At 35.7% G+C, this 115,343-nt stretch carries 105 protein-coding genes (2 of these 105 cut by a window edge); 45 read left to right on the forward strand and 60 right to left on the reverse strand.

The genetic code is table 11. From position 1 onward, the window contains the following. Positions 1–1,062, reverse strand: the 5' end (the start) of a protein-coding gene (locus DZ858_RS10525) for a DUF5686 and carboxypeptidase regulatory-like domain-containing protein (protein ID WP_117159627.1). The gene continues 1,416 nt to the left of window position 1, outside the view; 1,062 of the gene's 2,478 nt are visible here — the first part of the coding sequence; its start codon is at positions 1,060–1,062; its stop codon lies off the left edge, out of view. A gap of 133 nt (positions 1,063–1,195) precedes the next feature. After that, positions 1,196–1,660, reverse strand: a complete 465-nt coding sequence (gene smpB, locus DZ858_RS10530) for an SsrA-binding protein SmpB (RefSeq protein ID WP_117160419.1) — start codon at positions 1,658–1,660, stop codon at positions 1,196–1,198. Positions 1,661–1,755: 95 nt separating this feature from the next. Here smpB and DZ858_RS10535 point away from each other — a divergent pair, with 95 nt between their 5' ends. Next, positions 1,756–2,532: a DUF6503 family protein gene (locus DZ858_RS10535; protein WP_117159628.1), complete on the forward strand. Its 777-nt coding sequence runs from the start codon at positions 1,756–1,758 to the stop codon at positions 2,530–2,532. Here the strand turns inward: DZ858_RS10535 and DZ858_RS10540 are convergent. Continuing rightward, the gene (locus DZ858_RS10540) at positions 2,522–3,046 is read right to left on the reverse strand and encodes a SixA phosphatase family protein (RefSeq protein WP_117159629.1); all 525 of its coding nucleotides are present in this window, start codon (positions 3,044–3,046) and stop codon (positions 2,522–2,524) included. The genes DZ858_RS10535 and DZ858_RS10540 overlap by 11 nt on opposite strands. 185 nt (positions 3,047–3,231) lie before the next feature. Here DZ858_RS10540 and DZ858_RS10545 point away from each other — a divergent pair, with 185 nt between their 5' ends. The 7 genes from DZ858_RS10545 to DZ858_RS10580 all read left to right on the forward strand — a co-directional run bounded on the left by DZ858_RS10545 (position 3,232) and on the right by DZ858_RS10580 (position 10,816). Then, on the forward strand, positions 3,232–3,417 hold the full coding sequence (locus tag DZ858_RS10545; RefSeq protein WP_117159630.1) for a CsbD family protein: 186 nt from the start codon (positions 3,232–3,234) through the stop codon (positions 3,415–3,417). 373 nt (positions 3,418–3,790) lie between these two features. Beyond that, positions 3,791–4,693 carry a DUF4412 domain-containing protein gene (locus DZ858_RS10555; protein WP_117159632.1) on the forward strand — a complete coding sequence of 301 codons (903 nt, stop codon included), beginning with the start codon at positions 3,791–3,793 and terminating at the stop codon, positions 4,691–4,693. A 23-nt stretch (positions 4,694–4,716) separates the two neighbouring features. After that, a complete protein-coding gene (locus tag DZ858_RS10560) occupies positions 4,717–5,493 on the forward strand; it encodes a hypothetical protein (protein WP_117159633.1) in 777 nt (258 codons plus the stop codon). Between the two features lie 9 nt (positions 5,494–5,502). After that, a complete protein-coding gene (locus DZ858_RS10565; RefSeq protein WP_147309591.1) occupies positions 5,503–6,327 on the forward strand; it encodes a hypothetical protein in 825 nt (274 codons plus the stop codon). A gap of 175 nt (positions 6,328–6,502) precedes the next feature. Then, positions 6,503–6,856, forward strand: a complete 354-nt coding sequence (locus DZ858_RS10570; protein ID WP_117159635.1) for a DUF4870 domain-containing protein — start codon at positions 6,503–6,505, stop codon at positions 6,854–6,856. 75 nt (positions 6,857–6,931) lie between these two features. Further along, positions 6,932–7,768, forward strand: coding sequence for a hypothetical protein (locus DZ858_RS10575; RefSeq protein WP_117159636.1), 837 nt, complete (start codon positions 6,932–6,934; stop codon positions 7,766–7,768). 12 nt (positions 7,769–7,780) lie between these two features. Beyond that, positions 7,781–10,816 (forward strand): hypothetical protein, encoded by a 3,036-nt coding sequence (locus DZ858_RS10580; protein WP_117159637.1) that lies wholly within the window; start codon positions 7,781–7,783, stop codon positions 10,814–10,816. Between the two features lie 181 nt (positions 10,817–10,997). On the opposite strand, the gene clpB is transcribed toward DZ858_RS10580, so the two are convergent. Further along, positions 10,998–13,604: an ATP-dependent chaperone ClpB gene (gene clpB / locus DZ858_RS10585; RefSeq protein WP_117159638.1), complete on the reverse strand. Its 2,607-nt coding sequence runs from the start codon at positions 13,602–13,604 to the stop codon at positions 10,998–11,000. Positions 13,605–13,821: 217 nt separating this feature from the next. On the opposite strand from clpB, the gene ytxJ reads away from it, so the two are divergent. Then, on the forward strand, positions 13,822–14,217 hold the full coding sequence (gene ytxJ, locus DZ858_RS10590; RefSeq protein WP_117159639.1) for a bacillithiol system redox-active protein YtxJ: 396 nt from the start codon (positions 13,822–13,824) through the stop codon (positions 14,215–14,217). Positions 14,218–14,236: 19 nt separating this feature from the next. Beyond that, positions 14,237–15,061 carry a 5'-nucleotidase, lipoprotein e(P4) family gene (locus DZ858_RS10595; RefSeq protein WP_117159640.1) on the forward strand — a complete coding sequence of 275 codons (825 nt, stop codon included), beginning with the start codon at positions 14,237–14,239 and terminating at the stop codon, positions 15,059–15,061. Between the two features lie 36 nt (positions 15,062–15,097). On the opposite strand, the gene DZ858_RS10600 is transcribed toward DZ858_RS10595, so the two are convergent. Together DZ858_RS10600 and fahA are read right to left on the reverse strand one after the other, a co-directional pair. After that, the gene (locus DZ858_RS10600; protein WP_117159641.1) at positions 15,098–16,276 is read right to left on the reverse strand and encodes a hypothetical protein; all 1,179 of its coding nucleotides are present in this window, start codon (positions 16,274–16,276) and stop codon (positions 15,098–15,100) included. Between the two features lie 50 nt (positions 16,277–16,326). Next, positions 16,327–17,610 carry a fumarylacetoacetase gene (fahA, locus tag DZ858_RS10605; protein WP_117160420.1) on the reverse strand — a complete coding sequence of 428 codons (1,284 nt, stop codon included), beginning with the start codon at positions 17,608–17,610 and terminating at the stop codon, positions 16,327–16,329. A gap of 209 nt (positions 17,611–17,819) precedes the next feature. Between fahA and DZ858_RS10610 the strand changes: the two genes are divergently transcribed. The 5 genes from DZ858_RS10610 to DZ858_RS10630 all read left to right on the forward strand — a co-directional run bounded on the left by DZ858_RS10610 (position 17,820) and on the right by DZ858_RS10630 (position 22,156). Continuing rightward, positions 17,820–19,094, forward strand: a complete 1,275-nt coding sequence (locus tag DZ858_RS10610; protein WP_117159642.1) for a serine hydroxymethyltransferase — start codon at positions 17,820–17,822, stop codon at positions 19,092–19,094. A gap of 110 nt (positions 19,095–19,204) precedes the next feature. Continuing rightward, positions 19,205–20,539: a hypothetical protein gene (locus DZ858_RS10615; protein WP_117159643.1), complete on the forward strand. Its 1,335-nt coding sequence runs from the start codon at positions 19,205–19,207 to the stop codon at positions 20,537–20,539. Next, complete coding sequence (locus DZ858_RS10620; protein WP_117159644.1) at positions 20,526–21,050, forward strand: lipocalin-like domain-containing protein; 525 nt, start codon at positions 20,526–20,528, stop codon at positions 21,048–21,050. The genes DZ858_RS10615 and DZ858_RS10620 overlap by 14 nt, the downstream gene beginning before the upstream one ends. A 131-nt stretch (positions 21,051–21,181) precedes the next feature. Next, entirely contained in the window at positions 21,182–21,373 is a 192-nt protein-coding gene (locus DZ858_RS10625; protein ID WP_117159645.1) for a cold-shock protein, read from the forward strand. A gap of 105 nt (positions 21,374–21,478) precedes the next feature. After that, positions 21,479–22,156 carry a hypothetical protein gene (locus tag DZ858_RS10630; RefSeq protein ID WP_147309592.1) on the forward strand — a complete coding sequence of 226 codons (678 nt, stop codon included), beginning with the start codon at positions 21,479–21,481 and terminating at the stop codon, positions 22,154–22,156. A gap of 94 nt (positions 22,157–22,250) precedes the next feature. Here DZ858_RS10630 and DZ858_RS10635 read toward each other — a convergent pair whose 3' ends face one another. The 4 genes from DZ858_RS10635 to DZ858_RS10650 all read right to left on the reverse strand — a co-directional run bounded on the left by DZ858_RS10635 (position 22,251) and on the right by DZ858_RS10650 (position 29,391). Continuing rightward, positions 22,251–23,801, reverse strand: coding sequence for a hypothetical protein (locus DZ858_RS10635; protein ID WP_117159647.1), 1,551 nt, complete (start codon positions 23,799–23,801; stop codon positions 22,251–22,253). Between the two features lie 163 nt (positions 23,802–23,964). After that, positions 23,965–25,257 (reverse strand): amidohydrolase family protein, encoded by a 1,293-nt coding sequence (locus DZ858_RS10640; protein WP_117159648.1) that lies wholly within the window; start codon positions 25,255–25,257, stop codon positions 23,965–23,967. 6 nt (positions 25,258–25,263) lie between these two features. Continuing rightward, positions 25,264–28,224, reverse strand: coding sequence for an amidohydrolase family protein (locus tag DZ858_RS10645; protein ID WP_117159649.1), 2,961 nt, complete (start codon positions 28,222–28,224; stop codon positions 25,264–25,266). 96 nt (positions 28,225–28,320) lie between these two features. Next, a complete protein-coding gene (locus DZ858_RS10650) occupies positions 28,321–29,391 on the reverse strand; it encodes a DUF3810 domain-containing protein (RefSeq protein WP_117159650.1) in 1,071 nt (356 codons plus the stop codon). Positions 29,392–29,480: 89 nt separating this feature from the next. Here DZ858_RS10650 and DZ858_RS10655 point away from each other — a divergent pair, with 89 nt between their 5' ends. Continuing rightward, positions 29,481–30,938, forward strand: a complete 1,458-nt coding sequence (locus tag DZ858_RS10655) for an aminoacyl-histidine dipeptidase (protein WP_117159651.1) — start codon at positions 29,481–29,483, stop codon at positions 30,936–30,938. A 77-nt stretch (positions 30,939–31,015) separates the two neighbouring features. On the opposite strand, the gene DZ858_RS10660 is transcribed toward DZ858_RS10655, so the two are convergent. From DZ858_RS10660 to DZ858_RS10670, 3 genes are read right to left on the reverse strand one after another with little or no spacing between them, the layout of a single operon-like run. After that, complete coding sequence (locus DZ858_RS10660; RefSeq protein WP_117159652.1) at positions 31,016–32,122, reverse strand: peptidylprolyl isomerase; 1,107 nt, start codon at positions 32,120–32,122, stop codon at positions 31,016–31,018. 8 nt (positions 32,123–32,130) lie between these two features. Continuing rightward, positions 32,131–32,685 (reverse strand): gliding motility-associated peptidyl-prolyl isomerase GldI, encoded by a 555-nt coding sequence (gldI, locus tag DZ858_RS10665; protein WP_117159653.1) that lies wholly within the window; start codon positions 32,683–32,685, stop codon positions 32,131–32,133. Beyond that, positions 32,675–33,697 (reverse strand): DHH family phosphoesterase, encoded by a 1,023-nt coding sequence (locus tag DZ858_RS10670; RefSeq protein WP_117159654.1) that lies wholly within the window; start codon positions 33,695–33,697, stop codon positions 32,675–32,677. Before DZ858_RS10670 ends, gldI begins: the two co-directional genes overlap by 11 nt. Before the next feature lie 74 nt (positions 33,698–33,771). Between DZ858_RS10670 and DZ858_RS10675 the strand changes: the two genes are divergently transcribed. Together DZ858_RS10675 and DZ858_RS10680 are read left to right on the forward strand one after the other, a co-directional pair. After that, positions 33,772–34,815, forward strand: coding sequence for an alkaline phosphatase D family protein (locus DZ858_RS10675; RefSeq protein WP_117159655.1), 1,044 nt, complete (start codon positions 33,772–33,774; stop codon positions 34,813–34,815). Positions 34,816–34,878: 63 nt separating this feature from the next. Beyond that, positions 34,879–35,298: a nucleoside-diphosphate kinase gene (locus tag DZ858_RS10680; RefSeq protein WP_117159656.1), complete on the forward strand. Its 420-nt coding sequence runs from the start codon at positions 34,879–34,881 to the stop codon at positions 35,296–35,298. A 51-nt stretch (positions 35,299–35,349) separates the two neighbouring features. On the opposite strand, the gene DZ858_RS10685 is transcribed toward DZ858_RS10680, so the two are convergent. The 3 genes from DZ858_RS10685 to recF are packed head-to-tail and all read right to left on the reverse strand — an operon-like array spanning position 35,350 to position 37,183. Next, positions 35,350–35,646: a DUF721 domain-containing protein gene (locus DZ858_RS10685; protein WP_117159657.1), complete on the reverse strand. Its 297-nt coding sequence runs from the start codon at positions 35,644–35,646 to the stop codon at positions 35,350–35,352. 18 nt (positions 35,647–35,664) lie between these two features. Beyond that, a complete protein-coding gene (locus tag DZ858_RS10690; RefSeq protein ID WP_117159658.1) occupies positions 35,665–36,087 on the reverse strand; it encodes a hypothetical protein in 423 nt (140 codons plus the stop codon). A 16-nt stretch (positions 36,088–36,103) separates the two neighbouring features. Then, on the reverse strand, positions 36,104–37,183 hold the full coding sequence (gene recF, locus DZ858_RS10695; protein WP_117160421.1) for a DNA replication/repair protein RecF: 1,080 nt from the start codon (positions 37,181–37,183) through the stop codon (positions 36,104–36,106). A 150-nt stretch (positions 37,184–37,333) separates the two neighbouring features. On the opposite strand from recF, the gene DZ858_RS10700 reads away from it, so the two are divergent. The 18 genes from DZ858_RS10700 to DZ858_RS10790 all read left to right on the forward strand — a co-directional run bounded on the left by DZ858_RS10700 (position 37,334) and on the right by DZ858_RS10790 (position 57,344). Continuing rightward, positions 37,334–38,098 (forward strand): tetratricopeptide repeat protein, encoded by a 765-nt coding sequence (locus tag DZ858_RS10700; protein WP_117159659.1) that lies wholly within the window; start codon positions 37,334–37,336, stop codon positions 38,096–38,098. Position 38,099: 1 nt separating this feature from the next. Then, positions 38,100–38,597: a 6,7-dimethyl-8-ribityllumazine synthase gene (ribH, locus tag DZ858_RS10705; RefSeq protein WP_117159660.1), complete on the forward strand. Its 498-nt coding sequence runs from the start codon at positions 38,100–38,102 to the stop codon at positions 38,595–38,597. 133 nt (positions 38,598–38,730) lie between these two features. Further along, positions 38,731–39,018: a riboflavin synthase subunit beta gene (locus DZ858_RS10710; RefSeq protein WP_117159661.1), complete on the forward strand. Its 288-nt coding sequence runs from the start codon at positions 38,731–38,733 to the stop codon at positions 39,016–39,018. Continuing rightward, positions 39,018–40,868, forward strand: coding sequence for a DNA mismatch repair endonuclease MutL (mutL, locus tag DZ858_RS10715; RefSeq protein WP_117159662.1), 1,851 nt, complete (start codon positions 39,018–39,020; stop codon positions 40,866–40,868). Before DZ858_RS10710 ends, mutL begins: the two co-directional genes overlap by 1 nt. Next, positions 40,869–41,603 carry a rhomboid family intramembrane serine protease gene (locus tag DZ858_RS10720; protein WP_117159663.1) on the forward strand — a complete coding sequence of 245 codons (735 nt, stop codon included), beginning with the start codon at positions 40,869–40,871 and terminating at the stop codon, positions 41,601–41,603. It abuts the gene before it with no gap. After that, positions 41,603–42,475, forward strand: a complete 873-nt coding sequence (locus DZ858_RS10725) for a rhomboid family intramembrane serine protease (RefSeq protein ID WP_117159664.1) — start codon at positions 41,603–41,605, stop codon at positions 42,473–42,475. Before DZ858_RS10720 ends, DZ858_RS10725 begins: the two co-directional genes overlap by 1 nt. 191 nt (positions 42,476–42,666) lie before the next feature. Beyond that, positions 42,667–43,503, forward strand: a complete 837-nt coding sequence (locus tag DZ858_RS10730) for an endonuclease/exonuclease/phosphatase family protein (RefSeq protein ID WP_239990771.1) — start codon at positions 42,667–42,669, stop codon at positions 43,501–43,503. 75 nt (positions 43,504–43,578) lie between these two features. Then, complete coding sequence (gene guaA / locus DZ858_RS10735; RefSeq protein WP_117159666.1) at positions 43,579–45,108, forward strand: glutamine-hydrolyzing GMP synthase; 1,530 nt, start codon at positions 43,579–43,581, stop codon at positions 45,106–45,108. Between the two features lie 136 nt (positions 45,109–45,244). Then, a complete protein-coding gene (locus tag DZ858_RS10740; RefSeq protein WP_147309593.1) occupies positions 45,245–47,125 on the forward strand; it encodes a LysM peptidoglycan-binding domain-containing protein in 1,881 nt (626 codons plus the stop codon). Continuing rightward, positions 47,122–47,526, forward strand: coding sequence for an OsmC family protein (locus tag DZ858_RS10745; protein WP_117159668.1), 405 nt, complete (start codon positions 47,122–47,124; stop codon positions 47,524–47,526). Before DZ858_RS10740 ends, DZ858_RS10745 begins: the two co-directional genes overlap by 4 nt. Positions 47,527–47,578: 52 nt before the next feature. Beyond that, positions 47,579–48,115: a DUF922 domain-containing protein gene (locus DZ858_RS10750; RefSeq protein WP_117159669.1), complete on the forward strand. Its 537-nt coding sequence runs from the start codon at positions 47,579–47,581 to the stop codon at positions 48,113–48,115. Continuing rightward, positions 48,099–48,329, forward strand: a complete 231-nt coding sequence (locus tag DZ858_RS10755; RefSeq protein ID WP_117159670.1) for a DUF3820 family protein — start codon at positions 48,099–48,101, stop codon at positions 48,327–48,329. Before DZ858_RS10750 ends, DZ858_RS10755 begins: the two co-directional genes overlap by 17 nt. A 644-nt stretch (positions 48,330–48,973) precedes the next feature. Beyond that, the gene (locus DZ858_RS10765) at positions 48,974–50,590 is read left to right on the forward strand and encodes a CTP synthase (RefSeq protein ID WP_117159672.1); all 1,617 of its coding nucleotides are present in this window, start codon (positions 48,974–48,976) and stop codon (positions 50,588–50,590) included. A 155-nt stretch (positions 50,591–50,745) separates the two neighbouring features. Further along, complete coding sequence (gene yidC, locus DZ858_RS10770; RefSeq protein ID WP_117159673.1) at positions 50,746–52,629, forward strand: membrane protein insertase YidC; 1,884 nt, start codon at positions 50,746–50,748, stop codon at positions 52,627–52,629. Positions 52,630–52,733: 104 nt separating this feature from the next. Then, entirely contained in the window at positions 52,734–53,426 is a 693-nt protein-coding gene (locus DZ858_RS10775; protein WP_117159674.1) for a toxin-antitoxin system YwqK family antitoxin, read from the forward strand. Between the two features lie 142 nt (positions 53,427–53,568). Next, complete coding sequence (gene mnmA / locus DZ858_RS10780) at positions 53,569–54,765, forward strand: tRNA 2-thiouridine(34) synthase MnmA (RefSeq protein WP_117159675.1); 1,197 nt, start codon at positions 53,569–53,571, stop codon at positions 54,763–54,765. An 11-nt stretch (positions 54,766–54,776) separates the two neighbouring features. After that, entirely contained in the window at positions 54,777–56,396 is a 1,620-nt protein-coding gene (locus DZ858_RS10785; protein ID WP_117159676.1) for a S8 family serine peptidase, read from the forward strand. 6 nt (positions 56,397–56,402) lie between these two features. Further along, entirely contained in the window at positions 56,403–57,344 is a 942-nt protein-coding gene (locus tag DZ858_RS10790; protein ID WP_117159677.1) for an NAD(P)H-dependent flavin oxidoreductase, read from the forward strand. On the opposite strand, the gene DZ858_RS10795 is transcribed toward DZ858_RS10790, so the two are convergent. Next, positions 57,341–57,745 (reverse strand): DUF421 domain-containing protein, encoded by a 405-nt coding sequence (locus DZ858_RS10795; RefSeq protein ID WP_239990772.1) that lies wholly within the window; start codon positions 57,743–57,745, stop codon positions 57,341–57,343. The genes DZ858_RS10790 and DZ858_RS10795 overlap by 4 nt on opposite strands. A gap of 315 nt (positions 57,746–58,060) precedes the next feature. On the opposite strand from DZ858_RS10795, the gene sucC reads away from it, so the two are divergent. After that, positions 58,061–59,251, forward strand: a complete 1,191-nt coding sequence (gene sucC / locus DZ858_RS10800) for an ADP-forming succinate--CoA ligase subunit beta (protein ID WP_117159679.1) — start codon at positions 58,061–58,063, stop codon at positions 59,249–59,251. Positions 59,252–59,314: 63 nt separating this feature from the next. Here sucC and DZ858_RS10805 read toward each other — a convergent pair whose 3' ends face one another. Continuing rightward, on the reverse strand, positions 59,315–60,607 hold the full coding sequence (locus DZ858_RS10805) for a DUF2254 domain-containing protein (protein WP_117159680.1): 1,293 nt from the start codon (positions 60,605–60,607) through the stop codon (positions 59,315–59,317). A gap of 202 nt (positions 60,608–60,809) precedes the next feature. Here DZ858_RS10805 and DZ858_RS10810 point away from each other — a divergent pair, with 202 nt between their 5' ends. Further along, positions 60,810–61,244 carry an Hsp20/alpha crystallin family protein gene (locus tag DZ858_RS10810; RefSeq protein WP_117159681.1) on the forward strand — a complete coding sequence of 145 codons (435 nt, stop codon included), beginning with the start codon at positions 60,810–60,812 and terminating at the stop codon, positions 61,242–61,244. Positions 61,245–61,321: 77 nt separating this feature from the next. Here DZ858_RS10810 and rluF read toward each other — a convergent pair whose 3' ends face one another. Further along, positions 61,322–62,095: a 23S rRNA pseudouridine(2604) synthase RluF gene (gene rluF / locus DZ858_RS10815; protein WP_117159682.1), complete on the reverse strand. Its 774-nt coding sequence runs from the start codon at positions 62,093–62,095 to the stop codon at positions 61,322–61,324. Between the two features lie 97 nt (positions 62,096–62,192). Here rluF and DZ858_RS10820 point away from each other — a divergent pair, with 97 nt between their 5' ends. Then, positions 62,193–63,719 (forward strand): GH3 family domain-containing protein, encoded by a 1,527-nt coding sequence (locus DZ858_RS10820; RefSeq protein WP_117159683.1) that lies wholly within the window; start codon positions 62,193–62,195, stop codon positions 63,717–63,719. Here the strand turns inward: DZ858_RS10820 and DZ858_RS10825 are convergent. From DZ858_RS10825 to DZ858_RS10890, 14 genes are all read right to left on the reverse strand, one after another. Then, a complete protein-coding gene (locus DZ858_RS10825) occupies positions 63,706–64,296 on the reverse strand; it encodes a hypothetical protein (RefSeq protein WP_117159684.1) in 591 nt (196 codons plus the stop codon). The genes DZ858_RS10820 and DZ858_RS10825 overlap by 14 nt on opposite strands. Positions 64,297–64,435: 139 nt before the next feature. Next, the gene (locus DZ858_RS10830) at positions 64,436–64,735 is read right to left on the reverse strand and encodes a GIY-YIG nuclease family protein (RefSeq protein ID WP_117159685.1); all 300 of its coding nucleotides are present in this window, start codon (positions 64,733–64,735) and stop codon (positions 64,436–64,438) included. 289 nt (positions 64,736–65,024) lie between these two features. After that, positions 65,025–67,025 carry an excinuclease ABC subunit UvrB gene (gene uvrB, locus DZ858_RS10835; protein ID WP_117159686.1) on the reverse strand — a complete coding sequence of 667 codons (2,001 nt, stop codon included), beginning with the start codon at positions 67,023–67,025 and terminating at the stop codon, positions 65,025–65,027. A 109-nt stretch (positions 67,026–67,134) separates the two neighbouring features. Then, positions 67,135–67,971, reverse strand: a complete 837-nt coding sequence (locus tag DZ858_RS10840; protein WP_117159687.1) for an ABC transporter permease — start codon at positions 67,969–67,971, stop codon at positions 67,135–67,137. An 8-nt stretch (positions 67,972–67,979) separates the two neighbouring features. Then, complete coding sequence (locus DZ858_RS10845) at positions 67,980–68,879, reverse strand: ABC transporter ATP-binding protein (RefSeq protein ID WP_117159688.1); 900 nt, start codon at positions 68,877–68,879, stop codon at positions 67,980–67,982. A gap of 125 nt (positions 68,880–69,004) precedes the next feature. Next, positions 69,005–70,063 carry a nucleoid-associated protein gene (locus DZ858_RS10850; RefSeq protein ID WP_117159689.1) on the reverse strand — a complete coding sequence of 353 codons (1,059 nt, stop codon included), beginning with the start codon at positions 70,061–70,063 and terminating at the stop codon, positions 69,005–69,007. Positions 70,064–70,146: 83 nt separating this feature from the next. Next, a complete protein-coding gene (locus tag DZ858_RS10855) occupies positions 70,147–70,668 on the reverse strand; it encodes an IS1096 element passenger TnpR family protein (RefSeq protein WP_117159690.1) in 522 nt (173 codons plus the stop codon). Positions 70,669–70,762: 94 nt separating this feature from the next. After that, entirely contained in the window at positions 70,763–71,797 is a 1,035-nt protein-coding gene (locus DZ858_RS10860) for a COX15/CtaA family protein (protein WP_117159691.1), read from the reverse strand. After that, the gene (locus DZ858_RS10865) at positions 71,797–73,215 is read right to left on the reverse strand and encodes a CCA tRNA nucleotidyltransferase (RefSeq protein WP_117159692.1); all 1,419 of its coding nucleotides are present in this window, start codon (positions 73,213–73,215) and stop codon (positions 71,797–71,799) included. The genes DZ858_RS10860 and DZ858_RS10865 overlap by 1 nt, the downstream gene beginning before the upstream one ends. A 33-nt stretch (positions 73,216–73,248) precedes the next feature. Beyond that, positions 73,249–74,313, reverse strand: a complete 1,065-nt coding sequence (locus DZ858_RS10870) for a copper resistance protein NlpE N-terminal domain-containing protein (protein ID WP_117159693.1) — start codon at positions 74,311–74,313, stop codon at positions 73,249–73,251. A gap of 6 nt (positions 74,314–74,319) precedes the next feature. After that, positions 74,320–74,880 (reverse strand): L-threonylcarbamoyladenylate synthase, encoded by a 561-nt coding sequence (locus DZ858_RS10875; protein WP_117159694.1) that lies wholly within the window; start codon positions 74,878–74,880, stop codon positions 74,320–74,322. A 21-nt stretch (positions 74,881–74,901) separates the two neighbouring features. Continuing rightward, positions 74,902–75,963 carry a glycosyltransferase family 4 protein gene (locus DZ858_RS10880; RefSeq protein WP_117159695.1) on the reverse strand — a complete coding sequence of 354 codons (1,062 nt, stop codon included), beginning with the start codon at positions 75,961–75,963 and terminating at the stop codon, positions 74,902–74,904. A gap of 7 nt (positions 75,964–75,970) precedes the next feature. Then, positions 75,971–77,143, reverse strand: coding sequence for a glycosyltransferase family 4 protein (locus DZ858_RS10885; protein ID WP_117159696.1), 1,173 nt, complete (start codon positions 77,141–77,143; stop codon positions 75,971–75,973). Position 77,144: 1 nt separating this feature from the next. Then, positions 77,145–78,248, reverse strand: a complete 1,104-nt coding sequence (locus DZ858_RS10890; protein ID WP_158548365.1) for a glycosyltransferase family 4 protein — start codon at positions 78,246–78,248, stop codon at positions 77,145–77,147. A gap of 88 nt (positions 78,249–78,336) precedes the next feature. Between DZ858_RS10890 and DZ858_RS10895 the strand changes: the two genes are divergently transcribed. Further along, positions 78,337–79,089, forward strand: a complete 753-nt coding sequence (locus DZ858_RS10895) for a lipopolysaccharide kinase InaA family protein (protein WP_117159698.1) — start codon at positions 78,337–78,339, stop codon at positions 79,087–79,089. Here the strand turns inward: DZ858_RS10895 and DZ858_RS10900 are convergent, their stop codons facing one another. From DZ858_RS10900 to DZ858_RS10920, 4 genes are read right to left on the reverse strand one after another with little or no spacing between them, the layout of a single operon-like run. Continuing rightward, a complete protein-coding gene (locus DZ858_RS10900) occupies positions 79,090–80,085 on the reverse strand; it encodes a CDP-glycerol glycerophosphotransferase family protein (RefSeq protein ID WP_239990773.1) in 996 nt (331 codons plus the stop codon). It lies immediately after the preceding gene. 48 nt (positions 80,086–80,133) lie between these two features. Continuing rightward, on the reverse strand, positions 80,134–80,814 hold the full coding sequence (locus DZ858_RS10905) for a phosphocholine cytidylyltransferase family protein (RefSeq protein ID WP_117159700.1): 681 nt from the start codon (positions 80,812–80,814) through the stop codon (positions 80,134–80,136). Beyond that, entirely contained in the window at positions 80,815–82,650 is a 1,836-nt protein-coding gene (locus DZ858_RS15320) for a glycosyltransferase (RefSeq protein WP_239990774.1), read from the reverse strand. It abuts the gene before it with no gap. Between the two features lie 4 nt (positions 82,651–82,654). After that, positions 82,655–83,470 carry a 2,3,4,5-tetrahydropyridine-2,6-dicarboxylate N-succinyltransferase gene (locus DZ858_RS10920; protein WP_117159701.1) on the reverse strand — a complete coding sequence of 272 codons (816 nt, stop codon included), beginning with the start codon at positions 83,468–83,470 and terminating at the stop codon, positions 82,655–82,657. Between the two features lie 96 nt (positions 83,471–83,566). Here DZ858_RS10920 and ruvX point away from each other — a divergent pair, with 96 nt between their 5' ends. From ruvX to DZ858_RS10935, 3 genes are all read left to right on the forward strand, one after another. Next, positions 83,567–83,977: a Holliday junction resolvase RuvX gene (gene ruvX, locus DZ858_RS10925; protein ID WP_117159702.1), complete on the forward strand. Its 411-nt coding sequence runs from the start codon at positions 83,567–83,569 to the stop codon at positions 83,975–83,977. Between the two features lie 20 nt (positions 83,978–83,997). Further along, a complete protein-coding gene (gene def / locus DZ858_RS10930; RefSeq protein ID WP_117159703.1) occupies positions 83,998–84,588 on the forward strand; it encodes a peptide deformylase in 591 nt (196 codons plus the stop codon). A 65-nt stretch (positions 84,589–84,653) separates the two neighbouring features. Continuing rightward, positions 84,654–85,082: a DUF5606 family protein gene (locus tag DZ858_RS10935; protein WP_117159704.1), complete on the forward strand. Its 429-nt coding sequence runs from the start codon at positions 84,654–84,656 to the stop codon at positions 85,080–85,082. Positions 85,083–85,165: 83 nt separating this feature from the next. Here DZ858_RS10935 and nhaA read toward each other — a convergent pair whose 3' ends face one another. Beyond that, positions 85,166–86,482 (reverse strand): Na+/H+ antiporter NhaA, encoded by a 1,317-nt coding sequence (nhaA, locus tag DZ858_RS10940; RefSeq protein ID WP_117159705.1) that lies wholly within the window; start codon positions 86,480–86,482, stop codon positions 85,166–85,168. 233 nt (positions 86,483–86,715) lie between these two features. On the opposite strand from nhaA, the gene mazG reads away from it, so the two are divergent. Then, positions 86,716–87,489, forward strand: coding sequence for a nucleoside triphosphate pyrophosphohydrolase (mazG, locus tag DZ858_RS10945; RefSeq protein ID WP_117159706.1), 774 nt, complete (start codon positions 86,716–86,718; stop codon positions 87,487–87,489). An 11-nt stretch (positions 87,490–87,500) separates the two neighbouring features. On the opposite strand, the gene DZ858_RS10950 is transcribed toward mazG, so the two are convergent. From DZ858_RS10950 to DZ858_RS11000, 11 genes are all read right to left on the reverse strand, one after another. Beyond that, complete coding sequence (locus DZ858_RS10950) at positions 87,501–88,142, reverse strand: class I SAM-dependent methyltransferase (protein WP_117159707.1); 642 nt, start codon at positions 88,140–88,142, stop codon at positions 87,501–87,503. After that, positions 88,135–90,258, reverse strand: coding sequence for a DUF349 domain-containing protein (locus tag DZ858_RS10955; protein ID WP_117159708.1), 2,124 nt, complete (start codon positions 90,256–90,258; stop codon positions 88,135–88,137). Before DZ858_RS10955 ends, DZ858_RS10950 begins: the two co-directional genes overlap by 8 nt. 102 nt (positions 90,259–90,360) lie before the next feature. Beyond that, on the reverse strand, positions 90,361–91,092 hold the full coding sequence (locus DZ858_RS10960; RefSeq protein WP_193550707.1) for a shikimate dehydrogenase family protein: 732 nt from the start codon (positions 91,090–91,092) through the stop codon (positions 90,361–90,363). After that, positions 91,085–92,107: a DUF368 domain-containing protein gene (locus DZ858_RS10965; protein ID WP_117159710.1), complete on the reverse strand. Its 1,023-nt coding sequence runs from the start codon at positions 92,105–92,107 to the stop codon at positions 91,085–91,087. Before DZ858_RS10965 ends, DZ858_RS10960 begins: the two co-directional genes overlap by 8 nt. Next, positions 92,108–93,079, reverse strand: a complete 972-nt coding sequence (locus DZ858_RS10970; protein ID WP_117159711.1) for a DUF368 domain-containing protein — start codon at positions 93,077–93,079, stop codon at positions 92,108–92,110. A gap of 34 nt (positions 93,080–93,113) precedes the next feature. Continuing rightward, positions 93,114–94,514: a tetratricopeptide repeat protein gene (locus DZ858_RS10975; protein WP_117159712.1), complete on the reverse strand. Its 1,401-nt coding sequence runs from the start codon at positions 94,512–94,514 to the stop codon at positions 93,114–93,116. Between the two features lie 152 nt (positions 94,515–94,666). Then, positions 94,667–95,842: an aspartate aminotransferase family protein gene (locus DZ858_RS10980; RefSeq protein ID WP_117159713.1), complete on the reverse strand. Its 1,176-nt coding sequence runs from the start codon at positions 95,840–95,842 to the stop codon at positions 94,667–94,669. A 19-nt stretch (positions 95,843–95,861) separates the two neighbouring features. Continuing rightward, positions 95,862–97,646 carry an OstA-like protein gene (locus DZ858_RS10985; RefSeq protein ID WP_239990775.1) on the reverse strand — a complete coding sequence of 595 codons (1,785 nt, stop codon included), beginning with the start codon at positions 97,644–97,646 and terminating at the stop codon, positions 95,862–95,864. Between the two features lie 54 nt (positions 97,647–97,700). Further along, the gene (locus DZ858_RS10990; protein ID WP_117159715.1) at positions 97,701–98,972 is read right to left on the reverse strand and encodes an adenylosuccinate synthase; all 1,272 of its coding nucleotides are present in this window, start codon (positions 98,970–98,972) and stop codon (positions 97,701–97,703) included. A 6-nt stretch (positions 98,973–98,978) separates the two neighbouring features. Next, the gene (locus DZ858_RS10995) at positions 98,979–99,431 is read right to left on the reverse strand and encodes a Fur family transcriptional regulator (RefSeq protein ID WP_117159716.1); all 453 of its coding nucleotides are present in this window, start codon (positions 99,429–99,431) and stop codon (positions 98,979–98,981) included. Between the two features lie 24 nt (positions 99,432–99,455). After that, positions 99,456–101,660: a RelA/SpoT family protein gene (locus DZ858_RS11000; RefSeq protein WP_117159717.1), complete on the reverse strand. Its 2,205-nt coding sequence runs from the start codon at positions 101,658–101,660 to the stop codon at positions 99,456–99,458. Between the two features lie 187 nt (positions 101,661–101,847). On the opposite strand from DZ858_RS11000, the gene bshC reads away from it, so the two are divergent. Continuing rightward, on the forward strand, positions 101,848–103,440 hold the full coding sequence (gene bshC / locus DZ858_RS11005) for a bacillithiol biosynthesis cysteine-adding enzyme BshC (RefSeq protein WP_117159718.1): 1,593 nt from the start codon (positions 101,848–101,850) through the stop codon (positions 103,438–103,440). Positions 103,441–103,602: 162 nt separating this feature from the next. On the opposite strand, the gene DZ858_RS11010 is transcribed toward bshC, so the two are convergent. The 11 genes from DZ858_RS11010 to scpA all read right to left on the reverse strand — a co-directional run. Continuing rightward, positions 103,603–104,646, reverse strand: coding sequence for a glutathione synthetase (locus tag DZ858_RS11010; RefSeq protein ID WP_117159719.1), 1,044 nt, complete (start codon positions 104,644–104,646; stop codon positions 103,603–103,605). A gap of 6 nt (positions 104,647–104,652) precedes the next feature. Beyond that, complete coding sequence (locus DZ858_RS11015; protein WP_117159720.1) at positions 104,653–106,476, reverse strand: flavohemoglobin expression-modulating QEGLA motif protein; 1,824 nt, start codon at positions 106,474–106,476, stop codon at positions 104,653–104,655. Between the two features lie 103 nt (positions 106,477–106,579). Beyond that, positions 106,580–107,200 (reverse strand): WbqC family protein, encoded by a 621-nt coding sequence (locus tag DZ858_RS11020; RefSeq protein ID WP_117159721.1) that lies wholly within the window; start codon positions 107,198–107,200, stop codon positions 106,580–106,582. Positions 107,201–107,246: 46 nt separating this feature from the next. Further along, positions 107,247–108,824 (reverse strand): signal peptidase I, encoded by a 1,578-nt coding sequence (gene lepB, locus DZ858_RS11025; RefSeq protein ID WP_117159722.1) that lies wholly within the window; start codon positions 108,822–108,824, stop codon positions 107,247–107,249. Positions 108,825–108,891: 67 nt separating this feature from the next. Beyond that, positions 108,892–109,596, reverse strand: a complete 705-nt coding sequence (gene dapB, locus DZ858_RS11030) for a 4-hydroxy-tetrahydrodipicolinate reductase (protein WP_117159723.1) — start codon at positions 109,594–109,596, stop codon at positions 108,892–108,894. Continuing rightward, positions 109,596–110,195 (reverse strand): DUF5683 domain-containing protein, encoded by a 600-nt coding sequence (locus DZ858_RS11035; protein ID WP_117159724.1) that lies wholly within the window; start codon positions 110,193–110,195, stop codon positions 109,596–109,598. The genes dapB and DZ858_RS11035 overlap by 1 nt, the downstream gene beginning before the upstream one ends. After that, on the reverse strand, positions 110,185–111,087 hold the full coding sequence (locus DZ858_RS11040; RefSeq protein WP_117159725.1) for a ParB/RepB/Spo0J family partition protein: 903 nt from the start codon (positions 111,085–111,087) through the stop codon (positions 110,185–110,187). The genes DZ858_RS11035 and DZ858_RS11040 overlap by 11 nt, the downstream gene beginning before the upstream one ends. Positions 111,088–111,096: 9 nt before the next feature. Beyond that, positions 111,097–111,858 (reverse strand): ParA family protein, encoded by a 762-nt coding sequence (locus DZ858_RS11045; RefSeq protein ID WP_117159726.1) that lies wholly within the window; start codon positions 111,856–111,858, stop codon positions 111,097–111,099. A gap of 153 nt (positions 111,859–112,011) precedes the next feature. Next, a complete protein-coding gene (locus tag DZ858_RS11050; RefSeq protein ID WP_117159727.1) occupies positions 112,012–112,896 on the reverse strand; it encodes an SDR family oxidoreductase in 885 nt (294 codons plus the stop codon). A 73-nt stretch (positions 112,897–112,969) separates the two neighbouring features. Continuing rightward, the gene (locus DZ858_RS11055) at positions 112,970–113,500 is read right to left on the reverse strand and encodes a GNAT family N-acetyltransferase (RefSeq protein ID WP_117159728.1); all 531 of its coding nucleotides are present in this window, start codon (positions 113,498–113,500) and stop codon (positions 112,970–112,972) included. After that, positions 113,497–115,343: the 3' portion of a methylmalonyl-CoA mutase gene (gene scpA, locus DZ858_RS11060; protein ID WP_117159729.1), read on the reverse strand. 298 nt of this gene lie beyond the right edge of the window; the window shows 1,847 of its 2,145 coding nt (coding positions 299–2,145); its start codon lies off the right edge, out of view — the gene reads right to left on this strand; the stop codon is at positions 113,497–113,499. Before scpA ends, DZ858_RS11055 begins: the two co-directional genes overlap by 4 nt.

Genomic DNA, 115,343 nt, shown 5'->3' on the forward strand with positions numbered 1-115,343 from the left:
AGAAAACGGTGGTTGAAAATCGTAATTACTATACACGGCAATAAACTGCCCATCGCCTTGAAAGCCTAAGAATTTAAAACTAAAATCAATGGTCTGAGAGCGTTTTACCCAAGCCTCTGTATTGGGGTCGAACTTAAAATTTTGTTTAAACAACAGTTTATTTACCATCGGCACTTGAATAGCCGAACCAGTAGTATTAAGCTCCACACCATACAATTGCCAATCATCTTCTACAATATAGATGAAACCGTCCCAGACACGGTCTTTGGGGCGCTTTGGGGTTACTTTTACTTTGTTGATGAGCTTGTTGCCTTCGTAAAAAATTCCGTCGAGCTTGTACTGGTAATAATTAAACGCGTTATTGGCAATGGGCGAAACAATGGAAGCGTTGAGGTCAATCGAGTTTTTATAAAACGAAAAATTAGCATCTTGCGCACTATTAAAGCTAAAACCGTTGTCATTTCCACTTACTTTACTGGCGATAATCTTTTCCTTGAAATCATCGGGTTGTTGATAGGCAATTTCACTTATCGTTTCAGAAAGATAAATAATTCCCGTACGGGTAGAATCCAGAGCACCATCAAAATCGCCTACTTCTTGACCTAACACTTTTTCAGGAAGGTCTTCTACACGCCAAATGCCACGAGAATAGAAATCAGCAGTAAAAGCTGAAAGTTTATCAAGTGTTTCCTGTCGTTTGGCAATGGTTTCACGAATAATTCGATACGCAGGGTCTTCGTCATTGGAGACAATTACCTCGTCAAGGCTTACCGATTCCTCATCCATAGTAACATTTAAAACATAAGGAAATGAAGTGGCATTAATAGTTTTAGTCAGGGTTTTATAGCCTAAAAACTGAAAAATGACTTCATATTCAGTTGTTTCAGACACATCCAAACGAAAATTCCCGGTATCGTTGGTAGTAGTCCCTTTGTAGGAATCTTTTAAGTAAATATTTACGAAAGGAAGCGGATTGTCATTGGTGTCAGTTACTTTCCCAACTATTTGAGCTTGTGAGATAATGGTGGAAAGTAGGGCAATGGCGAGTACAAGTCTTGTCATAGATAGGCAGTTTTCTAGTAAGACGAGAAACTAATTGCTTTGTTACGGTTTTGTGCTAATTTCGAAATTAAAATGTGATATATTCTTTTAACTTGATAAAGTCTCACATCTAAAAGCGAAGCGGTTTATAGCCTTAGTTATTAAACGCTTTCTTAATCCTACTTAAATCTCGTTTAGTTTCTCGCTTTTTAATAGCTTCACGTTTATCATACTCCTTTTTACCTTTACACAGTGCGATTTGCAGTTTTGCTAAACCACGGTCGTTAGTAAATAATTTCAGCGGAATGATAGTCAAACCTGTATTTTTTACTTCTTTTTCGAGCTTTTTAAGCTCATTCCGGTTTAAAAGTAATTTGCGCTCACTTTGTGGATTATGGTTAAAACTAGTAGCATGCGAATATTCTTGAACCGTCATGTTAATAGCAAACAACTCATTGTTCTGAAACTCACAAAAGCTCTCGGCAATAGAAGCTTTTCCCTCACGTATCGCTTTAATTTCGGTACCTGCCAAAACAATTCCCGCGACGTAGGTGTCTAGAATTTCATATTCGAACCTCGCTTTACGGTTTTTAATATTTACATTTTTCTGAAGTGCCATAGAAAACAAAAATAATAAGTTTAACACTAGTAACCTTTTAAAAGTATCATAAGATTTTAAATACGATTGCGTACTTTTGATATTAAAATTACCCAATGAAAAAATTAGCCTTTCTTTTACTGCTCATCACGATAGTATCTTGTAAAGATTCGAAAACGGAAACAAACGATGCAACGAATTCTGAAGAGAACATAACAGCTCAAACCATTATAGATAAAGCCATTGAAAAGGCTTGCGACGGAAATTGCGACCACGCTGAAGTATCATTCACTTTTAGAGATAAAGTATATAAAAGCAAACGGTTACAAGGTGCTTACACGTTTGAAAGAATAACAAACGATTCTACCGGTCTAATTAGAGACGAACTGAGCAACGAAGGATTTATCCGCTCCGTAAACGATATCGTATTAGAGTTAGCCGATACAACAGCTTTAAAATTAAGCAATAGTGTAAATTCAGTTCATTATTTTGCACAATTGCCGTATGGATTAAATGCACCAGCAGTTCAAAAACAATTAATAGGAAAAGACACTATAAAAGGCGAGCCGTATTTCGAAGTAAAAGTGACCTTTACTAAAGAAGGCGGTGGTACCGATCACGATGATGAGTTTATGTATTGGATACATCAAAAAAACTTTACAGTAGATTATTTAGCGTACAGCTATATTGTTAATGAAGGTGGCATTCGTTTTCGCGAAGCTTATAATCCTCGCGTTGTTGAAGGAATCCGTTTTGTAGATTACAAAAACTATAAAGCTGAAGATTTAAACACCCCATTATCAGATCTTGACGATCTTTTCGAAAATCATAAACTACCTTTGCTCTCCAAAATTGAAAATAAAAACATAGAGGTAAAACTGCTTAATCAATAACAAGCACTTGCACTTTTGTTTTATCACCAACTACTGTTACTATGTATAAGGTACCGTTGTCATTATCATCCATATCTGGATAGCGATTTTCTTCTATAATTTTATTTACGAATTGGGGCGTCGTATTACTATGACCCACTACTAAAACGGTTTTACCTTGCGTTCGCATTTTAAAATCTTCACTATATAAATGATCGGGCGAATAAGGTGTGAGTTTCACATCGCTCTGTAACGATATAGCTGAAACTGTTTGTTGGGTGCGTTTATAGTCGGTTGAATAAATTTCATCAAATTTTACATCTTGAAACACCTTGCTCCATATAGCAGCACGAGCAATTCCTTTTTCGTTGAGGTCTGGGTTTTTATTGTCTGGGTTGGTTCGATCTTTTTCGGCGTGACGTATTAAATAATAGGTGGTAATATCTGGAATGTCAGTATTTGGTTTTGGCTGCTTCCTGTCAACACAGGAAAACAATAAAACGGATAGAATACAAAATGCAAATAGCTTTTTCATTTTTTTATAATTTTAAAATCTCACGTCTTGAGTTTCCATACTCAATACTAACAAAGTAAAATAACAATTTTTAAGAAACTTTGGCAATAAAATAACGAAGTGTCTATAAAATTTATAAATACGTTAGGTAAAAACCGTGGTATTGAAAGGTATCTTTATAGTATAAACAAAAAAACAAAATTATTATGAACTCAGATCAATTAAAAGGAAAATGGAACCAAATTAAAGGAAACGTTAAACAGAAGTATGGTATTGAAATGAACGATGAAGAAGCCTACTCTGAAGGAAAGTACGATGAAATTGTTGGTAAAATCCAAGAAAAAACGGGTAAAGCAAAGGAAGATGTTAAAAAAGAAATTGATAGCTGGTAGGCTAACCTTCAGTCTGTAAATGTTAAAAACCGCTTATTATAATATAAGCGGTTTTTTTATGCCCTTTTCCTAAAAGTTATAACTCTGTAGTAGTTTACTTTTTATTTTTCCTGTAACAAAAAGGGTGAAAACTCCCCCACAATTTCAAGTTTTAACCTCTCAAAAATTGTTTACAAGGTTTCTATGTTTGTAACGATGTATATTTCTATTGTAAACCCTAGTGACGTATGGATATTTGTAAAACACCTAAAACAAGGGTTTTATGCCGCTTGTTACATACGTGCAATACTTTGTAACATAGTTTATAGTCTAAATAACAAGGTAGCAGTAGTTTTAAAATATCAAAATAAAGAAACCCTTAAAAACTTGAATTATGAAACCCATTAAAATTCTCCTTACCCTATTTTTTGCCATAGCAATCTGTGGCACCTCAAACGCCCAATTTTTTAAAAAACTTAAAAAGCGCGCAGAAAATGCCGTGGAACGGACAGTGCTAAATAAAACGGATCGTGAAGTATCTAAAGAAACCGATAAAACCATCGATGGTGTTATAAAAGGTGATGGAAAAAAAGAAAAGACTAAATCAAAAGAGCTTACTGACGAGGAGAAAGCGAAAGCAGAGAAAAGAGCTATGTCCATTTTTGGAGGTGGCATGGAGGGCATTCCTGATACCTATAAATTTCAGTATGTAATGGATATGAAAATGACCTCCACTCACAAAAAGAAGGAAGAAATGACACTGCAATATTTTATAGAGCCTAACGCCAGTTATTTTGGTAATGCCATACCGAATGAGAAATCCAACAGTGTCATTGTGTACGATTTAGAAAATCAAGCTATGGTAACCTTTATGGATAATAACGGCCAAAAGATGGCGATGAAAATGCGTATTCCTTTAGAAGAAAAAATGCAGGAAATGATTGAAAAAACACAAAAAGGAGAAAACAAAGCTGCAAATACGGCTAATATAACACCTTTACCAAGCAAGACTATTTTAGGATATAACTGTAAAGGCTATTTAGTAAAACAAGATGAAGGCACCAGCAAAATCTACATTACGGACGAAGCTCCAGTAAGCTTTGTAGGTATGTTCGCCAACCTTGAAAAAATGCAAAAGAACATGAACACGGCTACCATTCCGTTTGGTAAAAACTCCTTGATGATGGAAATGGAATACACCTCCAACAAACGAAAAAGAGATAATGTACATATGATATGCACAGCGTTAAAAGAAAAGCCTTTTACTATAAATAAAGCAGAATATAGCGGAATGTAAAACCTGTTCAAACCAAGTAAATCATGAAAACACTTTATATAATATTAGGATTGTTTTTTTTAAATCTATCTACGACCTCATACGCACAAATAAGTGTTTTCGATATTGTTGAAGACGCCAAAAAAGAACGGGGCGATGCTACAGATAATGCCGAAGAAGATGCCGATGCAAAGAAAATGAAAGAAGGGATGCAAAAGTTTTTCGGTGGTGTTAACGAGCTTGAAGACTTACCAATGGAAATTAAATGTCTCACCTTAATGAAATCTCATCAAAAAAGATTGCTTACTAATCAGAAAGAGATCGATAATACAAAAGGTTGTAAAAAGACGAAAGACTTGCTTGAAATGCAAGCATTATTGGTACTCTCTGCAGGTACCCAAATTTATTGTCCAGACGAGTTTAATACTGATAAAGAATATTATGGCCGATTAATTTTGAAAAAAAAGTACGCATATTTAATGAGGAGCGGCTATAATTCTGAAGAACTTGGTAAAGCTTTTTATGTATTACAAAAAACATCGGAAGAATTTGGTAATCCTTATTCTAAAATAGCAGGAACGTTCCCTTTTATATTAAAAGAACTTCATGAAAGATGGATGAATGATCCAGACTCTGGTGAGTTAGATTTGGACACGATTCTAAAAATTGCTTTTAAGTTGAATGAAGAAGAGTGGAATGATCAGAAAGAAGAATATTTTTCAGAATTGATAGACTATATAACCTATTTTCATTCTCCTGAGTTTATGGCGAAACGTTCGGGCGAAATTAATTCATTGACACAAAGCCTTCCCTGCGAATAAAACCTAAAAATGAAAATCATCAATACATATATAGTTTTATTAATAACAATTTTGTTCAGTATCAATCTATACGCTCAAAAAGTGGAAACCGTCCGCTTGGAAGTAGAAAAGGAAATTCCCGGTGAAACGTTTTCAGATAATACTTTTGAAGTCGATTTTTGGGTACAGGTAGAAAGCTTTTCGGCCATCGACCCCGAGAATACCGAGTTACTGGAGCTAAAAGACGATACAGGGCAGGACCTGATTAAAGCGCACGAAAAAGGAGTACAAGCTTATGAAGAAGAAACCGAACGCCTGGCAAAAGAAGGTCGCTACCGGTTTTCATCTCGCACGGAAGCATTCATTCAACCAGATCAGTGGAAAAAAATGTACGATACCATTGGGTTTAAAGCCACCGTAAAATCAAATATGGTGGTACCGTCCCCCAAAGCAAGCAAAGTACATATTAAAATGAAAGTGGGTTATACTCAAGCTGCTGGAGAGGTTGAAAAATCGGCAACGGTAACCATTAATTCATTGGTTAATAAACCTTCAATAGAACTGCTCGGGACAGAAGTTTCTCTTACCGATACCAATAGTATGACAACCCAAGAGGGAATCAAATATTTTTTTTACAGCATTCCCGAGAACAAGGCACCAGTGGCAATTACTCGTATTGAACCAATAACCGAAGCCCTTAAAACTGCTATTGAAGAAACGAAGGTAAACAATAAATCAAACGAGTTTTTGGTAAAAGAAGGTGATAACACCAAGCCCGTTACCTTTAAGGTGTATTATCGAGAGGTAAAGAAAAAATCCCTTCTTATTGACAAATGGATAAGCTTGGGGCTTTAATAAAAAAATATAAACACTGAATTAAATATGGAAAAAACGATAACACGCTCTGTCTCTCAAAAAGTGTAAGGGACTTAAGCCATTATAAACGGGAAGAGGAGCCTGTTTATAATACGTGAGGTTAAAAAGGCAGGGCGGTTACCGTTTTAAATTTTAAACAATACAATTTACAATTATGGAAAAAACACAAACAAACACTGAAAAAGTAACAGATACCAATGAAGGAAAAACCATTGCAGTCATCTCATATCTTACCATTATCGGACTTATAATCGCGTATGTGATGAACAACGACAAAAAAACAGATTTTGGTGCCTATCACATTCGTCAATCCATTGGCTTGGCTGCTGCTGGGCTTGCTTTAGGAGTCGTTGGCCTCATCCCTGTATTAGGGTGGATTGTAAGTATTCTAGGAACCCTATTGCTTATTTATATGTGGGTAATGGGATTGATAAATGCGATGAATGAAAAGAAGAAACCACTGCCTTTTTTCGGCAACAAGTTTGAAGAATGGTTTAAAAGCATCTAAAAATAAGTTGTGATAGTACTAACTCCCCGGTTATACACTTTGCAATTATTGTGTTGAACAATAAAATTGGGAATTATGAAAATTTTAAAAATAGTAGTGATTCTGTTGTGCTTTGTAGGATGTAAGGATTCATTTAATAAAGAAACTCCTGTTACCAACGGTATTGTTCCTCTTGTAACAAACATGAGTACTTCAGAAAGTAAAAGTGAAAAGCAAACTGATGATAAAACAACTATAACGAACCAATCTGATGCACATTTAAAAAAGTACAGCATCACCAAATCCAATCAAAAAAAGTTTGAAGGATGGAGACATGGGGATGCAACCATTTTTTTGGTAACGCAGCCTTATAAAAGAAACAATAGAGAAGAGGTGAAAGTCGGGGAATTTCATAAAGATGGCACTTTTGATTTTAAAATGCCAAGTTCAGTAAATTTTGATACCACAGTTTCCAACTTTTTTAAATGTGAAGGGACTGCATCTACTGAGAAAACAGATTACAAAATGCCAAAAACGGGAGTGATTCCTGTTTTTTTCAGCATAAAAAAAAACGAAAACGAAATAGGGGTTTTAAGTTTGGCTACTTCAAGGCAACAGGTGTATAATAATTCGCCTTTTGGTAAATACCATGGCCATCCTGGATATCGATTACAATTTTGGTTTGCTGAAGCGAGTACAGGAGCCTACACCATCTGCAAAAGAAACATTGAGGCAACCGATAACGCCGAAATAACCAAACAAATAGCTATTACAGATGTGTATGATTTATCCTTTAACCAAGGATGGAATTACGTAAAAACCGAAATAAAAGAAGACCAGATGGTGGGGGATGTTCCTTACTATAAAGCAAAAAAATATACCGTAGAACCATCGCTGCCAAACGATGTAAAATGGGTTTTTAAAGAACATTAAAAACAACAGATTATGGATTACGATCCTTCCAGAAGAATTTTTTTTCAGCAACTAATGTTAGCCGGTGCAGGAGCATACCTATTACCCATGTTCCATGCTTGTGATTCGGAAAAGAGTATCGATATCCCACCTGGAAAAGGAATACCTCCGTTTAAAACGTGGGAAGAAATAAGTTATGCCCTTTCTTATAGTCCAGATAACTTTATCGCAAAACGAGACAGGCTTGTTAAACAAAAAGACCCTAAAGCAATGTTCAGTTTTGTACGCGAGGAATTGTTATTGTTACCAAGTGACCATCAGTATTTAAGACGGATTAGTTACGGTACTATGTACGGTCTTGAACAGGGATTGCGCTGCGGAATGGCTACTCCAAGGGAAAAAGCCGAAATCTTGAAAAATATGCTTATCGATGCAGGTTTTGAAGCTCGGATAATGCAAGAAAATATATCACTTACTGAAGAAAGAGCAAAAGAAATACTGTTTAAAAAGAACAAGCCAAAATTCAGCATACCAGTAAACAGCAGCCAATACCGAAAATGGCAAAAAGAATTGGGAGCAAGCGAACAACAAGGAAGTTTTGAGCCAATGGAAAATGTAGTTCTTCAAGCAAAAAAATTGGCCAACAGTCTTTTGGAAAAAGCAAAGCCAGAACAACTAAAAGAAGATAATGAAAGCAAATTTTATTTTTCAAATCGTAATGTTCCCGGAGTAGCATTTAAAAAAGAAGACAAAGATGTTTATTTGCATTTGTTCGACCCTTCGGTGGAATATGGAGTGTTGCACCCCACTAATGAAAGTAAAAAAGCATATGATCTTGGTAAGTTTAAAGAAGAGGACTTTGATGTTACTTTTTCAATAAAAACAACCAATTCATTCGATATGCGAGAGGAAAAGGAAATCCTTTCTGCAGAATATAAGGCTTCTGAATTGGTGGGCAACCAACTGAAATTACAATTTTTGAACAACCTGACGTTCGAGGAGCAGGCCACACAAAGCATCAACAGTATAAGCACCTTTACACCAAGTATTGCTTTACAGGACTTAAACAAAGATGTTGAATACCTGCAAGAGCGATCTTTTGTGGGCGACCCAATTACGTTGGGAGGAGAAAATATTTTTGAAGAAGCGGTTCTCTTTTCTGAAGAAACAGCTCATGGCAAAATAGCCGGAACCCTCAAGGAAGTCGTTTCAATGAAAGTTAAAGCCAATCCCAAAGTGTTTCCGAATGTTGAATTGGAACTTACGCCAATTAATACTGAAGGAGAAGTAGTTGAAGGACTTTCAGCCAATAGTTTTCAAATTGAAGATAATAAAAATGTTGTTAGAGGAATTTTACGTAAAAATATCATAGCTCCAAAAATCCTACTTATTTACGATACTTCTCTAAGCATGCCAAGTAAATATAGGGGAAAAGGGATTAAAAAATTTCTACAACAAACACAAGAAGTTATAAGAGAACTTTATCCCAATTCCGATATAGAATTGATGGAAACAGGGTCGAATGTTTATACAACACATTTAAAAGCAGCCCAGTCCAATAAAAACCTTGTGCTTTATGCGACTGATGGCCATAACAACGATAAATTCAACCCCGATTATACAGAAATTTATGCCACTGGGGCACCAACGGTTTACTTGGCAGTATATGATGGTGCAGAAAAGTACATTGAAAAAGTTGCCGCTAATACTTCGGCAAAAATAATTCCTGCCGAAGACCAAGAAGCAACCATTACCGAAATACAAAAAATTGTGGGTGAAATAGAATTGGCACCTTACGTGTTTGGTTATAGCACTTTTGAAAAAGAAGGAGAACATCAAGTTGATGTATCGCTTTCTAAAACATCTATAAAAGCAGTTGATACCTACACCTTCCCTAAAGGAAGTGAAAACGCAGTGGGAAAACGTATTGTCGGGCTGTATCTTGATATAAAAGTGGGAAATCAAGGTGTTAAACGCCGTAATTTGGCTGGATATAACAAAACTATTCAATATAATGCGTCGCCTACAAAGCAAATGGCCAATGAAGTACATGAAATGTTATTGGGTAACATCACCTTTGCTTTTGAAAAAGCTGGAGCAACCACTTCGGTTCGTTTTTCAGAATACTTAAAAGCGCTGTTGAGTACCCGAAACTGGATGGAACCCTATTTAAAAGGTGAAACCGAAAAAGCATTCGAAAATTTTCAGCAAGGAGGATTCTATTATCCTTCGGTGTTGTTGAGTATGATGCAGCCCTTGGAAGAGTCGGTCAATGAAGAATCTGCAACGTACGTAGATGGCATGCGAGTCGGGGTTTTAAAGTTTAAGCCCGCATTATATTCAGAAAATTCACATTTATCTTTTGATTATTTACGTACTTCTAAATATCGAACCTTAACTCGAAATGGTAAAGAGTGGATACGAGCTAATGCCCAAAAAACTGCTCAGTTGGCATTGCTTGAAGCAAGGGCTTTCCCAATTAGTACGTACTCCCAGTTAAATGGTGAGCAATTAGTATGTAGTGAAAATCTACTTGATACAGACCGATATTCTTCTAAAACCTTAGGGGATGATTATAAATACTTTCGAGAGTATTTATTTAGGGGGTCTACACTAAACTTCTTTGATGCCTCAGCAAAAAAGAAAGCTTTTTGGAGCGTTGACCACTACTATGGTGAGTTATATGGCATCCTTCCAGATATGACCGGAGGAGGTGGCGAAAACATACAAGCACAATTAGAAAACCTACAAACAGTCGTAAATGAATATGAAAAAATAGTTGCCGGAATGAACATCGGTATGATGGCAGCCGGGGGCGGGCTTGCCTTAGGAGTCGTTGCTGCTTACAGTGTAACACTCGTTAAGCTCTACGCCTTTGCATCTGAAGCTATTATCCTTATGGATGCTTCAGGTCTCAATGACCAAGTAGCAAAGGCATTACAAGATTTGGCATGTAATATTTATAAAGAAATTCTGTATATGGGACTTGGTCCAGTTGGAACAGGAATGGCCGGCGTGGAAAACTTAATTGGTATGATGGGAGGTAGTCATTCTTTTGTTAAGTGTTAATATGATAAAATTTCTGAAAAACTAACTAACCAAATTTTTAGAAAAGGCCTTCTTTAGCTATTATAAAGACCCAAAAAAACACCCCGAAAATTATTTCCGGGGTGTTTCAACTAACCAACCAATTATAAAACGGAGCTTTTTTCTTGAAATATCTCAAAAATTAGGCAAGCTCCAACCCAGTTCAGTTATCTTCAACTAAATCTGTTTGATTTCGGAAAACGAGTCCGTCTTCAAAACTGTCAATTAAGATTATACTATCTGTCGTTACTTTTCCTGAAAGTATTTCTTTAGAAAGTTCATTTAAAACTTCCCTCTGAATCACCCTTTTTACAGGCCTTGCTCCAAATTGTGGATCAAATCCTTTTTCAGCCAAATACGCAATGGCTTCTTCGGTAGCATCGATTGTAATATTTTGTTTTGCCAACATTTTTGAAACTCCTTTTAGTTGAAGGCCAACAACTTGTTTTATGTCTTCTCGAGTTAATGGAGTAAACATAATAATGTCGTCTATTCGGTTTAAAAACTCAGGGCGGACCTGTTGTTTTAATAAACCTAGTACTTCAACCTTGGCACCTTGCATTGCAGTATCTGGATCTTTTACCGCTTCAAACTTCTCCTGAATAATATGGCTCCCCATATTACTGGTCATGATGATAATCGTGTTTTTAAAATCTGCCACACGACCTTTATTGTCCGTCAGCCTACCTTCATCCAATACTTGTAATAAAATATTGAATGTATCAGGATGTGCTTTTTCAATTTCATCTAGTAGTACTACAGAATATGGTTTGCGTCTAACAGCTTCGGTTAATTGACCGCCTTCATCATACCCAACATATCCTGGAGGGGCACCAACTAAACGACTTACACTGTGACGTTCTTGGTATTCACTCATATCGATACGGGTCATGGCATTTTCATCATCAAACAGGTATTCTGCCAATGCTTTGGCTAATTCTGTTTTACCTACACCAGTTGTACCTAGGAACAAGAAGGAACCAATTGGCTTTTTCTCATCTTGTAATCCAGCACGGCTTCGTCTAATGGCATCACTAACAGCAACAATTGCTTCCTCTTGACCCACCACGCGTTTGTGTAGTTGGTCCTCAAGTTTCAATAACTTTTCACGTTCGCTTTGTAGCATTTTGGTAACAGGAATGCCTGTCCATTTAGCGACTACTTCGGCGATATCGTCGTTTGTAACTTCTTCTTTAATTAGAGAGCTAGCGCTTTGATTTTCGGCGAGCTCAGTCTCTAATTTCGTTAAAGCTTCTTGAGCGTCTTTAATTTTTCCGTAACGTAATTCAGCTACTTTTCCGAAGTCACCTTCGCGCTCTGCACGTTCGGCTTCTAATTTTAAATCTTCAATTTCCTTTTTAAGATTCTGAACATTATCAACTACTTCTTTTTCGCTTTGCCACTTGGCGTTTAACTCATTACGTTCTTCTTTTAAATTAGCCAAATCTGCTCGAAGTGTCTTTAGTTTTGTTTCGTCTTTTTCACGCTTAATGGCTTCGATCTCGATTTCTAGTTGCATAATTTTTCGGTCTAACACATCCAACTCTTCGGGTTTAGAATTAATTTCCATCCTAAGTTTAGAAGCAGCCTCATCCATCAAATCGATTGCCTTGTCTGGTAAAAATCTATTAGTAATGTACCGTTCTGAAAGTTCTACAGCGGCAATAATCGCTTCATCCTTAATACGAACCTTATGGTGGGTTTCATATTTTTCTTTAATTCCGCGTAAAATAGAAATGGCACTTTCAGTGTCTGGCTCATCCACAACCACTTTTTGAAAACGACGCTCCAAGGCTTTATCCTTTTCAAAATACTTTTGGTACTCATCTAAAGTAGTGGCACCGATGGCACGGAGTTCACCACGGGCTAATGCTGGTTTTAAAATGTTAGCGGCATCCATGGCTCCTTGTCCACCACCGGCTCCTACTAGCGTGTGAATCTCATCGATAAATAAAACAATGTCTCCATCACTAGTGGTTACTTCTTTAATAACCGCTTTTAGGCGTTCTTCAAACTCTCCTTTAAATTTGGCTCCTGCAATTAGAGCACCCATATCTAGAGAGAAAATTTGTTTACTCTTAAGGTTTTCAGGAACATCACCATCTACAATACGGTGTGCTAGCCCTTCCGCGATTGCCGTTTTACCAGTACCTGGTTCACCTACCAACATTGGGTTGTTTTTGGTTCGCCGTGATAGAATTTGAAGGATTCTTCTAATTTCCTCATCGCGACCAATTACGGGATCTAATTTTCCGTCTTTGGCTAACTGGTTGAGGTTACGGGCGTATTTGTTTAAAGAGTTGTAGGTGTCTTCAGCACTTTGAGAAGTTACACGATCTCCTTTGCGTAATTCTTCAATCGCAGCTTTTAATCCTTTTTCAGTAACACCTTGATCTTTTAGACTCTGTGCAATACTGCTTTTTGATTTTAAGATAGCCAATAACAAATGCTCGATGGAAACATATTCATCGTTCATTTTTTTAGCTATAATACTTGCTTCGTTTACTGTTTTACCAGCTTCACGAGAAAGCATAATATCACCGCCTTCTACTTTTGAAAAACTTTCTAATTGTTTGTCTAAAACTTGTTGAAGTAAAGCAACATTTACGTTTAACTTTTTTAAGATAAAAGGGGTTACATTCTCATCTACTTCAAAAATAGCTTTGAGAATGTGTTCGTTTTCTATTTGTTGATGACCAAATCCTTGCGCTATTTGCTGCGCTTGTTGTATGGCCTCTTGGCTTTTTATTGTAAAATTATTAAAGTTCATTTTTATATATTCTTTTCTGAAGCAAACTGCTTCTCAGCGTTTTTTTAAATTAAATTTAAATATCCTATTTCAAAATATGAGCCACTTTAAAATTAAGACAAAATGTCTGTTACAGAACGATTTTTAACAGACATTTTGACTGTGTTTTGTGCTTGTTTTATCATATTTTTCAGAAAAAATAAAATGTTAGACTGTATCTTTGTGTAAAAATAAAACTATGGGATTTTTAGATATGTTCAAGAAAACAGAACGCGATATAGCAAAAGAAGAGATAGTTGAAACACCTTGGCATGTGCTTTCTACTATGGAACAGCTAGAAGAAATTATAGAAGAATCTAAAAATAAGCCTGTGGCTGTTTTTAAGCACAGCACCCGTTGTGGTATTAGCCGAATGGTGTTAAAACAGTTTGAGAAAAACTACGATCTCTCTGATGACCAACTGAAATTATATTTTCTAGATTTATTGCAAAACCGAAATATTTCAGACGAAATTGCAAATCGTTTTAAAGTACAGCATGAAAGTCCGCAAATAATTATTTTTAAGGATGGCGAAGTAGTTCATCATGATTCACATCAAGGGATTGATGCTGAACATTTAGCGCGTTTTGTTTAATTGAAAATATGATATATATATGCGTTTTTCATGTTTTATAAGCTTATCACTTATACTGTTTAGTTTATCGTCGTGTAAAAACTTACCACAAACAGAGAATGTTTCAGGAGGTGCACAACAACCAAATGTTGAAAGCTACCAATTGCAAGGAATACTCTGGCAACAAAATGCGGCGGAATATAAAGCATTATGTTTCCAAGCGTTTAATTTGGCTACACTTCAACTGAAAGAAGAGATAGCTAATAAATCAGCTACTGGAAAACCTTTGGCAATTATTACAGATATTGACGAAACGGTTTTAGACAATAGTCCGTACCAAGCAACACGAGCTAAAGAAGGAAAGCCGTACAGCCGCGATTCTTGGGTAGCTTGGGGAAATCTTGAAGAGGCAACTTCTGTACCTGGTTCTTTAGATTTTTTAAACTACGCTAGTGCTAATGGTGTTACTGTGTTTTACATTTCAGATCGTCATGATATTCAGCAAGAAACGACTTTGAATAACATGAAAAAACTGGGCTTTCCCAATGCCGATGCCGATCATATTTTTTTGAAGAAAAAAGGAGTTGATAAAGAAACGCGTCGCCAGAAGGTTTATAAAAATTACGAGGTGGTGATGTATTTAGGTGATAATCTTTCTGACTTTTCAGCTATTTTTGATAATCAACCTACACAAAAGCGAAATACATTAGCTGATAGCATAAAAAAGAAATTTGGAAATACATTTATTGTACTTCCAAATCCTATGTATGGTGCTTGGCAAACTGATGGCATTTATGAAGGAAACTATAATTGGTCACCTACTCAAAAAGATTCTATTATTCGTGAAAAATTAAACGGGTATTAAGATTTGTTTTTGTGAATTTTAAACAACAGTTGCTAATTAAAAGTTTCTTTTCAAAATTTCTTTTAATCTTACCTTCATATCTTCCCCAGCATCGAATACCATTTGCTCACTGGAAGGAAAGTGTACAAACCGGTTTTGAACCCATATCCAATCGTTTTGAGATAATGCTTGCCTATCGCCGCGATAAGTAGCAAATGTATTTTCAAAGATAAATTCTGAAGCAAGTGGATAGTTATTAAGGTTTCGATTGTTCAGCAAATCTTTATAAATAACATCACCTGATACGTGCACTGCCTTTTCTTGGGTTGTTATGTTTATGATAGCTGTAACATTTTTATAGACATCCACTTTTATTTTGTTGCCTTCACGATCCAAAACATAATTACCATTTCGGTCTTTTTTATATTCCCAACCATCTTTAATACGTTGCGAACGGCGTTCTTCGGTTTCTGAAATACGTTCTGGCGAAATGGCTATATTCCGTAAATTTAAATCAATGGCGTGGGTATATTCAATTCCGTTCTCAGGTTTGCTGTGAAACTCGGTCCAAAAATTGTTTAAACCATAAGTGTTAAAATCTAGCAGTTCTCTTTCTAATCGAAGAGGTATTATTTGGTTAGTGCGGTTGTTCAATGATACCAACACAAAGTCAGTACCTAAAAAACGGGTGTCATCTAATAATATAGTAACGTCTTTATAATTGGGCTGTAGGTCATGAATATCACATAATAAATAATAGGAATCCCTATAATCTTCAACTGTATTCCTGTTTTTTAAACGGACAGCTTCATTGTAAAGATCTGCAACATAATTTTGCTTGGCTGTAATAATCTGGCTGCTATAATCTTTAAACTTAAAATCGGCGTTTCTACCAAGGGTTTTACTATATAAAGGAAGTAATGGGCGAACTAAAAACTGACGATCTTCCAGTTTTTTGTAAAGTAAATAAATAGATCGAGACTTATTGCTCTCGTTACTTTTTTTTAGAAAATTGATCCGTCTTGTATCTTCTGCAACAGCTTTTTTATACGCTTCTTCTAAAAGAATAATATGCTCGTCGTTTTTTTCGGCATATTTATCTTTCTGAAGCTTTTTAACGGCAAGGTCTATAGCGCGATCGTAATCGCCTTCAGCTATAAATTTTTGATTTCGCTTTACACTGCTACACGACGAAAAAATAAGTAGTGCTACTATTGAAAATAAAAAAGCTCTCATAATTTTTTAATTTGGTTATGAGAGCTAAAATACAATTGTAATGCCAAACTTTAAAATGGGTCTGCCGGAAGTATTTTTCCGCTGCAATCTCCAAAGCCTATTCGCACCTTGTCATTTTCACAGAAACCTCGAAGAATAACTGTGTCGTTATCGTTTATAAACTTACGTTCGGTACCATCATTCATTTTTAAAGGATTTTGACCTTTCCAAGTTAATTCTAACATCGAACCATAGCTGTCTTTAGTAGGTCCAGAGATGGTTCCACTACCCATCATATCGCCACTTCGCACATTACAACCATTTACAGTGTGGTGTGCCAATTGTTGCGACATAGACCAGTACATGTATTTAAAGTTACTGTTAGCAACGACATTTTCTTCGCCACCTTCTGGTTGAATAATAGCTTGTAAATTGATATCAAAATTCTTTTTACCATCTTGCTTTAAATAGGTAAGTGGTTCAGGCTCTTGAGCGGGACCATCTGTACGGAAACCTTCTAAGGCATCTAAAGTAACAATCCAAGGTGAAATGGTAGAAGCAAAGCTCTTTCCTAAGAAGGGGCCAAGCGGCACATATTCCCAAGCTTGAATATCACGGGCACTCCAGTCATTAAACATAACAAGACCGAAAATATACTCTTCGGCATCTTCAACCGAAATTCGTTTTCCTAAGTCGTTTGCGGCTGTAGTGATAAAAGCCATTTCTAGCTCAAAATCTACCAATTTTGAAGGTCCGAATCCAGGAACACCATCATCACCAGGCTTTTGTTGCCCAATAGGTCTTTTGACGGGAGTACCGGAAGGAATTATAGACGAGCTTCTTCCGTGGTAACCAATAGGAATGCGAAGCCAGTTAGGCATTAAAGCATTTTCTGGTCCACGAAATAAAGTACCTACATTGGTTGCGTGCTCTTTGCTCGCATAAAAGTCGGTATAATCACCTACATCAACAGGTAATTGCATTTCTACTTCATCCATGCTGAATAATATTTTTTCACGGTGTTCCTTGTTGTCACGAAGCTCGGTACGGCTGCCTTCTCTAAATATTTCAGAGATACGGTTTCGAACCAAGCGCCAAGTCTTTCGACCGTCAGCTATAAAGTCGTTTAAACTGTCTTGTAGAAAAATATCATCGGTAAGGTCTATTCCTTCAAAATAACCAAGTTGGTGTAAAGCGCCTAAGTCTATTGCGGTATCACCTATTCGGGTACCAATAGTAATAACATCGTCGCGTGTTAAAAATACCCCAAAAGGGATGTTTTGGATAGGGAAGTCGCTGTTTTTTGGTACTTCCAGCCAAGATGTATAAGATGGATCGTTAGCTTGTAAAGGCATATTCGTTTTTTTGTAGTTTGTAAAAATTGTAATCAAATATATAATTTCTGAAGGACTAACCACAACCATTTTGTATTTTTGCCATCTCGATGGGTTTTTTTATAATTTTCTTAACGGAAACACCACAAAATCAATCGATACACTTAGTTGAATTAGTATAAAAATCATAACGCCTATTGTAACTGAATAGGATTTTTACTGAAATAGATATGACAAGAGACACTGAAATATTTGACTTGATAAAAGCCGAAAAAAAACGGCAATTAAATGGATTGGAATTAATAGCTTCTGAAAACTTTGTGAGCGAACAAGTTTTAGAAGCAGCAGGTTCCATATTAACCAATAAATATGCTGAAGGATATCCGGGAAAACGTTATTATGGTGGTTGTGAAGTAGTAGATAAAGTAGAGCAATTGGCTATAGATCGTGCAAAAACCTTATTTAACGCCGAGTACGTAAACGTACAACCGCATAGTGGATCACAAGCCAATACAGCAGTATTTGCTACTTGTATGAAACCAGGCGATACGTTTTTAGGTTTCGATCTTTCTCACGGCGGACACTTAACACACGGAAGTCCAGTGAATTTTTCAGGTAAATTATACAATCCTGTTTTTTATGGAGTAGATGAAGAAACTGGATTAATCGATTATGATGAAGTTGAAAAAATAGCTATAGCTGAAAAACCAAAAATGATTATTGCAGGTGCTTCTGCTTATTCTCGTGAGATTGATTACAAACGTTTCCGTGAAATAGCCGATAAAGTGAATGCTATTTTAGTGGCCGATATGGCACACCCTGCTGGATTAATTGCTAAAGGAATTATAAGCGACCCTGTTCCACATTGCCATATTTGCACCACAACTACACATAAAACATTGCGTGGACCAAGAGGTGGAATGATATTGATGGGTAAAGATTTTGAAAACCCTTTTGGGCAAAAACTGAAAAGCGGCAAACTTAAAAAAATGTCTACATTACTGAATAGTGGAATTTTCCCTGGAAACCAAGGAGGGCCATTAGAGCATATTATTGCTGCAAAGGCTGTTGCCTTTGGTGAAGCATTGACCGATGAGTTTTTACACTATATGGTTCAGGTGAAAAAGAATGCAGCTGTAATGGCCGAAGCTTTTGTAAAAAAAGGCTACAAAATAATTAGTAACGGAACCGATAACCATATGATGTTAATCGATCTAAGAAACAAAAACCTATCCGGAAAAGATGCTGAAGAAGCTTTGAACAAAGCAGACATTACCGTTAATAAAAACATGGTGCCGTTTGATGACAAATCACCTTTTGTAACGAGCGGGATACGTATTGGGACTCCAGCGGTTACCACCAGAGGTTTGCTTGAAGAAGATATGCCAAAAATTGTGGATTTAATTGATGAAGTTATTATCAATTTTGACAAAGAAGAAACCTTAAAAGGTGTGGCAAAAAAAGTGAACGATTTGATGGAAGGACGCCCTTTGTTTAAAGGGTAAACGATTATCGGTCCCTTATATTTCAACACGTTCAGGCTACGCGATTTGAAGGTTTTTCCTTCAAAAGAAACATATTCTATGTACTATTGTGAAAATTCAACTATTTAATTATGAAAAAAACACTATTTGTATTATTTCTATCTGTTTTGTCTATTCAATGTTCAAAAAGCAATGATGATACGGTTGTTGTTGAAGAGGAAACTGAAGAAGAAGAAAACGACGATACCATTGAAACAGAGGAATTAATTTTTACAATAAACGTAGATGGTAACTACTTTTCTGAAGACTATAGTGGCACATTGTATATAAGTGATGAAGAAGGGACCATTCTAGCTCAAACTACTCTAAAGAATAATCAAGGAAATACCTTGACCATCGATGCAGAGGTTAACAAACAATATGACGCTATCGTTAGTTATATAATTCCAGAAGATAGTAATTTTCCAGAAGAAAATTATTTTGTATCAGTATTTCAAAATATAAAATCATCTACCTACAATTTATCCCGTCAAATTACAGAAGATGATACTCCTAAACATACATTAGAATTGGTTAGTACAGGAAATCTTGAGATTATAAGATTATCGAGCTTTTTTAGAGGTACCGGTAGTGGGGCAAATGGAGGGATTTATACCTTTGAAGGTAAGGCAAGGACATCTCCAGGCGATTTTTATATAAGTCTGCAAAAAGACACCGAAGATTTTGGGCGTTATTATTGGGTTAAAAATATAACTGAAAATTCAAGCTATAGTTTTGACTACGAGGAACTACCCATTACTGCTGTGGTAGAAACTGAATTTCCAGATGTGGATAATGCTACAATTTTTGTGGAGGGATATAGAAATCAACATCCTTCTGTGGGAATTCATTTATCTAAAATTGGGAATACAGATCAACTTCATCCATACCAAACGTATACCCCCAATGGTATTTTTGATTATTACCGGTTTTATACCCGTTTTAACGTTGGGAATGCTTCTTATAATATCAATTCGTTTGAAAAGCAACTGCCCTCAGGTATTGAGGTTCCTGCATTAGACTTTTCAATAGAAAATTTTGTAGTAAATAATACAGCTATTACCACCAACAGTAATTATGATGCAGCACGAGCGAGTTACAACCTAATGGTTGAAAATGAAATATATATTTTGTTTAATGTTTATAGTGAGAAAGTGGAAGGACTTTCCGCATCAAAAGCCAGATTGTTTGATGCTATTTTTGAAAATATAGCCTCGGCTCAAGCGTCAAGCCTTGAACCTAATTCCATAACGCTTTTTTCGTATAACTATATAGATACGTATGATGACTTTTTAGATTATTTTCTGGGTGGGAAACAGAGGCCAACAGTCCCGGGAACCTATACCGAGAGTGTTTCGAAATCACTTGATCAACCAAAACATCGGGATAGATCTTCCCGTTTAAATAAAAAATATGAAGTTGAATAATAGTTTATTTTTATTAGTAATCGTAATTTTAATTTTTGGTCAGTCTTGTAAAGAAGCCGAAACCAAAGAGACTCAAAAAGAGTCTATAAGCGATGTTGAAAAACTTCCGGGGCTTTGGAAACTGCAAGCCATGGAGCAAAAAGACTCACTAGGTAATTGGAACGAGTGGCGTGGAGGCATGCAAGGGTATTTGTTATATGATGGCGATAAAAATATGGCCTTACATTTACTTAAAAAAGATTATGAAAAAACCGACTTACGTTTTCCAAATTTTACCGATACCATTGCAGAAGCAGCTTTAAAACACTTAACAGGATCGTATATTTATATTGGTAATTATAAGATATTGAAAGGTGAAAATATTGTGGAACACAAACGATTGTCGCATTCCAACCCTGGTGATTGGGGTAAAACTGTACAGCGTAGGTTTTCTTTTATAGGCGATACACTTATCGTCCAGCCAGTAGAAGATAAAAATGCGAGCTTACGGTTAAAGTGGTTGAAAAAATAATTTTACAGTAAAAGTATAATCTCCTGATCTTTATTTTTTTGCAATTAATTGAAATATAATTTGTTAAAACGCATATTTATAACTTTTATAACATTACATTTGCACTTTATTAATTAATTATATTTATTACAATGCAAAAAGGCACAGTAAAATTCTTCAACGAATCTAAAGGATTCGGATTTATTACAGAAGAAGGAACAAACAAAGAACACTTTGTACACGCAACAGGTCTAATCGACGAAATCCGTGAAGAAGACGAAGTAGAATTTGACTTAAAAGAAGGAAAAAAAGGATTGAACGCAGTAAACGTAAGAGTACTATAAATAAATTCATTTTTTAGAACACAGAAAGCCGCTCCATTTGGAGCGGCTTTTTTTATGGGATTGGTTTTATATATTTGTTGGAATAATCAAAACATATCTGAGTTAATGAATCAAAACTCACCAATATATTTTTTAAAATTCGGTGAAGAGAAATACCTTAAAAAGCTTCTGATAAATGGAACTATTTACTGTAACTCATTAGACTATTTTCAAAATCTAGAAGAACAAGGCTTAAGAGGGGACAACTACGAGGGAACTACTAGAATATATAATTACCATGAATATAAATATTTTTCCGTAAAAATAAAAGACTCAAGAACAGGTGAACAATTTCCAATAAACCCGACTAAATTGCATGTTCGAGAATTTTTTTCAGAAATGAAAGGTAATATGTATTCATTATATTGTATTCGTCCCAAGGACATTATTGATGTAGAAAAATTTAAAATTGATTCTCGGGTTAAAGATTTCGGTTCACATTTTTTAATTATAAATGCTCAAGAATTTCTTAAAAGATTTTTCAAAGTTTTAGATAAATCAAATATTGAATTTACCGCGCTGAATGTTAATTATTATGAGAAAAATAGACATAATGGTAATTTGACGTTATTTGATAAGTCAAATGAATTTGAATATCAAAATGAATTTAGGTTTTTAATTAAAAGAGATAATAGTAATCCAATAGAGTTTGAAATTGGTAATATAGAAGATATCGCGAAAATTTTCAAGTCTGATTTAATAAATGATTTAGAAATTTCATGGGAACCAAAAGAGGATGTTTAATTAAAAATTATAGTGTTTTCACCAATACGAACAAGCGCCATTAACCAGAAAGCCTCTCAAAGTTGAGAGGCTTTCTGGTTTTTAATATATGCTTTTATTCTTCTTCTGGAAATGCAGTGCTTTCATAAGCACCAGCATCTGGAGCTTGCGTGTTTCGGTTGGTTCCATTTAAATCTACAGGCACCTGTTGTGCAGTAGTAGTGTTTCCAATGCCATCAGCAGCCGAAGTTCCGGTTTCAATGTTGAAATTGTTCATTTCAGTATCTTGAAAAACGGGATCTTCGTTAAATACGGAGTTGGTGTACAGTGCTGTATTTGTAAAATCGTACAACGGATTGTCGCTAAACTCGCCGTTGGGGTCTTCAAACCGGATTAAACTGTTGCTAAAGTTAAAATTAAACGTTTTACCATCATCTTTCAACAAAGCAATTTCACGTTGCTCGTTTCCGTAAATAATACAATTGTTAAATGAAATGTTGAGGTCATATGGTTCGGTCCCAGTATCGGTTTCAAAAAAGTTATCGATCAAAACGGTTGGGAAGCTACGGAAACTATTGGTCCAATAATTAGCAAAGGTACAATGGTTAAATGTGTACGTGCCACCGAGTGAAGCGGATAAAGAGGCTTGCCCACTGTTGTTGATCACTACATTTTCGCCATACACATTTCCGGTGCGGGCCAACAAACCAGAATTTGCACTATTGTAAATTTGGACATTTTCTAGGGTAAGGGTTCTGTCACCATCATTATCATCCATTAAAAGGCCAACAGTTCCATTTTTTATGGTTGTGTATTTAAATTCGTTATCAGTACTCCCAGAAGTCATCCAAATGGCACCCCATTGTCCAGGAACATCGGCAAAAGCAGGCTCTAAACGATCGCCTTCAAATATGATTTCGTTTTCTAATAATTCAGGGTCGTTACTTTGCTCGCCGTTGGCTTTTATAGAGCCTGTATTGGCAACTAAAATTCCGCTACTAGCGTGAAAATGTACGCGTGTCCCAGCTTCAATATTCAGTGTTTTTTGTGGAGGTACGGCTGCATAGCCATAGATTACATAAGGTTTTTCGTTGGTAAAAGTGAGTTCGTTATCATCTAAAAAGAAACCTTCAATTAAAATATCATTTCCTTCGCCATCGGTACCTAAGTTTAAGGTTTCAGAAGTACCATCGCCAAAACGTTCGGGAAATAAAAATACAGCATCTTGAATTAAGGTAACCAACTCAACATTCTGCTGATTTCCACCGGTGTCAAATTGTAATTGATCGGTATATAAAAAGTTAGTTTCTTCTGTTGGGAGCGTATTGATATCGGCTGTAGTTTCTATAAAAATAAAAATACTGTCCTTGGCCAACACTTGAATATCCTGAAACGATTTTCCAGGGATTCCATCTACGTTTAAACGGTAGCTAGAAGTTTCGCCATTTGCTAGGTTAATGGAGGGAATATTAATATCCTCATCGCTTCGATTATATACTTTCAAGTTATAAGTACTAGAGCCTATGTTGCTGAAAATGGTGTCTAAATATACGGTATCCCTTGAAAATTCAAGGTTTCCAGTACTGGGGACACTCTCAAAATCATTTCGGCAAGAACTCCATAAAACGAGGCAAGCAAGTATTGCCAATCCATAAACATACTTCATTAACGATAATTTTCAGTAAAAATATAACTTTTTATGTATGATATTATTGTTTAATGCGGAAAGTTGGAAAATGAATTATCTTTTTTAATTATAGATAAAGTCTAAAGTCTAAAGTCTAAAGTCTAAAGTCTAAAATCTAACAGCGAAGCAGTCTCATATCTATTTATTTCCCCTCATACTTCTCCATATACCGATTCCAAAGCCTGGTTTGGTGGGTTTCCAGGGAAATATCCCTACCATCTATAAATGCATGTGTTAAAATATTGGTTCGCATATCTAAAGCATCCCCTTCTGAAATAAATAGGGTAGCGCTTTTTCCTTTTTCCAACGTTCCATAAAAATCATCAATCCCTAATATTTTTGCGGTATTGCCTGTAATTAGCTGAAGCGCTTTTTCTTTGTCCATTCCTTGACTAACTAAATGACCAGCGTAAAATGCTAAATTACGAGTATTCATACGCTCCATTTGTCCGTTGGCTTGTAGTGCAACTGTAACACCAGCATCTGCCAAAAGCTTCGGCAGTTTGTAGGGTAAATCGTAATCATCATCTTCCCGCTCTGGAGTGGTATGAACACGCCTTACCAATACTGAAATATCGTTTTTCTTTAAAAAATTAGTGATTTTATGAGCTTCATATCCTCCGACAATTACCACTTTTTGAATCCCATGTTCCTTAGCAGTTGTAACAGCGTCAATCATTTCTTTTTCACCATCTGCTTGTATAAACAACGTTTTTGAACCATCAAATAGGCCTTTCATTGCTTTGAATGATTCATTTTTAGGTTGTTTCTTTGTATTCTTATAAGCTTTGCCATTTACTAAGAAAGCACGCACTTCATCAATATCCTTCGCATAGTCCTTGTTTGGTTTATACCCTCGAGGTTCGCCTAACCACCAGCGCCCACGGCGGAAGCTGTTTGGCCAATTCATATGGATGCCATCATCAACTTTTACGGTAGCATCCTCCCAATTCCAAGCATCTAATTGTACGATAGATGACGTACCTGAAATACGTCCACCTTGCGGTGTAATTTGAGCTAATAGAACACCATTTGGACGCATACTTTCTACTACTTTACTTTCTGCGTTGTAAGCTATCAAGCTGCGAATATTCGGAATCATTTCGCCAATTTCATCATCATCAATTGTAGGACGTACAGCATCAATCTCTCCCAGTCCTAAAGTGGAAACGGGGGCGATTATCCCTGGGTATACATGCTTTCCTGAAGCATCAATTACTTTTCCTTTTGAAGAAAGATTGGTTCCTATGGCGGTTATTTTTCCATTTTCAAAAACGATGATGCTATTTTCAATCACGGTGCCATTACCAATATGGGCGGTTGCTCCTGTAATGGTTACAGCTTGTGTTTGTTTTGATGCGGGAGTTTGTTGTGCAATGCTCACCGAAGTGACTAATACAACTATAAGCGTGGCTATTTTATGTACTATGTTCATGGTTGTTTAGTTTATGGTTTCACAATGAAATTCGCGTTTATCTTTTCCTTTTGGGGGTTTGGTTTTTCCACCGTTCTCTTTTTCGGCGAGCATCATCTTCACCAATTTATTGCGTTCTTTTTTAATGGCATTTCTTTTTTCCTTGTCTTTCTCAAGGTCGAAATAGGTAGTGCCTTCAATCATTGTTTTTTCTGCTTTTGCATAGACAGATAATGGGTTATCGCTCCAAAGCACTAAATCGGCATCTTTTCCTTCTTTAATACTACCAGTGCGATCGTCTAGATGAAGCAATTTTGCGGGATTTATGGTTACCATCTTCCAAGCTTCTTCTTCACTCATACCCCCATATTTTACACTTTTAGCGGCTTCTTGATTTAAACGACGGCTCATTTCTCCATCGTCACTATTAATCGCAACAGTTACTCCTTGACTGTTCATTATGGCAGCGTTGTATGGGATAGCATCGTTTACTTCGTATTTGTAGGCCCACCAATCGCTAAACGTAGAACCGCCAGCACCGTGTTCTTTCATTTTATCGGCTACTTTGTATCCTTCAAGAATGTGTGTAAAAGTATTGATGCGGAAATCAAATTTTTCGGCAACTTTCATCAACATATTAATTTCACTTTGCACATAAGAGTGACAGCTAATGAAACGTTCACCGTTTAAAATTTCAGATAACACTTCTAATTCTTCATCATACCGAACGGATTGTCCGCTTTTCTTTTTGGCATCATATTCTTTAGCACGGTTAAAGTAATTAACATACACCTGCTCAACACCCATTCGTGTTTGAGGAAAGCGGTTAAAACTTTGCCAATTAGATTGTTTCACATTTTCGCCCAAAGCGAATTTTATGAATTTTGGAGAGTTATCGTAGATTAAACCGTCAGCATCTTCTCCCCATTTCAGTTTGATAATGGCCGAACGCCCACCAATAGGATTAGCAGAACCGTGTAAAATTTGAATAGACGTAACCCCTCCAGCTAGGTCTCTATAAATACCAATATCTTCGGGGTCTATTACATCTTCAATAGAAACTTCAGCGGAAGAGTTTTGGCCAGCTTCATTAATTGCCAAAGCTGCAAGGTGAGAGTGTTCATCTATAATCCCCGCTGTTAAATGTTTGCCGGTTGCATAGATAGTTTTAGCTCCACCAGAACTTAAATTGGAACCTATTTCAACAATTTTACCACCTTTTACTAATACATCAGTATTTTTTAGAATTCCTGTATCTTCGCTAGTCCATACCGTTGCATTTTTAAATAATACATTCTCCTGTTTTGGTTTGGTTGTAAATCCATAACCGATATTAGGGTAGGTAAGAGGTACAATTTCTGGCTTTTCGGCTTTATTTTTCTTTTCAGAATCTTCTTTAGTAGAGCTGTCTTTTTGCCTTTCTGCAATAAAATCTGATTCGCTGCCATCTGGGGCAACTAATTTTCCAGAAAAATTATCTCCTTCTTTAGGAACAATTCCTGTAGTTCTAAAAATCTCATTGGTTTTTTCGTCTGTAAACGAAAGTGTGACCCAATTTTCAGAATAATCCATTTTTGAAGGATATTCTACTTCGCCAGCTTTTACTTTAGCATTAGGCTTTAAAGCGTCACCAGTTATGACAACATCGTACGTTTTTCCACCAGAAGTGATTTTATAATTACCACGAATGTCTTTTTGGTCTTTAGTGTTTATTACATTCTTTGTGCCTTGAACCCAATTTTCATACAAAGTTGTTTTGTCATCGAAAATTTCACCCGAAGTAATTAAAAAGTTTGCATATCGTCCAGGTTTTAGTGAACCTATTTGGTCACTTTTACCCAACAGCTGAGCAGGAACTGTGGTTAAAGCAGCCAACGCTTTTGTTTTGTCGAACCCATATTCAAAGGCTTTTTTTAATTTATTGGTAAATTCTTTTGGTTTTTCCAATTCGTAGGTTGTCAAAGCGAATTCCACCCCATTTTCTGATAGTACTCGTGGATTCATAGGTGCTTGATTCCAATCACGCATATCAGCCAACGAAATATACTTAGTGGCATACGGGTTGCTTACATCATGTGCTTCAGGAAAGTTGATAGGAATAATAAATTTTGACTGAGTTGCTTTTGTTTGGTCAATCATTTCATATTCATCGCCTCCACCAATTATAATGTAGTTTACGTTAAATTGATCTCCTATTTTATCAGCGCGTAGGTTGTTGCTTTTACTTCCTGCTTCAAAAAAAGCAATCTTATTTTTGTTTTCAAGCAACGCTTCTAAAGAGCGATCCTTGGTGTCAATATTACCTTTTTCATACCAATCTGCATCGTGATACATTTGGCGTAGTAAAGCCATGGCTCCCATTAAAGAAGTTGGGTAACTTTGACGGCTAGCAACACTTTTTTCAAAAGAAAAATATTGACCTAACGCGTCGTCTAACACTCGTTTGGCCGCGCTTTCTTCGTCATTTAAGGCTACTAAAACTCCCGAACCTCGAGCAATACCATCCATTTGTAAAGTATTCACTGTGCCGAATCCTATTTTACGAAGCTCTTTAGCCAACTTCTTATCGTATTTAAAGTCGTCGATGGCATGTTGACCAGGTTTTATGTGATCGTTCCAATAATAACCATCTCGAGAAGGTTTGTATTGTGCAGAACGGCCATTTCGCTCTGCTTTTTTAGGCTTTTTCACCCCAAAATTAGTGTATGAATCTATAAAAGAAGGGTAGATGTATTTTCCTTTTAAGTCAATAACCACAGCGTTATCAGGGACGTCGACTGATTTTCCCGAAGCGATTACTTTTCCATTTTGAATAAGTAGTGTTCCGTTTTTTATTTTTTCTGAAGGCGTTACAAATAAGGTTGCATTTGTAAAGGCTGTGTAGTTGTTGTTTTCTTCTTTTACACCATCGTTTTTAGGAAAATATTCCTGAGCGAAAATGAAGGATGAAAAAAAGCAGCAAAAGAGGAGGAACGTAATTTTTCTCATTAATATACGAGTTTTTAATTTTTAGAATCCTAAAGATATGAGTAGTCATTACATTTTAATAGGGGAAAACCTAATTTTAACAAAGCGTTAAGACTTTTAAAACGGCTTGTCCTCAAAATAATTAACAACCAAAGCTACCATATAGTTGTAGCTCATAATTCCTTTTGATTGGTTATTAGCTTTCAAAAAGTAATTGTAAAAATGTTTTGAAAATACTTCAAACGGGTTTTCATAATTGGCCCAAAAGTCACGCATTTCTTTGTAGCTGGCCAAAATACCGGGATTAATGGTCGTTAATAATTGATGATAGGTATCTATATCTCTACGAGCAATTTCATTCACACAATAGCGAAGGGCAAAAATATAGCCGGAATATTGTATAAATTTATCATCACTGTTTAAGGTAGCTAAGGTTGCGATAAAATTAGCTTCGTTTTCAGCCGCATATCCAATTTGATGAGCCTGTTCGTGGCAACTCACTACTGGAAATTTATAGGTTTTAATTAAGTTGTTTACTTGTGCTTCGCCTGAAAATGGGTTTAAATAACCACTATATCCCATATAGGTTAATCCTAAGCTCCAGCCGCTTTTTTTAATGCTTTTTGGGGAATATTCTAACTTCGGAAATTGACCCTCCAAGTTCTTATACCCTTTGTCTGAAATATCAAAAACTTCTTGTTGTGTAAATGGTAAATCGATTTTTACACTGTCTGCATAACCTAGCTGTCGATGCATTTGGTTCGATTTTGCAATTAAGCGTTGGGTGGTTTCAATAAGTTCTTCCGTAGTATAATCAGCTTCAATACCGATGGATTTATGAAGTGGCAGGCGGTAATAATTAAAGCCCCAAAGTATATGGAACATAAAATACACCACCGAAATAGCTGCGGTAATATCCAGAAAGAAACCAAGAGGCTGCTTCCAAATTCTTTTAAAATTTAGAAAAAGCCAACGTATGGCTACAATTGAAATTAATACATAAAACAAATCGCCAACCGAAAAAGGAACCCAACCAAATAAATATCGAGAAGCTTTGGTAATGATTGGGTAGACACCTAAACTGTAATATTTTTCTACAAATTCAGGGAAATATTTTAACAATTGCAGTGCAAAAATTTGAACCAATAATAAGAGGGTTAAAATAAGTTGCGTTCGTTTTTTTTGCATAGCGTAAACTTACAAAGTAAATTGATTACCGCATAATTTTTAATGCGACTCTAAAACCTTAATTTTGTGTTTTTAATACAGAAATTACTATGAACGAAGAAATAAGAAACTTAGAACCAAAAGAACTTTGGAACAAATTTGCCGATTTAAACGCTGTACCGCGACCTTCAAAAAAAGAGGAACGTGTTATCGCTTTTATGAAAGATTTCGGTAAAAAATTAAATCTTGAAACCATTGAAGACGAAGTAGGGAATGTTATTATTCGTAAGCCTGCTACTGAAGGAATGGAAGACAGAAAACCCATCGTGATGCAATCGCATTTAGATATGGTGCATCAAAAAAATAACGATACGGAGTTCGATTTTGATACCCAAGGAATCGATATGTATGTAGATGACGATTGGGTGCGTGCTAAAGGAACAACCTTAGGAGCCGATAACGGCTTAGGCGTTGCCACGATTATGGCAATTTTAGAAAGTAATACTATTGCGCATCCAGAATTGGAAGCACTTTTTACGATAGACGAAGAAACTGGAATGACCGGTGCCAAAGGATTAAAAGGAGGAATATTACAAGGCGATATTCTTTTAAACTTAGATACCGAAGAAGATGATGAAATAGGCGTAGGCTGTGCCGGTGGCGTAGATATTACGGCCACTAAAACATATTCTGAAGAAAAAGCTCCTTCCAATACCGAAATGCTTACAATTACCGTAAAAGGATTGCGTGGCGGTCATAGTGGGATGGATATCATTAAAGGATTGGGGAATGCCAATAAATTAATGAATCGCGTTTTATATGCTACACGAGACTTTATTCATATAGCCTCAGTTGCTGGAGGGAGTTTGCGAAATGCAATTCCAAGAGAGAGTGTAGCGGTTGTAGCAGTTGCTTCCGATAAAATGGATGCATTTACTTCTGAACTTGAAACGGCAACCAACAAAATAAAAGAAGAATACAAGAACCTAGAGCCAGAATTAACCATTACTACGGAAAAAACTTCTGAAGCATCTAAAAAGGTGATGGATAGTACTTCTCAAAAGGAATTTATTCAAGCTATCTACGCAGCACATAATGGGGTGTATAGAATGAGTCCAGAGATTGAAGATTTAGTGGAAACTTCTAATAACATTGCTAAGATTACGGTTGAAAACGGAACAATTGAAGTATTGTGTTTAACGCGTTCTTCGGTAGAATCGTCAAGAGATGATTTAGCCAATACGTTACAAGCTGTTTTTGAAATGGCAGGTTTTACGGTTGACTTTTCTGGGGAATATCCTGGTTGGGCGCCAAATATGGAAAGCTCTATTGTAAAATTATTAGATTCTTTATATGAAGAAATGAATGGCGAACGTGCTGAAGTTGCTGCGTGCCACGCCGGTTTAGAATGTGGTATTTTAGGGCAGAATTACCCTGAAATGGAAATGATTTCCTTTGGACCAACCATTCGCGGAGCACATTCACCAGATGAGCGTGCAAGTATTTCATCTGCACAGAAATATTGGAAATTTGTATTAGAAGCGTTAAAGCGTATTCCGAAGAAATAAAATACATACTTCTTCCCATTAAAAAAGCCTCTTGAATTAATTCAAGAGGCTTTTTTTTATATGTTTTAGATTGCTGTTTATTCTACAACTTCCACCAATTCTAATTCAAAAATCAAATCGGCATTTCCTGGAATTAATGGCGGATAACCTCTTTGTCCATAACCTAAGTGTGATGGAATGAACACAGTGGCTTTATCACCTACGCTCAGTTGCATTAATCCTTCTCTAAAACCTGGAATTAATTTTGCTTCTGTGCTATATTGTGTTTCAACTGGTTTGTATTGTTGAGCTGCTTTACGGGCTTCATCTACGGTTTCAAATTGTTCAGAAATCTCTAATATGTTAGAATCAAATAAACGACCATCATCGAAATAGCCTGCATAGTTCATTAAAACTTTGCTTCCTTCTTTTGGTTTTTCACCATCACCTTTTGTATTGTAGTATATTTTAATACCTGAAGGTAATTCTTCTGCTTCTCCACGAAGTTTATCAAAACCTAAAGCTTTCTCTTTAGCTACTTTAGCAATTCGCTCTTCTTTTTCTTTCTTTTCCTTCTCAATCTTCTCCATTTTTTCAGTGAACTGAGATACCTTAGTATTCCCTTTGTTGATGATATTCACTTCTTTCATAAAAATGGAGTCCTTTGGTTTATCACCAGGCTTAATAGTTTCAACCATTCCGATTGAATCTACTACTTCTTGTCCTTTTACTATTTCACCAAAAACAGTATGGCGACCATCTAACCAAGGGGTTGGTTTTAAAGTGATGAAAAACTGACTTCCATTAGTAGCAGGACCAGAGTTAGCCATAGATAAAATTCCTTTTTTATCGTGTTTTAATGAATCTACAATTTCGTCAGGAAAACGGTAACCGGGATTTCCTTGGCCGGTTCCTTCTGGGTCTCCACCTTGAATCATAAAATCTTTGATTACACGGTGAAACGTTAATCCATTGTAGAATTTTTTTCCTTTATAGATAGAATCAACCATTCCATTGGTTCCTTCTGCCAAAGATACAAAGTTGGCAACGGTTAATGGAGCTTGTTCATTGTGTAACTCTGCAACAAAGGTTCCTTTGTTAGTTACAAATTCTGCATAAACACCGTCTTTTAAATCGGGGTATTTGCTTTTGCATGCTACAAAAGTGAGTGATATTAATAAAAATAATAACGTGAATTTTTTCATGGTTACTTTTAGTTTTCTTGGTTTTGTTTGATTGTTTTTAAGGTTACGGTACTTTTAACAGGAATATTAGTTCCTAATTTACTTTCTATTCCATAATATCCAAATGCTTTGTATGAAGGAAATAAAAACGTCACCGTTTCGCCTTCTTGCATCAGTTTTATTCCATCACGGATTCCGGAAATTAAATCTTGGTTGGTTTGGTCTACTTTATAGCGTTGCAACCCAACTTCTTCTTCAGTAAGGATTGTTTTTCCGCTTAAATCTTTAATGTTATAGGTAAAAGTAACATCGTCACCTAACTTAGGTTTATTTTCAACAATGCTATCTTTGGTGTTATAATAATACCAAAAACCACTATCTGAAGCAATGTAGTCTTTTGTAGTATCGGTATCAACTATTTTTTGGATGTATTCTTTCTCCTCATCATATAAAGCCTTATTACGTTGCGCAGATTCATGTATAAACGTGCCAGATGATTGATGTACTGGTCTTCTAGCTTCGGGGCTTTTACAAGAAAAAGCAAAGATGAAAAGAATAAATAAAGAGGCTATATTACGAAGCATCTGTAAGATCATTTTTATATTTAGGCAATATACTAATAAATTCACTAATTGTTTTAGATAAGGACAAGGTGCTTCTTCCGCCGGCTGCATTAGTATGTCCGCCACCATTATAATGTTCGCGAGCTAATGTATTTACCGAAAAATCACCTTTACTGCGCAATGACATTTTTATAATGTTATCTTGCTTATTTTCAATAAATATAATGGCAAATTTAACTCCTTTTATGGAGAGGGCGTAATTGACAAAGCCTTCGGTATCGCCTTTTTTAAAATTGTGTTTATCTAATTCTTTTTGAGACAGCGTAATATATGCCGTGTTGTATTCAGGCATGATATTGAGATTATTTAAGGCTACTCCCAATAGTTTCATGCGGTCGGGACTGTTTACATCATAAATGTTCTCGTGTATTTGAGAGTTATTGGCACCCACTTCTATTAAATGGGCTATTACGCGATGTGTTTTGGCCGTGGTAGACGGAAATCGAAACGAACCAGTGTCAGTCATAATCCCGGTATATAAATGTGTAGAAACCTCTAAACAAAGCGCTCCTAGTTCATCCATGGCATCTATAAAATGATAAACCATTTCACAAGTAGAACTCATGGATACGTCACTATAGGTTATAATAGCATAATCATCAGGTTCTTGGTGATGATCTATCATTACAAACTTTGCATCACAGTCTTCGAGAAACTGTTCCATATTCCCAGCACGGTTTAAGGCATTAAAGTCTAGGGTAAAGATTAAATTTGCGTTGTTTATGGTTTCAATGCTTTTATCAGTGTCTTTATCATGGATGATAATATCATCACAACCAGGTAACCACTTTAAAAATTCAGGAAAATCATTTGGCATGATCACATCGGCTTTGTGACCTAATCTATTTAAGAAGAAAGACAATCCTAAACACGATCCAATGGCATCTCCATCAGGGTTTTTATGGCCTACAACAACTATTTTTTGTGGTGAGGCAAGTAGTTTTTTTACTTGTTCGGTAATTTCAGTATTCATATACAGCGAAGATACAATTTAATAACATTTAAGTTTGCCACTTTTATTATTTTTGAAACTGAAAATCATCCACGATGAAAAAAATACTTTTACTAGTTTCACTTCTAGTTGTTATAAGTTGTAAAGAAGCGGAGCAAGTTGTTTCTTCAGAAAAGAAAACTGAAACCACCCCGTTTACTATGGTTTTTGCCAGTTGCAATGATCAAGACCGCGAACAGCCGCTTTGGCAACCTATTATAAATACTGAACCAGATCTTTTTATATGGGGTGGTGACAATGTTTATGCCGATACAGATGACATGGGAAAAATGGCTTCAGATTATAGTAAAATATGGGCCAATAAAGAATATCAAACAATAGCAGAAAATACCGATATAATCGCTACTTGGGATGACCACGACTACGGAAAAAACGATGCGGGGAAAGAATGGCATAAAAAAGAAGAAGCGCAACAGGTTTTTCTCGATTTCTTAAAACTCCCGAAGGATGACCCAAGAAGAAAACGAGAAGGTGTTTACCACTCACAAACTTTCACTACAGACAATGGAAGTGTAAAGGTTATTTTACTAGATACTCGCTATTTTAGAGGTCCTTTAAAAGAGAATCCAAATCCCGAAAATGAGTATGAACGTTACATACCTTGGCAAGAAGACGAGGGTGGAAGTATTTTGGGTGAAGAACAATGGAGATGGTTTGAAAATGAATTAGAAGATGATACAGCAGATTTTACCGTAATTGTAAGTAGCATTCAGTTTTTAAGCAATCAACACGGATTTGAAAAATGGGCGAATCACCCTTCTGAAGTAAAGAAAATGTATAGTGTACTAAAAGGCGCTAAAGCAAATAATATTTTAATACTTAGTGGCGACCGTCATCATGCAGAAGTTTCAGTAACAGAAGTTGCTGGATTAGATGATCTTTTAGTAGATTTTACAAGTAGTGGGTTAACCCATACATGGCCGGGAACACCTATGGATAATAATCCATATCGAGTGGGCGAAGGAACCAAGCAATTAAATTTTGGTGTGTTGTATTTTGACTTTGTCAATGAGAAAGTTAGCTATCAAATACGAGGTGAAAATAATGTTTTATATGAAGAATTTGTGCAGCAATATTAAACTATTGTAAAGTTCTTGTTTTTGAAATGTATTTAGCTATTTTTGCACAAAATTTAAAAAAACATGAGAACAGATAGAACGTTTACTATGTTAAAGCCTGATAGTGTTGAAAAAGGACACATTGGAGCTATTCTTGAAAAAATTACCGCTTCTGGTTTTAAAATCGTAGCGATGAAATTAACGCAAATGACCACAGCAGATGCTGAGGAATTTTATGCTATTCATAAAGAACGTCCGTTTTTTGGCGAATTAGTTGAATACATGACACGCGGGCCTATCGTTTCTGCTGTACTTGAAAAAGACAATGCTGTAGAGGATTTCCGTACGCTAATTGGGGCAACAAACCCAGAAGATGCTGCTGAAGGAACTATTCGTAAATTATATGCTGCCTCCATTGGAGAGAATGCAGTACACGGAAGTGACAGCGATGAAAATGCCGAAATTGAAAGTCAATTCCATTTTGCAGGAAGAGAGATTTTTTAATTGGTAACTTTACTTAATTGCAAAAGCCGCTTTTTTAAGCGGCTTTTTTGTTTATCGAAGTATTATTTTTTTAATAAGGTCTTTTCCCAGTTCCTCATTCACCAATTTTATGATTTTTTCTTTGCCATAACTTAGCTCTTCCCGCAACACGGAAGAACTTAATTGCACATATAATACTTCACGTTCCAACTTTATGGCTGTAGTGTATTTTGAAATGGCATTTCCCATAACATTATGCCAAGCTTCTTTAACTGAAACTTTATCTAAGCCATTTTGTAAACGGTTGGCTTCAATAAAGTCCTTTATAACATCGCCCAATGTGCTTTCTTCTTTATTTCTTCTTGCCAAAATAGCTTTTTTTATAGTTTATTCGTCAAATTTAAAGGTACTGAACTTTTTATACTTATAAATGTTTCCGTCCTTGTTTAACACGTGTAATGTGCTGTCTTTAGCTAATAAAACAGTTTCTTTCCAAGTGTCGAAAGGAGTTTTGTAATATAGCTGCAAGCTATCTTGCTCTATTTTAGGAATAAAAGCTTCGGCATCTTTACTTACCTTAAAAGTGCCATCTAATTGTGGGTTCACTTTTTTACGCATCCCTTCCGTGCCATTTACTTCAATAAAATCAATAGTTGTGCTAATATTGTATTCTTTTTTAGTTCCATCAGGAAATTCTACTGATTCAATTTCCCAATAACCAGGGAGATTTTGTAGCTGCTCATCTGGTGATTGTTGAGTGCACGATACAAGTAGTAAAATACTTGTTATAAATAAGATTTTTTTCAACATATTCTCTGAAATTTCATTACAACTCAAACATCTTGTAGGTTTGATGTACTTTTTTAATTACGGCTTCAGTTCGGTCTGCATGGGTGTCACTAATAAATAATTGACCGAAATTTTCATCGTCTACCAACTGTATAATGTGTTCCACCCGTTGTTCGTCTAATTTATCAAAAATATCATCCAATAATAAAATAGGATTTACATTGCTCTGTGCTTTTATAAAATCGAATTGCGCTAACTTTAAGGCAATTAAATACGATTTTTGCTGCCCTTGCGAACCAAATTTTTTAATAGGATGTCCATCAATTTCAAAAACAAGGTCGTCTTTGTGGATTCCGAAATTAGTGTATTGAGTGATTTTATCTTTGGTGATGTTTTCTTTCAGTAAAGTTAATAGATCATTTTCTTTTAACTGACTCTTGTATTCCAATCCTACTGTTTCATTCCCGCTACTAATTGATTTGTATCGATTCAGGAAAATAGGGGTAAATTCTTCTAAAAAAGCAGCTCGTTTGCCGTAAATAAGGGTCCCAAATTCATGAAGCTGTTCATTGTAAATGGAAAGGGTGTCTTGGTTAAAGGTATTGTTGGCGGCAAAATATTTTAATAACGAATTACGCTGCACTAATGTTTTATTATACTTTAATAGGGTGTTTAGGTATTGCGAATCCCCTTGCGAAATAACACCATCCATAAATTTACGTCTAGTACTACTACCTTCTATAATAAGGTCACGATCTGCCGGCGAAATGATAACCAACGGTAAAAACCCAATATGTTCACTAAATTTTTCATAAGCCTTTCCATTACGTTTTATCATTTTTTTCTGGCCTTGCTTGGCACTCACGATTATTTTTTCTTGGCGGTCGCTTTTCTCATAATTTCCTTCAACTACAAAGAAATCGGCATCGTGTTTTATGTTTTGGCTGGTAATAGGGTTAAAATAGCTTTTTCCGAAGGATAAATGATAAATTGCATCGAGTATATTTGTCTTTCCCACCCCATTATGACCTGTGAAACAGTTGATTTTTGGGTCCATTTGAAATGTGATGGCATCAAAATTTTTATAATTGAGTAAGGAAAGTGTGTCTAAAACCATAGATATGAACAAGTTGCGTATTTTTGTGTAACTTGAGTGTTCTTTAGCAAAATTCTGAAAAAATGAGCACAAAATATTATAAAATACTAAATAAATTCCCTTTTTAATTCCATTAAAAATTTTATTTTTGCCCATCATTAAACCAACACTATGGCAACGTACAAGAAACGAGGATACAAACCTAAGACCAAAGCTGAAAAGCAAGAGGCAATTGAAGAAGAAAGCACAACGGCAGAGGTATTTAGTACCTTAGACCAAGGAGCGTCAAGAACCGAAGCATGGGTAGAGAAAAATCAAAACTATATTTTAGGAATAGTAGGTGCAATTGCAATTTGTGTGCTTGGTTACCTTGCGTATGAGCAATTTATCCAAAAACCGAAAGAGTCTGAAGCGATGAACGAAATGTTCCAAGCGCAATCTTATTATGAGATGGCACTTACTGCAGAGTCTAAAGATTCTTTATATAGTTTAGCTTTAAACGGAGGACAAGGTAAATATGGGTTTATCGATATAATAGATAACTACGGAAGTACCGATGCTGGAAATCTTGCAAATTATTATGCTGGAATGGCTTATTTGAATACTCAAAAATATCAAGAAGCGATAGACCATTTAGACAACTTTAGTAGTGACGACGCTTTTTTAGGACCTATTGCAAAAGGTGCAATTGGCGATGCTTTTGTTCAATTAGAGCAAAACGAAGAAGCACTTAAATATTACGAAGAAGCTGCTAAAATGCGGGATAATGAATTAACTGCACCTCGCTTTCTTTTAAAGGCAGGGATTACAGCATTGAATACTGGTAAGAAAGATGTTGCTTTAAAGCATTTTCAGAAAATTACTGAAGAATATCCTAATTCGCAAGAAGCAAAAAAAGCGGACCTTTATGTAGGGCAAGCTGAATCAATGCAGTAGTATGGCAACAGTAAATAAAAATTTATCGCATTACGATAAAGCAACAATCCCAAACGCGAAAGATTTTCGGTTTGGGATTGTTGTTTCAGAATGGAATGACAACATAACCGAAGGTCTCTTTCAAGGAGCTTTCGATGCTATTTTAGATTGTGGTGGGGTTAAGGAGAATATTGTCCGTTGGAACGTCCCTGGAAGTTTCGAATTAATTTATGGCTGTAAAAAAATGCAGCAAAGCTACGATATGCTCGATGCTGTAATAGCTGTTGGCAGTGTAATACAAGGCGAAACCAAACACTTCGATTTTGTGTGTGATGGTGTAACCCAAGGTATAAAAGACCTCAATGTACAAAGCGATATTCCCGTTATTTTCTGTGTGCTAACCGATAATACGATGCAACAATCCATAGACCGAAGCGGTGGCAAACACGGTAATAAAGGTAGTGAAGCTGCTATAGCTGCTATTAAAATGGCTCAGCTTAGAAAAGATGCTCGTTTTTAGATTTCTTATAAACCTCTTTTTATAGATACTGTTGAGTGCCAATCCTTCGGAACGGTTATTGTATTCATAAATAAAGCACTGCAAATCACTTCAAAAACTGCAGTATTTTAAGTACATTTGAAACACAAGGATTATGGGAATTATAAAGTCACGAAAGAATAAAAAATTTGATTATAGCCCACGTTATTACAACAACGATGGGGAAGGAAGTCCTTACAGTATTAAGCATAAATTTGATGAGCACCGAAGCACAGTTGGTGGTAAATCAGGATTAAAAAACAAATTTAAAACGGCTTGGGAAGACCTTCAGCAATCTAAAAATCGTCGAGTTAATCGAACAATCATATTTATAGTTGCCATTTTTATTCTCATTTTCCTATATATCATCGATTTTGATTTGTCAATATTCTACCAAAACTAATGACCGACATCATTCAACTTTTACCGGATCACGTTGCCAATCAAATAGCAGCGGGAGAAGTGGTACAACGCCCAGCCTCTGTAGTAAAGGAATTGTTGGAAAATGCGATTGATGCTAAATCAACCTCAATAAAATTGGTGGTAAAAGATGCCGGTAAAACACTTATTCAGGTAATTGATAATGGTATTGGTATGAGCACAACCGATGCCCGTTTGAGCTTTGAACGGCATGCTACTTCAAAAATTAAATCGGCAGACGATCTTTTCAACCTTCACACCAAAGGCTTTCGGGGTGAGGCACTAGCATCTATTGCAGCTATTGCTCACGTAGAATTAAAAACCAAGACTGAAGATTCTGAAATTGGCACTAAAATTACTATTGAAGGTAGCGAAGTGACCGAACAAGAACCTGAGGTGGTTGCCAAAGGCACGACTATTTCAGTTAAAAATCTTTTTTACAACATTCCTGCAAGGCGAAATTTTTTAAAAAGTAACAATGTAGAAACGCGTCATATTATTGATGAATTCCATCGTGTTGCTTTAGCACATCCGCAAGTAGAATTTAATATGTTGCACAACGGAAGCAATGTTTTTAATCTTCCTTATAGCAATGAAAGACAACGGATTGTAAATATCTTTGGAAATAAGATGAACGAAAAACTCGTTCCCGTCTCCGAAGAAACTGAAATGCTAAAAATAAACGGTTTTGTAATTAAGCCCGAATATGCTAAAAAGAGTAGGGGCGAGCAGTTTTTCTTTGTAAACAATCGTTTTATAAAAAGTTCATATTTACATCACGCAGTAAGTACTGCTTTTGAAGGATTGTTGAAAGATGGAGCCTATGCTGGGTACTTTTTATTTCTAGAAGTAGATACTAAAAGCATCGATATAAACATTCATCCCACCAAAACTGAAATTAAATTTGACGATGAACACGCTATTTATGCAATGCTGCGAGCAACCATTAAACACAGTTTAGGGCAATTTAGCATTGCGCCAGTGCTCGATTTTGAAAAAGATACGGGTTTTGATACACCCTACGAATACAGTAAAAAGTCTCCTGTTGCCCCGACTATAGATGTAGATAGAAATTTTAATCCTTTTCAAGGCGAACCGAAACAAAAAAACATCACTTTTCCTTTTAAACGCGAGAAAAAAACATCACCCTCTTGGGAGTCCTTATATGCTGGTTTAAAAGATGAAACGACAGTTTTAGATCAAGATGAAAGTATCGAATTTGAAAGCGAAGAGGTCTCTGGAAGTCTTTTTGAAAATGATCAAGGGGAAAATCTACGCGTAACATTTCAACTTCAAAATAAATACATTATTAGTCCGATTAAAAGTGGCATGTTAGTGATTCATCAACATTTGGCACATCAACGTATTATATATGAAGAATTACTGAAGAATATTACTGTGCAAGAAGCGGTGAGTCAACAACTATTGTTTCCGTTACAACTGAGTTTTTCAAACCCCGATTTGGTGTTTATAGAAGATTTAAAAGAACAGTTGGAACATACGGGATTTGTATTTTCAGAAATTAAAGATGGAACCGTTGAAATTAGCGGGATTCCTGTTTCAATAGCCGAAAGCCAGGTAGAAACTGTTTTAACACAGTTAGTAAAAGATATAAAAGAAGAAGTGCCGGACGCAGGCTTTAGCCAAAATGATTTATTGGCAAAAAGCATGGCAAAAAATATGGCAGTAAAAACGGGAACACCTTTAAAGCAAGAGGCACAATTGCATTTGGTGCACCAATTGTTTGCTTGTAAAGAACCTAGCGTGTCGCCAAGTAATCGGCCAGTGTTGGTAACATTGGACGCCAACGACTTTGATAAAAAATTTATGTAAATGGGAAGAATAACCGAAACCGTTAAGGTTTTAATCATTATAAACGCAATTTGTTTCGTAGGGACTTTAATCTCCGGAGATTTAGTATACAGGTTGTTTTCACTTTTTTACTTTGAAAACCCAAAATTTCAAATTTGGCAGCCACTCACACATATGTTTATGCACGGTGGTTTTATGCATATACTTTTTAATATGTATGCGCTGTGGGCCTTTGGTTCGCCATTAGAAATGCGCTGGGGACGTAAAAAGTTTTTGTTTTTCTATTTTTCAGCAGGTTTTGGAGCTGCGTTAATCCATACTTTGGTGAATTATTATCAAATACACAGCGGTTATGATGCCTTGCTTGCTGCAGGAATGGACCAATCGCAGATAATGACTTTATTGGAAACCGGGCAATATAATACAGGAATATTAGAAAGTGTTTCAAAGGAAACCATTCAAACATTGTACAATAACTTTAATACACCAGCCGTTGGTGCTTCAGGTGCAATTTATGGTATACTCGTAGCGTTTGGATTGATGTTCCCTAATATTGAACTGATGCTTATATTTTTGCCCATACCTATTAAAGCAAAATACTTTATCCCGTTAATTATTTTAGGGGATTTATTTTTCGGAATAACAGGTTCGCCATTTGGCATTGCCCATTGGGCTCATATTGGTGGAGCATTGTTTGGTTTTATTATGGCTTATTATTGGAAAAAAAATAGTTTTGATTCAACTCGTTGGGATTAATGGACACAAACAGCTTAAAATATCAATTTAAAACATCGAGTATAGTAATCAAACTGATTGCGATTAATGCAATAATTTTTTTAGCAGTTAGATTATTAGCTTTTTTTATGGGGATGGCACCTGGACAATTATCCCAGTGGTTTGTATTACCTGAAAGTGTTGGTAGCGTTCTATTGCAGCCATGGTCATTACTTACCTATGCCTTTTTACATTTTGGGTTTTTCCATATCCTGTTTAATATGCTTTGGTTGTATTGGTTTGGACGCTTTGTACTGAACCTGTTTAGCGAAAAGCGATTTTTAACCATCTATTTATTAGGAGCCCTTTTTGGTGGATTGCTATATGTAACAGCATATAGTGTTTTTCCTGCTTTAAAAGGTACTACCGCTGGGTTAATAGGTGCTTCAGGAGCCGTAACAGCCATAATGGTTTTTATCGCGACATATACACCTAATGCGGAGGTGATGGTCTTCAGGTTCCGTATTAAATTATGGCAAATAGCTTTGGTCTTGGTATTGCTAGATTTGGTGTTGATACCAAGCAGCGGTAATGCTGGTGGCCGATTGGCGCATATTGGTGGTGCAATATTTGGTTTTGTGTATGCGCAACAACTTCAGAAAGGAAATAATATTGGTAAGTGGTTCGAAAGTATAATTGATTGGGTGGAAAACTTATTTACACCTCGAAAAAAGAAACCGTTTACTAAAGTACATCGAAATAAAAAAACAACTTCGAAGCGAACAGCTACTGATACTAAAAATGACAATCAAAAAAAAATTGACGAAATATTAGATAAAATAGGGAAAAGTGGTTATGATAGCTTGACAAAGGCTGAAAAAGATTTTTTGTTCAAAGCAGGTAAAAACAATTAAGTTTGAAAAAAGGGGGATTCATAACTAAATTACTTTTTTGGGGAAATTCGCTAGTAGCGTTTTTTCTTTTACTATCATTTGTATTGCCGTACTTACCACCTTCAAAATTTCCAACACTTTCGCTGTTGAGTTTATTAGTCTCACCGTTAATTGTATTGAATATTTTTTTTGCTATTTATTGGCTCATAAGATTGAAAAGAAAATTTCTAGTTTCAACTGTTATTTTAGTAATTGCTTATTTTTATTTTAATCCCTTTTTTGAAATCTCTACAGAAAAAGATGTTTCAGAATATAAAAAAACGATTAGCATTCTTTCATACAACGTGCGGTTGTTCAATGCATATGAAGATAACCCTGCTTCCGAAGAAGTATCGAAAACCTTTTCAGAAATTTTAAAAGAAGAAAAGCCTGATATTATCTCAGTACAAGAATATTATGTCCAAAATGAAGTGGATTTTTCTGAATACCCGTATCAACATATCAACTTTAAAGAGAAAAACAAATTAGGGCATGCTATTTTTTCAAAATATCCCATTGTAAACAAAGGAGCGTTTAACTTTTCTGAAACAACCAATAATGCAATTTATGCCGATATAGTAAAAGGATACGATACGATACGGGTGTATGGTCTTCATTTACAATCACTAAGGATTGTACCCCGGGTTAGTTTTCTTCAAGAAAATGATAAAGAAAGATTGAGAAAACGTATTGCCGATGCTTTTGTAAAACAAGAAGGGCAAGTTGCTAAAATTAAAAAACATAAAGCCCAGAGCCGATATAAAACTATTGTTACCGGAGATTTTAATAACACACCATTTTCCTATATTTATAAAAATATGACAAATGGAATGCAAGATGCTTTTCTAAAACGAGGCAACGGTATTGGTACAACATTTAAGTTTGATTTTTACCCCATGCGGATTGATTATATACTTGCTTCAGAAAATTTTGAGGTTTTGAAATTTAATACAATAGAGGAATCATTTTCAGATCATTTTCCCGTAAGCGCAACATTAGGTTGGGAGTGAAAACAGAATATTTAAAATTTTATAAAAAAACATGGATAAGGTTTTCCTAACCTTATTTTTCAATTATTTTTGCCTATGCAAAACAACGTCCTTATTTTAGATTTTGGTTCACAGTACACACAGCTAATAGCGCGTCGTGTAAGAGAGTTGAACATTTACTGCGAAATCCACCCTTATCATAATATTCCAGAAAGTTTAGATGAGTTTAAAGCCGTGATTCTTTCGGGAAGTCCGTTTTCGGTTCGTGCCGAGGATGCACCACATCCAGATTTGTCCCGTATAAAAGGTAAACTACCTATGTTGGCCGTTTGCTACGGCGCACAATATATCGCTCATTTTAATGGGGGTAGTGTGGAGCCTTCTAATATTAGAGAATATGGTAGAGCCAAACTTTCAATGATTAAGGCTGATGCTTCTCTTTTTGAGGGTATTTCAGAAGGAACACAAGTATGGATGAGCCACAGTGATACCATTGCTCAACTTCCTGAAAATGGCGTTCGGTTGGCAAGTACACCAGATGTGCTCAATGCTGCGTACCATATTGAAGGCGAAAAAATTTATGCTATTCAGTTTCATCCAGAGGTGTATCACACAACAGATGGAAAACAACTGTTAGAAAACTTTTTAGTGCACATTGCCGGTGTAGAACAAAGTTGGACACCCGCAGCATTTGTAGATACCACTGTAGAAGCGCTTAAAGAACAATTAGGCGATGATAAAGTGGTATTGGGCTTAAGTGGTGGCGTAGATTCTACCGTGGCGGCTATTTTATCGCATAAAGCTATTGGTAAAAACCTATATTGTATTTTTGTAAATAACGGATTGCTACGAAAAAATGAATTCAGCGATGTCTTGTCACAATATAAAGATATGGGCTTAAATGTTAAAGGAGTGGATGCTTCGGTACGTTTTTTGGAAGCTTTAAAAGATATAAGTGATCCCGAACTAAAAAGAAAAGCCATTGGAAACGCTTTTATTGAAGTTTTTGATGACGAAGCGCACGAAGTACAAGATGTTGATTGGCTAGCACAAGGAACTATTTATCCTGATGTTATAGAAAGCGTTTCGGTTAACGGTCCTTCGGTAACTATAAAATCGCACCATAACGTGGGTGGTTTACCAGATTTTATGAAGTTAAAAGTGGTAGAGCCTTTGCGCATGCTTTTTAAAGATGAAGTAAGGCGTGTAGGAGCCGAAATGGGCATTGATAAAAAGTTATTAGGTAGACATCCATTTCCGGGGCCTGGATTAGCCATTCGAATTTTAGGAGATATTACCGCTGAAAAAGTTCGTATCTTACAAGAGGTTGATGCTATATTCATCGACGGACTTAGAAAATGGGATTTGTACGATAAAGTATGGCAAGCTGGTGCTATTTTACTTCCAGTGCAGAGTGTTGGCGTAATGGGAGATGAACGTACATACGAAAAAGTTGTAGCATTACGAGCGGTAGAATCTACCGACGGAATGACGGCAGATTGGGTGAATTTGCCGTATGAATTTTTACAAGAAACCAGTAATCATATAATAAACCGAGTAAAAGGCGTTAATAGAGTAGTGTATGATATTAGTTCAAAGCCGCCAGCCACGATTGAATGGGAGTAATCCCCTAAACATTCTGAAAGGTTTTCGAAACCTCGTAGCTACATTCAATGAGCCAAGGGTTAGAAACTTACAGGAATGAACAATAATACATGTAACCTAACATAAGAATATTTTGAAGCATTTTATATACCTTTTTTTGATATGCACACTTAATACGGGTTGTGGTATTGCAACTCAGCAACAGCAATATCGAAGTCATAAAGTTAAAAAAGGCGAAACAATTTACAGTATCGCCCAAGAATATGGAACCACAGAAAGTGCGATTTATAGGTTAAACCCTGATGCTAAAAATGGTATTGGTGCTAATACAATTATTATTTTACCTCGTTCTTCAAATGCAATTTCAAATACAGGGTCAGAGAATGTTACATTTAAAGAACATCGGGTAAAAAGAAAAGAAACACTGTTTAGTATTTCGCAAGAATACAATGTGTCTCAGGAAGCTATAAAGAAATACAATAAGGAGTTGTATTCAAGACAACTTAAAAAAGGGGAGAAAATACGTATTCCTATTTCATCAACAGAAGGTACTACTACGGTTTCTGAAACAGCAGTAAATACCGATACCAGTACACATACTGTTGAGCCTAAGGAAACCATTTACGGTATTGCTAGAAAATATAATACCACCATTGCTGAATTAAAAAAACTCAATCCAGGTCTTGATAAGAATATTGCAATTGGTACTGTTTTGAATGTTCCGGATATTTCAACAACAGAATCTGCTGCCATCGATAATGAGAAATACGATTTATACGAAGTACAACCAAAAGAAGGGTTTTACCGCTTAAAAGTAAAATTAGGACTATCAGAAGAAGAGATTGTATCCCTTAACCCATATGCAAAAGATGGATTAAAGGACGGGATGATTTTAAAAATACCGAAAGAAAATTCAGTAGGTGTTACTGAGAAAGCAACCCCCGTAAACCTTGAGAACTACATCGCTAATAAATCTGCTAAAAACATTGCACTGTTATTGCCTTTTCAGCTTCGAGAAGCAGATTCAGATTCGACAGCGGCCAATGAGGACTTATTAAAATCTAACTCTGTTTTACGCATTTCACTCGATTTTTATAGCGGTGTGTTAATGGCAACCGAATTTGCAAAAGATAAAGGGATTTCTGTAAACCTTCAAGTTTTTGATACTGAGCAAAGCGCAACTAAAGTAGGGAATATTGTTTCAGGTAGTAATTTTAAGAATATAGATGCTGTTATTGGACCACTGCTAAGTAAAAATGTTGACAAAGCCGCTGCAACACTACGTAGTAATAATGTTCCTGTTTTCTCTCCTTTGAGCAATAAAGAAATACGGATGTACCCTAATCTTTTCCAAACTTTGCCTACTGATGATATGCTTCGTGCACGAATGATGGATTTTTTAGTTGAAAAATCAGCTGGGAAAAACGTAATTATTATCAGCGATGCAAAACACAATGCTGAAAAACAGAAAATTATTTCTCAAATTCCTACTGCTAAATCGGTATCTCCTCGTGAAGGCGGCTATTTATATCAGCGTGATATTGCTGCAAAAGTAGATATAGACCGTGAAAACTGGGTAGTATTAGCGTCGAGTGACCCGGTATTGGTAAGTAATGTGGTTGGACTTTTAAATGGTATGCCTAAAAATCATAAATTAAGGTTGCTAGCACTTGATAAAAATAAGGCGTATGATTATCACGACGTGTCGAATATGCATTTAGCGAAGCTAAAATTTACATTTCCTTCAGTAAACAAGAATTATGACTTTAATGAAAAAGATCCTTTTTTAATCAGTTATAAAAATGAATACGGTGTATTGCCTAACCGATACGCAGTACGAGGTTTTGATATTATGTATGATATTTTATTGCGTCTGGCTTCAGCGGACGATATGTACAAAGCCAGCGAAAATGATTTTGTAACAGAATACATTGAGAATAAATTTCAATACACTAATAAACTGCTTTCTGGATATCAAAACAATGCAGTATATATTGTAGAATACAACGATAAACTTCATTTTATAGAAGCAGAATGAGTACAGCTAAAGTAATATATATTGGTAATCTTCGTACCGAAAATGAACATATAAAATCGGGTAATAAATACATTACCGATGCCCCGACAGATAATAAGGGCAAGGGTGAAGCTTTTTCGCCAACTGATACAGTGGCGACTGGTCTAGCTAACTGTATGCTAACGATGATGGGCATCAAGGCAAACGAACTACAAGTAGATATAAAAGGAAGCACGGCAACCGTTACTAAAACAATGGCTAGCAACCCTCGACGTATTTCAAAAATTGAAGTGATTTTTAATTTGCCGGTCATCATAGAAGAAAAAAATAAACAAATATTGGAAAAAACAGCCAATACGTGTCCTGTACATCATAGTTTACATCCAGATATAGAAAAAGTGATAACCTTTAATTGGGGGTAATCAGTTTTTTATATCGGTTCAATAAAGGCAGGGTTTTTGCGTTTTAATCTGTATGAAACTTTTTGCAGCAATCTTATTGTTTACATTTTCCTTCTTTACTTCGGAAGAAAATAAAGAAAAAATTATTTGGACTGAAACCCGACAACTCACTTGGGACGATTTTAGAGGAGCACCTGAGCTTGGAGCTAATTTTGTAGCCAGTACCAACAGTGGAATGTCCTTTTCGTTTTCATATACCGAAAAAAATGGAAAACGGACAATGGAGCACAATATATCTTGTAACTTTTATCCAGAGCAATCTTGGTTTAAACCCGGTAAGGTCTCCGAGTATATTTTAAAGCACGAACAAACTCATTTTGATATTTCAGAATTACACGCCCGCATCTTACGGAAACGAATAGCTGAAGCTAAATTTTCAAAAAATATAAAAGAAGAAATAGGGGCTTTATACCATACAACAGAACAGGAACGACAAAAACTCCAAAATCAATATGATTTGGAAAGCGATCATTCAAAAAACAAAGAAAAAGAATACTACTGGCGACAAAAAATTGCCAACCAATTAAACGCTTATGACCGCTGGAAATAAACCAAACCCCAAACATTTAGAAGAATTGGCAAACTACAAAATGCCCTTTGGAAAATACAAAGACCAATATTTGGTGAACATTCCTGAGCCTTATTATGTTTGGTTTAAACAGAAAGGTTTTCCACAAGGTAAATTGGGTGGTCTAATGCAAGAAATGTATGAGATTAAATTGAATGGTTTAGAAGGTCTTTTAAAGAAATTGATTAAAAGATAAAGTCTAACTGTTTAATAGTTATTGATTTGTGTCTCTATTTACTGTTTTCCTAAAAAATTAAGGTAAAAACTACGCAACCTTCGCGCTAATTACTCATCTATTGTGTAGTTAAATAATCAAAGTGGGGATTACCTTAAAATACATTAAACCATTATTCTACTGGATGCCAGAGTTATACCTTATCTTGGCAACAATATTTTATTGGGTATCAACAGCCACACTTTTAAATCCCATAGCTTTTGTATTATTGGTGCTTATAGTTTCCCAGCTTATTTTTAATAAAAAGGGGATGGGCATTTTTTTAAGTAGTGTTCTTATTTTTTTAAACCTATATTTATTCCTTGCCTTGTTTTCTGAACTTATGGAGTTTTCGTCTTTTACTTTTTCTGCTTATAAAATGCTTTTTGTTGGTGTTAGTTTTCTAACCTTAAATATTTTAATGTCAATAAAGTTGTTTTTTAAACACATCACTTTATATCCAGAAAGAACAAAAATACTTGGATAAAGCACTATATTTTCATCATATTCATCAATCTGCTTTATCTTTTTAGTAAATACTTCTTTGATAGTTATATTTTAATTGCTGCCTTCCATAATATTTCCCTACTTTTGCATCCCGTATAATTAACTCAGTAACGCTTACTATGAGCACTACCAAATACATCTTCGTTACGGGCGGAGTATCATCATCTTTAGGAAAAGGAATCATCGCAGCTTCGCTTGCCAAACTGTTGCAGGCCAGAGGTTATCGCGTTACCATTCAAAAACTAGATCCTTACATAAATGTGGATCCTGGAACATTAAATCCATACGAGCATGGAGAATGTTATGTAACCGATGATGGTGCAGAAACCGATTTAGACCTTGGGCATTACGAACGTTTTTTAAATGTAAAAACGTCACAAGCCAACAATGTAACTACGGGTCGTATTTACCAAAGTGTGATTGAAAAAGAACGCCGTGGTGAATTTTTAGGAAAAACTGTTCAGGTTGTTCCACATATTACCAATGAAATTAAAGAACGCGTACAGCAACTTGGTTCTACAGGAGAGTACGATATTGTTATTACCGAAATTGGCGGTACTGTAGGTGATATAGAGTCTTTACCGTATATTGAAGCGGTTCGACAATTACGTTGGGAGTTAGGAGACGACAATGCGTTAGTGATACACTTAACATTAGTGCCCTATCTTTCTGCTGCGGGTGAATTAAAAACAAAACCTACCCAACACTCCGTAAAAACCTTGATGGAAAGCGGTATTAAAGCCGATATTTTAGTGTGCCGTACAGAACATGATTTATCTGACGATCTTCGGAAAAAATTAGCGCTTTTTTGCAATGTAAAACGGGAAGCCGTTATACAATCTATCGATGCTTCTACCATTTATGATGTACCCAATATGATGTTAGAAGAAGGGTTGGATACTGTTACGCTTCAAAAACTGGGTATGGAAAACACTAAAGAACCAGACCTTACCCGTTGGAATCAATTTTTGGAACGTCATAAAAACCCTAAAGGGAAAGTGAGTATTGGTTTAATAGGAAAGTATGTAGAACTTCAAGATAGTTATAAGTCTATTTTAGAATCCTTTATTCATGCAGGTGCCGAAAACGAGGTAAGTGTGGAGGTAAAATATATACATTCAGAATATATTAACAAAAATAATGTAGAGGCAAAACTCAAAGACTTGGACGCTGTTTTAGTGGCTCCTGGTTTTGGGGAGCGCGGTATTGAAGGTAAAGTAGAGGCGGTTCGTTATGCAAGAGAAAACGACCTACCTTTTTTAGGTATCTGTTTAGGAATGCAAATGGCAGTTATAGAATACAGCCGAAATGTGTTAGGTATTAAAGATGCTAATTCTACAGAAATGAACCCACAAACGCCTAATCCTGTTATTAATTTAATGGAAGACCAAAAAAGCATTACCGATATGGGAGGCACTATGCGATTGGGCTCTTGGAAATGTGATGTAAAAGCCGATAGTATTATTGGTAGGGTTTATAATGAAAGTACTATAGAAGAGCGTCACCGTCATCGGTATGAATACAATAACAAATATAAAAAGCAGCTAGAAGCTGCTGGAATGGTAGCAACTGGCGTAAACCCAGATACACAGTTGGTTGAAGTGGTAGAAGTACCAGATCATCCTTGGTTTGTAGGTGTACAGTATCACCCAGAATATAAAAGTACCGTGGCTAGTCCGCACCCATTGTTTGTTGCTTTTGTTAAGGCAGCGCACGATCACGCCGAAAAAAACTAAACCGACAATTTGGCGTGCTACGATAGTGGGGCGGGATATTTGCTTTATGCATTTAAATTATTAAGAAGAAATTTTTCTGAAAAGGAACATTTCAGAAACACATAAATATAAAACGGTTCGTATAACGGACATTTTTTGAAACAAGTTCAGAGTACATGGAAAAAAAGAATTTTGACGTTAATTCCCTCATAGGGTTTGTATTAATTGGAGGTATATTAGTATGGATGCTTTATATGCAGGAACCTTCTGAAGATGCTGTTCAGGCCGATAAAGCCAGAACTGAAACTGCTGCTAAAGAAGAATCTGAAACCCAAAAAGATAAAGACACTACCCTTCAAGAAGCTACTCAGGAAATGGCCGTTGCGAATGCACAAGACTCAATAGCTGTTGAAAAGCTTAAAAACAAATTGGGTTCTTTTGCTTATTCGGGGACACTTCCTTCAGCAAAAGAGAATAGCACAGTAATTGAAAACGAAGTGCTTTACTTAGAAGTGAGTAACCAAGGGGGTTATATTACTGAAGCTCGTCTAAAAAATCATACTACCAACGATTCAGTCCCGGTGAGTATTATAAAAGATGGAAATAGCAGCCTGAACTTGCAATTTTCTTCAGAAAACAGGTTGTTGAATACTAAAGACTTGTTTTTTGAGCCTTCTGTGAGCACCAACGGTGACAACAAAGTATTGTCAATGAAGCTAAAAACTTCAGAAAGTGCTTATATAGAATATCGCTACGAGTTATTGCCAGACGAGTACATGATCAACTTCAGCATTAAATCGCAAGGGTTGGATGGCGTTATGAACACATCACAACCAATGTATCTAGATTGGCAATTAAAAGGGTATAGCCACGCTAAGAGTATTACTTACGAAAATAGGTATAGTCGTTTAGTGTATGAATATGAAGACGGCGATCATAATAAACTTTCCCAAACTGGAGAAGATGAGGAAACGGAGAAAGATGTGACGTGGATGAACTTCCGTCAGCACTTTTTTAGTTCGTTACTGTTAACCGATACGCCTTTTAAAGAAGTATCATTCAGTTCGGTAGATTTAGTAGAAGATGAGAAAATAGATACTGTTTATACCAAGAAGTATGCGGCGAAAATGCTATTAGAACCTAAAGCCGGTGGACTTTCCTATAATATGAATATGTACCTTGGTCCAACAGATTATCAAATATTGAATGATTACGGCCGTAACCTTGATGAAGCTATGCCATTAGGTTGGGGTATTTTTGGGGTGATAAACAAATATATTATTATTCCGCTTTTCGGTTTCTTAAGTGGCTTTTTACCAGCAGGGATTGCGATTATCTGTTTAACAATATTAATTAAATTATTGCTGTCACCAGTACAATACAAACAGTATTTGTCGCAGGCAAAAATGAAAATATTGCGACCGGAGATTGAAGAGATTCGTGAAAAGTACGGAGATAACAAAATGAAGATTCAGCAGGAAACGATGAAACTTCAAAATGCAGCAGGTGCAAGCCCGTTAAAAGGGTGTTTGCCGGCATTATTACAATTACCTGTATTTTATGCCTTGTTTACGTTTTTCCCTACGGCTTTCGATTTGCGTCAAAAAAGTTTTTTATGGGCAGACGATCTTTCCAGTTATGATGTTATTGCTGAATTACCATTCCATATTCCTTTTTATGGTGATCACGTAAGTCTGTTCCCTATCTTGGCATCTATCGCTATCTTTATTTATATGATGATGACTACAGGGCAGACCATGCAAGCGCAACAACAACCAGGGATGCCTAATATGAAGTTTATTATGTATTTGTCTCCACTGTTTATGTTGGTGTTCTTTAACAACTACGCCAGTGGATTGTCACTGTATTACTTCACGTCAAATATGATTACTATTGGTATTATGTTGGTGATTAAGAATTTTATTATTGATGACGATAAGGTTCATGCTAAAATTCAGAAAAAGAAAAAGCAGCCTAAAAAGCAAAATCGTTTTCAGCGTAAAATGTCCGAAATGATGGAGCAGGCTGAGGAGCAAAAGAAAGCTCAGAAGAAAAAGTAATTTTTAAAAACCTCCTCTAATCGGGAGGTTTTTTTATAATAGCAAGATTTATACTTTACATTTTATTTCAACGTTTTAGTTTGAAATCAAGATTACACCTTACCATGAAACACTCGTTATTACTTTTTTTGGGAATCCTATTCAGTCTACAACCTTCAATTGCACAGGATAAAGTAAATCAGTTTGACGAAAACGGCAAGCGTGACGGGGTTTGGAAAAAATACTATCCAGGCATCAAGCAGCTCCGGTATGAAGGACAGTTTGATCATGGACATGAAACAGGAGTTTTTAAATTTTACTGTGAAGAATGTAAAGATCAACCGATGGCCACCAAGGACTTCTCCTCTAACGGAACTAAAGCTTCTGTACGCTATTTTACTATAAAAGGGAAGCTGGTAAGCGAAGGCGAAATGGAAGGTAAAAATAGAGTAGGGGAATGGGTCTATTACCATGAAAAATCCAACGCTGTCATGACTCGGGAACAATATAAAAACGGTAAATTAGAAGGGGTGAAGACGACGTATTACCCTAATGGAGTCAAAACCGAAGAAACTCACTATCAAAACGGTTTAAAACAAGGCGAAAACAACTACTACTCGCCTGAAGGTGTTCTCTTAAAGAAATTGAACTACTTAGATGATAAACTCAGTGGAGAAGCTATGTACTATGATGCCAATGGTACAGTAACGATTAAAGGTTATTATAAAAAAGGTAAAAAGAACGGTCTTTGGCAATACTTTAAAAACGGAGAAGTGGAAATGGAAGAAACCTACCCTAAACCAGAAAAGCCTGAATAAAAGTAAATCATTTCTCCTATTACTTCAGCACGGTATAAATTTTGCATTGGTACCTATAAAATCAATAGATACACCATAGTATAAAACCACTTTTGAAAAATGTATCTTTGCAGGAAATTAGAATATTCAGAGTATTTAAGTAATGAACAAACAAAAAAGAGTTGTTGTTGGTCTAAGCGGCGGAGTAGATTCAAGTGTTGCTGCATACCTATTGAAAGAACAGGGTTATGAGGTTATTGGACTGTTTATGAAAAATTGGCATGATGATACTGTAACTATATCCAACGAATGTCCGTGGCTAGAAGATAGCAATGACGCCATGTTGGTCGCTGAAAAGTTAGATATACCATTTCAAACTGTAGACCTGAGTGAGCAATATAAAGAACGCATTGTAGATTATATGTTCAAGGAATACAAAATGGGAAGAACCCCAAATCCAGATGTACTTTGTAACCGAGAGATTAAGTTCGATGTATTTTTAAAAATAGCATTAGAGCTCGGTGCAGACTATGTAGCTACCGGTCATTATTGCAGAAAAGGTGAGATTGAAAATGATGGTAAAACTACCTATCAATTACTATCGGGAAAAGACCCTAACAAAGATCAGTCGTATTTTCTTTGTCAATTATCTCAAGAGCAGCTTTCCAAAACACTATTTCCTATAGGTGAAATTTTAAAGCCAGATGTGCGTAAAATAGCTTCGGAACAAGGTTTAATTACTGCTGAAAAGAGAGATTCGCAAGGATTATGCTTTATTGGTAAAGTAAGACTTCCTGAGTTTTTACAGCAACAATTAGCGCCTAAGGAAGGGGTCATTATTGAAGTGCCTTCAGAATACTCCAATTATACTAAAGTTAAACCTGAGTTTACTTCCGAAGAAGAAAAATTACAATTTCTCTCTGAAAAAAATAAATATGTCATTACAGATGGTACAGAAGTAGGAAAACACCAAGGTGCCCACTTTTTCACCAAAGGACAGCGTAAGGGCTTGGCTGTGGGCGGGACTAAAGAACCACTCTTTGTGATTGATACAGATGTAAAGGAAAATGTAATATATGCAGGACAAGGAAAAGACCATCCAGGTTTATACCGTCGCGGGCTTTTTGTTAAAAATGAAGAAATTCATTGGGTTCGAGAAGATTTACGCTTACAAGAGGACGAATCTAAAGAAGTTACAGCTCGCATACGATACAGACAATCTTTGGAAAAAGCTACTTTACATCAAACAGTCTCCGGACTTTATGTTATATTTGACAAACCACAATCTGCCATTACTGAAGGACAATTTGTTGCTTGGTATCAAGGAGAAGAATTGCTCGGCAGTGGTGTTATTTCTTAAAAAAAAATATTATGAAAAAAATACTATTACTACTACTTACAGCATTTGTAACTCAATTTAATTATGCACAAGAAGATGCGCTTGTTTTCTTTGCTGATAAAGAAGGAGTTGCAGACGCTCTTGCTAATCCACTTACCATTTTAACACAGGAAGCAATTGACCGAAAGCAAATGCATGGAACGCCAATTGATGAACGTGATGTACCTCTTAATGAAAACTATAAAACAGAAATAAATAATACTGCAGGCATAACCGTTTTAGCAAAGTCTAAATGGATGAATGCAGTTTATGTTCGTGGTTCGGTTTCGAGTATCAATGATTTATTGAACTTAGAATTTGTAACTGAGGTAGAGTTTGCCGATAAGGACATGAATTTTAAAAAGCCATCTGGGCAAACTCCAGATAAATTTATTGTTGAAAATCAACAATCTAGAGTAGAATATAATTATGGAAATGCTGCTAACCAGACAGAAATGCTTTCAGTAGATTTTCTTCATGAAAATGATTTTACAGGAGAAGGAATGGTTGTAGCATTTATGGATGGTGGTTTTCCTAATGTAATGAGCAACCCAGCATTTGCAACTCTTAGAAATGAAGGAAGGTTATTGGGAACATACGATTTTGTAGAACGTCAAGAGAATGCAGATGGGACTAGTAGTCATGGGTCTAATACATTTAGTGATGCTGCCGCATTTTTAGATGGTGAATTCGTAGGTACAGCCCCTGAGGCATCATATTATTTATACGTAACGGAAGATGGTGATAATGAGAGTCCTGCAGAAGAAGCCCTTTGGGTGGAAGCTTTGGAACGAGCTGATAGTCTTGGAGTTGATGTAATAAATACTTCCTTGGGGTATCAGGATTTTGACGATTCAGATTATGACCATAGATATGAAGATTTAGACGGGCAAACCACTATAGGAGCTCGTGGAGCTAATCACGCATTTGATAAAGGAATGATATTAGTTACTTCTGCAGGTAATGATGGAGGTGGGTTTACATATGTAGGCACCCCCGGAGATTCCCCAGGAATGTTGACAATTGGTGCGGTAGACTCTAACGGTAATTTAGCAGGATTTAGTTCTATTGGGCCAACAGTAGATGGTCGCGTTAAACCAGATGTTATGGCACAAGGAGAGTTTGCTGCGATAGTAGACCGTTTTGGTAATGTTACTTTTAGTAATGGAACTTCTTTTAGTTCTCCAATTATGGCAGGATCTGTTGCTTCATTTTGGCAAGCAAGACCACAAACACCTAACAATGAGATTATGCAAATTATACGGGAATCTGCTTCAATGTTTGATAATCCTTCAGATGAAATGGGATACGGAATCCCTAATTTTGAAGATGCGTACAATGCTTTAATCGAGTTGAGTATTGAAGATGAAATGCTAGAAAATAATTTTGCATTATATCCTAACCCGGTAACTACTGAAGTGAATATTTCGTTTCCTAAAAGATATACTGAAGCAACTTTTTCTCTATATAACGTGTTAGGAGAACAAGTGAAAAAGGCTCGTATTTCAAGTCAAAATAATCAAGTAGATGTAAGTTATCTATCTGCTGGTGTTTATATTGCGACTATTCAAACTGGAACAGAGAAAACTTCTTTCAAATTAATTAAAAAGTAATAGTACGTGCAAAATAGGATTACTGATCTTTTCAAGATACAATACCCATTAATACAAGCTGGTATGATCTGGAACAGTGGCTGGCGCTTGGCTAGTGCTGTGAGTAATGCTGGTGGATTAGGCATCATAGGTGCTGGTTCTATGTATCCAGAAATACTTTTGGAGCATATTCAAAAATGTAAAAAAGCAACTAATAAACCTTTTGGCGTCAACGTACCGATGTTGTATCCCGATATTGATAAAATAATTGATATTATCATAGATGAAGGAGTGAAAATTGTATTCACTTCTGCAGGAAACCCTAAAACTTATACACCTAAGTTAAAAGAGCATGGTATTACCGTTGTTCATGTGGTAAGCAGCTTAAAATTTGCTTTAAAATCACAAGAGGCGGGAGTGGATGCAATTGTAGCCGAAGGTTTTGAAGCAGGTGGTCATAACGGGCGAGATGAAACGACTACGTTTACATTAATCCCAATGGTAAAGGAAAAAATAGGCATTCCATTGATTGCGGCTGGAGGCATAGCCACTGGCCGAGGTATGTTAGCAGCTATGGTTTTAGGAGCTGATGCCGTACAAGTAGGTAGTCGGTTTGTCGCCAGTGAAGAGTCTAGTTCTCACCGAGCATTTAAAAAAATGGTGGTCGATGCCAAAGAAGGGGACACCATGCTTACGTTAAAAGAATTGGCGCCAGTACGCATGTTGAAAAACAAATTCTTCGAAGATGTAATGCAGCTTTACACTCAAAACCCCAAAAAAGAACAATTAATTGAACTTTTAGGTAGGGCACGTGCTAAAAAAGGCATGTTTGAAGGCGATTTAGAAGAAGGAGAGTTAGAAATAGGACAAATAGCTGGCTTGATACACGATATAAAACCAGCAGCACAAATTGTTGAAGAAATGATAACGGAATTTGAAATGGCCAAAAAAGAAGTTTCTAGTCTTTAGACGTCTATTCCTTCCAACAAGTAATCAGCCACTTCAATATTTTCTTTATCGCTATGTAGAACCGATACATCACCTGTCGTTTCAAGAATGACGGCTTTTACTTGGTCAAGCGTAATCACGTTAGCTTCTCGTAATTTTGATTGTAGTTCAGATTCTGTTACTTTCGATTTTTTAAGGTTCTTCTTTAAAACAACACCATTCCGCATAATCATAATGGGTTTGTTTTCAATCAAATTTTCAACAGTTTTACTTTTGTATCTTATATATGTGATTAAATAATTAAGAACATAGAGAATAAGAAGTAAGATGGCTCCCACTAATACAGAAGGATTACCTGTATTTACAGTCATAGCGATAATATTACCTATGGCAACTGTTATCACAAAATCGAATCCTGTCATTTTACTAAAACTTTTTAAACCAAAAATTCTTGTGTATAGGATTATAAGTAAAAAGATACAAGTGGTACCAATAAATACCTCGGGAATTTCTGTGAGGTTTTTAAAAAAATGATCGAGAGACATAGTAGTGATTTTTTGTTTTTAAAAGATACATTAATAAAAAATAGTAGAAGTTTAAACTTTATCAAAAAAAAATAAACTCCTTCAAAGCCTAAAGTTTTTGTAATTATAGCAGGACTAGTTAAAAAATAATAGTAAAATCCTATTACATTTATTACTTTTGTGCATCTGAAAATTAAGCCATAAAACGCTATTATGAATTTACACGAATATCAAGGAAAAGAAATATTAAACAGTTTTGGAGTTGAAATACAACGAGGAATCGTTGCGCAAACCCCAGCGGAAGCTGTAGAAGCTGCAAAAAAATTAACTGAAGAAACCGGAACCGGTTGGCACGTTATCAAAGCACAAGTACATGCTGGTGGCCGAGGTAAAGGTGGCGGTGTAAAGTTGGCCAAGAACCTTAAAGAGGTTGAAGAAATTGCAGGCGACATCATCGGGATGAACCTAGTAACTCCTCAAACTAGTGCAGAGGGAAAAAAAGTGAACCAAGTTTTAATCACTGAAGATGTTTATTATCCAGGTGATAGTGAGCCGGAAGAATATTATATGAGCGTATTGCTTAACCGTGCAACTGGTAAAAACATGATTATGTATTCTACTGAAGGTGGAATGGATATTGAAACTGTAGCTGAAGAAACTCCTCATTTAATTTTTAATGAAGAAGTAGATCCTGCTTTGGGTTTAATGCCATTTCAAGCACGTAGAATCGCTTTCAACTTAGGGTTAAGTGGAAAAGCATTTAAGCAAATGACAAAGTTTGTTACGGCACTTTACAAAGCTTATACAGAATCAGATTCTTCTTTATTTGAAATCAACCCAGTTTTAAAGACAAGTGACGATAAAATCATTGCAGTAGATGCAAAAGTAAGTCTGGATGACAACGCTTTGTTCCGTCATAAAGATTATGCTGCTATGCGTGATGTACGTGAGGAAAACCCAGTTGAGGTGGAAGCACGTGAAGCTGGATTAAGTTATGTTGACCTAGACGGGAATGTTGGTTGTATGGTGAATGGTGCAGGTTTGGCAATGGCTACAATGGATCTTATTAAGCAAGCTGGTGGAGAACCCGCTAACTTTTTGGATGTTGGTGGTACGGCAGATGCCGAACGTGTGGAAACAGCCTTTAATTTAATACTTAAAGATCCATCAGTAAAAGCTATTTTAGTAAATATCTTTGGAGGTATTGTTCGTTGTGACCGTGTAGCACAAGGTATTGTAGATGCTTATAAAAACATGGGAAATATAGACGTTCCTATTATTGTACGTTTACAAGGTACCAACGCTGATGAAGCTAAAGAATTGATAGACAATAGTGGCTTAGCTGTAGAAAGTGCAGTAGAATTTCAAGAAGCTGCAGATAAAGTACACGCAGTATTGTCATAATCACACAAAAAAAAATTAAAAAACCTGAAGCGTTTCGCTTCAGGTTTTTTTTATGCCTTATTGCTAAGTTTCTAAGATATTATCTGCTAGCTTTTGTATGGTTTTCATGTCTTTTTCAGAATCAAATGAAACAACTTTTAATAATACTTTTAACTCCTCGTCAATAGCTTCCATATATGCTTTTTCTATAGAAGGTTGTTGTTTTAAGTATGCGAGCATCCAAATTAGTTTTTGAGCAACAGTGGGGTCTTGAGAACAATAGGTGCGCAACGATGCCATTACTTGATACAAGAGTTCGTCAAAATGTACGACAGCCATTTTAATATAAGCGGTGCCTTTTTCTGAAAAAACTCCCAAGTCGTTTTTCTGCATTCGAAGTGCAAACAACTCGGTGAGGTAATCAATACTATTTATAGCTGTTCCTGGGTCGTTAATTCCAGGTGACATTGCCCTTACAGCAATTTCAGTAATTTGTTTAAAAGCAAGTACATAATTATCTTGAATATATTCACCTCTTGCAAAATTCAAATTAGAAAATATAGCATTAACTGTTTCGTTATCCAGTTTTTTATCGGATTTTAAAACACGTATATTCTTTAGTACAAATAACCCTTTTGGAACCGTAATATAGATCTTTATATCTTTTTCTTTACAAATGTTGATGATGTTTTGAGTTGCTATATTTTGAAAATACCCACTTTTCGGAGAGGTATGGCTGTGCCAATTTCCAGTATCAGGAAATGTCTCTATTGTTTTAGTTTCAGTTTTGTTTTCACGATTTATAGTACTGTTCAATTTTTTGGTCGCCTGATCGTAAATACCATCCATGATATTATTAATCTGGATACTTTGCGAGATATTGTGAATAAAAAAGATAAACGCACCTAAGCAGATAATGCTAAAAATAACGCCCAATAATATGGAAAATCCGGGGAGTGTAAACTTCTCTTCGCTGGTTTCAATACTAAAGAGTGTAAAAATATTGTAGATAATAGTGCCCAAATAAACCCCTAAAATTATTTGGTGTCTTTTGTTTGAAATCAAACCTGGAAGCAATCGGGGTGAAAAATTACTGGAAGCCTGACTTAACAATAGCATCACCATTGAAAAGCTAAACACCATTAACGATATAAGCCCTCCAATACATGTGCTCAAAACACTTAAAGCCGTATCACCGTCTTCAACTACTAAAAGAGGAAATACTTCTATAAGATTTCTTGAAATACCTTCCTTTTCAGCAATAATCATTGCTAAAGCGAACATGAAGCCTGCAAGAGAAATTAGAGAGGGGTAAAAGGCTATTTTACTTTGTAACGTACTGTAAAAAGTACGGATTCGTATAAAAAATTGTTTCATAAACTTATCAATTAGTTTAAAGATAAACAGAAAAGTTTAGTATTTCAGTCAAATCCTATTTATGTGCTTGTCAAAAAAACTGTCAATAAGTCGTAAAAATGTGCAGCTATGGTGTCAAAATGTCTTGAAATTGTAATTGGAATTGGTTTTGCTATAACCATAGTACAAAAAGTAAAATAAAATAATAATAAAATAAAACGTTATGAATTTAATTAAAAGAAACGATAATTGGCTTCCATCTTTATTAGATGAGCTTTTTACAGAAAACAGATTAGATACTCCCAATTATGAAAACTTTAGCATTCCTGCTGTAAATATTCAGGAAAAAAACACGAATTTTGTAGTTCAATTGGCTGTACCTGGCTTAAGTAAAGAAAATTTAAGTATAGAGGTCGAAGATGACATACTGAAAATTTCTGCCGATGTTGCTTCAGGAAATGAAGATAACAAAACAGAAGACAAAATAAAATTTACTCGCAAAGAGTTTAATTACAATGGTTTCAAAAGATCTTTTACATTACCAGAAAATGTAAATGTTGAAAACGTTAATGCGAGTTATGAAAATGGAGTGTTAGAAATTACACTTCCTAAAAAAGAAGAAGAAAAAGTATTAAAGAGAATGGTTGAGATTTCATAATTGAAATTTAATTTGGTTAGTTAGTTGAAATGACCACGTGCTACTCAATCGGTGCGTGGTTTTTTTATGCTCAAAAACTACCGTCTTCTACGTTTTCCACCTGTACTTTGAACACGATTAGCTTGAGGTACATTTTTAGATTCTTCAACTGAATTTTGCAACCCCTTCAATTCTTCCTTAGTTAAGTCCCTCCATTCGCCAACAGGCAAATCTCCCAATTCAATATTCATAATGCGTAATCTTTTTAAAGCCGTTACTTCAAACCCTAAATATTCGCACATTCTTCTAATTTGTCGATTTAAACCTTGTACTAAGACAATTCGAAATACAAAACGACTTATTTTTTCAACTTCACAGTTTTTTGTAACCGTTTCTAAAATAGGAATTCCATTGCCCATTCGTTTAATAAAATCGTTTGTTAAGGGGCGATCCACTGTTACAATATATTCTTTTTCGTGTCTGTTTCCAGCACGTAAAATTTTATTTACAATATCACCGTCATTGGTCATCAAAAGTAGCCCTTCACTGGGTTTATCAAGTCTGCCCACATGAAATATCCGCTCTTTGTGGTTTATAAAATCGACTACATTTCCTTCAACCCGTTTATCGGTTGTACAGGTAATACCAATGGGTTTATTAAGGACAATATAGACCAGGTTTTCATTTTCGGTAATAAGTTTACCATCAACTCGTACTTCATCACCCGGCATCACACGATCACCCAAAGTCGCCAAGGTATCATTAATAGTCACTTTTTCTTTTTCAATTAACATGTCTGCTTGTCTTCTAGAGCAGTATCCACTGTCGCTAATGGCTTTATTTATCCGTACGGAATCTGGGTGATGTGTCATAGATTACAAAGATACACATTGTGCAACCGTTAAACTTATTTTAAATAAATAGCGAGGTAATTTTAATTGTTATATTTTCATATAAAACTGAAAAAATATGGCTGTTTTAGGCTCCATCATAAAAAGTGCGATTGATTTAAGGGATAATTTAGTTACCGAAGATTCTCCAGTAGAAGCACAACACAAGGTATTAAAAAACTTATTAGAAAAGGCTCAGAATACATCCTTTGGGAAATATTATGGATTTAAAGAAATATTAAATTCAGAAAATATTGAGAAGAGTTTTTCTAAAGCAATTCCTTTCCACGACTATAATAAAATGACTACCGAGTGGTGGTGTCGTGTTCATGATGGTTTTGAAGATATTACTTGGCCTGGAAAACCCACTTATTTTGCCATAAGCAGTGGTACTACTGGAAAAACCAGTAAACGAATACCCGTAACCGATGCTATGATTGAAGCCATTAGAAACACAGGTATTAAGCAAGTTGGGGCCTTGACCAATTTTGATTTACCACCCGATTTTTTTGAAAAAGAAATTATGATGTTGGGCAGCTCAACTGATTTGGAAAAACGAGATGAATTTAAAGAAGGTGAGATTAGTGGGATTAGCGCTAGTAACATTCCGTTTTGGTTCCGCGGATATTATAAACCAGGTGAAGAAATCGCTAAAATAGCTGATTGGGACGAACGCGTACAAACCATTGCCGAACGTGCTCACGAATGGGATATAGGCGCTTTAAGTGGTATTCCATCTTGGATGGAACTGATGATAAAAAAAGTAATAGAGCACAACAACTTAGATACTATCCATGATATTTGGCCTAATTTACAAGTATATACCAGTGGTGGCGTAGCGTTTCAACCATATGAGAAAAGTTTTAATAAACTGTTGGCGCATCCTATTACTATTATTGATACGTATTTAGCTTCGGAAGGATTTATTGCATACCAACAAAGGCCTGATACTACTTCGATGAAGCTGGTAACCGACAACGGAATTTATTTTGAATTCGTTCCTTTTAAACCAGAGTACGTAAATAAAGATGGTTCTATTACACAAGAGGCTCCAATTTTAAACCTTTCAGAAGTTGAAAAAGATACCGACTATGTGTTGATTATGAGTTCGGTTTCAGGTGCTTGGCGCTATTTAATTGGTGATACCATAGCATTTACAAATCTTGAAAAGGCTGAAATAATAATTACGGGTCGAACAAAATTCTTTTTGAATGTAGTTGGATCGCAACTTTCGGTGAATAAAATGGAAACAGCGCTTCGAGAATTAGAGCAGCAGTTTGACATAGAACTTCCGGAGTTTACTATTGCAGCGATAAAAATAGATGATGAGTTTTATCATCATTGGTATTTAGGAACCACAGCTAAAATAGAAGGAGATAAACTTTCCGAAGCACTTGATAATGCTTTAAAGGAAGCTAATAAAAATTATAAAGTTGCTCGTGGCAAGGCATTAAAAGGAATAAAAGTGACTACTGTTTCACCAAGTGTTTTTCATGAATGGAGCGCTAAGAATAAAAAGAAAGGCGGTCAAGTAAAAATGGAAAAAGTAATGGATGAAGAAAAGTTTGCTGACTGGGAAGAATTTGTAAAAGCTATTCAGCAGTAGCTGCTTCTTCTAGTTTTCCTTTATTTATCAGTTCCATAACTTCTTCAGGGGACATATAGAACGAACGAATTCTTTTTTTATAATGTTCTGAAATATTTGCGTGATCTAAAATAAAATTTTTGGTTTGTAATATATAATCACCCATACCGTGGGCTACAGCAATCGTATCTGCAGTCCGTTCTACTTCTTTAATATGCATTTTGGAAAATAAATATTTAAAGCCAAAAATCAACATGCCGAAGTTATTCCGATCACTATAATCCATAACATGACCTAATTCGTGTCCCAGCCAACCAACGATAACATCTGAAGGAATATCTTTTATAGTAAAGGCTTCGTTTTCAATTTGTATTTTCCTACTGATTAATATAATATATTCCCGGTTTTTACTTCGTTTAAAAAAACTTGTCCAAGTAGGTTGAGCCTGCATGGTAGACTTTTTTATCTGATCTTTAAACTTAAAGGTTATCGGGGTATCTTTTAATTCAGGGTAATATGAGAGCGCCATTATGGCTTCTTTTTCAATAATCTCTGGAATTATTTTGTTATTTGGAATACTATCTTGTGTTGGCATCATATTTAGTGAAAAGTACAAAATTGGTAAAAATAGTTGTGTTAATAAGGTCATAAACTACGTTATAAGTCATTTCGACGATAGGAGAAATCACATCCTGCTTGTCGCGTTTTGATTTTAAATTTTATTCTTTTAAAGATTGTCATATCACTTGATTGTTCAAACTTTCCCATTTAGGATTAAAACTTGTGATCAATTTATTTTTCTTCTCCCGTCGCCATTTTTTCAGTTCTTTTTCTCTTGCAATTGCATCTTTTGGGGATTCAAAGCCTTCATAATATACTAAATAGTGGCAGTTGTATTTTCCTGTAAACGACTTCCCACCGTTTTGACTGTCAAAATAATGTTGAGATATTCTTCGCTGGATATTATTAGTTACTCCAATGTAAAGGGTTGTCCTATAAGTGTTGGTTACTATATATACAAAATAACTGTATAGCATTTTTTAAATATAATGATTTTCAGTTATTTCGATTCCGAACCTTCGGGAGAGAAATCACAACCTGATTGTCACAGTAATGCTTAATGAATTTGCTTTTTCATTAAACTTATTGCTTTTTACTTATATGTGATTCCTCGTCGTTCCTCCTTCGGAATGACTACCGAAGTCATTTCGACGATAGGAGAAATCACAACCTGATTGTCACGTAATGCTTAATGAATTTACTTTTCTATTAAACTTATTGCTTTTTACTCATATGTTATTCCTCGTCGTACCTCCTTTGGAATGACTAAACCTCCTCTAAGGACTTTTGCAACACCTTAATTTTATCTCGTAATTTGGCAGCCATCATAAAGTCAAGCTCTTTTGCAGACTTTTCCATCGCTTTACGTGTGTCACGTATTTTCTTTTCTATTTGAGGCTTGGTCAAATACTCGTCTTCCGGTTCTGCGGCAGCTAAACTATCAGCTGTTTCAAAAGTATAGGCTTCTTGTTTAGATTTTGCCAAGGTGTTTTCAAACGATTTTTTAATAGCCGTTGGGGTAATGTTGTGTTCTTTGTTGTATGCTATCTGTTTTTCCCGGCGGTATTCAGTTTCATCAATCGTGCCTTGCATACTTTTGGTGATTTTATCGGCATACAAAATAGCTTTTCCATTAATATGTCTTGCGGCACGGCCTACTGTTTGGGTTAATGAACGCTTGCTTCGTAAAAAACCTTCTTTGTCAGCATCCAGAATCGCTACTAAAGATACTTCTGGTAAATCCAATCCTTCCCTTAATAAGTTAACACCTACTAACACATCAAATAATCCTAAACGTAAATCCTGCATAATCTCCACACGTTCTAATGTGTCTACATCACTATGAATGTAGCGACATCGTATTTGAACACGTGTTAGATATTTTGTTAACTCTTCTGCCATTCGCTTGGTAAGTGTAGTGACCAAAACACGTTCGTCTTTTTCAATGCGCAATTGCATTTCTTCCAGTAAATCATCAATCTGATTTAAACTAGGTCGAACCTCAATAGGTGGATCCAATAATCCAGTTGGTCTAATAACTTGTTCAACATACACACCCCCCGTTTTTTCCAATTCATAATCGGCTGGTGTGGCACTTACGTAAATCACTTGGTTTTGAAGCGCTTCAAACTCTTCAGCTTTTAAAGGACGGTTGTCCATAGCGGCCGGTAAGCGGAAACCATATTCAACTAAATTCTCTTTTCGGCTACGGTCACCGCCATACATTGCTCCAACTTGTGGGATAGAAACGTGACTTTCATCAACAATCATTAAATAATCATCAGGGAAATAATCTAATAAGCAGAAAGGACGAGTACCGGGTAAACGCCTATCCAAGTATCGAGAATAGTTTTCAATTCCGCTGCAATAACCCAATTCGCGAATCATTTCAAGGTCAAAATTAGTACGTTCCTCTAGGCGCTTAGCTTCTAAGTGCTTACCAATTTCTTTAAAATAATCAATCTGTTTTACTAAGTCATCTTGAATCTCACGAATGGCTCCTTGCAATACATCTGGAGAGGTCACGAACATATTGGCTGGATAGATGTTCAAGCGTTCGTACTTTTCTATAACTTCATTGGTTTTCGGGTCAAAAGCTTCAATTTCTTCAATTTCATCCCCAAAAAAGTGAATTCTGAATGCATCATCAGCATATCCTGGATACACATCAACGGTATCACCTTTAATTCTGAAATTTCCATTATGAAACTCCGCTTCGGTACGTGCGTATAAACTTTGTACCAAGCGATGTAGGAGTTTAGTACGCGAAAGCGTCTGACCTTGCTCTAAACTGATTACGTTTTTCTGAAATTCCACTGGGTTACCAATACCATACAAACAAGAAACCGAAGCAACCACAATCACATCCCGCCGTCCTGAGAGTAGGGAGGAAGTAGTGCTTAATCGAAGTTTTTCGATTTCTTCATTTATGGAAAGGTCTTTTTCAATATACGTTCCACTACTGGGAATAAACGCTTCCGGTTGATAATAATCGTAATAGGAAACAAAATATTCTACGGCATTATTCGGAAAGAAGTTTTTAAACTCAGCATACAATTGTGCGGCTAACGTTTTATTATGCGCCAATACCAATGTTGGTTTCTGTACCTCTTCAACAACGTTGGCTACCGTAAAGGTTTTTCCACTCCCTGTAACTCCGAGTAGGGTTTGATATCTTTCGTCGGAATTAAGGCCGTTCACCAATGATTTTATCGCTTCCGGTTGGTCACCAGTAGGCGTAAAATCTGATACTACTTTAAACTTCATAGGTTCTTTTTCAATGCCCTACAAAAATAACGAAAATGTAAGTAGTAACTTGTGAAAGAACTGTAAACGGCTAAAAGTATTTCAGTTCTCGATTCTATATTTCAGAAAATTATAAATCACGTTTTTTCAATAAAGCATAGCTCCAATATACAAATAGGAATGTCCAAACTAATACGATGGCAACGTTTAAAAAGGTGACATCATAGTTTTTAGTAAAGTTCTCTCCTAATTGAGTGGCAGCTGACTGTACCGCTCCTAAACGCGTCATCGGTTCTTTAATCAAGTTACTCATGGCTTCCAAAGGGAAAAACTGTGAAATGTTTTCAGCAATATCGGTTCCTTTAAAAAACTGCCATTTTAAAAGGCCATAAATTAGTTTTTCAATAATCCACAAAACCACCAACCCACCGATGGCAAAAGCAGACCGCTTTACCAAAACTCCCAAAAAGAGACAAAGGGCAAAGAAACCGACCAGCTTGATAAAATAAGCCAGTAAGTATTCCATATCACTGAAAATGATGCCGATTTCGGTATAATCTGAAAAACTGAGTCCCAAAATCAAGGAAACGATAAAAACAAACAATGTCGAAATTAACGCAAAACCAATAACGGTTAAAAATTTTGAAAGAACGAATTCCTTTTTACTCAAACCGTCAATTAAGTTTTGTTTTAATGTTCGGTAACTATACTCATTGCTCATCATCGAAACGATAACAATGGCTAAAAATATTTTTAAAATGGCGGCTACATACGTGTTGAAATGCCAAATAAAAGGGAAGTTGAAAATCCCTTGATCTGCAACTCTGAAATTTACACTCCCTAAGCTAAATTCTATCGAAGCGATTAATGCTATAAACGTAATTAATACGAAATAAATAATCGAAATTACTTTCGCCGAACGGTTATATCTTAATTTTTGAAGTTCTATATTGAGCAGTCGTAACATACGGTTGGTTAGTTTAGGTTTTTAGTCAATTCAAGAAATTGCTCTTCTAAGCTTTCTTTTCGTTTCACTAAGTGCGATAGAATGATTCCTTTTTGCTGAAGGTCTTTATTTAATGTTGAGGAGTCCATCGGTTCTTCTAAATAAGCAACAAGTGTGTCGCCTTCTTTTTTTATTTTTCCAAACCCAGCGTGATTTTTCAACTCATTTTCCAAAACGCTCATATCGCTTGCTTGAAGGATAAAGAATCCATGACTGGCATTCATTTCATCAACTGTACCCGTGTATAAACTTTCTCCTTTCCGAAGAATTACAACGTGTGAGCAAACTTTTTCAACTTCATCTAATAAGTGAGAAGCCAAAAGAATTGTTGTTCCTTCCGAAGCAATTTTCTTAATAATTTCTCGTATTTGATGAATTCCTTGTGGATCGAGACCGTTTGTAGGTTCATCGAGAATTAATATTTCAGGATCGTTTAGCAATGCCGAAGCAATAGCTAAACGTTGTTTCATACCTAATGAAAAGGTTCTAAACTTGCTATCTTTTCGGTCTAGAAGTCCTACAATTTCAAGTTTCTCTTCAATTTTTGAGGTCGGAACATCTTTGATTTTACAAACCAAGGCAAGGTTTTGAACCGCCGTCATATAGGGGTAAAAGTTGGGATGCTCGATAATGGCTCCTACTTTTTTTAAGGCGTTGTGAGTAGAATCACTACCATCAAACCAATGGTAATTACCGCCAGTTTTATTTACGACATTTAGGACAATGCCTAATGTGGTGGATTTCCCGCTTCCGTTTGGACCTAGTATTCCGTAGACATTTCCTTTTTCAATAGTGAAAGAGAGGTTTTTTACGGCGGTAATAGGGCCAAATTTCTTGGTGAGATTGTCAATCGTGAGTATGGGTTCCAAAGAATTGTATTTTCTGGGTTAGCTATCTATACGACGAAAGTACGGAAGATTTGTTACAATTAGAAAAAAGAAAAGCAGCATTCGAATAAAGAATACTGCTTTGTATTTGTTGAGAACCAGTGGTTTTAAGACTTTTCTTCTTTATTAAAATATACCAAATAATAGTACATCTGTTTTTCCTCATCCCATCCTTTTTCCACAAAACGCTCCGCACTATCTGGATTGATGAAATCCATTTTTATCTGAATATTAGTATCCAGGTTAATTACATTTTTAATCTTTTTACGGGCAGCACTCACTGCAGTATTGGCAATAGGGAAGGTGGTCAAGTCTTCGATTTTATATTTAGGCGCTTTTTCAGTTTTGTAATGATTGAATTCTGGCACCAAATCTGGGTTGTCGATAACTTCGTTTACAAAAGAGCTTTCTTCAAAGTTATCGTTTTTGGCAAAATGGTTTACCGCACGGTTCATAAACATAACCTCTTGTTGTTTATCTTCCGCCGGAAGCACCACATCTTTAGCAAAATCCTGACAGAATTTTAAATATTTTTTAGTGAAGAAATTATCATCTTCAAACGCATCAACCCCTAAAAAGCTTTCCACCCAATAACGAGCATCGTAGCGATTGCTGTCTATGGAAAGTACTTTGTAGCCTTCTTCTTTCTTTACATTGAAAATAAGCGCGCCTTTATCCAATTTTTTAAGATTTACACCTTGCTGAAGGATAGCGTCTAATTGTTCGCCCTTTTCAGCAAATTGAAGGAAATCCTGTTTTAATTCCGATTTAAAAATACCAATGCCATCTACTTTTTCATTATCAATCTGTAGGTTTTCCATATACGCTACATACACTTCCCCGTTTTTAATATGAGGATGCATGGATTGATCAAAAAGGTGTTTGGTAATTTTTTTACTGTGTTCGTGAATGCTTTCTGGATCATCAAAAATTTCAGAAATAGTATTATATAAATTGTGAAACTCTAAATCGGTTTCGTGACGGAACTGAAAATAATTTTCTTCCTTATCACGGAATGGTTTCAGAAAAAATTCTTTTAACAAAGGCCTAATTTCGTCATCCATTTTATAAGGAGCCGAAGAAAGAAAAATACCTTCGTTACGGCTTTTATTTCCTACTCTGTGAATGGAAAGGGATGCAATATGTGCAGCGTATAAATTTATCATTTGAAATGTAAAGGTTAAAGGTAAAATTAACTGAAAACTGTAAAGTTTAAAGCTACTGTAAAAAGCTGAGAACTTTGGCTATTTTAATTCCAGTTTTCGTCAAAATCAAGATTGTCATAATCTTCAGGGTCTAAGCCCATTTCGTCGTCCTCATCATCAGAAAACGCATCGTCCATATCTTCAATGATGAATTCGCGTTCTGGAGCTACAGCAGGTATTTGTCCTTCTACGTACATTAAGTTTGGGTAGCTTACTCCATCTTCAGGTTCTATAATATCGGCCAACTCTACCATAAACGTCCACATATTTAAATAATCGTAAATATATAGCAATCGTGTTTGTTCACGCCAAACGGTATCTTCCAAGCGGTTTTCGCTCATTACCCGAACGGCTCCAGGCTTGTCACCCATATCGAATAACGCGATTTCTTCACCTTGTTCCCATTTCTCATTACTCACATAGAAAGAGGCCATTTCTTGTCCCTCAAAACCGAAGGATTGCAAGATTACATTATGAAGATCTTCTAAGCTGTCTGAAGCTTCTATTTCAATGTCTCTAAAAACATCTTCATGCGTGTCTAGAATAACTCTAAAGCGGTACACCATAACTGAAAAATTTAGGGCGCAAAGGTACAAACAATTCCACTTTTCAGAAGAAGAAACACCTGTTAAATATTAGTACTATTTGGGTTAATTTTTTCTAAATCTGCCGAGTAATAAAATCGGGCCGGTGCCGTTTCCAAGCTTGTAAAACAACATAGAATTGGTACCCAAACAGTAAAGAGGCAATTACTAAATGAAGTGGTTGGGTTAAAAATGGGAAATCGAAATAATACATGGCAATGCCGGTTGCAGCTTCTAGAATCACTAAAAAGAACACCATATTTATTTTTCTTAGTCCGTAACTGTGTTTTTTATTAAAAAACCACAACGCTAGATTGACTAAGAATATTAAAATAGAAAAAGAGCGGTGAATATAGAAATACAAATCAGGATTATCGAGCCAAAGTGATTTTGCTTGATACCCCACAATATCTATTTGTTCATCTACAAATTGACGAACTTGTGTGCCGGTTACAACTTGGACTATAGTAAGTAAAAGAGCAAATATTAAAAGGTTAATATATCCTCTTGAGATTGAAAATGTACGTAATTTAGGTCTTGAATAGTACAATAAATACAGTAAAACAGCCAAAATTACTAAGGCCATAACCATATGAATAGTAATACGTATTGGTGATAGAACGGAGTAAACTACTGTGGCGCCTAACCATGCCTGAAAGCCTAGCAAAAAGACACTTACCCATGAAAGCAGGGTTATACGTTTACTGTGTTTCCATTGGCTGAATGAAAACAAAGCCATAATAAAAACTGCTATACCAGATAAAGCTCCAAAAAGCCGATTTATATATTCAATCCAAGTATGCCAAACGTTGAAAGTAGCGTAATCGTGTTTGGTGTAGAGATTCCAGTTATCTTCTGAAAAAGCTTCGCCTGTTGTAAAATCTTTTGCAGCGACTTGTAAAGTTTCATCTTTTATGATTACCTGCCCTTTTTTAAAGCTGCGTTGTGGTTGCCATTCTAATTCGATAATATCAGTAGGAGGGACGTAGTATCCAAAGCATTTAGGCCAATCTGGACAGCCCATTCCAGAGCCTGTCATTCGTACCATAGCTCCTGCAATAATTACTAGATAAACAGCAATCAATGCTATTTTTACCCACTTTCTATACATTATTTAACGGGTGTTAATTTTAATTCTTCGCCTTTTTTCAACATAAACTTTTTTGCAGCTTCATATTCGTTTGGTATGTCGCCTTCCAAAATAGCTTCTTTTATTGCATCTTTAATAATGCCTATTTCTCGAGAAGGCTTTAACCCAAAGGTATTCATAATTTCTTCACCAGATACGGGTGGTTGAAAATTTCTAACGTGATCTCGTTCTTCTACCTCTTGAATTTTATTGCGAACCTTCTGAAAATTATTATGGTATTTTTTAAACTTCTTAGGATTTTTCGTGGTGATGTCGGCTTCACAAAGTGTCATTAAGTCCTCTACGTAATCCCCAGCATCAAATATTAAGCGTCTAACGGCACTATCGGTTACATCGGTAGCCAATACGATAGGGCGGGAGCTCATAAAAACCATTTTCTGAACAAATTTCATCTTATCATTAAGTGGCATTTTCATACGCTTGAAAAGCTTATAGACCATTTTTGAGCCTACAAATTCGTGCGCATGGAACGTCCAGCCAATTTTTTTATCAAACTTTTTTGTGGGTGCTTTGCCAATGTCGTGCAATAAAGCGGCCCAACGCAACCAAAGATTATCGGTTGTTGCGGCAATATTATCGACTACCTCCAGCGTGTGCCAAAAATTGTCTTTGTGGCGTTGCCCTTCTTTTTCGTCAATTCCTTCTAAAGCTACTAATTCTGGAAAAACAAAAGGAAGTAAACCTGTTTTATGAAGCAAAGCAAAGCCTTTGGAGGGTTTATCTGCTAATAAGATTTTATTAATCTCGTCAATAATCCGTTCTTTAGAAATAATCTTTATCCGCTTTGCATTTTTGGTAATGGACTGCAACGATTCTTCTTCAATAAAAAAATCGAGTTGCGTCGCGAATCGAATGGCCCGTAACATACGCAGCGGATCGTCACTATACGTAATGTCTGGTTCTAATGGAGTTTTAATAATTTTTTTCTCAAGATCTGAAATCCCATTAAAAGGGTCTAATAACTCTCCAAAGTTTTTATCATTTAAACTTAAAGCTAAAGCATTGATAGTAAAATCACGTCGATTTTGGTCGTCTTGTAATGTTCCGTCTTCCACTGCGGGATTGCGACTTTCTTCAGAATAGGATTCTTTACGAGCACCAACAAACTCTAATTCAATTCCACCGGTTTTAAGCATGGCTGTACCATACGTTTTAAAAACAGAGACTTTTGGTTTTCCAGGAAGCAGCTTAGAAACTTCTTTAGCCAATTCAATACCGCTGCCAACAGCAACTATATCTATATCTTTTGCTTCGCCACGATCTAAAATATAATCGCGTACAAATCCGCCGATAACATAACTATCGGTGCCTATATTGGCTGCCGCTTGCGAGACGGTCTTGAATATGGGATGCTGTAATGCATTAGGATATGTTGGCATGGTTTTAACTAGTGTTTTAAATAGAACCTGTGTTTAATCTACTTTTTTAAAAACCAATGTATTGTCACTGTTTTTTAAGGTAAGCTTTCCTTCAGAAAAAGAAAAGTTTAATTCTTTTTCTGAAATGGCATCAAGGAACCTTTTTTCTGTACTAAGGTTTGGACAGGCCATTTTAGTGGCAATGACGCTACCAATCTTTATAGAATTATTTGTTGTTTTAATATCACTATTGATTCGGTTACAACCACCAAAACCATATAGTTTATTTTCTACTAAATTAAATTCAAGGTTGGGAGCTTTAGTTTTGCTATCCATTTGTTCTCCGTTCAAGCTTTCTAGCACCCAAAGATCGTGAAGGCGGTAGTCGCCTTTGTACTCTCCACAACCGTTATAATCCTTCATATCAGCATCGCCTAACTGTACACTTGCTCGGACTTTGTATCCAGATTTTTTACCAGACATGCTATCGGTACATTCGTCTCTAATAATCATCACGTGAAGGGCTCCACTTTCGGTTTGTGCACGGTATGAAACCGCGTCTATGTCTTGAGGTTTTACAAGCTTGGGCAACGGGGTGACAATGGAGTCGCCTTCCAAAGTCTTAAACTTCATTGTTTTATTGGCAAAATCGATTTCAAGATTCCAAAACGGTTCGTTACCGGTGGCTTTAAACCCTATGGCTTTATTTTCTTTTTTAGCTTCCATGCTGAAGTTTTCGGGCTTATTGTTGGTGAGCAAATACCTATCTGATAAATTACCAGTAATTGGTTTTCCTGAAACATCTAATAGCTGCAGTGTGTCATTTTCCAGTTTAAATTGCTTCATTCCTTTACTGTCTTCTTTATCTGTCAAGGTAATAGTACCGTCTTCTGAAGTATTAAAATTTCCGGTATGTTTTAAAGCATCTACACTTCTTTCTTGATAAAACTGTATTTCAGAATATGTAGAGTCGTTTTCAAAAGTAATCATATAGTTAATTCCTGGGCAATCTGCACACGGTAAGGTACCGTAATAGGTCCCTTGTGGAGTTTCCGTTTTAGATTGGTTGCAGGCAATTACAAATAGAAATAACGTTAAGATGTAAAATACGTGTTTCATTACTGCTTAATTTCGAATCACTTTTACGGTACCATCATTCTTTAGCTTAATGATAGCCGACGGTTGTGACGTTTGTTTAGATAAAGGCAAATTTACCACATAGTCAACGCCTTCCAAAATTTCGGGAGCAATGGCTTTGAATTTTAACGGGGTTTTAACACCGCTAATATTTGCTGAAGTAGAGACAATTGGTTTTCTGAATTTTCTAATTAATTGTTTGCAGAAATCGTCTTGTACTACGCGTATGGCTAAGGAGTTGTCTTCGGCTATCAGGTTTTCAGCCACTCTAATAGGGTCGTCGTAGATAATTGTGGTTGGTTTTGCTGCATATCGTAAGATATCGTAGGCTACCTCGGGTACATCTTCCACAAACTCATTCAGCATTTTAAAATCATGAACCAAACAGATTAAGGATTTGCTTTCATCGCGTTGTTTCAGTTTAAAAACCTTTTCAATAGCCTCAGGATTGGTGGCATCGCAGCCAATGCCCCAAACAGTATCGGTAGGGTAGAGAATGAGTCCACCACGTTTTAATACAGCTATGGTTTTGTTTATTTCTTCGCGCATAAATTAAGTTTTGGTTTTGTGTTATAGGTTTCTATAGACATCAATATATTGTTTTGCAGCTTTTTTCCAACTGAATGTTGCTGCTTGTTTTTTTAATTCTAGACTCTTTTTTTCTGGATTCGATTTAAAATCTTTCAGTGTTTCTTTTACAACCTTAGCCATATATTCAGCATTGTATTGATTCCAATAACTTGCTGCATTTCCACCAACTTCTGGAAGCGATGTTTTGTTTGAGATAATAACCGGAATCCCAAAGGTCATGGCTTCTACTACTGGAAGCCCAAACCCTTCAGCAAGTGACGGATGCACTAGGGCTGTCGCATTACTGTACAAGGTAATCTTTTCTTTTTCTGAAACAGTCCCTTTTATAATAATACGATCGTTTACTTGGTGTTCTTTGGCAAGTGCTGTTATTTTTTCTTTTTGGTTTTTGGAACAGCGACCTACGAAAATCAATTTAATCTCGCTATCTAAAAAACGGAGCATTGGGATTAGACTTTCTTGATTTTTATAGCCCCTAAATTCACCAATAGATAATAAATATGGAAAATTATGTTTTTTGCTTTTTATAGCTGAAATTCCCTCGCAGGGATTACCGTTGTAAATTACATACTCTTTTATGTGGTTGGGGATATTAAACTTTTCTTGGATGTTACTTTTTGTGAATTCAGAAATATAGACCAACCCACTAGCTTTATTTATTTTAGCTTGTAAGCTATCTACTCGATCTTTTATTTGATGATGTGGACGGTCAAAAAGAGTAAATAAGGCATCATGAATGGTAAAAAGCATTTTTGATGAGTTACTGCTATGAGGCTCAACCTTACTTAAATGCGTAACACTGTGCCAAACATCGTACTCCTTTTTAAAAGAAAAATACCGATGAAAATCAAAAGATGTTTTGTGTTTTATTTGCTTACCAAACCGATTCTTAAACCTAAAAGGGGCGTAGTAGGTCAAGTTTAGATCTTCGTGAGGCTGTTCTGCCATTTTTTTACCTAAGTGCAGTGAAAACTGCCCAAACCCTTTGTTGAGATTTTTAAGATAATGAAAATCGATAAAAACGCTTTTTTGTGAAGCCATGTTTAAATTAATTGTTTAAAATCTTTTTGTAATAAGAAACTGTTTCATGGGTCATGGTTTCTTTAGTAAAGTTTTCTACAACTTTTTTTCGAGCTTCTTTACCTATTTCTAATCTAAGCTCAGAACTCTCTAATAAGGTAGACGCAAATTTAATATAGTCTTGTATAGTATTGGCCAGATAGCCGTTTTTTTTATGGTCTATTATTTCTTTTGCGGCGTTAATGTTAGAAACAATTATTGCTTTTTGCAGTGCCATGGCTTCTGCAAAAACCAACCCAAAACTTTCATTTTTAGAAGGAAAAATACACAAAGAAGCTTGCTGAATAATCTCAGGAAGTTCTGTATTGTTTTTAGCACCGTAATAAGTACTTGCCTGTATTGCTTTGTCAGTTAAAATAGATTTACAAGTATTTTGCCAATAGCTTTCACCTTGCCCAATAACATGTAAGGTAGCTTTTGGAAAGGTTTCAACTAAGCTATTGAATATTTCACAAAGTATATCAACTCCTTTGGCATTTGAAAGCGTGCCAAAATAAAAAATAGATTGAGGAATCTCCTCTACTTCAGGATTGGGGGAAAACAGATTGTGGTCAATACCGTTATGGATTATGGTATCCATGTCAATATTATAGATAGATTTAACCGCCTCAGCTGAAAATTTGGACACCGCAATAGTATAAGGAGTTGTTTCCAAAGCTTTTTGTTCCATTAAAATTTTAAACCTGTCTTGCTCCTGGTTTAAATAATGGTGCCAAAACCCTCTAGAACCGTGAAACCTGACGACTAAAGGTATTGTGTTGTCCCAAAATGCGGTGAAGCCATTAAAAGCAAAAGATTCAATGATATCGATGTTATGGGAAAGTGCATACTTTTTCAGTTTATGAACTAGGTATTTCCGTTCTTTTTCTAGAAAATGTAACTCGCCAGATTCAATGTTTATTTTAGAGCTTACAGAACGAATAGCTTCAGAAATTGGAAAGCTTTTTGAATATTTTTTGAAAAACTCAATGCTAATATCACCATCCTTTAAAGAGTATTTTTTTTTTGAAAATCCATACACATACACTGTATGCCCTTTTTTGGAAAGTTCATGTGCCAAAATTTTTAGAAAAGAACCAACACCCCCACTGGCAGGCAAATTTGGATGGGAATATTCATTTGTAAAAAAAAGGACCTTCATGTTACTCAATAATTTCTGCTAATTCATCAAACATTTTTTTGGCAATAACATCTTTGGTGAAATTATCTAAAAGATATTGGTATCCGTTGGTTTTAAACTTTTCTTGTAGTGGTTTATCTTCTAAAAGTTGTATTGTTTTGTCGGCAAAACTTTTTGGATTTCCCACTTCAGCTAACAAACCGGTTTCGTTTTCTACAATTACTTCAGGTATTCCGCCGGCATTTGCAGCTACAATGGGTACTTTACAGGCATATGATTCTAATAAAACGCCTCCTGTAGGCTCATTATTAGAGGTGAATAAAAATAGATCGAATTCAGGTAAAATTTGCGGAACATCTTTTCTAAAACCTGCAAAAATAATATGATCTGTCAATCCTTTTTCTTCAACATATTGTCTTATTTCGCCTTCCAGTTTTCCTTTACCGACTAAGATAAACTTCGCTTTTATCTTTTTCTCTTTTACTAAAATTTCCACGGTGTCGACCCACGTATAATGGTCCTTAAATCCTGTGAATTCGGCTATATTTCCAATTATTTTATAATCCTTTGGGATGTTGAACTCTTTGTGCAACAAACCCGTTTTTTCTTGTTTGGGAAATTTTTTTATATCGGTTACACTTCCTACCACACTCAGTCTGCTGTGGTCTTTTACTGCAAATTTTAGTACATCAACAACGGGTTGAGACACACAGATTATTTTTTTAATGCCTTTGTAATTGTATTTCCATTTTCTAAAAAAATTGGTGTCCACTCGTTTTATAAGTGTTCGGCAAAGTGCCATAGGGATTTTCATTCCGTAAAACAAAGAAGCCAGAACGGCCAAGGTATGCGATTGGCTGTTGTGTATAAAAACTACATCAGCATTTTTTTCTTCGGAAATATTTTTCAGCGATTTAGCAAATTTCAAATCGTATTCTCCGTTAAAATCCAGCCCAATCACTTGCATTTTTTTTTGCGATGCGATTTCGTACACTTCAGAATCTTTGGGACAAACAATCCATTGATCTTCCACGTAACCCAAGTCTCTAAATGCTTCATAGAGGTATATAATTTTTTGTTCGTGGCCGCGCCAAACTTGCGAAGCGGTTACTTGGATTAATCTCATGAATTTGTTTATTGAGGTTTTGTTTTCTGCAAAATAACCATAATAATTAAACATAGCTTTCTTCTAATTCAAATTGTATCTTTGAAAAATGAAAAAAGCGTTTTCTGAAAAATATAAACCGAAAGAAAAGGAAGTATTAAATATCCTCAATTCGTTTGAAAATAACGGAGAATCTGTAGGAAAAGGAGATAGAAATGTTATCAAAATTTTTCCGTTAGGAGAGCAAGAAATTAACATTAAATCATTTAAAATTCCAAATCTAATTAATAAGGTTGTTTATAATTTTTTCAGAAAATCGAAAGCTGAACGGTCTTTTTTAAACGCATCTTATTTATTAAGTAACAATATAGGAACACCATATCCTGTTGCTTTTATGGAAGAAAGTAATCCTTTATTTTTCGGGAAAAGTTATTATATAAGTGAACATCAAGATGCAGATTTAACCTACCGCGAATTGGTGGAAAATGCAAATTATCCTGATCGTGAGAACATATTACGGCAGTTTACCGCTTTTACCCATAAATTGCATGAAAACCGAATTCTTTTTAAAGACCATTCTCCAGGGAATACATTGATAAAAAAAGAAGAAAATGAATATAAATTCTATTTAGTAGATTTAAACCGGATGGACTTTAAAGACCTTTCTTTTCACGAGCGCATTAAAAACTTTTCAAGATTATCACCTCACAAAGAAATGGTTGCCACAATGAGTGATGAGTATGCCAAAATCACTGGGCAACCGTACGATAAGGTGTTTGGTTTAATGTGGGGATTGACTGAAAAATTTCAAATGAAATTCCACCGTAAACGGGAATTAAAGAAAAAACTAAAGCTAAAATAGTTACGATTTTCTATCAAAAATCTTATTGATTTTATATTTTCTGAAAAGGGATAATTTTCGTTTTTCCGGTACGCCGTTTTTTTCAATATATTTTTCAATGGTTTCTATCATTCTTTCTGAAGACTTTCCGTCGTGATAGGGATGGTATTCAGCAATTATTGTAGCGCGTTTTTCGGCAAAAGAATCCTTGGTGAGGTTTTCTACAACAGCTTCTTCTAACTTATTTTTTTCGGTAAGGTTGTTCCATTGTATATTTTCATTGATATTTCCAAAGGTAATAACGGGTTTGTTCAGCAATAAAAATTCATAAATAACCGATGAAGTGTCGCTAATTAATAAGTCTGCTACTAAAAACTGTGAAATGATATCGCGACCTTCTTTAAAATAAACGGTGTCATATTTAGCTGCAATATTTTTATAAGCCTCGATAAATTTTGGGGCCATTAAATCGTGAAATTTAATGTTGATTATATAGTCGCCGTGTTGGGCCAATTGCTCAATTTCAGGTTCTAATACTTCGGCAGAGGTAAGAGAAGGGGAGAAGGTAGGCGCATACAGCAAAACATATTTGGCATTGTGTTTTGTTAGTAAGTCCTCTTTTGCAGAACGTGTTTCTTCATTATTTTCTACATATAAATCCAGTTTTGACCAGCCGGTTTCTATCACGTCAAAATTTTTAAAACGTGCTTTTAGTTTGTTGAAACCTCTTGTAAAAAAAGGTCCTTGCGTTAAGTAGAGGTCAAAATAATGACGAATATGAAAGTGCCCTTTTTTCTCTCCCGCCAATCCATGAAAAATTTGAACTTTTAATCCTCGTAAATAATGAGGGACTTCATTTCCAGGTGCAATAACGGCGTCGCTTTTAAAAGCTTCTAATTCAGCAATGCTTTGTGTGACCGGTTCGTCGGTGAATGGAAAAAGAGTTGACAGCTTTGGAGTGATAAACCAGATATATTCATGACTTTGTTCTTGCAAAACCTTTTTTATGGGTTTCATAATTTCAAAAGCATAGGCGTTTTGACAGAACAAAATCACTTTCATAGGTTACAGAAATTTATTTACGTTGTCTAAATCTTCTTGAAAATCGATTTCCATACAATTAAACGCTGAAATATCTACCGCTTTTACTTTCGCATTATCTTTTTCAATAAGCAGTTCGAGTCCACGTTCAAAGTAATCATTATTATCACATTCCTCTAATCTTCTAATATATTGTGAAAGATCATTTTTTGAAATAAAGTTAACGCCAACTGCTTCACCTAAACCGTTTTTTACTTCTTTTGAAAGTTGATCAATATAGCCGTTTTCTAAGGTATATTTTACTTCTTCATCACCCACAAAGTTTGTGTTTACGGCTACGAACGAAGTGTCTTCTTCTATATGTGGCTTTAAGTTTTCTAGTAATTTTTCATCAAAAACAACATCACCATTAAACCAAAGGACACTTTCTCCTTTGCATTTTTTTAATGCTCGTACAAGGCTTTTTGCTGTGTTGGTTTGGTCAAAATATGGATTATAAACATAAGCCATTTGCGGAAAATTTTCCATAATGCTGTTTTTTTTGAACCCGACTACTACGTAAACATCGTGTTCAGAAAAATATTTGTCTATGTTTTCGAGCATCATTTGCATAATGCTTTTTCCGTTTTTTAGTGGTGTAAGTGGTTTAGGAAATGGGTTGCCCAACCTGGAGCCAATTCCGGCAGCAAGTATTACGATTTTCATTTATTTATTGGAGTTGTTTTTAATAATCTGTTTCAGTTTTAAATACTTTAAAAAAGTAGTGTAGGCGCTAAAGGTACAAATTATTAATCCGTTGAAACCGTCCAGGAAACCAAGGCGTAAAATATACGCTTTAAAAAAGGTCCAAGTCGGTTTTACTAAAATGTCAAATATACCGGATTTTCTGCCTAGTTTATAATATTCCCTTGCAGCAATAGAGGAAAATTTGTGAACCTTTAAACTGTGTTCTTCATAGCTTGTATGCACCCAATGTAAAATACTTCCGTTTAATTTTCCTGTTTGTGAACCGGGTTGCATTTGTATAGTATCGTGTGGGTTAATGCCTCCCCAACGGGCTTTATTGCGGTCAAAAACACGAAGTTTTCTATCTGGGTACCAATCTGAATGGTAAATCCATTGCCCGCAATAATTATTGAATCGCTTGGCATAATAGCCGTCTTTTATCCAATTATCTTTTAATCGTAAAATGGCGGATTGTAATTCTTTACTTAGTGCCTCATCGGCATCGAGAGAAATGATCCTATCGTATTTTGCCGCATCGATAGCCGAATTTTTCTGTTGAATATGTCCTTCAAATTTTTGTTGGATAAACCGAACTGGATATTTTTTGCAAATGGCTTCCGTAGCATCGGTACTGAAAGAGTCCAATATTACAATATCATCGGCGATGGGAAGAAGCGATTCAATACATCGGGCAATTTTACTTTCTTCATTTAGCGTAATTACAGTTGCAGAAAAACGTTTAGTTTCAGGATACAGGTTTTCACTTGTCAGAAATTTATGCAATTTTGGAATAATGAGTTCTGGTTTGAAAAGCTCATAATTTAACTTGCCTTTAGAGCGTGCACCTTTTTTATTGGAAAAATGAGGTTTATAGTCTGTAAAGTCAAATAAATGCACTGAAGCGTGATTGTTTCGGTCTTCAAAAATATTCCACGCTTCTTTTTTTATCCAAGGACAGAATATAGAAAATGTTTTTACGCCCAGTGCTTTTGCCATATTTATTGCGCCGCCTTCATTGCCTATTAAAGCATCACAATGGTGAGTGAGAGCCATAAATTCACGAAGACTTTTGCCGTAAAGCTCCAAAAATATGTGCTGTTGTGTTTTTGGGCTGCACAAATTATAAAGCTCTTCTACCTCTGGTTTTTGACTGGGAATGTAATTGAAAAGCAGTTGACCATTGGTTTGCTCCACTACATAATTCAGAAGTTTTGCCATAAAAGGAAGTGGGTAGGTTTTAAACTCGTTGCTTCCCAAAGCACTGATCATAAATAGTTCTTTTGAAATATCTATTTTATGCTTTTGCAATACTTCTTTTGCTTTTTTTGCCTCAGTATCAGTAAGGTATATTTTTGGTTTACAGGATTGTTCAATCTCTTTAATGATAGGAGACAATAGCATTAGCCTGTTTTCAATCGCCAATCCAGCTTGTGTTAATGACATGTTGTGCCGAGAAAACGTGTGGGTGTATGCAAACTGGGTGTACCATTTTTTATAAGAAATACGGTATTTGGCTCCCGAGCTTTTTGCAATCCAAGCACTACTTATCTTGGCGTAAGCATCGATTACCACGTCGTAGTCTTCCTTTTTTACCTGTTCTCGCAAGGCCTTAAATTCGCTCTTGGAAGACTCCATTTCGTTAGTAAACGGAATTACTTTATCAATAACAGGATTGTTTTCAATTACGGGAATGGTGTGAGAATTGACTAAATAATGTAATTCGGCCTTGGGAAAATGGTTTCGCAATACTTCAAATAGCACGGTGGACGTTAACACGTCACCGATCATTTTTTGTTGTATTACGAGTACTTTCATCTAATTAAACCGCTACATTATACTCGCGAAGGGCGTCGTTAAGCGATGTTTTTTTATTGGTACTTTCTTTTCTTTTACCAATAATTAAAGCACATGGTACTTGAAATTCACCAGCGGGAAATTTTTTGGTATAACTTCCAGGAATTACTACTGATCGCGATGGAATTAAACCTTTTGTTTCAACAGGCTTATCACCGGTAACATCGATTATTTTTGTAGAAGCCGTCAATACTACATTAGCGCCTAATACAGCTTCTTTCTCCACCCGTACGCCTTCTACAACAATACATCGTGAACCAATAAAAGCATTGTCTTCTATAATTACTGGGGCAGCTTGTAAGGGTTCTAAAACCCCTCCAATACCTACACCGCCACTCAGGTGAACGTTTTTACCAATTTGAGCACAACTTCCCACAGTTGCCCACGTGTCAACCATCGTACCTTCGTCAACATAGGCGCCAATATTTACATAACTAGGCATCATTATAACCCCTTTTGAAACATAAGCACCGTGACGGGCAACTGCATGCGGAACTACACGAACGCCTTTTTCTTTATAGCCTTTTTTCAACGGAATTTTATCATGATATTCAAAAATACCAGCTTCCATAGTTTCCATTTTTTGAATTGGGAAATATAAAACCACTGCTTTTTTTACCCATTCGTTTACTTGCCATCCATCGTTAATAGGTTCTGCACAACGAAGTTTTCCTTCATCGCAAAGTTTTACTACTTCCCGAATAGCGTTTATGGTTTCAGTATCTTGTAATAAGGAACGATCGTCCCAAGCTTTTTCTATTATTTGTTGTAACTGGCTCATATTTCAATCAAAATTTAATCACAAAGATAAAAGTCCAATGGAATTAACTTCCCTTTTTTGGCATACTATTTTACAAACCCGTATTTTTGCAGCGGAATGGGACGAATTTTAGCCATAGATTACGGTACGAAACGTACTGGAATTGCTATTACTGACGAATTACAGTTAATAGCTTCTGGATTGACAACGGTACCCACAAAAGAATTATTCGATTTTCTGAAAAAATATATAGCTTCAGAAAAAGTTGAATTGATTTTAGTGGGTGAGCCTAAGCAGAAAGATGGTTCTGCCAGTGATGTGGAAGTTCATATTAAAGAATTTATCGTGCAATTTTCCAAAGCATTTCCAACCATGGAACTAAAAAGAGTAGATGAAAGGTACTCAAGTAAAATGGCGTTCCAAACGATGATTGATAGTGGTTTAAAGAAAAAGCAACGCAGAAACAAAGCGTTGATTGATGAAATTAGTGCCACCATCATTTTACAAGAATATTTATACAATAGATAGTTAGATTAAAACTGATACGAATGATTTTACCGATTGTAGCATACGGCGATCCCGTTTTAAAAAAGGAAGCAAAAGAGATTGATGCAGATTATCCAAAACTGGATGAATTGCTTGAAAATATGTACGAAACAATGTACGCTGCAAGGGGTGTTGGCCTAGCCGCGCCACAGATAGGACTTCCTATTCGTGTATTTTTAGTAGATGCAAGTCCTTTTGCCGATGATGAAGATTTAACTGAAGAAGAACGCAAGCAACTTGAAGGTTTCAAAAAAACATTTATAAACGCTCGTATTTTGGAAGAATCTGGTGACGAATGGGCTTTTAACGAAGGGTGTTTGAGTATTCCGGAGGTTCGGGAAGATGTGTTCCGCCAACCAAAAATTGTTATTGAATATGAAGATGAAAATTTCAAAACTCATAAGGAAACAATAAAAGGAATTGCTGCTCGTATTGTACAACACGAATACGATCACATTGAAGGTATTTTATTTACAGATAAACTGTCGCCGTTAAAGAAACGGCTGATTAAGAGTAAGTTAAGTAAAATTTCAGCCGGAAAAATTAGTATAGATTATAGAATGCGTTTTCCAAAAGCAAAAAAGAAACGTTAATAGCATTGCAAAGAAGAATGAAACCGTGCATATTTGCACCTTTCAAAAATTGAATAAGATAGTTTATGAGCTTAGAAAAGATTTTATCGATTTCCGGCAAACCCGGACTCTATAAGTTACAAACCCAGACCCGAAGTGGCTTTTTAGCCGAATCACTGATTGACGGAAAAAAAATTAACGTAAGCGGGCGTCATAATGTAAGTTTATTGAGCGAGATAGCGATATATACATTAACTGAAGAAGTTCCAATTAGAGAGGTGTTCTCAAAAATTTCAGAAAAAGAAAATGGGGGAGCGGCCATCAGCCATAAAGAACCTAAAATTAAATTGGAAGAATACTTTTTTGAGGTATTACCAGATTATGATGAAGATCGTGTGTATCCAAGTGATATCAAGAAGGTGATACAATGGTATAACTTGCTTCAAAAAAATGAAATTACCGATTTTTCTAAACCTAAAGAATCTGAAAAAGAAACATCTTCAGAAGAAGAGTAGTCAGGATAATAAAGAATAAAAAAAAAGCTCGCACTAAATTATAAGTGTGAGCTTTTTTTATGAATTTGAATTAGTATATTTCCTTATTTCTTAGCACGTCTGTGTTTTTTAGTAGAACCTATCCTTAAAATAAAGAATCCAATCAATGCAGAAATAAAGGAGCCGAGAAGGATACCTATTTTTGCTGAATCAATATAGGCTGGATTATTTTTAAATGCTAAACTAGCTACAAAAATGGACATAGTAAACCCAATTCCGGCTAAAAAGGAAACTCCTACAATGTGTTTAAAAGTAATGTCGTTTGGTATTGAAATTAACCGTATGCGCTGTGCAAAAAGGACAATAGTTGTAACACCAATACTGTTTCCTAAAACTAATGATGCAGCAATAACCGTTATTAAGCTAGTTTCCAGTTGAACACCACTATTAAGCATAACTCCTGCATTGGCAAAAGCAAAAATGGGAATGATGAAATACGCTACCCAACCGTGCAATCCATGCTCTAAGTGTTGCAGTGGACTTTGGTACTTACTGGTCCAATCCTCTAAATCATCAATTTCTCTAATTTGTTCTTTGGACAGTATGGGTTTATTTATTACTTCAGCTTTTTTAATGTTATTGGTTATATCCATTAGAGTATCAATAAAGTCTGGAGTATAAATCTTTTGGCGCACAGGAATTGAAAAAGCTAATAAGATACCTGCAATTGTAGGGTGAATACCTGATTTTAAAAATAAGACCCAAATAACAATACCAAAAATAAGAAGCATGAACCTTGAATAATATCCTCGGTACGAAACAAAGTACAAGAATCCCAATAGCCCCATAGCTCCTGTTAATAAACCAAGGTTGATACTTTCACTATAAAAAAGAGCAATTACCAAAACGGCCCCAATATCATCAACAATTGCAAATGCCGTCAAGAAAACTTTAAGGCTAAGGGGGACTCTATTCCCCAAAAGGTTTAATACTGCTAAGGCAAATGCAATATCTGTAGCCATCGGTATTGCCCAGCCTTCAGTAGTTTCGGGGCTTTTATTAAGGAAAAAGAAAAACAAGACAGGGATAGTCATCCCTCCAATGGCTCCAAAAAGTGGAAACGCAATTTTTTTAATGGTGTTTAATTCGCCTATTAAAAACTCTCTTTTTATTTCTAAACCGATCAAGAAAAAGAAAATGGCCATTAATCCATCATTAACCCAAAGTATAAGAGGTTTATTTAGCTCGAAATCCTGAATTGAAAAACCAAGTTTATAGTCCCATATTGCTTGGTAGGTATCTGCATAAGGCGAATTAGCCCAAACCAAAGCAATAATAGTTGCCACAAGTAACAAGATTCCACTAAAGGCTTCAATTTTTATAAATTTTTTGAAAGGTGTAACGAGAGCTTTTTTAATCATATAAGAAGGATGCTAATTATGCCGCTAAGTTATGTGAGTAGCATTCATTGTTTTTAGTTTGAAAAAACAGTTCTTTTTGTGCCAAATACTTACCGTCAAAGTCTAATTTTATATCGAATTTACAAACCTTAAAAATACGAATTTTGATATATATTTTTTTATTTATGGTCGCTTTTTACGTTATAAAAACGATTTCCAGTAGCTTTGTTTTATAACTTTTGAAATACGTATTTATGAACTCAAGAAAAGACCAATTGCGTGCATTTGACCGCCTTTTAACTATCATGGATGAACTTCGTGAACAATGCCCTTGGGACAAAAAACAAACCTTGCAGACCTTGCGACACCTCACTATTGAAGAAACGTACGAATTAGGTGATGCAATTTTGGATAATAATCTTGAGGAAGTTAAAGGAGAATTGGGCGATTTGTTGCTACATATTGTCTTTTATGCTAAAATTGGTAGCGAAACTAATGATTTTGACATTGCTGATGTTATCAACCAAATTTGTGAAAAATTGATATCTCGTCACCCACATATTTATGGTGATGTTGATGTGGCTGATGAAGAAGAAGTAAAAAGAAATTGGGAAAACTTAAAGCTTAAAGAGGGTAAGAAAAGTGTGCTAGAGGGTGTGCCGAAATCGCTTCCTTCATTGGTGAAAGCAAATAGAATTCAAGATAAAGTAGCTGGAGTAGGTTTTGATTGGGAGGAGCCACAGCAAGTTTTTGAAAAATTAAAAGAAGAATTAGAAGAGCTACAACATGAAGTAGCAAATAACAATAAAGATAAAATAGAAGCCGAATTTGGCGATGTGTTATTTTCTATGATTAACTACGCCCGTTTCTTACATGTAAACCCTGAAAATGCTTTAGAGCGAACTAATAAAAAGTTTATTAATAGGTTTCAGTATTTAGAAAGTAAGGCTAAAGAAAAAGGAATAGCATTGAAAGATATGACGTTATCCGAAATGGATGTTTTTTGGGAAGAAGCGAAACAGTTATAATATTTAAAAAGTCAACTAGTAAAAACAATCAATCTTCCGTCAATTTCTACATCCGTAAAATTAAAAGACTGTTGTATCCACTTAAGTGTTGTTTCAGAATAAAATACTACGTGGGTTTTATCGTTTTTATAGTGCCAATTTTCAAAGTTGGTTTTGATGGAAAAGAGGTCGGTCATGCAATAGAGCTTTCCATTTGGTTTCAACAAACTTTTCAAAAGTAAAAACTCTTTATCTGGATTGTGAAAATGCTCCATCACTTCACAGCACACTATATAATCATATGGTAGCTTTAATACTTCCCGATCTGGATGAAAAAAAGTATCGTATAAGGTTAAAGAATACCCTTTATCGGATAGCATTTTGGTAATAACAGGACCTGTTCCAGCACCAAAGTCTAGCCCAAGAGCATTGGTAGAAAAGTCTGTGGCTACAGCATTTACAATAGGGGAAACAAAATTTTGGTAGCCAATGTCTGTTATATCGTTATTATGCGTTAAATACCGTTCCTTTTCATTTTTTTGGGACGGGTAATGGGTACTTGCTTTGTAAACCAAATCACAGGTGTTGCATCTGTAAAATAAACCTTCTTTGCCATTATAGTATTTAATATTATCATTAAGCTTACATAATGGGCAAATTGGGCGATTAGGCATCTCTAACCGATTTTATTTTAGAAAGTTTGGCTTTCCAAACTTCTAACTGCTCTTTGTGTTTGGCAATGTTATTATGTACTTCTTTCACTAAAGGATTATCGTCATCTACGTGTTTAAAGAAGCTTAGGTTGTTTTCTAATTGTCGAATCTCATCTTTAGTTTCATTTATCTTTTTCGAAATAAAGAAGTGTTCATTTTTAAGTTTTCGCTCATCATCCCGGTTGCTTAAGGTGTTAAGCTTATTTTCAAATTTAATAAGCTCAGCATCTTTTTTGCTTAGGTCTAATTTATTAAACAAACCATCCAAGGTTTTATTAAATTTTTGTTCAATGTTTCGCTTTTTATAAGGGACACGACCAATTTTTTTCCATTCGCTAATGTTTGCCTTAATGGTTTTTAAATCTTCTTTATGATCTCCCGAAAGGTCAAGGTTGTTCATTCTTTCTAGCAGACTTTCTTTAGCTGCGTAATGTTCTTTTTCTTCTTCCTTTTCTTCGTCTTTTTGAGCGTGTAATCTATCAAAGTAATGGTTGCATGCTGCTTTAAACTGTTTCCAGATTTTATCGCTGTATTTTCGTGGTACGTGACCAATTTTTTTCCAATCTGCTTGGATTTTTTTCATCAACGGAGTTGTAGTCTCGGTGTCGTCACTGTCTTTGTTGTCTTCGGCAATTTTTACTAACTCACGCTTCTTTTCTAAATTAGCATACTGCTCTTTTTTCTGATCTTTATAATAAGCATTTTTAGTCCGATTGAATGTGCGAGTAGCATCTTTAAATGCGTTCCAAATTCCTTTATTTAAAGCTCTTGGTACTTTTCCAGCAGCAAAATAGGCATCACGTAATTCTTGTACTTTTTTTATGGCATGTTGCCACGCTTGATGACTAGGCTTGGTATTTTCTGAAATTTGCTTTATCTGGTTAATAAGGTCTTTCTTTACCTCATAATTAGCTTCATATTCCTTTTCTTGCTCTTCTAGGTGTGCATGACGTTTATCATGTATAACCTTAGTGGCTTCACTAAATTTATCCCAAACATCTTCACGATATTCTTTAGCAACAGGACCCACATCTTCTTTCCACATTTTGTGTAGCATTTGCAATTCTCTAAATGCTTTATTGATGTTTTGTTCCTGAGCTAATTCTTCAGCTCTACCTATTAATTTAAGTTTTTGTTCCAGGTTATGTTTAAAATCCATATCTCGGAACTCACGATTTAAATGTAGAAAATCGTAAAAATTTTCAACGTGATGGTGATAATTATTCCATACTAAATTGTACTTATCCCTTGGTATAGCTCCTGCTTCGTGCCAACGTTTTTGTATATCTTTAAAGTGGTTGTAGGTTTTGCCCATGCTTTCTTCAGCATTTAACAAACCTTTTAATTCCTCAATAAGATTTTGCCTTTTTTCAAGGTTGGCATGCAGGTCACGCTTTAAGTTTTTGTAGTGCTTATTGCGTTTTTCTTTATAATCAAAATAAAGAGAATTAAAATCTTTCTTTAGTGGAGTGGTATATTGAAAGTCGATAACGTTTCCACCATCGGCCAAGAATTCTTCCTTTTTTTGTTCTAAAAGCTCATTGAATTTTGAGTTGAATTCTGATCTTATCTCTTCAACTTCATTTTTAATTTTTTGAACAGGATTATCTTTGAGTAACGACTTAAACTCACTGATCAACTCTTTTTTAGAAAGTTCGCTGTAGTCTTTTCCCTCATCTTCTTCCTCATGTTCTTTTTCATCATCATCTGAAGAAGTAATCTCTTCTTCTTCCTCTTCATCTTCTTCCTCAGGTTTTTCGTTTGAAACTTTTTCTGTTTCAGCTTTATCGGAAGTGACTTCTTCTTTAGGTGCAGTTTTTTTTTCTGTTTTTTCCTCAGACAACTTTTCTACTTGTTCTTCGGAAGAATCTTCTTCTGCAGAAAGTTTTTCTTTTGGGGCTTTAGTTTTAGTAGATTCATCAACTAGTGCATTTTCTAATACTTCAGTATCCTCTTTAGAATCTGCTTTGTCAATATCTTTAACCTTTTCTACTTCTTTTTCTGAAGTATTGATGGCTTCATTGTTTTCTGAAACTGTTTTTTTTTCTTTTTCTTTTGCCGTTTTTTCGTCAGACATATCTTTCAATGTTTAGGTTCGTTATTCTTAAAGTGTCAAGATACTAACAACTAAGCAAACGACAAAGGTTCGGTCTTTTTTTTGAAAATATTTAGTAGAAAGTTACGATCGCCAGATTTTCCAAGCTTTTTTTGCCTGATGTTCCAGCATTTTCAATCCGTTACTTGTTCGTGCACCTTGTGCTTTTCCTAATTTTAAAAACTCTGTTTGTGACGGATTGTATATTAAATCAAAAAGCACGTGATTGTCAGTAATGTATTGATAGGGTATGTTTGGGCATTGTGATATATTTGGGAACGTGCCAAGAGGGGTGCAATTTATAATTAAAAAGTAGTTATTTAGTACTTCTCTTGTTAACTCTTGATATGTAATAGTATTTTCAGTTTTTTTACGAGAGACGATTTTATACTGAAAACCCATGGTTTCTAGAACATATTTAATTGCTTTTGAAGCCCCGCCAGTGCCTAGTATTAAAGCCGTTTTTTCTTCAATTGGTAAAAAATTGGCAAGAGATTTTGCAAAACCGTAATGATCTGTGTTATAGCCTTTAAGACTTCCATCATTCTGAAATTTTATAGTGTTTACGGCCCCGATTTCTAAAGCTTCTTTGTCAATCCTGTCTAAAAAAGGGATAATAGACTCTTTATAAGGAATGGTAACGTTAAGTCCTTTTAAATCTTTGGTATTGGAAATTATTTTTGAAAATTCTTCAATATGATCAATATCAAAGTTGTGGTAGGTGTCTGCTCTGTTCTCTTGGTCAAACTTTACAGAAAAAAAGGTTTTTGAAAATGAATAGGAAATGTCTTTGCCTATCAGTCCGTATTTAGCCATTATTTTTGGTTCTTGCTTTATGGTACCAATCTAAACTTAATACGATTAGTATTCCTGCGAAAATAAAGAAAATAGCCCAAAAGGTATCGAAAGAAAATTCTGATGGCCAATATCGGTCGTAACCAGTGATTATTGCACGATCATTGGCGTCATATTTAATATTCCCGAAGGAATTTAATGCATATATTTTTTCTTTCCAAGGCCAAACTACGCCTAGCGAACCCGAAATAAACCCAATTATAACGGCATAGGTGGCTTTTTTAAAGCGTTTCAAGACATATGCCAATAAATGCGAAAGCGATACCAAGCCAACCAATGAACCTATGGAAAAAGAAGCCAAAACCTTAAGTAATTCAATACGTTCTGGGTTGTTTACAAAGCTGAAGTCTAACTGTGCCAAGTCAATAAACGTATCGTACAAGGCATTTACCGAGTCTACCAATAATAAAACATAATTGCCCAAAAGAATTAGTATAAAAGAGCCTGAAAGTCCGGGCAGTGTCATACCGGAAACCCCTATAATTCCACAAAAAAATACAAAAATTAAATTACTGTTCTCTTTGGCAGGTTCTAGGAAACTAATACTGACCCCAGCAATAATACCGCATAGTAGATATGCTACATATTTTCGGTTCCAGTCACCAAAATCTTTGGCTATGTAATAAATAGAACCGATAATCATACCGAAAAAGGTACTCCACACATACAGTTCAAAATGTAATAACAATATATCCAGGATTATGGAGATGCTGAAATAACTAATGATCATGCCTAGGATAAGAAGCCCTAAAAACCGTCCGTTTATATATTGGTAAAAGCTTCTAAAGCGACCATCGAACAATAGCCCGATTGCCTTCCGGTTTATTTTTTGAAGGGAGTAGATAAATTCTTCATAAAAGCCTGCAACAAAAGCGACCACCCCACCAGAAACACCTGGAACTTTATTGGCAGCGCCCATAGCCAGTCCTTTAAGGATTAGCCACATTTTATCGCTAAACGACCTTTCTTCGTACATTTATTTTTTGTTTTTTGAAACGGCTACACGCTCCAATATAAAAATACTTAAAAAGCCTAAGACCATAAAAATAAGAGCATATAGAATTTGTGGATCTTCAGGATACTGTGTGGGTATAATGCTGCGTTCAATGAATGGTACTTCTTCCCCATGAGAGTTTACCCGATATTTCAACACTTCTTTCCAGGGCCATATTTTATTTAGCGCCCCAATCATAAATCCTGTTAAGACAGCTAAAATTAAATTTTTATGATTTTTAAACATCCAATTTAATACACGAGAAAACACTTTTAAGCCTGCAATGGCACCTACTGCAAATATTCCTATTTTTAGGAGAGCTTGCGAAATAAGCTGCCAATTTAAATTGGCAATGCCTTCGCCCAATTGCGAAATAGTGCCAATAATAGCCGTATAGGCTCCTAATAACAGCAGTATAAAAGCACCACTAATTCCGGGTAAAATCATAGCTATAATGGCTACAAAACCGGCAAAAAATAAAAACCAAGTGCTATCTGCTGTTCCCAAGGGCTCTGCCAAGGTGATAGCGTAGGCTGCAACAGCGGCTATAATTAGTGAAATACTGACGATTACATTCCATTTTGTAACTTGTTTTCCTACATATAAAATACTTGCTATAACCAAACCAAAAAAGAAAGACCAGACCAAAATAGGATGGTTGCTCAATAGCCAAGTAATTGTTTTGGCTAGCGATAAAATACTAATTGCAACTCCGGCAAACAAAGCAACTAAAAAAGGGAGATTATAGGCTCTCCAAGCTTTTGAAAAGCTTTCTTTTTTCCAAAGTTTGAAAAAACCAAGGTCGAGTTTGTGAATGGTTTCAATTAACTCTTCATAAATGCCCGAGATGAAAGCGATGGTACCACCTGATACCCCCGGCACCACATCGGCAGCTCCCATAGCTAGACCTTTTGCGGTGATAACTAAGTATTGTATAAAATTACGTTTTGGCATAGCAAAAATTTACTGAATGCCAAAAATACGCAAATTACAAGGAAGGGTTTTTGTGTTTTTCGATTATTTGCTGCACGGAAGGTCGCTGGAAAAAGTTAGGGAACAACTCTTCTATGATGATTACATATTCCCGATTGAACTTCAGTCCATTTTTTAAGTGATAGACCGCCTTTCTTTCTTCAGTTAAAATATTATACAATCCTGCAAACCTAAACTCTATTTCGGCATTTTCTGGATAAAACTCAGAAGCTTGTAGGAGGTTTTTTACAGCTGCTTCAAATTCACCTAATTTCAACAAAAGGTCACAACGACTAAGCCAAGTGTTTAGCTCATAGTTTCCAAGTTCTAAGGTTCTACGATACCCGTGTTCTGCCTCTTCAAATAAATGCAACCTAAGATTAATACGGGCATACCGTTTCCAGTATCGTACATTTTCACTGTCTATATTGATTGCTTTTTCAATATAATAAAGGGATTTTTTGTAGTTCTTCTTTTTAAAATAGTGATCAGTAATCGCTATCCAGCCTTTATCGAGTAACCCATCTTCTTCTACACATTTTGTGTAAAATTGAAGTGCTAACTCGCTGTTTCCTAGTTTTTCATAACATTTACCAATTCGTAATAAAGCAAAGGAGGTAGGGTCGTCTAATCCTAATGTTATGGTGTAGCTTTCAATGGCGTCTTCATATTGCTTCAGCTTTTCTTGTACTTTTCCTTTTTCAAGATAAGCACCAATAAAGCGATCATCGCTAATTATTGCAAAATCAAAAGCTGCCAACGCTTTTTTAAAGTCTTTTAAAATGTAATATTGTTTTCCTACTTGGTGCCAAGCGACTTCACTGTAAGGATTTTTGTCGAGAAAATCGTTTAAGTAATCTATCGCTTCTTCGTGTTGTTCCAAAAATTCAAAACAGTAAATAATATTGTATAAAGCCGAGTAATCTTCTTCGTCGTTTTCAAGGCATTTCATGAAAAATAACTTGGCATTTTCAAAATCTTCCAAAAACAGATATTCCATCCCAATGAGGGCCATAACATCGTTTTCATCATTAGTGATTTCTAATGCTTGTTCCAATAACTGGATGGCATTTTTATGATCGTCACGTCTCGAAAAGATGTTCGCTTTTTGTATATAGACCTCTTGATTAGACTGTTCTAAGGAATATAGTTCATCTAACATTGATTCTGCTACGTCCAGTTCATTTTCAAAAATGTGCATTTCAATCTGAAATAATTTCAAATTGGTTGCAGAAGGGTGTTGCTCCAATCCTAACTTGGTAGCCTTTTTTGCAAGAGCTATTTTTCCGTTCTCAAGGTAAAATTGAATAATGTCCTCAAACTCTTCCGAATCGAAAAAAAAGACACTGTTTGTCTTCAACATAGATTCAAAGCGGGAGAGGGAGAAGTTGTCGTGCTCGTTTGGAGGTAATTGCATACGGAACGTTTTACAGTTTCTTCTATTTTAAAGATACTAATGTAATGGGGTATTCAATAGTTATGCCGTGTTTGTTGTTAACAGGCTTATTAACAGAAGGATTTAAGATTTAAATTGCTGAAAATCAACTATTTATTGTTGAATTATTGTTCTTAAATCTCATTAAGTACGCCTGTTATAATGTCACAGCCTTGCTTAATTTCTTCTTCCGAAATGGTTAGAGGTGGGGTGATTCTGACAGCTCGCGGTTCAAAAAGGAGCCAAAAAAGGATTAAATTTTTACGTTTACAACGTAAAATAACTTCGGAAGCGATTTCAGCAGAATCCATAATTAAAGCCAGCATTAAACCTTTACCGCGAATTTCTTTAATAAGAGGATGTTTTAATAATTTTCTAAAAAGGAGCTCTTTCTGATGTGTTTTGACAATTATATTACTTTCTGTAATTTCTTGTAAAGTAGCCAAAGCGGCAGAAGCAATAACAGGATTGCCGCCAAACGTGGTAATGTGTCCCAGTTTTGGGTTATCTTTCAGTAAGGCCATATGTTCTTGCGAGGCTGTAAAAGCACCAATAGGAAGGCCACCACCCATTCCTTTTCCCATGACCAAAATATCGGGAACCACGTCAAAATGTTCAAACCCAAAAAGCTTACCAGTTCGGCCAAAACCTGGCTGCACTTCATCTAAAATTAAAAGCGTTCCAGTTTCATTACAGCGCTCACGGACTTTCTGTAGGTACCCATTCTCAGGGAAAATAAAGCCTGCACCGCCTTGAATGGTTTCCAAAATTACCGCCGCAGTTTTTTGTGTTATCTTATCAAGGTCGTCAATATTATTAAAGCGTATAGGGAGGCAATCAGGTACTAAAGGCGCAAATGGTTTTTTTCTGTCTTCAAACCCCATCACACTCAAGGCACCAAATGTGTTTCCGTGATAGGCATTGTGGGCGTATAAAATTTCAGATCGTTCGGTTACACGGCGTGCTAACTTTAAAGAAGCATCAATAGCTTCAGCACCACTGTTAACCAAATATGTGGTTTCTAGTGGAAATGGTAATTGGTTTGCTAAAAGTTTGGTCAACTCTACTGCAGGTTGTTGTATAAACTCGCCATATACCATCACATGCAGATATTTGTCAAGCTGTTTTTTTATGGCTTTTATAATACGTGGATGACGATGTCCTAAACTACAAGCTGAAACACCCGCAATAAAATCAAGATGTTTATTGCCATCAGTGTCAACTATAAAACTGCCTTCGGCATGAGAAATTTCCAAAGCCAATGGATGTGAGGTGGTTTGAGTTTGGTATTTAAAAAAATCTTCTTTCATAGTCTTTCTGCATCTTTTTTTAATTCTCTTGTTCTTCAGAAGAGTTGCCTTGTGATTTTTTTTTAGGGTCGGGAGGTTTTCGTAATGAATCGTTTTGAATACTGTCTGTTTCCCGTGTCATTGGTTTCGGGTCGTCTTCTCGGTTTTGAAAGTCTTTCGCTTTAAGCTTAGATTGTTCAGGAATATCCATCTCATCTTCGGAAACATCATCAAAAAATTCACCCTCGTCTTCAGGTAAACGAATTCCTTTAATTTTTGGTAGAATAGGAGCAGGTTTGTCTTTAAAAAGGTCTTCTACTTTTTGTAAGCGTTCTTCACCCCGCCAATTAAAACCTGGTAAAATACGTGCATTTTCAGGAAATTGAGACGGAGGATATAATTTTCCGTCAACATTCTTTAAGAAACGGACCCCGGTGATTTCCTGACTTTCCAAATACATTTGTATATCGCTAGAAAGCGTATTGTTAATGCCTACTAATTCATCCTTTTCATTTCTAGAGAAAAAGATTACCTCAGCATTTTTATGAATATTGACGGTGTCTAATTCATTATCTGTAAATAACCCAATAAGGCGTTCGCCTTTTACTTGGTTGTATCCTGCACTGTCTTTTTGAATTAAAAACGCATTATTGAAAACTTTGAGCGTATCCAATTTCTCCGTTTTACTATTAGAAAGTATATGAATTGTATCGCCCGTCATTTGATTTTCACCACTCCATAAAATTGGATTTCGAAGCAGCTTGGTAATTCCTGCTTTCTGATCTACAAAGATAGAGTCGCTTTTACCACTAGTGGGTTGTTCGCCTTCTAAACCGCGTTTAAACATACGCGCACGATAAAATCCTTTTATAATGCGGTTTTCAGGCTTCCCTGTAACTTGTAATGTGTCGGCGTGTACATAAATGGAGTCTTGATCCCGTAGCGTAACTGCCACTGCACGTTTTGTAATAAAAACGGAATCTTTTTCACGAAACACTTCCGCATAATGCCCACGAATAATACTTTTATTTACAGTATCGAGCACTTTAATATTATTGGTTGCCGAAGCAAAGCTTTTGTTTTGGTCAAAATAAATACTATCGCCATATAGAATTCTATTTTCGTAATCTACACGAGAATTTTTTACAAAATGACCTGTTTTTGCACGGGTATCATAATATCCACGATCACAATAAATGGTGCTACTTTCGGTTTTTATAGTTGAAGGACCATATAAATAAGCACCTCCCGTTTCAGAATAAAAATCTAGTTGGGGTGAATTTACCGTATAATCTGGATTACTAATAACTACATCTGAAAGGAATTGGTATTTTTTTGCTTCGGCGTAATATCGTCCCACTTGGCTTGTTAAGGTGCTTGCTGTGTCTCTAACGGTCCCACCAGTACGGTAATACGCTTGTTGCTTTATACGGTCAAAATAAAGGGTGTCAGTCTTTAAGGTTGTCTTGGGGTCTTTGAAGAGCACATCGCCACTGGCAAAAGCAAACTGAGTGTTACCATTATATTCAGCATACTTGCTATCTAGTGTAACCGTATCAGCTTGGTTTATCTTTACATTCCCGTATGCTTTTACAAAATTATCATTTAAATATACATAGGCTTGGTCACACCACATTTCGACTCCTTCGTGAACAATATACACTTGTCCAGTATCGTCTTTTGTGTAAATAGCAGCATTGGGTAATTCAGGTCTGATTTCAAGGTAGCCAGACTCAATATCCACTTTTGTTTTCTTAGGCTCATCTTGCGCATATAGCGTTATTCCGAAGAAAAAACAAAGTAGTATGTTTATGGATACTTTCAATATGTAGTTGCTTTTATACGCTTACGTAACGTGCCTTAACCTAGAAAAAGTATACTATCGCTTAATTGTTTGCACTCTGTCAGGTCCTACGGAAACAATTTTAATTGGAGTTTCTAGTTCTTTTTCTAAAAATTCGATATAGTCATTTAGCTCTTTTGGAAGCTGTGATGCATCGTTCATTTTAGTTAAATCTTCTTTCCATCCTTTCATTTCGGTATAAACCGGAGTTAAATTTTCGGCTTCGATGTTGTACGGTAAATGTTCAATTATTTCACCTTTGTACTTATAGGCAGTACATACTTTTAGTTTTTTGAAACCACTTAGTACGTCGCCTTTCATCATCATTAGTTGGGTGACTCCGTTTACTTGCACTGCGTACTTTAAAGCTACTAAATCGAGCCAACCGCATCGTCTAGGACGACCAGTTGTAGCGCCAAATTCATTTCCTACTTTGGCCATTCGTTCACCGTCTTCATCAAAAAGCTCGGTAGGGAAGGGGCCACTTCCAACACGCGTGGTGTAGGCTTTAAAAATTCCATAAACCTCCTTAATTTTACCTGGTGCAACTCCTAATCCTGTACAAGCTCCAGCAGCTGTGGTGTTTGATGAAGTTACAAACGGGTAGGTGCCAAAATCTATATCTAATAATGAGCCTTGGGCGCCTTCGGCTAAAATAGTTTTATTTTCTTTTTGAGCTTTATGTAAATACTCTTCACTATCAATGAAGGTTAATGATTTTAAAACTTCGATTGCTTCGAAGAATTCAGATTCTAATTCAGCTAAATTGTATTGTATGTCTACATTATAGAAATCAATCATCGCTTCATGCTTATTAGCAAGGGTACGATATCTTTCTTTCCAATCGCTTAATTCTAAATCTCCCACGCGAATTCCATTTCGTCCAGTCTTGTCCATGTACGTTGGACCAATACCTTTAAGCGTAGAACCTATTTTTGCTTTTCCTTTTGAAGTTTCACTAGCAGCATCTAATAATCTGTGTGTTGGTAATATAAGATGTGCTTTACGTGAAATAAGCAGTTTCTTGTTAATATCAAGGTTGAACTGAGAGAGGTTGTCTAATTCTTTTTTGAAAATAACAGGATCTATTACTACTCCGTTACCAACTAAGTTTACGGCATCTTTGTGGAAAATACCACTAGGAATAGTGTGTAAAACATGTTTTATGCCGTCGAATTCAAGTGTGTGACCCGCGTTTGGGCCACCTTGAAAACGTGCAATTATATCATAGTTTTTGGTAAGAACATCGACGATTTTTCCTTTTCCTTCGTCGCCCCATTGTAATCCAAGTAGTAAGTCTACTGCCATAATGTATTATTGATTGGTCTGTTTTCGGTTTCCGTAGAAATAAAGAGAATGCTTTGTAATCTCAATATCAAAAACCTCTTCGATTGTTTTCTTAATAGTTTGTATACGCGGATCGCAAAATTCAATCACTTCGCCATCAGATAAAATTACGTGATCGTGTTGTTTATCAAAATATGATTTTTCGTAATGCGCCTGATTTTGACCAAACTGATGTTTACGCACTAAACCACATTCTAACAACAACTCAATAGTATTATAAAGTGTTGCACGACTAACGCGGTAGTTTTTATTTTTCATATTGATATAAAGGGATTCTATATCAAAATGTTCTTTCTGATCGTAAATTTCTTGAAGTATGGCATAGCGTTCTGGTGTTTTACGATGCCCTTTTTCTTCAAGGTAGGCCGTAAACACATTTTTAACTATTGCCTGGTTATTTTTCTCAGTTTTGGTGCTCATATCAAAGATGCAAAGTTACTCATTTTAAACTCGTGTAACTTTATCTATTCCGTTTATTTTTTTCAATTTCAGAACTAGATTGTCCAATACATTTTTATTTTTTACCACTACAGTTATTTTTCCATTGAAAACCCCGTCATCACTATCAAAATGAACACCTCTCATATCTATGTTCATATTATTTGATATTAGTTTGGTGACATTGTTAACGAGTCCAACTGCATCGATTCCTGTTATCACCAACTTAGCTTTAAACTCACGTTGGGTAGAATCAATCCATTTGGCTTTCATAATACGGTAATTGTAGTTGCTCTGCAGTTGCAGTGCATTAGGACAGTTTTGTTTATGTACTTTTATGCCTTCATTTACAGTGACGAAACCAAATACATCGTCCCCAGGAATAGGATTACAACAATTCGCCATTTTGTAATCCAACTTTTCTTCTTCTTTGCCAAAGACAAGTTGATCATATTTTTCAGTAATTTCCTCTTTGTTTACATCTTGAGGTTTATCTGGTTTTCGTATTTTATTTTTAAAGAAATTTACAAAAGCATTGCTTCGCGAAGCAGCAAAGTCTTTTAATTTTTGATTATCAATTATACCAGCACCTACACGATAAAAGAGATCTAAACTAGTTTTTACTTTAAAAAAAACGACTAATTGATTAATGGTTTTTTCGTCTAAAGTAATTTTCAGCGATTTTAATTTACGTGCTAATACAGCTTTCCCTTCTTCGGCAATTTGCTTTTTCTCGTCTTTTAACGATGATTTTATTTTTGAGCGAGCCCTACCTGTGGTTACATAATCAAGCCAGTTAGCAGAGGGGTTACTTTTTTCTGAAGTAATAATCTCTACTTGATCACCACTTTTTAGTACGTGGCTTAAGGGAACTAACTTTCCGTTTACTTTTGTCCCTCTAGTATGCATTCCTACTTCGGTATGTACTTGAAAAGCAAAATCTAAAGCAGTGGAGCCTTTGGGTAAAGAAAATAAGTCGCCTTTAGGTGTAAATACAAATATTTCTTTTGCATACAGATTTAGTTTAAATTCTTCGACAAAATCTACAGCACTGATTTCAGAATTTTCAAGCGTTTCTTGTAACTTATTTAGCCAATCATCAAGCCCGCCGTCTTCTTTTTCTTTGTTTTTGTATTTATAATGGGCGGCGTAGCCTTTTTCGGCAATTTCGTTCATACGTTCGCTGCGAATCTGTACTTCTACCCATCTACCTTTTGGTCCCATAACGGTAATGTGAAGAGCTTCATAACCAGTAGATTTCGGTGAAGAAATCCAATCTCGTAAGCGCATTGGGTTGGGCCTAAAGTGATCGGTTACAATTGAGTATATTTTCCAAGCGAGAAATTTTTCATTTTCAAGATCACTTTTATAAATAATACGCACAGCAAACTTATCGTACACTTCATCAAAACTCACGTTTTGAGCAATCATTTTTCTTCGGATGGAAAAAATTGATTTTGGGCGGCCTTTTATTTCATAATTTAAATTTTCTGAATCAAACGAATCTTTCAGGGTTTTGGAAAAAGCTTCAATATAAGCATCTTGTTCTTCCTTACTATCCCTTATTTTACTATGAATATCATTATAAACTTCAGGCTCTGTATATTTTAAGCCTAAATCTTCGAGTTCAGTTTTAATGTTATATAATCCAATGCGGTGAGCCATTGGAGCATAAATGTATAATGTTTCCGAAGCAATTTTAACCTGTTTGTGTGCTGGCATGCTATCCATTGTCTGCATATTGTGCAAACGATCAGCAATTTTTATGATGATAACCCGAATATCTTCATTAAGCGTGAGCAACATTTTTCTAAAATTCTCAGCCTGTAACGATACGTCTTTGTCGTACGGCATATTAGAGATTTTAGTTAAACCATCTACAATGCGAGCCACGGTTTCTCCAAACAGTTGTTCTAAGTCTGTTAAAGTGTATTGGGTATCTTCTACTACATCGTGAAGTAAAGCTGCAGCAATAGAAGTTGCATCCAGCCCAATTTCGGCAGCTACTATTTTCGCTACGGCTATTGGGTGAAATACGTACGCCTCACCACTTTTTCGCCGTTGGTCCTTGTGGGCATCTACGGCTACATCAAAAGCACTTCTAATTAGTTTTTTATCATCCGCAGTAAGGTTGCGGTAACTAATTTTAAGCAATTTTTTATACTCCTTGGCGAGTTGTTTCTTTTCGGCTTCTATAACGGCTTCGGTCATAAACTAAATGTACAATTTCAATATGTATTAAACAACAAAAGTTTTGTAGTTTCTTGAGTAATTGACTTTGAATTTGAGAAATTATATATTTTTGATCTAATACCCTAAAACAAAATTAACATTAACGTATCTTTAAAATCACAACTCATGTAAAGTAGTTACATTTGTGTGAATCGTTACAGACTGTATGCCAACAAAAACTATCCCGTACCAAGAAACCAATTATTTTTCAAGTTTAATTTGTGATTATCTTGCTGAAAAAGATGCGTTAAACCCGTTCTTTGGAAATTTCCCAAAACTGGAAAATTTCAGCAAACAGATTGAAAAAAAACAAGGCTTTACACAGGAATCTAGGGAGATATTAGTTGAATCCTTAAAAAAACAATATATAAACGTTTCCATTTCAAAAGAAACACGCGATAACATTCAATCGCTTTCAAATGAGAAAACCTTTACTATTACTACTGGACATCAACTTAACTTATTTACTGGCCCGCTTTACTTTTTATACAAGATATTTTCAGTTATTAATCTTTCAGAAAAGCTAAACAAAAAACATCCTGAAAATCATTTTGTACCCGTCTATTGGATGGCAAGTGAAGACCATGATTTTGAAGAAATAAACTATTTTAATTTCGAAGGCAAAAAAGTACAATGGAACCGAGAAGCGTCTGGAGCGGTAGGAGAGTTGTCCACTAACGGATTAAATGAGGTGCTAGAAGTAGTACATGCTAAATTAGGGAATAGCGAACACGCACAATATTTAATTGAGCTTTTTAAGGAAGCTTATACTAAATACAAGACACTTTCCGACGCCACAAGATACTTAGCCAATGAATTGTTTAAGGACTACGGATTGGTAATTATAGACGGAAATGATGCTTCACTCAAAAAAGCGTTTATCCCGTATGTTAAAAAAGAACTAACCGAAAATTTATCCTATAAAAAGGTAACCGAGACCACAAAAAAATTGACCAATTTAGGTTATGCTGAACAAGTACACCCGCGAGAAATCAATTTATTTTACTTAACAGAAGGACTTCGCGAACGCATTATTGAACGAGGAGGAATATTTTACATCAACGAAACCGAACTATCTTTTTCAAAAGAAGAATTGTTAGAGCAATTAGAAAATCACCCAGAACGGTTTTCACCCAATGCTTTACTTAGACCACTATTTCAGGAGGTGGTATTGCCCAATTTATGTTATGTAGGCGGTGGCGGCGAGTTAGCGTATTGGTTTCAGTTGAAAGATTATTTTGAATCGGTTGAAGTGCCATTCCCTATATTATTACTTCGAAATTCAGTTTTGCTAATGCCTTCTAAGCTTTCAGAAAAGCTAGAAAAGTTGGAAGTTTCAGTAGAAGATTTATTTTTGAAACAACACGAACTGAAAACAAAGCATACGAAGCATCTTTCAGAAATTAATATTGATTTTTCAAAACAACGCAAATATCTTCAACAACAGTTTAAAGACTTATACACAATAGCTGAAAAAACTGATGCTTCCTTTTTAGGAGCTGTGGGCGCCCAAGAAAAAAAGCAATTAAATGGGTTAGATAATCTAGAAAAGCGTTTGCTAAAAGCACAGAAACGTAAACTTGCTGATGAATTAAAGCGGTTAACCGCCATTCAAGATACCTTATTCCCAAAACAAAGTTTGCAAGAACGTACTATGAATTTTTCAGAATTTCATCTAGAACATGGCAATGTATTACTTTCTGAAATTAAAGAAAACTTAGATCCGTTAGTCAATGAATTTACAGTATTAGAAGTGTAAAACTTCGATACAAGTTAGTTGAAACTGCTGTTTTAATAAAACAACTCAGCCATCATAAAATTAGATTACAGATATTGATTTTAAAACAACAAAGTTGGTCTTTAAAATCGTACAGATAACACCGAAATAAATAATTTTTAGGTAGCTGAGCGTAGTCGTGGTCTACATTGTCGCTAACCTGCTGTTAAACAGGTAATCTTCATAAGTATCGTTGTAATGAACTTTCTTCTCGATTGACTTGATTACTTCTACAGCAAAGTCGGTTTTGTACATTTCACCCATCACATTTAGGCCGCCGGGACTAAACACGTTTATTTCCATGAGTTTGTCACCGACAATATCAATACCTACTAAAAACATGCCGTCTTGCACTAATTTTGGACGAACAATTTCTGCCAGTTCAAGAATCTGATCGGTCATTTTAACTTTCTGCGGCTTTCCACCGGCGTGAATGTTACTACGAATATCTCCACTAGCATTTACGCGTTGCATAATGGCATATTTTCCATCTGCAGATTGTAAAGGCACGCCGTTCATTAAAAACAAACGGGTATCACCATTTTTAGCTTCTGGAAGATATTCTTGAGCAATTACGAAGCCATCACGACAAATAGCATCAATCGTTTGGGATAGATTCTTTTCACTTTTACTATCCATCATAAATACGTTTTTCCCTCCCGATCCTTGTAAAGGCTTTAAAATCATTTTCTGCTTTTGCTCTTTAAAAAAATCTTTTATTTCTTGTTGATCACGTGTAATAATGGTTTTCGGGCGTAATATTTCAGGAAAATGCTGAAAATACATTTTGTTTACAGCACTGGCTAATGTACTAGGATGATTTAATACCAAAACTTTATCTTGCATAGCTATTTCTCCAAAAATAAAGGCTGCATTCTGAGCCCATTCACGTTCATCAATTTCATCAGAAGGATCGTTTCGTAGAAAAAGAACATCTAATTCTGCAGAGGTAATTTTAGTAAACTCTTCTTTTTGAACAGCTTTAAAATATGTTTCTTGATTATTGAACTTTTTTCCAGTTATAGTTTTGCAACGAGCGGAAAGATGCCCATCACTGGCATATGCCAATTCGCCTACACCAATAAAAAATACATTGTGGTCTCTTTTATAAGCAGCATACCCTAGTGCCGGAGTTGTATAATTAGGCTTTTCGGTAACATGGTCGTTAATGATAAATGCAATTTTCATAGTTTTTTAGTTTAGCAATTCGGTTAAGTGTATTCCATCTTTCAATTTTTGAAGGCGTTTTTTTGCAATATTTCTTTCTAAAAAGCGAGGTAAAACAGGTTTTTGAATAATATTTCGGTGTAATAACTCTTCAATTAAGTTTACATGATTGGTATTGAACTTACCGGTGTATAGGGTTTCTATATTTCCGCCGTCTTTAATGTAATCCATAATATTTAATAATCCAGCAAGGTAAACGGCATCTTTAATAAGACCGCCGCCTCGGTAAATTCGCATAGTAATGTAATAGGATGTGTATTCGGTAAAATTATAAGTGTTGTGGAGCATATCAAACGTGTCGATAAAGGATGCTCCGTTAACTAATGAATTTGCGGCTTCTACACGACCGGCCAATAGCCGTAATCTGTTAATCGTGAGTCCATTTACTAAATATTCGGCTAATACGGCTAGCCCTTCTTGCAACTTATCATACCCAGAAAAACCTGCATACATTTGTTGTAAAGGTTGTCTTTTTCCGTTACAGTAGGTTAGAATATGTGTAGCTACCTCGTGTTGAACCAAAGCATCACAGCGACTAGCATCCATAGAGAGTTTATCACTAATTAATAATTTGGTTTTTGACACCATAATTCCTGCAACGTCTTTCCGTATTTCGAGACCTAATTCGAGTTTTGGGAACTTTTCTTGATAGTAATCAATTTCTTCTTGCGCATATTTAGCAAACTCATGGCAATCAAATCGATTCATATCACTGCGATCATCTGGATTTGGGAATTTTTTCAAAATAGCTGCGGCACCTTCTAAAACTTCGGGTTTAATAGTGCCATATAGGCTTTCTCCTATAAAACGAAAATTATCGGTACCCCGTTCTTCAAGCATGGTTAATTGCTTTTCAATCTCTAAACGCTTATCCCGTAAAATAAATGACAGCGTAGGATCGTCTACTTTATCGATTGGTAGCTGATATAGTTTTCGCTTTTCTTGTTCGGGGTCTAATGCAATAAGCCGGTAATTAAAAGCAGGTTTTTCTTTAAATTTATTCTCTTTAAATCGTTCCCATTCCTGCGTTGCATTTACCGGAGTGGTACGAAGTAAAAAAGACATGCGTTCGCTAATTTCAGCTAATTCTTGATCTGCTTGTAACGTAATTCTATCTAGATTGGTTTTACCTAGCATTAGGTAATGATTAAAAGGATTCGAGGTTTGTACCCGAATAAACTCATAGACTGCACGTTTTACTATTTCTGAAAAACGAGAACTGAATTTCCTATAAAAAATAGAAAATAGTTGGTTTTCTTCTGGGCGTTCATAAATAGTTGGAATACCTAAACCTATTATAAGCGCACCAGATTCTTTACTTTCATCAATTTCAATGAGTGGATCCAAATGTTCTGGATGCCGAGAATGCGTATCACTTACCGTAGCAGATATTTCTGGATAAATAACGCGGAGTTCATCAAACCCTTCTTTAAAAGCAGCTATTGTTGCTGGGGCTTTAGCTTCAGGACAAAAGATTTCAAACTCTGCATCGTGATCCTGTCGTAAGGGCCACATTTCAATAATTAAAAAAGCATTTAATTGTTTGGAGATAGTTTTTGATATACATTCTAACAAATTTGTAATATCAACAGTGTCTTTTACTACAAGATAAGAAGCTTGTGTTTTTAAAAGACCTGAAAAATTAATGTCTTTTTCTTTATACCTATATACGCATATATAGGGCAGGAGTTTATCAATATGTAATTCTCCTCCTTCAGTAATTTTTTCACTTACTGGAAGTTCTTCTTCAAGATTTTTGCAAATAGTATTGATTAGCTTTTCTGAAATCATAGTAATTAAATTTACTATAATTAAAATTCAACCACGATTTATGAAATTGTATTTAGTAAAAAATTAACTGCAAACGTTAGAAGAAATAAAAAGAAAAGGAGCTTTAGAGGTTTATTTCCTGTTGTTGTAAATAGTTGAGAGTATTAGGCCCTTCGTTAAAAAGCAAATCTAAAATGGATAAGTTGGGTAGAAACCCATGTTTGGTTTCAAAAACTTGATAGTATGGCGCTAATTGAAATGATTTTTCTTTTTTAGCTTTTGCCAAATACCGTAGGTTTTTAACGTTGTCTGGTTGTTTAATATATTCTTCTGTGTAAGAAATAGAAGGTTCTAACTCTATTAATTCACAAATAGTATCAAAAATTTGAAGGTTATGATCTAACAAACTTGAAACTTTTTTATTGAATAATGGATACAGTTCATCTTCATAAAACTCAAAGAAAGGCGAAGTGCGGTAGGCAGTTTCGAGAGATTTCCAATGTTGTGATTGCCAAGGGAATTCATTTTCAACGACTATATCTTTAGACTTTTGGCGTTCGCCGGTATGTTTTATAGGGACATTCAATAACAACTTTCCATTGCTATGTGCTATGTATGCCCGTGTTCGGTACGATTGTTTTTGGTAATTTCCCGATACTTCAAAATTTACTTTTTCAGCTTGACTTATCGCCACCATCTGTGCAATGGAAGGAAAGTAAGTTGGATGTACTAAAATGGATTCCATTTTAAAAAAATTAGCTGCTGTAAATACAGAAGAATTTTCTTTTTACTTATTTTTTAGCGCTCTTCTTTCTTCTTTTTCTGAAGAAATCAAAAGCAAACCAAATACCTAACAGAACTAAGAAATAAGAAAGGTAAGATACAGGTTTTCCGCTACCACCAACAGTTGTAAATAAACGTTCCCACCGAATTTTATTCATAATACCTTGCTTCGTTCCATCCCAGCTCATCCAAATAAATACAGGTTTACCAACTACGTGGTTAAAAGGTACGTAACCCCACATACGAGCATCTTGTGAGTTATTACGGTTGTCACCCATCATCCAATAGTAATCTTGTTGAAAGGTATAACTGCTAATAGGATTTCCATTAAGTAATACTTGGTTTCCGGAAGTGGTAATTTTATTGTCAACTCCTAATTCGCTTCCTTCATATACTTCGATAATACGACGGTAAAAAGGTATCGATTCAAGGTTTATGTCAACTGTCGTACCTTTCTTCGGAATATAAATGGGTCCAAAATTGTCTGCATTCCACTTGTAACGATCATCTTGTGGAAAAACTCCAGCATCAAACTCACCCTTTTCTTTTTTTAATCGGAAAACCTCGGCAATATTTGGATTTTTCTTGAGCTTGCTCAGCGCTTCTTCAGAAACGGCTGGTAAAAAATAGGCTTTAAGCTTTTCGTCATAACCAATACCATCAGTGATATCGTATTGATCCCTAAATATATTGGGGTTTATTTTACCTTTTGTTCTAAATGCATAAGAAAACTGAATTTTAGAACGATCGGGTAAATCGTTTAATTTTCCGTCAATATAAACGTAACCATCACGAATTTCTAAAGAATCACCAGGCAAACCAACAGAGCGTTTTACGTAATTGGATTTTTTGTCAATTGGTTTATATGCATGGCCTTTTGGTGGCGGGCCTATATCTTCAAACTCATCAATTGGCCAGTTAAATACAACAATGTCATTACGTTCAATATCTTGAAAACCTGGAAATCTAAAATACGGTACTTGAGGTTTTGGAATGTATGACTTTGTTTTTACTACCGGTATGGTGTCGTGAACCATTGGGAATGAAAGGGGTGTCATTGGTGCTCGAGCTCCATAATGGAACTTACTTACAAACAGAAAATCGCCAACTAACAACGTTTTCTCTAAAGATGCTGTTGGAATGGTAAACGGCTGCATAAAATAGGTATGTACAATCGTTGCAGCAACAACAGCAAACAAAATTGAACTAACCCATTCTCCAGCAGCAGTGCGTGGTTTTAAACTTCTTTCTTCAATATAAGTTACATCTTGGGTGTAGTTTATATAAAAGAGGTATAATCCTAATGTGATAATAGCTAAAAAAGTATCTGCATTACTGTTTCGTCCAAAACTACGTAAGGTTTCTACCCAAACTACAGGAAACATAATTAAGTTTACAATAGGGATGAAGAGTAGAATAGTCCACCACCAAGGGCGGTTAATAATTTTCATTAAAACTACTGCATTGTATACAGGAACAGCCGCTTCCCAAGCTTGTCTTCCAGCTTTAATGTATAACTTCCAAGTACCTAAAAAATGGATTACTTGTACTAATAGGAAAAATAATAACCAACCTGTCCAACTCATATTTTATATTTTTCTGAAGAAATGTATTCCTTCTTTTAGTCAATTTAATTTAAAACATCTTGCAATACTACGAAATTCCCAAGACATCTTTCATCGTGTAAACACCGCTTTCCTTTTTAGCCAGCCATTCGGCAGCAAGAATAGCGCCTTTAGCAAATCCATCGCGGGTATGCGCTTCATGTTTTATTGAAATAGTATCAATTTTTGAGCTATACTCCACACTATGTGTTCCTTTAACATCACCTTCTCGTTTTGCAGTGATAGGTATTGTTTTTTCTGAAGTTTCATCCAACTTCCAATTTTCTTTACCGGTATTCTTGATAATCCCTTCTGCAATAGTGATAGCTGTACCACTTGGTGCATCTTTTTTTTGTGTATGGTGAATCTCTTCTACTGAAACATCATATTCATCCCACGGAGCCATTAATTTAGCAACATAATCATTAATGCTGAAAAATAAATTAACTCCCACACTAAAGTTGGACGCATAAATGAAGCGTGCGTTACGGTCTTCACATTTTTTTAGCACTTTTTTATAATCATCTAACCAACCTGTGGTGCCACAAACTACTGGAATTCCTTCTTTAAAACATCGAGTTATATTTTCAACCGCAGCTTCAGGAACTGAAAACTCAATAGCGGCATCGGCATTTTCTAAAGTGCCTTCTTCAAAATCACTACTTAGTTTGTACACAATCTCGTGGCCTTTATCAATTGCTAGTTTTTCAATGGTTTTACCCATTTTTCCGTATCCTAAAAGTGCTAATTTCATTATAACTTAAATCGAAATGACAAACCATAATTGGCTTGTGTATTAATTGAGTTTACTTCAAAATTGGGGGAAATTGAAAGATCTTCGGTAACGTTATATTGCTGTAGGTGAGCGTCCACGTTGGCATCAATTATATTTAGCATATAAACTAAAACAACTGCAATAATACTGTAATCTTTGTTCGTTTTTGCATTACGTTGGGCATCAATTAGCCGTTCGGTAGAAATGCCTTGAAATTCATCGTCTTCAAAGCCAGCTAACCTTCTTTTATAGGCGTCTCTAAACTGATTATAGTCATCGTCATTTTTTAAATAAAAATATACGCCTGTGGCCATTCCAGCATATATTATCGGAATTTTCCAATATTTTTTATTGTAGGCTTGCCCTAATCCAGGGACTACTGCTGAGTAGAAAGCAGCTTTTGAAGGTGCTAATGGATTATAAGGTTCTTTATCTATAACAGTGTCTTTTATAACAATAGCTTCCTTTTTTTCAGAGACAATTACGCTATCTTTTTGCACAGCAGTAGAATCAACTTCTTGTGCAAAAGCTGCTGTGGCTATTATAAGAAATAGGATATTTAAAAGCTTACTGTTCACTTTTCAGTACCTTGAGAATACGTTGGAAATCTTCTTTGTTTTTAAAAGGAACTACTAATTGTCCTTTGCCTGACTTTGAAACTTTTACATTAACTTTAGTTTCTAAGAGATCTTCCAACTCCTTTCTGCCTTTATTGGCAAATTGAGGTGTAGCTTTTTTAACTGGCTTTGTTTGCTTCTCATCACCAGATTTATAGGATCGCACTAGAGCTTCGGTGTCTCGAACAGATAGTTTGTTACTGAGTATTTTTTCGTAAATATCTAATTGATGATCAGGATCATCAACATTAATTAAAGCTCGCCCATGTCCCATAGAAATAAAACCATCCCGCATTCCCGTTTGGATTATTGGGTCTAACTTAAGAAGACGAAGATAATTAGCTATAGTCGATCTGTTTTTTCCTATCCGATCACTTAACTCTTCTTGCGTAATTTCAATTTCTTCGATTAATCGTTGATACGAAAGTGCAATTTCAATAGGGTCTAAGTCTTGACGTTGAATGTTTTCAACTAAAGCCATTTCTAATGACTCTTGATCGTTTGCAATTCGAATATATGCAGGAATACGATCTAAGCCTATTAGTTTGGAAGCTCTATAACGACGCTCTCCACTAACTAATTGGTATTTATTGAATCCTAATTTTCGAACGGTTATAGGTTGAATAACACCTAATTCCTTAATAGAAGAAGCCAATTCACGAAGAGTTTCTTCGTTAAAGCTAGTTCGTGGTTGAAATGGATTTACTTCAATTGTTTCCAGTTCCAACTCAACAATGTTACCAACTACTTTATCTGCATTTTCATCTTCAGCAGATTTTATATCGTTTGAGGGGTCATTCAGCAAAGCTGAAAGTCCTCGCCCTAAGGCTTGTTTTTTAGTTGCTTTCGCCATCGATCATTTCTAATTTTTCTCAATTAACTCTTGTGCCAAACTTAAGTAATTATTGGCGCCTTTACTACTAGCATCATAGCTAATGATACTTTCGCCATAGCTTGGTGCTTCACTTAAACGCACATTTCGCATAATGATTGTCTTAAACACCATTTCGTCAAAATGCTTTTTAACTTCATCTACCACTTGGTTAGAAAGTCGTAAACGTGAATCGTACATGGTCAATAATAATCCTTCAATATCAAGATTGTTGTTGTGTATTTTTTGAACACTTTTAATAGTGTTTAAGAGCTTACCTAGCCCTTCCAAAGCAAAATATTCACATTGAATTGGAATAATAACTGAATCAGCTGCTGTTAAGGCATTTAGTGTGAGCAATCCAAGTGATGGCGCACAATCTATTAAAATATAATCGTATTGCTCCTTTAAGCTTGTAATTGCGTTTTTGAGCATCGATTCACGCTTGTCTTGATCTACCAATTCAATTTCTATGGCCACCAAGTCTATGTGTGCTGGAATTAAATGCAAATTTGGAGAGGACGTCTCCATAATGGCATCTGCAGCAGATATGGTGTGTTCCAGAATCTGGTACGTGCCTTTTTCAACTTCTTCTACATCAATACCTAATCCCGAAGTCGCATTGGCCTGGGGATCGGCATCAATAAGTAAAACTTTTTTCTCTAAAACGCCTAAAGAGGCAGCTAAATTTACCGAGGTAGTGGTTTTTCCCACGCCTCCTTTTTGATTGGCAATTGCTATTATTTTACCCATTAAGTCTTTTATGGTTTAAAGGCTAAAAATACGATTAATTATGCGGACATAAAATCATTTTTGTTAACAGGAAGTGAACATTCTATGTTTTTAAAATTAATGCTAGAATATAGGGTTAGAGTTTTTCGAGGTAACATGTTTTATTTTAAAATCTTACGACTTATTTTTTTTAGAACGAATCATCATCTCCAGCATATCCCACATTTCATCTGGTACATCTTCTAGCAAGTTCATCTGTCCGGCACCTTTTAGCCATTCGCCTCCATCTATAACAACTACTTCACCATTTAAATAAGCTGAAAAATCTGAAACCAAATAAGCGGCTAAGTTTGCCAATTCTTGGTGATCACCCACTCGTTTTAGAGGCACTTTTTTCGCTAAATCGAATTTCTCTTTTAAATCGCCTGGCAACAAACGGTCCCAAGCACCTTTTGTAGGGAACGGTCCTGGAGCAATAGCATTGAATCGGATGCCGTATTTGGCCCATTCAACTGCTAAAGATCGGGTTAAAGCCAAAACGCCGGCTTTTGCTGTGGCACTTGGCACTACGTAAGCTGAACCTGTAAAGGCATAGGTTGTTACAATATTTAAGACAGTTTTATTCTCTTCTTTTTTGTCTATCCAATGTTTTCCGAAGGCTAGTGTGCAGTTTTTTGTTCCTTTTAAAACAATGTCTATAATTGTATCGAAAGCATTTGCCGAAAGGCGTTCGGTAGGGGAAATGAAGTTTCCTGCAGCATTGTTTAATAACACGTCAACAGTTCCAAATTCTTTAACCGAAGCTTGTACCATGGCTTCAACTTCGTCATAATTACGAACATCACATTGTACAGGTAAAACAGTACCGCCCGTCTGTTCTTCTAGTTCTTTTTTAACGGTTTCTAGTTTCTTAATATTTCTAGAAGTGATTACCACATTGGCACCTAATTCTAGAAAGTAGGTAGTCATTGATTTTCCTAATCCGCTACCACCACCGGTAACGACTATTGTTTTTCCTTTAAGTGCATCGTCACGAAGCATTTTTGCTGAAGTATCCATAGCTTTTGTTTTTTTGTTATTGTAAAAATAGGGAATCGCTTTTAATTAGTATGCGTGCATAGTAAAATAATTATTAGCTATTTTTGTAAGCCACGCAATACTCAAACCGATCATCCCCAATTAATTTTGGATGCTGAAAATCACCTGCATAATTCATCCCAATTTTCTGCATTACTTTTTGTGATGGGATATTTTTATCTGGGGTAAAAGCATACACTTTTTTTAGGTTGAATTTTGGCAAAGCAGCTTCCAAACATGCTTTAGCAGCTTCGGTTGCGTAGCCTTTTCCCCAAGCGCTGCGTTTTAAGCGCCAACCCATATCTACACAAGGTGTAAATGTACTTTCCCAGATTTGATTCATAAACCCAGTAAAGCCGATAAATTCTGAAGTTTCTAATATATCAACAGCAAAATAGCAGTAGCCGTGTAGAATGAAATGCTCTTGTAATTTTTGAATAAATTCACGAGACTCTTCTTCTGAAAGTAAGCTAGGAAAATATTGCATCACTTCTGGATCTTTACCCATTTCTATAAATGGATCAATATCTGAAGCTTTCCAATTTCGTAAACCTAATCGCTCTGTTTTCAGGATATAGTCATTCATTCTTCTGAAAATGCATCAATTAAAATTTGAAGTATTTCAATAGCAGCATCGCTAATTTTAGTTCCTGGACCATACACAGCAGTAGCTCCAGCGTCAAACAAATATTGATAGTCTTGTGAAGGAATTACGCCTCCCACAATGACCATAATATCTTCGCGATCGTGTTTTTTTAACTCCTCAATAACTTGCGGAACCAAGGTTTTATGTCCTGCCGCCAGTGAGGAAACCCCTAAAATATGTACATCATTCTCAACCGCTTGCTTAGCAGCTTCGGCAGGAGTTTGAAATAAGGGGCCAATATCTACATCAAAGCCAACATCGGCATAACCAGTAGAAACTACTTTCGCACCGCGATCGTGACCGTCTTGTCCCATTTTTGCAATCATTATACGAGGACGACGACCTTCTATTTCGGCAAAATTATCTGCTAATTCCCTTGCTTTAGCGAATGATGGGTCTTTCTTCATTTCTTTACTATACACGCCGCTAAATGATTTTATTTGTGCTTTATACCTTCCAAATACTTCTTCTAATGCATCTGAAATTTCACCTAGTGTAGCACGTTCCCGAGCTGCATCTACGGCTAAAGCTAATAAATTTCCGTCACCTGTTTTAGCACATTTACTTAATTTTTGTAATGTTTCTTTTACTTTATTAGTGTCTCGTTCTTTTTTAATACGCTCTAAACGTTCTACTTGAGAGGTGCGGACCTTTTGGTTGTCCACATCTAAAATTTGAAGTGGATCTTCTTTTTCAAGTCGGTATTTATTAGTGCCAACGATAATATCTTGACCACTGTCAATTCGCGCTTGTTTTCTTGCAGAAGCTTCTTCAATACGAAGTTTCGGAATCCCTTTTTCAATCGCTTTTGTCATCCCGCCTAATTCTTCCACTTCCTCAATAAGAGCCCAAGCACTTTTTGCGATGTCGTCGGTCAATTTTTCAACGTAGTAACTGCCTGCCCAAGGATCGACAGTTTTAGTGATTTCAGTTTCTTCTTGAAGGTAAATTTGTGTGTTTCGTGCAATTCTTGCTGAAAAGTCGGTTGGTAATGCAATGGCTTCATCCAAAGCATTGGTGTGTAAGGATTGCGTTCCACCAAAAGCAGCAGCCGAAGCTTCAATACACGTTCTAGCAACATTGTTAAACGGATCTTGCTCAGTTAAACTCCAACCACTGGTTTGACAATGCGTACGAAGCGATAGTGATTTTGGATTTTTAGGATTGAATCGTTTTACCAGTTTTGCCCATAGCATTCGAGCAGCTCGCATTTTGGCAATTTCCATAAAATGGTTCATTCCGATTGCCCAGAAAAAAGATAGGCGAGGGGCAAATGTGTCAATGTCCATCCCGGCATCGATACCGGTGCGAATGTAATCTAATCCATCTGCTAGTGTATATGCTAGTTCAATATCGCAAGTGGCGCCTGCTTCTTGCATATGGTAGCCCGAAATGGAAATAGAGTTAAAACGCGGCATATTTTTGGACGTGAATTCAAAAATATCACTGATAATTTTCATAGAAGGCGTAGGCGGATAGATGTAGGTATTTCGCACCATAAATTCCTTTAAAATATCATTCTGAATGGTTCCAGCCAAAGCTTCGGGTGAAACGCCTTGTTCTTCGGCAGCGACAATGTAAAACGCCATAATGGGCAAAACGGCACCGTTCATGGTCATGGAAACACTCATCTTATCCAATGGAATTTGGTCGAAAAGAATTTTCATATCTTCAACCGAATCAATCGCAACTCCTGCTTTTCCTACGTCACCAAAAACACGTTCATGGTCACTATCATAGCCACGGTGCGTTGCTAAATCAAATGCTACCGAAAGCCCTTTTT

This window comes from Marixanthomonas ophiurae (genome assembly GCF_003413745.1).
Taxonomy (GTDB): Bacteria; Bacteroidota; Bacteroidia; order Flavobacteriales; family Flavobacteriaceae; genus Marixanthomonas; species Marixanthomonas ophiurae.

Coding starts and splice junctions, on each gene's coding strand:
- DZ858_RS10900 (WP_239990773.1), bottom strand. CDS start 80,085: ATGAAACCCATAAAAAAGGTTTTGCAAGAACAAAGTCATGAATATATC.
- DZ858_RS11015 (WP_117159720.1), bottom strand. CDS start 106,476: ATGATTTCAGAAAAGCTAATCAATACTATTTGCAAAAATCTTGAAGAA.
- DZ858_RS10630 (WP_147309592.1), top strand. CDS start 21,479: ATGAATCAAAACTCACCAATATATTTTTTAAAATTCGGTGAAGAGAAA.
- DZ858_RS11020 (WP_117159721.1), bottom strand. CDS start 107,200: ATGGAATCCATTTTAGTACATCCAACTTACTTTCCTTCCATTGCACAG.
- DZ858_RS10675 (WP_117159655.1), top strand. CDS start 33,772: ATGAAAAAAATACTTTTACTAGTTTCACTTCTAGTTGTTATAAGTTGT.
- DZ858_RS10610 (WP_117159642.1), top strand. CDS start 17,820: ATGACAAGAGACACTGAAATATTTGACTTGATAAAAGCCGAAAAAAAA.
- DZ858_RS10555 (WP_117159632.1), top strand. CDS start 3,791: ATGAAACCCATTAAAATTCTCCTTACCCTATTTTTTGCCATAGCAATC.
- mnmA (WP_117159675.1), top strand. CDS start 53,569: ATGAACAAACAAAAAAGAGTTGTTGTTGGTCTAAGCGGCGGAGTAGAT.
- sucC (WP_117159679.1), top strand. CDS start 58,061: ATGAATTTACACGAATATCAAGGAAAAGAAATATTAAACAGTTTTGGA.
- DZ858_RS10965 (WP_117159710.1), bottom strand. CDS start 92,107: ATGTACGAAGAAAGGTCGTTTAGCGATAAAATGTGGCTAATCCTTAAA.
- DZ858_RS10920 (WP_117159701.1), bottom strand. CDS start 83,470: ATGAGCCAGTTACAACAAATAATAGAAAAAGCTTGGGACGATCGTTCC.
- DZ858_RS10885 (WP_117159696.1), bottom strand. CDS start 77,143: ATGAAGGTCCTTTTTTTTACAAATGAATATTCCCATCCAAATTTGCCT.
- DZ858_RS10645 (WP_117159649.1), bottom strand. CDS start 28,224: ATGAGAAAAATTACGTTCCTCCTCTTTTGCTGCTTTTTTTCATCCTTC.
- ruvX (WP_117159702.1), top strand. CDS start 83,567: ATGGGACGAATTTTAGCCATAGATTACGGTACGAAACGTACTGGAATT.
- DZ858_RS10895 (WP_117159698.1), top strand. CDS start 78,337: ATGAAAAAAGCGTTTTCTGAAAAATATAAACCGAAAGAAAAGGAAGTA.
- DZ858_RS10725 (WP_117159664.1), top strand. CDS start 41,603: ATGGACACAAACAGCTTAAAATATCAATTTAAAACATCGAGTATAGTA.
- DZ858_RS11010 (WP_117159719.1), bottom strand. CDS start 104,646: ATGAAAATTGCATTTATCATTAACGACCATGTTACCGAAAAGCCTAAT.
- recF (WP_117160421.1), bottom strand. CDS start 37,183: ATGGTTTTAGACACACTTTCCTTACTCAATTATAAAAATTTTGATGCC.
- DZ858_RS10625 (WP_117159645.1), top strand. CDS start 21,182: ATGCAAAAAGGCACAGTAAAATTCTTCAACGAATCTAAAGGATTCGGA.
- DZ858_RS10720 (WP_117159663.1), top strand. CDS start 40,869: ATGGGAAGAATAACCGAAACCGTTAAGGTTTTAATCATTATAAACGCA.
- DZ858_RS10955 (WP_117159708.1), bottom strand. CDS start 90,258: ATGTCTGACGAAAAAACGGCAAAAGAAAAAGAAAAAAAAACAGTTTCA.
- DZ858_RS10820 (WP_117159683.1), top strand. CDS start 62,193: ATGGCTGTTTTAGGCTCCATCATAAAAAGTGCGATTGATTTAAGGGAT.
- DZ858_RS10840 (WP_117159687.1), bottom strand. CDS start 67,971: ATGTTACGACTGCTCAATATAGAACTTCAAAAATTAAGATATAACCGT.
- DZ858_RS10620 (WP_117159644.1), top strand. CDS start 20,526: ATGAAGTTGAATAATAGTTTATTTTTATTAGTAATCGTAATTTTAATT.
- DZ858_RS10690 (WP_117159658.1), bottom strand. CDS start 36,087: ATGTTGAAAAAAATCTTATTTATAACAAGTATTTTACTACTTGTATCG.
- DZ858_RS10710 (WP_117159661.1), top strand. CDS start 38,731: ATGGGAATTATAAAGTCACGAAAGAATAAAAAATTTGATTATAGCCCA.
- DZ858_RS11050 (WP_117159727.1), bottom strand. CDS start 112,896: ATGGATACTTCAGCAAAAATGCTTCGTGACGATGCACTTAAAGGAAAA.
- DZ858_RS15320 (WP_239990774.1), bottom strand. CDS start 82,650: ATGAAAGTACTCGTAATACAACAAAAAATGATCGGTGACGTGTTAACG.
- lepB (WP_117159722.1), bottom strand. CDS start 108,824: ATGAGTTGGACAGGTTGGTTATTATTTTTCCTATTAGTACAAGTAATC.
- DZ858_RS10745 (WP_117159668.1), top strand. CDS start 47,122: ATGAGTACAGCTAAAGTAATATATATTGGTAATCTTCGTACCGAAAAT.
- DZ858_RS10785 (WP_117159676.1), top strand. CDS start 54,777: ATGAAAAAAATACTATTACTACTACTTACAGCATTTGTAACTCAATTT.
- DZ858_RS10890 (WP_158548365.1), bottom strand. CDS start 78,248: ATGAGATTAATCCAAGTAACCGCTTCGCAAGTTTGGCGCGGCCACGAA.
- DZ858_RS10570 (WP_117159635.1), top strand. CDS start 6,503: ATGGAAAAAACACAAACAAACACTGAAAAAGTAACAGATACCAATGAA.
- DZ858_RS10635 (WP_117159647.1), bottom strand. CDS start 23,801: ATGAAGTATGTTTATGGATTGGCAATACTTGCTTGCCTCGTTTTATGG.
- guaA (WP_117159666.1), top strand. CDS start 43,579: ATGCAAAACAACGTCCTTATTTTAGATTTTGGTTCACAGTACACACAG.
- DZ858_RS11040 (WP_117159725.1), bottom strand. CDS start 111,087: ATGGCGAAAGCAACTAAAAAACAAGCCTTAGGGCGAGGACTTTCAGCT.
- smpB (WP_117160419.1), bottom strand. CDS start 1,660: ATGGCACTTCAGAAAAATGTAAATATTAAAAACCGTAAAGCGAGGTTC.
- DZ858_RS10775 (WP_117159674.1), top strand. CDS start 52,734: ATGAAACACTCGTTATTACTTTTTTTGGGAATCCTATTCAGTCTACAA.
- nhaA (WP_117159705.1), bottom strand. CDS start 86,482: ATGATTAAAAAAGCTCTCGTTACACCTTTCAAAAAATTTATAAAAATT.
- DZ858_RS10855 (WP_117159690.1), bottom strand. CDS start 70,668: ATGGTGTACCGCTTTAGAGTTATTCTAGACACGCATGAAGATGTTTTT.
- mutL (WP_117159662.1), top strand. CDS start 39,018: ATGACCGACATCATTCAACTTTTACCGGATCACGTTGCCAATCAAATA.
- DZ858_RS10960 (WP_193550707.1), bottom strand. CDS start 91,092: ATGGCTAAATACGGACTGATAGGCAAAGACATTTCCTATTCATTTTCA.
- mazG (WP_117159706.1), top strand. CDS start 86,716: ATGAACTCAAGAAAAGACCAATTGCGTGCATTTGACCGCCTTTTAACT.
- DZ858_RS10805 (WP_117159680.1), bottom strand. CDS start 60,607: ATGAAACAATTTTTTATACGAATCCGTACTTTTTACAGTACGTTACAA.
- DZ858_RS10765 (WP_117159672.1), top strand. CDS start 48,974: ATGAGCACTACCAAATACATCTTCGTTACGGGCGGAGTATCATCATCT.
- ribH (WP_117159660.1), top strand. CDS start 38,100: ATGGCAACAGTAAATAAAAATTTATCGCATTACGATAAAGCAACAATC.
- bshC (WP_117159718.1), top strand. CDS start 101,848: ATGCCAACAAAAACTATCCCGTACCAAGAAACCAATTATTTTTCAAGT.
- DZ858_RS10980 (WP_117159713.1), bottom strand. CDS start 95,842: ATGAAAGAAGATTTTTTTAAATACCAAACTCAAACCACCTCACATCCA.
- DZ858_RS10660 (WP_117159652.1), bottom strand. CDS start 32,122: ATGAAAAAATTCACGTTATTATTTTTATTAATATCACTCACTTTTGTA.
- DZ858_RS10970 (WP_117159711.1), bottom strand. CDS start 93,079: ATGCCAAAACGTAATTTTATACAATACTTAGTTATCACCGCAAAAGGT.
- DZ858_RS10870 (WP_117159693.1), bottom strand. CDS start 74,313: ATGAAACACGTATTTTACATCTTAACGTTATTTCTATTTGTAATTGCC.
- DZ858_RS10905 (WP_117159700.1), bottom strand. CDS start 80,814: ATGAAAATCGTAATACTTGCTGCCGGAATTGGCTCCAGGTTGGGCAAC.
- DZ858_RS10615 (WP_117159643.1), top strand. CDS start 19,205: ATGAAAAAAACACTATTTGTATTATTTCTATCTGTTTTGTCTATTCAA.
- DZ858_RS10560 (WP_117159633.1), top strand. CDS start 4,717: ATGAAAACACTTTATATAATATTAGGATTGTTTTTTTTAAATCTATCT.
- DZ858_RS11055 (WP_117159728.1), bottom strand. CDS start 113,500: ATGAATGACTATATCCTGAAAACAGAGCGATTAGGTTTACGAAATTGG.
- DZ858_RS10850 (WP_117159689.1), bottom strand. CDS start 70,063: ATGATAAATTTATACGCTGCACATATTGCATCCCTTTCCATTCACAGA.
- uvrB (WP_117159686.1), bottom strand. CDS start 67,025: ATGAAGTTTAAAGTAGTATCAGATTTTACGCCTACTGGTGACCAACCG.
- yidC (WP_117159673.1), top strand. CDS start 50,746: ATGGAAAAAAAGAATTTTGACGTTAATTCCCTCATAGGGTTTGTATTA.
- DZ858_RS10990 (WP_117159715.1), bottom strand. CDS start 98,972: ATGGCAGTAGACTTACTACTTGGATTACAATGGGGCGACGAAGGAAAA.
- DZ858_RS10595 (WP_117159640.1), top strand. CDS start 14,237: ATGCGTTTTTCATGTTTTATAAGCTTATCACTTATACTGTTTAGTTTA.
- DZ858_RS10995 (WP_117159716.1), bottom strand. CDS start 99,431: ATGAGCACCAAAACTGAGAAAAATAACCAGGCAATAGTTAAAAATGTG.
- DZ858_RS10830 (WP_117159685.1), bottom strand. CDS start 64,735: ATGCTATACAGTTATTTTGTATATATAGTAACCAACACTTATAGGACA.
- DZ858_RS10640 (WP_117159648.1), bottom strand. CDS start 25,257: ATGAACATAGTACATAAAATAGCCACGCTTATAGTTGTATTAGTCACT.
- DZ858_RS10860 (WP_117159691.1), bottom strand. CDS start 71,797: ATGTATAGAAAGTGGGTAAAAATAGCATTGATTGCTGTTTATCTAGTA.
- DZ858_RS10865 (WP_117159692.1), bottom strand. CDS start 73,215: ATGCCAACATATCCTAATGCATTACAGCATCCCATATTCAAGACCGTC.
- rluF (WP_117159682.1), bottom strand. CDS start 62,095: ATGACACATCACCCAGATTCCGTACGGATAAATAAAGCCATTAGCGAC.
- fahA (WP_117160420.1), bottom strand. CDS start 17,610: ATGCCTTTACAAGCTAACGATCCATCTTATACATCTTGGCTGGAAGTA.
- DZ858_RS10650 (WP_117159650.1), bottom strand. CDS start 29,391: ATGCAAAAAAAACGAACGCAACTTATTTTAACCCTCTTATTATTGGTT.
- DZ858_RS10655 (WP_117159651.1), top strand. CDS start 29,481: ATGAACGAAGAAATAAGAAACTTAGAACCAAAAGAACTTTGGAACAAA.
- DZ858_RS10670 (WP_117159654.1), bottom strand. CDS start 33,697: ATGAATACTGAAATTACCGAACAAGTAAAAAAACTACTTGCCTCACCA.
- dapB (WP_117159723.1), bottom strand. CDS start 109,596: ATGAAATTAGCACTTTTAGGATACGGAAAAATGGGTAAAACCATTGAA.
- DZ858_RS11045 (WP_117159726.1), bottom strand. CDS start 111,858: ATGGGTAAAATAATAGCAATTGCCAATCAAAAAGGAGGCGTGGGAAAA.
- DZ858_RS10795 (WP_239990772.1), bottom strand. CDS start 57,745: ATGACAGGATTCGATTTTGTGATAACAGTTGCCATAGGTAATATTATC.
- DZ858_RS10880 (WP_117159695.1), bottom strand. CDS start 75,963: ATGGCTTCACAAAAAAGCGTTTTTATCGATTTTCATTATCTTAAAAAT.
- gldI (WP_117159653.1), bottom strand. CDS start 32,685: ATGCTTCGTAATATAGCCTCTTTATTTATTCTTTTCATCTTTGCTTTT.
- clpB (WP_117159638.1), bottom strand. CDS start 13,604: ATGAACTTTAATAATTTTACAATAAAAAGCCAAGAGGCCATACAACAA.
- DZ858_RS10755 (WP_117159670.1), top strand. CDS start 48,099: ATGACCGCTGGAAATAAACCAAACCCCAAACATTTAGAAGAATTGGCA.
- ytxJ (WP_117159639.1), top strand. CDS start 13,822: ATGGGATTTTTAGATATGTTCAAGAAAACAGAACGCGATATAGCAAAA.
- DZ858_RS11000 (WP_117159717.1), bottom strand. CDS start 101,660: ATGACCGAAGCCGTTATAGAAGCCGAAAAGAAACAACTCGCCAAGGAG.
- DZ858_RS10535 (WP_117159628.1), top strand. CDS start 1,756: ATGAAAAAATTAGCCTTTCTTTTACTGCTCATCACGATAGTATCTTGT.
- DZ858_RS10950 (WP_117159707.1), bottom strand. CDS start 88,142: ATGCCTAATCGCCCAATTTGCCCATTATGTAAGCTTAATGATAATATT.
- DZ858_RS10975 (WP_117159712.1), bottom strand. CDS start 94,514: ATGCAATTACCTCCAAACGAGCACGACAACTTCTCCCTCTCCCGCTTT.
- DZ858_RS10580 (WP_117159637.1), top strand. CDS start 7,781: ATGGATTACGATCCTTCCAGAAGAATTTTTTTTCAGCAACTAATGTTA.
- DZ858_RS10810 (WP_117159681.1), top strand. CDS start 60,810: ATGAATTTAATTAAAAGAAACGATAATTGGCTTCCATCTTTATTAGAT.
- DZ858_RS10700 (WP_117159659.1), top strand. CDS start 37,334: ATGGCAACGTACAAGAAACGAGGATACAAACCTAAGACCAAAGCTGAA.
- DZ858_RS10875 (WP_117159694.1), bottom strand. CDS start 74,880: ATGCGCGAAGAAATAAACAAAACCATAGCTGTATTAAAACGTGGTGGA.
- DZ858_RS10600 (WP_117159641.1), bottom strand. CDS start 16,276: ATGAGAGCTTTTTTATTTTCAATAGTAGCACTACTTATTTTTTCGTCG.
- DZ858_RS10680 (WP_117159656.1), top strand. CDS start 34,879: ATGAGAACAGATAGAACGTTTACTATGTTAAAGCCTGATAGTGTTGAA.
- DZ858_RS10545 (WP_117159630.1), top strand. CDS start 3,232: ATGAACTCAGATCAATTAAAAGGAAAATGGAACCAAATTAAAGGAAAC.
- DZ858_RS10565 (WP_147309591.1), top strand. CDS start 5,503: ATGAAAATCATCAATACATATATAGTTTTATTAATAACAATTTTGTTC.
- DZ858_RS10825 (WP_117159684.1), bottom strand. CDS start 64,296: ATGATGCCAACACAAGATAGTATTCCAAATAACAAAATAATTCCAGAG.
- DZ858_RS10750 (WP_117159669.1), top strand. CDS start 47,579: ATGAAACTTTTTGCAGCAATCTTATTGTTTACATTTTCCTTCTTTACT.
- DZ858_RS10540 (WP_117159629.1), bottom strand. CDS start 3,046: ATGAAAAAGCTATTTGCATTTTGTATTCTATCCGTTTTATTGTTTTCC.
- def (WP_117159703.1), top strand. CDS start 83,998: ATGATTTTACCGATTGTAGCATACGGCGATCCCGTTTTAAAAAAGGAA.
- DZ858_RS10575 (WP_117159636.1), top strand. CDS start 6,932: ATGAAAATTTTAAAAATAGTAGTGATTCTGTTGTGCTTTGTAGGATGT.
- DZ858_RS10935 (WP_117159704.1), top strand. CDS start 84,654: ATGAGCTTAGAAAAGATTTTATCGATTTCCGGCAAACCCGGACTCTAT.